Origin of the sequence: Paraburkholderia sp. GAS334 (assembly GCF_050436625.1) — a bacterium.
GTDB lineage: Bacteria > Pseudomonadota > Gammaproteobacteria > Burkholderiales > Burkholderiaceae > Paraburkholderia.
On record NZ_JBNDMO010000022.1, the window covers coordinates 1 to 102,838 of the forward strand.

Genomic DNA, 102,838 nt, shown 5'->3' on the forward strand with positions numbered 1-102,838 from the left:
GCTGTCTGGGCCTCGGGGCTCGTCTTGGGTTTGCGTGGCATACATGCTCCTTGAGCTACATGTTATGCCTTACACACAAAATTTATGACAGGCCCCCAATAGACCGACATGACCACAAGGAAAGGCCAAAAAACCAGACCAGAAAAACCAAAAAACCCCAAACAGAGAAAACCAAAAAACCTTTAGACCGCCAAAGCGAGTCGCCTCTTCTCTGCCTGTTGCATAAACTGATTAGCAACAATAACCCCAACGGTGACAACCGAAATAAACAACGTAGCTAGAGCATTCATCTCAGGATTCAACCCAAGCCGCACGCGCGAGAAAACGACAAGCGGCAGCGTAGTAGACCCGGGCCCAGAAAGAAACGCCGACAACACAAGATCATCGATAGAAAGCGTAAACGACAGCAGCCACCCGGCAACCAGAGCCTGGGAAATCAACGGCAACGTAATAGCAAAGAAAACCCGAAACGGCGTAGCCCCCAGATCCAGCGCGGCCTCTTCAAGCGAAGGATTCAGATCCCGAACACGCGACTGCACAATAATCGCGACATAGGAAATGCACAGCATCACGTGCCCGATCCAGATCGTGAAAATCCCGCGGCCGGCAGGCCATCCCAGCCACTTGCCCATTTCGATGAAGAGCAGCAGCAGCGAAATCCCCTGAATGACTTCAGGAATCACGAGCGGCGCATTGATCATCCCGGTGTACAGCGTGAACCCGCGAAACCGCCCCATCCGCGCGAGCACAAACCCGGCCCACGTGCCGATGAACACCGAAGCAAACGCAGTCAGCAACCCGATTTTCAACGACAGCCACGCGGCCGCGATCAGCTCGTCATCATCCAGTAACGCCTGGTACCAGCGCACAGAAAACTTCGTCCAGACCGTCACCAGTTGCGACTCGTTGAACGAGTACACCACCAGACTCACAATCGGCACATACAGAAACAGAAAACCGATGCCAAGCGCAACGATCTGCAGAATTCGATTCGGCTTCATCAGCGCTTTTCCTCCAGCTCTTTCGCCTGCGCATACTGAAAGAACGCCATCGGCACCAGCAGCAGCAATACCATCGCGCACGTCACCGCGGACGCCATCGGCCAGTCAGCGTTATCGAAGAACTCATTCCACATCACGCGACCAATCATCAGCGTATTCGCGCCACCCAGCAGTTCCGGAATCACGTACTCACCCACCGCCGGAATGAACACCAGCAGACAGCCCGCGATAATCCCGTTCTTCGACAGCGGCAGCGTAATCTGCACAAACGCCTTCCACGGTTTCGCGCCGAGATCGTAGGCGGCTTCCAGCAGCGTCAGATCCATCTTCACCAGGTGCGCATACAGCGGCATCACGAGAAACGGTAGATACGAATACACCATGCCGATATAGACAGCCGTATTCGTGTGATACAACTCGATCGGCGCATGAATCACGCCAATCGACGTCAGGAAGTTATTGAGCAGGCCATTGTTCTTCAGAATCCCGATCCACGCGTACACGCGAATCAGAAACGATGTCCAGAAAGGCAGCATCACCGCCATCATCAGGATGTTGCGCGTCGATGGATTCGAACGCGCAATGTAATACGCCATCGGATAACCGAGCAGCAGGCACAGCAGCGTCGAAATCGCCGCCACCACCACCGAATTCACGTAGGTCGCGAAGTACAGGCTATCAGTGACGAGAAACGCGTAATGCGACACGTCGAGCGCGATGTGAACCACGCCGTCCTTGAACGACGTCAGTTCCGTGTACGGCGGAATACCCAGCTGAAGATCGGCAAAACTGATCTTCACCACCAGCACGAACGGCACCAGGAAAAACAGCACCAGCCAGACGAACGGCCCCGCCACGACCGCCGTGCGCCCAGTCAGGCCAAAACGCCTCACGGGCCACGATGCGAACGAATTCATCGACCGTTTCATGACGTCAGCACCACACCGGCCGATGCACTCCAGCGCACGTAGATTTCGTCGCCCCATGTCGGTGTTTCGATCTCGGAGAGCGCGAGACTCGACACATTCGCGATCACCGTCTTACCGGCGTCAAGCTTCACGTGGTACAGCGAATAGCCGCCCATGTACGCGATATTCGTGATGACGCCCTTGCCCCAGTTGTACGCGCCTTCAGGCGGCTTGCGCGTGAGCGCGATGCGCTCGGGCCGCACGGAAATCGTCACGGGCATGCCGAGCGGCCCGGTGATGCCGTGATTCACATAGAGGCGGCACGGCAGGTCCGACGTTTCGATGAACACGTGATCCGGTTCGTCCTCGACGACATTGCCATCGAACAGATTCGTCGAACCGATGAATTCCGCCGAGAACCGGCTGTTCGGATATTCGTAGACTTCGTGCGGCGTGCCGAGCTGCACGATCTCGCCTTCGCTCATCACGGCGAGACGCCCCGCCATCGTCATCGCCTCTTCCTGATCGTGGGTCACCATGATGCAGGTCACACCCACGGTATCGAGAATGTTGACGAGTTCGATCTGCGTGCGCTGACGGATCTGCTTGTCGAGCGCCGACATCGGCTCGTCGAGTAGCAACAGCTTCGGCCGTTTGACGAGACTGCGCGCGAGCGCCGCACGCTGCTGCTGGCCGCCCGACAGCTGATGCGGCTTGCGCTTCGCAAAGCGGCCCATCTGCACGAGTTCGAGCGCGGTCTGCACGCGGTCGCGCAGTTCGGCCTTCGGCACGCCTTCCTGCTTGAGACCGAACGCGACGTTGGATTCGACGGTCATATGCGGAAAAAGCGCATACGACTGAAACATCATGTTCACCGGCCGGCGATACGGCGGCATCTGCGCGAGGTCTTCGCCGTCGATCAGGATCCGGCCCGACGTGACCGTTTCGAGGCCCGCAAGCATGCGCAGCAGCGTCGACTTTCCGCAGCCGGAACTGCCCAGCAACGCAAACAGCTCGCCCTTTTTGACGGACAGATCCACGCCCTTGACTGCGACTGTTTCGCCGAACTTCTTGACGACGCCGACGATCTGCACGAAGTTTTCCGCTGCTTCGTCCGCGACGAAGGAATTGCCCGGGGGCAGCGTGCCGGCCCCTGCCAGCACGCCCGACTGGTCACTACTCATGATCTGCTGCTTCGCTCCTGCGTTTGACGAACAAAGCCCCCGGTGGATACCGGGGGCTTCATGATGATGCACGATTACGTGTGTCTGCGAGGCATCAGCGGCCGGACTTGAACTCGGTCCACAGCCGCGTCTGCAGTCGTTGCACTTCCGGCGGCAACGGTTTGAGCAGGAACAGGGTCTTGATGACGTCTGCCGGCGGATACACGGCCGGATCGTTCGCAACGTCCTTATCCACGTACTTGCGCGCCTCGAGGTTCGCGCTCGGATAGTAGACCTCGTTCGTGATCGCCGCGTGGACCTGCGGCGTCTCGATGTAGTTGATCCACTCGAGCGCGGCTTCCATGTTCTTCGCATCCTTCGGAATCGCCATCACGTCGAACCAGACCGGAGCGCCGCCCTTCGGAATGTAATACTCGATCTTGTAGGCCTTCTTCGCTTCGACCGCCCGATGCTTCGCGATCACCACGTCGCCGGACCAGCCGTATGCGAAGCACACGTCGCCGCCCACCAGGTCGTTGATGTAACCCGACGAGTTGAACTGCGTGATGTACGGACGGATCTTCTTCATCATCGCGAGCGCGGCGCGGTAGTCGTCCGGATTCGTGCTCATCGGATCCTTGCCGATGTAATGCAGCGCGGCGGCGAACATCTGGTCGGGTGCGTCGAGCACCGACACGCCGCAGGCTTTCAGCTTCGAAATGTTTTCCGGCTTGAAGAGCACGTCCCAGTTGTCGAGCGGCACATTCTTGCCGAGGATCTGCTGGACCTTCGTCACGTTGTAGCCGAGGCCGGTCGTGCCGTATGCCCAGGGCACCGCGTACTTGTTGCCCGGATCCGCGCCGGCGACGAGCGCCATCAGCGTCGGGTCGAGATACTTGAGATTGGGGAGTTTCGATTTGTCGAGCGGCGCGAAAATGCCTGCTGCGATCTGCTTGCCAGCGTAGTTGCTGGTCGGCACGACGATGTCATAGCCCGAATTGCCCGTGAGGAGCTTGGCCTGAAGGGTGTCGTCGCTGTCGTAGTTGTCGTACTTGACCTTGACGCCGGTCTGCTTCGTGAAGTTCGGGATCGTGTCCTTGGCAATGTAATCCGACCAGTTATACACATTCAACTGCGTATCTTTTGCTGCGGCCGTAACCCACGGGGCCGCGCACAGCACAAGCGCCGCCAGCCGGCCCATTACCTGTTTATTCATCCCGTTCTCCGATCCTGGCCGGCTCTGCCCGGCCATTGCCCCGCTCACACCGCAGCGCTTCGCGCACGGCACCCCTGAAAAACCCGAAAACTACCACTAAATACTGCACGCTCCAAAAAAAATGGCGTGCTGTCGCGCAAAGGGTACAGCCAGAAGGCCGGCCCGGCGCTGGCGCCGGCCTTCACGAGGGCGATGCCAGCATTGCAAAATTGGGCGCAATTTTATCGGGTTATCGGCGCGTGTCCACCCGAAAAAAACCCCATCGCCTATGTTTTTACCAAAGGTCCTGCTTTCAGAACATTACCGCTGATGGACTCACCGTAGCGCATGCTTTCGTGCGCAAGGTGATTGACAGGTAAGGTTACGGCACGACTTCGCACGCGCTGGGGCGGCGATACCGGCTTCTCGCCGGGTCGCTCGTCACGATGCCCGTCAGCTTCTGAGCGAATCACGGTCCGGAAGCAGGCACGTGCCTGCGCTTTGTATGCCCCTTATCTGTCCTCGTTTGCCCCTTGCGCCGGTTTGCCAGAGAACGCGATGAATACAAACCCGTTCGCGACGCGTCGCCTCCGACGCCGCCGGCGCGCTCCCGCCAGCGGCCCGGGACGGCTCGCGCCTCGACGGCCCACACACTGGTCTTCGTTTGTCGGCCCTGGCGCGCTGATCGCCGTCGGCTATATGGATCCCGGCAACTGGGCGACGGCGCTGGCGGGCGGCGCGAGCTTCGGCTACCGGCTGCTCAGCGTCGTGCTGCTGTCGAGCCTGATGGGGATGCTGCTGCAGTGGGTGTCGTCGCGGCTGGGCGTCGTGACGGGACGCGACCTTGCGCAGGTGTGTCGCGAGCGCTTCAGCCGACGCGTCACGCGCTTCCTGTGGCTCACGAGCGAAGTCGCGATTATCGCCTGCGATGTCGCGGAAGTCGTCGGCAGCGCGGTTGCGTTGCAACTGCTGCTCGGCGTGTCGCTGACGGTCGGCGTGCTGCTCTCGGCGGTCGGCACCTTCGCGATGCTCGCACTCCAGCACCGCGGACGACGCACACTCGAAGCGAGCGTCGTCGCGCTGATCATGTTCGTCGGGCTGTGCTTCGTCGTCGAGCTGGCGCTCGCGCGGCCCGACTGGCACGCGGCGCTCGCCGGCGTCGTGCCGGATGCCGACCTGCTGCGCAACGCGGGCATGGTGTGGCTCGCGGCGGGCATCCTCGGCGCGACGGTGATGCCGCACAACCTGTATCTGCACTCGGCGCTCGTCAAAACCCACGCGCCCGATGGCGACGACGCCGGTATCGCGAACGCGTTACGCGGCGTCAACTACGACACCTTCGGCTCGCTGTCGTTCGCGTTCGTCATCAACGCGGCGCTCCTGATTGTCGCTGCGGCGGTTTTCCACGCCAGCGGCCATCGCGACGTGACGGATCTCGCCGACGCGCATCGGCTGATTGCGCCGATCGTCGGCACGCACTGGGCGGCGATTCTCTTCGCGGCGGCGCTGCTCGCATGCGGGTTGAGTGCGACCGTAACCGGCACACTCGCGGGCCAGGCGGTCATGGAAGGTTTCCTGGAACTGCGCCTGCCGCGCTGGCAACGCGCGCTGCTGACGCGCTCGCTGGCGATGGGCCCGGCGCTGCTGGCCGTCACGATGTTCGGCCAGCACGGCTCGAACCAGTTACTTGTGGCAAGCCAGGTGGTGCTGAGCCTGCAACTGCCACTCGCGGTCGTGCCGTTGATCAGCTTCGCGTCGAGCCGGCCCCTGATGGGAAGCTGGCGCGTGCACGGCATGGCGCTCGTGCTGTCGTGGCTTTCGGCCGCGGGGATCCTGACGCTCAATGGCGCGTTGCTGTGGCAACTGGTGCTGGCGGAATGACGTCCTGCTGCGCGCCTTCAACCTGTCTCGACCGTTTTTTAAGCCGCCTCTTACAATGCAATCACACTTCGCCTGGCCTGCCTGGCGAAATGGCTCGTGCGCCTTTGTCTCGTGGCCCTGTATCAAAGCGCCTCATCCAATCGCCAGCACTGGGTTGCGCGGATCGGATACAACATCGCGCGGTGATGCGCGAGTGGCGTGCGGATGATTGACACACCCGCACGCGGTTCCCCTGATCGTGGCGGTTTCACCGGATTCGCCGGACCCGCCAGATTCCCCGGATTCCGCAGATTCCCCGGATCCGCAGATGGATCACCCGGATCGGGGATCTACCGGATCGGTTAACATGTCGGACGGTTTCCGTTCACCTTCTCCGCCCGGACAACTTCATGGCTTCAAATCTTCACGACCTTCCCGACAGCCCCTGCATTGGCGTCTGCTCGACGCTCTTCGACGAAATCTGCAAGGGTTGCGGACGCACAGCCATCGAAGTGTCGAACTGGGTGTTCCTGAGCGACGACGAAAAGCTCGCAGTCTGGGAGCGCATCAAACGTGAAGGCACCGCGATGCGATTCCAGAACGACCATCTCTGACGAGGCAATTCACGCGCGCGACGATTGCTGGAATACCCGGGAACCGGCAACTGTCACGCGCACGAACACAACGCGCGTCAGAACTTCATCCCAACGCCGATACCGACCACCAGTGGATCGATATGCAGCGTGCCCAGTGAGGTGCCGCCGAGCGATGCATCGGTGCGCATCCAGATCTTCTTGACGTCGGCGTTGATGAACAGATTCTTCGCCACCTGCACATCGACACCCGCCTGCAAAGCCGGCCCGAAACTATGGTTGCTGATCGAGATCGGCTGGCCACCTGCGTTCAAGCCGTTGTTGTAGAACAAGGTGTAGTTCAACCCGGCACCGACATACGGCCGCACCGTGCCCTGATGGTTGAAGTGGTATTGCAGCAGCAGCGTGGGCGGCAATACGTTCACGCCACCCAGCCCGCCGAGATTCGACGTCAGTTGATGCCGCGACGTGCCCAGAATCAGCTCGACGCCGATGTTGTCGCGAATCATGTAAGTGAAGTCGAGCTCCGGCACCGTTGCGTTGTTGACGTCGACATTCAGCGCCGACAACGTATTGTTCGTGCCGACCTGCGGCAGGATGCTGATGGCCCGCAGACGCACGAGTACGTCACCTGCGTGAATGCCACCTTCCGACGTTGCCTGGGACGTTGCCTCAGCTGCAACAGCCTGCATCGCCACGCACATGCTCAGCGCGCATACAACCGCGCCTACCCCGTTGAATCGCTTCTTCATGTTGTCTTTCCTCGTTGTCATAAAGCCCCTACATTTTCCAGGGCCTTAGGACCAGTCGTCGTTGACGGGCGTCAACGAAGCGAGAAGGCACCATGACGTGCGACAGGCGGTCGCGCCGCGCCTGTGAGCAACAGTTCGAGCAGGTCATGCACGCTGCGGATCGCGTTGCCAAACGGTAGCGCTTCGCGACCGCGAAAGAACAGGCCGTTGGTGACGTCGCCACGCAGCGCGGCAGCAAGGCGCGTGTCGATACAGAAGTGTCCGAACTTTTCGATGCCGTCACGCAGGCCACACGCGCTCAGGCACTCGAGCGCGGTTGGACACGCGTGTTTGAGCGCACCGATCTTCGTGCGGATGCGCTCCTCGTGCCGCAGATAGCGCGTGAGCCACGGCGTTTTGACGGCACGCGCAGGAAGCCCCGTCACGCTGACGAATTCGACGATGTCTTCCGGCGTCGCTTCGGCCAGCACGCGCTTGAAATCGGGATGCGCATCGCCCTCCTCGGTCACGGCGAACGGCGTGCCGAGTTGCACACCATTCGCGCCCGCCGCGAGGCACGCGCGCACGGCCTCGTGACTATTGATGCCGCCCGCGACGATCAGCGGCACGTCGTCGCGGCTCAGACCCAGCGAGGCGAACACCGCCTGCATTTCGTCGAGTACGCGGGCAAATTCGAAGCGACCGTCGTGCATGTCCGCGAGATTCGTGACGCCGAGATGGCCGCCCGCATGTGCGGGATGCTCGATCACGATGGCATCCGGCAGACGGCCCTTCTTCATCCATTTCTTGAGCACGAGCGCCGCGCCACGGCTGTCCGACAGGATTGGAACAAGCGCGACGTCGTACGCGTGTGTCAGGTCCGGCAGATCCAGCGGCAAGCCTGCTCCCATGACGATCGCGTCCGCACCGTTTTCGCACGCGACACGCACGTAGTCGGCATGCGCGTTGACCGCTTTCATCACGTTGACGGCGATCATGCCGCGCCCTTCGCTCAGCAGGCGCGCGGCCCTGATTTCGCGTGCGAGCGCGGTGAGGTTCGCGCGTTCGAGCGTCTCGCGATCCGGATGGACACGGCACTGTTCGACGAGATCCGCGTGATGGTGCCGCAGATCGATGCTCGCGATCGTGCCTAACGCGCCTTCACGGGCGACGCTGCCAGCGAGCCGGTGCGCCGAGATGCCGACGCCCATGCCGCCCTGCACGACCGGCAACAGCGAACGGCCGCGAATCACGAGTGGGGGAAAAGAATGCGATGGAAACATGAGAGCCCCGCGTCGTCGACGTAAAACGTCCATAGTCGCGAATGGGCCGAACCTTGCATTGCGCGAGGTCAAACAGAAAGAGCGCGCGCCGTGTCGAGCACGCGCTCTGTTGATTCAGATCACTGGCGATGCAAATAGCAATGGCTTTGCAACACTGTCGCGCGGGGGGCTCGTCGGACGCTGCCGTGCCCGCCCATGAAAAAAGCCCGCTTCGGATGAAGCGGGCTTTCTCGACACTACCGGGACCTGCTGGGACCTGTGTGCGTTGTGATTACTGCACGCCCTGGCTCAACAGGAAATCTTCGTAATTACCGCCGAAGTCGTTCAGCGTGCCGTTCGTACGCACTTCGATGATCCGGTTCGCGAGGCCGCTCACGAATTCACGGTCGTGCGAAACGAAGATCAGCGTGCCTTCATACTTCTCGAGCGCGATCTGCAGCGACTCGATCGACTCCATGTCCATGTGGTTGGTCGGCTCGTCCATCAGCAGGACGTTGTGCCGGCCGAGCATCAGCTTGCCCCAGATCATGCGGCCTTTCTCACCACCCGACAGCACCTTCACCGACTTGCGGATGTCGTCCGCATTGAACAGCAGACGGCCGAGCGTGCCACGCACCGACTGCTCGTCATCGCCTTCCTGACGATAGTTGTCGATCCAGTCCATCAGCGTGATGTCGTCCGGAAACTCTTCGTATGTGTCCTGCGGCATGTAACCGATGTTTGCGTTTTCCGCCCACTTCACCGTGCCGTGATCGAGTTCGAGCTTGCCGCGCAACGAACGCAGCAGCGTTGTCTTGCCCGCGCCGTTCTCGCCGATGATCGCGATGCGCTCGCCCGGCTGCACGCTCAGGTTGAAGTTCTGGAAGATCGTGCGGTCGTACTTCTTCGTGATCGTGTCGGCAACCACCGCGATGTTGTGCAGCTTCTTCTCGTACTCGAAGCGGATAAACGGATTCTGCCGCGACGACGGCTTGAATTCCTCGATCTTGATCTTCTCGATCTGCTTCGCGCGGCTCGTGGCCTGACGCGCCTTCGACTTGTTCGCCGAGAAGCGGCGCACGAAGTCCTGCAGATCCGCGACGCGTTCCTTCGCCTTCGCGTTGGCCGCCTGCTGGCGCTCACGCGCCTGCGTGCTGGCGAGCATGTAGTCGTCGTAGTTGCCCGGATAGACCTTCAGCGTGCCGTAGTCCATGTCGGCCATGTGCGTACAGACCTGGTTCAGGAAATGTCGATCGTGCGAGATGATGATCATCGTCGAGTTGTACTGGTTGAGCACGTCTTCCAGCCAGCGGATCGAGTTGATGTCCAGGTTGTTGGTCGGTTCATCCAGCAGCAGCACGTCCGGCTTCGAGAACAGCGCCTGCGCGAGCAGCACACGCAGCTTCCAGCCCGGCGCGACGTTGCTCATCGGGCCGTTGTGATCGGCAATCGCGATGCCGATGCCGAGCAGCAGTTCGCCCGCGCGCGCTTCTGCCGTATAGCCGTCGTACTCGGCGAACCTCGCTTCGAGTTCGGCGGCATGCATGTAGTCGTCGTCGGTGGCGTCCGGGTTCGCGTAGATCGCGTCGCGCTCGGTCATCGCAGCCCACATTTCGGTGTGGCCCATCATGACGACGTCGAGCACGCGCACGTCTTCGTACGCAAACTGGTCCTGGCGCAATTTGCCGAGGCGCACGTTTGGTTCGAGCATCACGTTGCCCGCGCTCGGTTCAAGGTCGCTGCCGAGGATCTTCATGAACGTCGACTTGCCGCAACCGTTCGCTCCGATCAGGCCATAGCGGTTGCCTTCCCCGAATTTGACCGAGATATTCTCGAAGAGGGGCTTAGGCCCGAATTGCATGGTGATGTTGGCGGTAGACAGCACGGCGCGTCCTTTGAATGATATATCGGCGAAAAACCGAATATTTTAGCAGGTTATCGTGGAAATTACCTGCGGAGCGCGCCTTCCGGCCCGGTTACGATCCGGCCCGGTTTGTTCCGTCACTCCCGCCTGACGCGCGACGGCGGTCTGGCTGCAATACGTCGATAAATGCCGTGAAATCGGCATCGGCAAGACCTCCAGCAACGGCGAGCCGCAGCAGTTGCTGGACGGTGCCGGACACAGGCATCGGCGTGCCTGTTTCGACAGCCGTCGCCGCGACGGTATCGACGTCCTTCTGGAACGTCTTCAGCGCGCCCAGCGGAGCGAAGCCAGGCTGCGTCATACGTGGCACGAAGGTTTGCAGCAGCACGGAGTCGGCCCAGCCGCCCGCGAGCGCTTCAGTGAGACGCGCCGCGTCGATGCCGCTGCGCTCCGCGAGCGTCACGGCTTCGGCAATCGCAGCGACGGTCGACGTGACGATCGCCTGGTTGCACAGCTTGGTCGTCTGGCCCGCGCCTGCCGCGCCCATATGCGTCACGCGCGCGGCGTATGCCTTGACCAGCGGTGTGACGGCTTCGACGTCGGCGGCTTCTCCGCCCGCCATCACGGCCAGCGTGCCCGCTACGGCGCCCACTGTGCCACCGGAGACGGGTGCGTCGACCCAGCCCACGCCAGCCGCTGCAGCGCGCTCTGCGAGCCGCCGCGTCACGCCAGGTGGAATGCTCGAGTGATCGACGATCCAGCGCAGCTTGCCGCGCGCTTCTGCGTGTGCCGCCGGAGCCAGCACGCCGTGGTCGCCGAACACGACCGCTTCGACCGCCGCCGCGTCGGCGAGGCACAGCACGATCGCTTCGGCGTGCCCGACCAGCTCACGTGGCGTATCGACGACCTGTGCGCCGTCCGCCTGCAATGCCTCTGACTTCGCGCGCGTGCGGTTCCAGACATGCACCGCATGTCCGGCGCGCAGTAAATGCCTGATCATCGGCGCGCCCATCAGGCCGGGGCCACAGAATCCGATTTCCACGGTGTCGTTCCTTACGAGTCGGGTTTTGAAGTCAGGGCGATGATACCGCCCGGCGCGCGGCGTGGAACGCGGAGCGCCGGGCCGGGCACGCTATGTGCGGATTGACCGCCAGCGTGCTCGCGGTCCGCCGATGGCCGCATCATTGCCTATACTTTCTTCAACCCAAGGAGGGCTCATGAAAGACCACGTCTACAAGCAGATCGAGCTGACGGGATCATCGACGCAATCGAGCGATGACGCCGTGCGCATTGCGATCGAAAAAGCAGGGAAGACGCTGCGCAACCTGCACTGGTTCCAGGTCACTGAGACACGCGGACAGATCGAGGACGACAAAGTCGTCCACTGGCAGGTAACGCTCAAGGTCGGCCTGCGGATCGACGATTAGCGCGTCCCATCCAGGTTCGCGTCGGCCCGCGCGATTGCGATTGCGCACGCCGCGCGCAACAAAAAGGGCTGCGCCCATTCGGAACACAGCCCCTGAAAGCAGCGACCTCAAAAGGCCGCCGCGTGGTCGAACATTGGCGTCTCGCGAAGATCGCAGGACGCTGTGACGCGTTACTTCGGCAGCGAGCCGTCCACGCCTTCCACGTACCAGTTGATCCGTTGCAGTTCCGGATCGGTCAGCGTCTTGCCAGCCGGAACCTTCACGCTGCCCGCCTGATCCTTGATCGGGCCGGTGAACACGTCCCACTTGCCGCCTGCGAGCTCGGTGCGCTTCGCATCGACATCCTTCTGCGCATTGGCCGGAATCGCGCCCGTGTTCAGGTCTTCCAGGTTGACGGCCTTCTGCGGAATGCCCCACCACACCGGGTCGTTCTTCCACTTGCCGTCCAGCACCTGCTGGATCGCCGCGTTGTAGTACACGCCCCAATGCGCCACCACCGAACCCAGGTGAGCTTCAGGACCGAACTTCTTCATGTCCGAATCCCAGCCGAACGCGTGCACGTGCTTTTCCGAAGCCGTTGCGAGCGTCGCGCTCGAATCAGTGTTCTGCAGCAGCACGTCGGCGCCCTGCCCGATCAGCGTTTCAGCCGCCTGCTTTTCCTTGCCCGGATCGAACCAGCTGTTGATCCAGATGACCTTCGTGTGAATCTTCGGATTCACCGAGCGTGCGCCGAGCGTGTAGGCGTTGATGTTGCGCACCACTTCCGGAATCGGTACCGATGCCACGAAGCCGAGCGTGTTGGTCTTCGTCACGTAGCCCGCGGCAACCCCCGCCAGATACGCGCCCTGGTACATCCGCACGTCATACGTGCCGAAGTTCGGGGCCTTCTTGTAGCCGGTCGCGTGCAGGAACACCGTATCCGGGAAGTCCTTCGCGACCTTCAGTTCAAAGTCCTGGAAGCCGAAGCTCGAACCGATGATGATCTTGTTGCCCTTGTTCGCCAGATCGCGGAACACGCGTTCCGAGTCAGCCGATTCGGGTACGTTTTCCACGCGCGTAATCTTGATCTTGCTGCCGAATTTCGCCTCGGCTTCCTTCGAGCCCTGATCGTGCGCGAAGGTCCAGCCGGCGTCGCCCGGGTTGCCGAGGTAGACGAACGCGACGCCCGGGGCATCGGCAGCGCGTGCGGTTTCCGTCAGCGTCGCCCCGAGGCTCAGCGTGGCGGCTGCCAGCGCGAGCGCGGTCAGCATTTTTCTTCTCATCGTGGTTTCTCCTGTCGTGTAATTCGAATGTTCAAAGCGTTTATGTGACGCGTCAAGGGCGCGTCGCGTTGTCAGCCCGCGGCAAAGAAAGGTTTGCCGAGCGACGCCGGCGCGTTCAGGCGGATCGTATTCGGGTTGCGCGAGATGAGCACCAGCACGACGACGGTCGCGATATACGGCGTCATCGCGAGGAACTGCGTCGGGATTGGCACGCCGATCGCCTGCGCGTAGAACTGCAGGCCCGTGACCGCGCCGAACAGCAGCGCGCCAATCAGGAGACGCCCCGGTCGCCACGTCGCGAACACGACGAGCGCGAGCGCGATCCAGCCGCGGCCGGATGTCAACTGTTCCTGCCACAGATGCAGATTCACGATCGAGTAGTAGCCGCCCGCGAGGCCTGCCATGCCGCCGCCGAAGAGCGTCGCGCCGTAACGCACGCCAATCACCGGAAAGCCGACCGAGTGCGCGACCGCCGGCGATTCGCCGACCGAGCGCAGCACGAGCCCGGCGCGCGTGCGGTACAGGAACCAGCCGATCACGACGAACATCGCGAATGCGAGGTAATCGAGCGGCGTGAGGCTGAAAAACGCCGGCCCGATCACGGGAATCTTCGAGAGCCCCGGAATCGTCCACGTTTCGATCGTCGCGCGCACGGCCGCCGACGTGTAGGGCTTGCCGACATAGGCCGACAGGCCGATGCCGAAGATGGTCAGCGAGAGCCCGGTGGCGACCTGGTTGGCGAGCATCGTCAACGTCAGGAACGCGAATAGCAGCGCCATCGCGAGACCCGCGGCGATTGCGGCGACGACGCCGAGCCACGGGCTGCCGGTAATCGCGGTGACCGCGTAGCCGCTGACGGCGCCCATCAGCATCATCCCTTCGACGCCCAGATTGAGTACACCCGACTTCTCGGTGACGAGTTCGCCCGCGCCCGCGAACATCAGCGGAATGGCGGCGGCGACGGCGCTCGAGGTGAGCGCGCTGGCTTGTTGAATGTCCATGGAGATCGTCGGGAAATCAGTGGGTCGATGCGGCCACGGTGTGGCGGCGCACGCGGTAGTTCACGAACAGGTCGGCGCCCAGCAGGCAGAACAGCAGCAGCCCCTGAAACACGCCGGAGAGCGCCTGCGGCAACTGCATCGAAGTCTGCACGGCTTCGCCGCCGAGATACAGGAGCGCCATCAGCAGACTCGCCAGCACGATGCCGACCGGATGCAACCGTCCAACGAACACGACGATGATCGCGGTGAAGCCGTAGCCCGGCGACCACGTCGCCTGCAACTGGCCGATCGGACCGGCGATCTCGCCCATGCCGGCGAGGCCCGCGAGCGCGCCGCTGATCAGGAGCGACGTCCAGATCGTCTTCTTGTCGGAGAAGCCGGCGTAGCGCGCGGCGAGCGGCGCAAGACCGCCCACGTTCATCCGGTAGCCCGCGAAGCTCTTGCGCATAAACACCCACACGACCGGAATCGCGATCAGCGTGACAATGATCGACGCGTTCAGACGCGTGCCGCGCAGGAATTTCCAGTGCCAGTCGCCGGCGAAGGTCGGATAGAGTGCGTCACCGCTGAACATTTCCGACAGCGGGAAGTTCATGCCCTGCGGATCGCGCCACGGGCCACTCACGAGCCAGATCAAAAGCTGCGTCGCGACGTAGGTGAACATCAGGCTCGTCAGGATTTCGTTCGTGTTGAAGCGGCTTTTGAGCAGCGCGGGAATCGCGGCCCACGCCATGCCGGCCAGCATGCCGGCGATCATCATCAGGAACAGGATCCACCACCCGGTCGACTGGTCGAACCAGATCGCCACGCCGCTCGCGCCAATGCCGCCGAGGATCATCTGCCCTTCAGCGCCAATGTTCCACACATTCGCGCGATAGCCGACCGCGAGGCCAAGACCGATCAGGCACAACGGCGACGCTTTCAGCAGCAGTTCTGACCAGCCATTGACGCTCGACAGCGGTTCGATGAAAAACGCATGCATTGCCTGCAGCGGATCACGCCCGACGAGACTGAAAATCAGGAAGCCGATCGCCAGCGTCAGGAGCGCGGCGATGAGCGGGACCGCAATCCGCATCGTGCGGGAAGGTGTCGTGCGCGCTTCGAGTCGGTACGGAAAAATCATGGGTAGCCGTGGTTAGCGTGTTGTTATGTGTTCGAGCGCGTATCGCGTATGGTCCGGGCTGCCGGTGCACGCGCTCAGGCGTGCGCCGGCTGTCCGGACGACGGCGGCGTGCCTTCGGCGCCGCTGTTGCGCTCGCCGAAGAGACCTGCCATCCAGCGCCCGATTTCTTCAGCGTTGGTATCGCCGGTCGCACGCACAGGCGACAGACGGCCGCGCGCGAGCACTGCGATGCGATCGCAGATATCGAACAGCTCTTCGAGTTCTTCGGAGATCACCAGGATCGCGACGCCGCTCGCCGACAGATCCAGAAGCTGCTGCCGGATGAACGCGGCGGCGCCGACATCGACACCCCATGTCGGCTGCGCAACCACCAGCACCGTCGGCGCCTGCAGAATCTCCCGGCCGACGATGTACTTCTGCAGATTGCCGCCCGACAGGCTCTGCGCGAGCGCATCCGCACCGCCGCAGCGCACGTCGAACGAAGCGATGCAGCGGTCCGCAAACGCGCGCATTGCTTTCGTGTTGATCCAGCCGGAAGTCACCATCTTCTGACGATGCGCGGTCAGGAGCGCATTATCGGCCAGCGACATCGCCGGCACCGCGCCGCGACCGAGCCGCTCCTCCGGCACGAACGCAAAGCCGAGTGAACGACGGCCGCCCGCGCCAAGCTTGCCCGCCGCCTTGCCGCAGATCGTGACCGCATCGGCACGCGTGCCACGTTGCTCGCCGGACAACGCCGCGAGCAGTTCCGCCTGCCCGTTACCCGACACGCCGGCAATACCGAACACTTCGCCCGCGTGAACCGCGAACGACACATCGTCGAGCGACGTGCCGAACGGATCCTCGCTTGCCACCGACAGGTGCTTCACCTCGAGCAGCACGTCGCCCGGTGTATGCGCGCGGCGCTCGTAGTCAGGCAGCGAATGCCCGACCATCAGCTGCGCCAGCGACGCGTGCGTTTCCTCACGCGGCTTCACGTGGCCGGTTACGCGGCCGCCGCGCATTACCGTTGCGGTATCGCAGAGTTCCTGGATTTCGTCGAGCTTGTGGCTGATGTAGAGAATGCTGCAGCCTTCGGACGCGAGACGCTTCAGCGTCGCGAAGAGCTTGCGGACGGCTTGCGGCGTCAGGACGGACGTCGGCTCGTCCATGATCAGCAGACGCGGATTCTGCAGCAGGCAGCGCACGATCTCGACGCGTTGCCGCTCGCCCACCGTCAGGCTGTGGACATGACGCTGCGGATCGATATCGAGGCCGTAATCCGCCGACACTTCGCGGATGCGTTTCGAGAGCGTCTTCAGGTCGAACGGCTCATCGAGCGCAAGCGCGATGTTCTCGCCGGCGGTCAGCGTCTCGAACAGTGAGAAGTGCTGGAACACCATGCCGATGCCGAGCTTGCGCGCGGCCGCCGGGCTCGCGATCTCAACCGCTTGCCCTTCCCAGCGGATCTCGCCCGCGTCGGGACGCACCGAGCCGTAGATGATCTTCATCAACGTGCTCTTGCCCGCGCCGTTTTCGCCGAGCACCGCGTGGATTTCGCCGGGCTCGACGATGAGCGTGACGTCGTCGTTCGCACGCACGGCCGGGTATTGTTTGCTGATGCCCGACAACGCGAGACGCGGCGCGGCCGCAGCCGTGGCTGCCGGCGTGCCTGCGGGCCGTGCGGCGGCGTCGCCGCCAGAGGAAGAAATGTCGACCATGTGATTCCGTAGTACGCAGTGACTGCCAGCTGCCACGAATCCGCCAGACCCACGAAAGGCTTTCTGGACGGCGTTGCAGCCGGGTGACAATACCTAATTCGACACAACCCGTCGAGCCATCAAAATTCCCGCAAACCCGCGCCGTATCAAGGTGTTGCGGGTAAGCCACCCTTGACGGTTCTTTCTGTCCATATTAAAACGCATATACCCCCAAGCCCACTCGATCAGCCAGAACATATAACCCCGGAGAAGTCATGAGTCAGCAACGCGAGGCGATCGATACTTACTTACTACGCGTCTTGCACACGCTGTTGATGGAACGCAGCGTGACCCGCGCCGCGGTCAAGCTCAACCAGTCACAGCCTGCGATCAGCGCGGCCCTGCGGCGCCTGCGCGACATCACCGGCGACCCGCTGCTGGTGCGCGGCAAGTCCGGCATGGTGCCGACCGAGTATGGGCTGCGTCTGCTCGAACCGGTGCAGAACGCACTGCGCGAAATCGAGCGAATCAAGTTCCAGCAGCACAACTTCGATCCTGCCACGTCCATTCGTTGCTACCGCATCGGTTGCCCGGACTATCTCAACGTGCTGTTCGTGCCGACGGTCGTCGAGCGCTTCCGTCAGGCTGCGCCGAACGCAACGCTCGAGTTTCACTCGCTCGGCCCGGCGTTCGACTACGAACTCGCGCTCGAAGATGGCAAGCTCGATATCGTCGTCGGTAACTGGCCGGAACCGCCTGAACAGCTGCATCTGTCGAACCTGTTCGTCGACCAGATCGTATGCCTGATGAGCAACACGCATCCGTTCGCCAAACGCGGCGGGTTGACGCTCGACCAGTATCTGAACGCCCCGCATCTCGCGCCCACGCCGTATTCGGTTGGCCAGCGCGGTGCGATCGACGTCCACCTTGCACGCGAACGGTTGAAGCGCCATGTCGTCGTGACGTTGCCCTACTTCAATCTCGCGCCGTATGTGCTCATCAAGTCCGACCTGATCTTCACGACGACGCGGCTCTTTGCCGATCACTATGCGAAATTCCTGCCGCTGACCGTCGTACCCGCGCCGCTCGATTTTCCGCCGATGCAGTACTACCAGCTGTGGCACGAACGCTGCCATTACTCCGACGAAGTACGCTGGCTCCGGAGCCTCGTCGCCGAAGCGACCCGCACGTTGATCGAAAAGCCTTAAGCGTCTGACTCATGTTTCGCATCGGCGCGCGGTGAACAGTAAGCGCCCGATGCGAAAGTCTTCCGCGAAAGCGTCGATCAGGCCGCCGCTTCGTACAGCGCTTTAGCCAGACGGTTGTGCTGCTCGATCACCGTTCCGAGTTCGACTGTCGTCAATACGCCGTCCTTCACCACCACTTTCCCGCCAATCACGCTATACGCAACCTGCGAAGGCGCGCAGAACACCAGCGCGGCAACCGGATCGTGCAACGCACCAGCAAACAATGGCTGGCGCAGGTCGAACGCCACAAAGTCTGCGGCCATGCCTGGCGCCAGCGAGCCGATGTCATCCCGATTCAACACCTTCGCGCCACCGAGCGTCGCGATTTCAAGCGCTTCGCGCGCGGTCATCGCATCGGGACCAAAACCGACGCGCTGAAGCAGCAACGCCTGACGCACCTCAGCGACCATCTGCGCGCCGTCGTTCGACGCGGATCCATCGACGCCCAGCCCGACCGGCACACCCGCAAGCCGCATCTTCTTCACCGGCGCGATGCCTGACGCCAGGCGCATGTTCGAACACGGACAATGCGCGACGCCCGTTCCGGTTCGCGCAAACAGTGCGATGCCCGCGTCGTCGAGCTGCACACAATGCGCGTGCCACACGTCATGCCCGACCCAACCGAGGTCTTCCGCATACTCCGCCGGCGTCATACCGAACTTCTCGCGACTGTAGGCGATGTCATTGACATTCTCGGCCAGATGCGTGTGCAACGAAACACCATACTGCCGCGCAAGCGTCGCGGACTCGCGCATCAAGTCGCGGCTCACGGAGAACGGCGAACACGGTGCGACGACCATTCGCAACATCGCGTAACGTCCATCGTCGTGATACGTCTCGATGAGGCGCTGCGTATCCTTCAGGATGTCCGCTTCCTTCTCGACCACCGAATCCGGCGGCAATCCGCCATCCTTCTGTCCGACGCTCATGCTGCCGCGGCTCGCATGAAAACGCATGCCGATCCGCTGCGCCGCCACGATGCTGTCGTCGAGCCGGCTGCCATTCGGGTAGATATACAGATGATCGCTCGAGGTCGTGCAACCCGAGAGCAGCAGCTCGGCCATGGCTGTCAGCGTCGACACCTCGATCATCCCGGGCGTCAGATTCGCCCATACCTTGTACAGATTCGTCAGCCAGCCGAACAGCTCGGCGTCCTGCGCGGCCGGAATGGCCCGCGTCAGGCTTTGATACATGTGGTGATGCGTGTTGATGAGCCCAGGGATCACCAGATGCCCGCGCATGTCGAGCACTTCGTCCGCGGTGTCCGGCAGATCGTCCGTCGGCCCTACCGCGACGATCCGGTTGTCTTCGATATAGAGGCCGCCGTCGCGTAGTTCGCGCCTGGCGCCATCCATCGTGACCAGCACGTCGGCGTGCTTCACCAGCATCGTCCGGCCGCGCTTCCCATTCGGTTGTTGCATCGTCATTCGTGTCTCCCGATTCCCGCGAGGTTAAAACCGTTCGAACGCGATGCGGCCAGCACGCTTTCCGCGCCGCCGCGTCCTCTTCGAACGTCGTTGGCCCGGTTACCCAGCGTACTGCGCCGTCTTCGGGATGCACAGCACGCTGCGCATGGCGTAACCTTCAGCGGCCAAAATTGCGCTGGCAATTCGCCCAGTCGCCATACTTGTCTTCACAAACTCAATATATCGGTCAATTTTGGTGCCGGTAGGATCGGTTCAGGTCTCGGCGTGTGAGGGGAAACCCGTATCCAGCAAGCTCGGACGGCGTATGTTCATGCGCCAGGTATTATCTTTCCTATCGGGCACGCGCGAATGCGACATCCTTTTTACAATGGCTGCCACGGCGCTCGCTTCAATTCGCCGACGGGTATGTAGCCACTGACGTGGAGCCTCGATCCGCCGCAACGTATTCTGGATCGGGCCGCCGCTGAAACTCGCAATTTACACAAGGAAAACTGCGAATGGGCAAGCTCACTACCCACGTGCTCGACACCGCGAACGGCCGTCCCGGCGCCGGCATCAAGGTCGAACTCTTCGCGCTCTCCGGCGACACCCGCCGCGCGATCAAAACTACCACCACCAATCACGACGGCCGTTGCGACACGCCGCTGCTCGAAGGCGATGCACTCGTCACCGGCGAATACGAACTCGTGTTCCATGCCGGCGATTACTTCGCCTCGATCGGCACGAAAGCGCCCGAACCGCGTTTCGTCGATCGCGTCGTGCTGCGTTTTGGCGTTGCCGATGCCGGCGCGCACTGGCATGTGCCGCTGCTGGTGTCGCCGTGGTCATGGAGTACGTATCGCGGCAGCTAAGGTGAACAAGGTTGCATCGACGCGTGGGCACACAGGCGGTAAGCGGATCTGAACTGGCGGCAACGGTGAACGCCGCACATCCCCGCACCGCGCCGCGAATCAACTGAACCAGCCAGCAACGACCCGCATTACCGCCGTTTTGCAGATGCCAGGAGACGCACCTGCAAAACGCCGTCGAATCGAACAGCAAGGCGCTACGCGCCAACGAATGAGAAGTGGAGGCGTTTCATGGAAGGCTTTATTACCGACTGGCTGAATCTCGCGATTCGCTGGTTTCACGTTATCGCTGCGATCGCCTGGATTGGCGAATCGTTTTACTTCGTCGCGCTCGACAACAGTCTGAAACCGCCGACGGATCCGAACCAGCGTCGTCGCGGCGTGTTCGGTGAACTGTGGCACGTGCATGGCGGGGGCTTCTACAACATGCAGAAGTACACGGTCGCTCCGCCGGAGATGCCTGAAGACCTGCACTGGTCGAAGTGGCCGTCGTACACGACGTGGCTCTCGGGCTTTGGTCTTTTCACCGTGCTGTACCTGTTCGCGCCGAACACGTACCTCATCGACAAAAACGTGCTCGATATGGGCCCGGTCGTCGCGATCTTTTCGGCGCTCGGCTTTCTCGCGGCGGGCTGGATTGTCTATGACTCGCTGTGCCGTCTGCTGGGCAACAAGGACAGCGTGCTCGGCATCTGCGTCGGCATTTACGTGCTGATCGCCGCCTGGCTTGCCTGCCACATCTTCGCAGGCCGCGCGGCTTATCTGATCATGGGCGCGATGCTCGCAACGATCATGTCGGCGAACGTGTTCTTCGTCATTATTCCAGGGCAACGCAAGATGGTCGACGCGATGCTCAAGGGCGAAGTGCCGAACCCGATCTACGGCAAACGCGGCAAGCAGCGCTCGGTGCACAACACCTATGTGACGCTGCCCGTCGTGTTCGCGATGCTGTCGAACCACTACGCGATGACATACACGCATCCGTACAACTGGGCCGTGCTCGTCGTGATCATGCTGGCCGGTGCGCTGATCCGTCAGTTCTTCGTGATGCGTCATCGCGGCCAGGTGCTGTGGTATCTGCCGCTGGTCGGCATTGCGCTGATGTTCGTCGCGCTCGTCTGGACGATGCCGAAGCCAGTGGTCGCGCAGGCGCAGGCCGCAAACGCACCGGTCGTCAAGGTCGCGGATATCCAGCCGGTGTTGCAGCAACGATGCGTCGCGTGCCACTCGGCACATCCGACGATGATGGGCAGCGCGCCGGCTGGCGTGCTGTTCGATACGCCGGACGAAATCTCGCAGAACGCCCAGCGCATTTATCAGCAGGCGGTGACGCTGAAAGCGATGCCGCTTGGCAACGTCACGCATATGACAGACGACGAGCGGCAGAAAATCGCCGCCTGGTTTCAGGGCGGTGCGGTGAAGTAATGGGCGATGACGGAGGGCTGACGGATCTCGGCTTTTAGTGTTCCCGATGTTCGACATCAGGACGGGCCTTCGTGCGAGCGAAGGCCCGTTTTCATTTATGCCCCGGGGCACGAACACTTATTTTTTGTGTCCCCTGGGCTACATTTTTGGCACTGTTGGCCATTGTTGCAGCCTACAGGCTACGGATTGATAGGTGATTTTGTGCCTTATATCCGCTTGCTGGAGGCAGCCGGCTATGACCTGAAAGTCGTTGCTCACGGGCACGGGCGCACGCTTGAGGACATCCTCGCCGACGAGCAGCGTGCATCGAACGGGCCGGCGCAATGAGGCTCGATGTTCAGCCAGCCGAACCTTCGCGGGAAATCATCGGCCGCTTGCCGCTGCTTGGGAAACGTGGCGGAATTCAGGCCCCGGCTGACTCAGCAAACAAAAAACCCACGAACTATGCCGTGGGTTTTTCTTTTTGCAGCGTCGAGCTGTTCAGGCAGTCAAACCGAAACCGCGCTCAATGCATCTTCGATCAGCCAGAGCGACTCGGCCAGGTCCTGCTCGTTGAGGTTGAGTCCATCGCCGCCACGATCGACGACGATAAAATCGCTCACGTCGCCAAGCGCGATCAGCGGATGATGCCAGACGCCCTTCGCGTAGTTCACGCCTTGCCAGCCGCTCGTGACGAAAGCGCGGATCTCCGAAGGATCCAGTTCGCCCGCCGGCGCGACGACAACCAGATACGGCTTGTCGTTCAACGGCACGAACGCCTGGCTGCCGAGCGGATGCCGCTCGAGCATCTTCACTTCGAACGGCAGCGCGCGCGGCTGTCCTCGAAACAGATTGACGAGCGTGCGACCGCCCTCGTCCGTCACGTCCACTTTCGCGAGATCGTGAAAGCGGATCGTCGTGCCGAGGTTGATCGGGATCTGCTTCGCGCCCTCGAGTTCGATCACGTCGCCGAACGGGGCGAACGCTTCGCGCGTCAGCGGTTCGATGGTGAGCGTTTTCATGATGCGAGCGTGCCCCACAGACGCAGACGCGATACACCACCGTCCGGAATGATGTTAAAACGCACGTGCGTAACCGGGCCGAGCGCAGCGACTTCGCTTTCGAAGTAATGCTGCTTGTCCATCTGCAGCTTCTGTTCGCCGAGCAGGACCGGCCAGAACATCGCCTGCGTCACCAGCGAACTGTCCGTGCCGCCCGTCACGTACGCAGCCTGGATCGAGCAGCGATCCGGATAGTTGCCCTTGAAGTGCGCCGTGTCGACCTCGATTTTTTTGATCACGCCGGGTTGCGCGAGCGCGACGATCGCCCAGTCGTTACCCGGCTCGCGACGTCGACGCGTTTCCCAGCCGTCGCCCATATTCACACCGCGGCCCGGCATCAGGATCGTCGACGCCGCGCCGAAATGCTGGTTGTTCGCGGCAACGAGGTACGCGCCGTTTTCCATCGCGGCCAGATCGAACTGCTCCGTGCGGCTCGCGCCCGCCCAGTCGACCTGCGGCTGGCCGTACACACGCAGACGCGCGACGCCGCCGTCCGGATAGATGTTGATGCGCAGATGCGTAAACGCATTCGCATCGGTGACATCGACGTAATGATGGCTGTTGCCCTGCAGCGTCATCGACGGAACGATTTCGGTCCATTGCGTCAACTGGTTCGGCGTGCCGTCCACCACGCGCGCAGCCTCAACCGATGCCGCCGGCGGGAAGTTGCCGGTGAAGTGGCTCGTGTCGATGTCGAGGCCCTTGATCACGCCTGGGCGCGCGAGTTTCACAATGCACCAATCGTAGCCGCTGACGCGCTTGCGACGCGTTTCCCAGCCATCCATCCACTTGCCGTGATCGTCGTACTTGCCCGGAATGAAGACAGCCGGCTCCGGATTTAGCATGCGCTCCTTCGGAGCGAAGAAATCGTCGCTGGTTTCGAGCGCCTGTGCGCCCAGACGCGGATCCGCCAGGTTCACATAGCGACGCGTGAAATCGGGAGCGTTGGGATCGAGAATCGGGAGTGCCATCGTAGTCTTCCTTGGTTTCTGTTAGTGCCTGCTGGTACCAGACGCGCTTCGGTGCGAGCGACGCGATGCACTTACGCGTCGATCAGGTCGTCGAGTCTGAAGCGGGCGATGCGATAGATCTGGTCGAAGCTTGCGCGCAGTTCGTCCGCGCGGCTGTTGTTCACGCGCGCCTCGAAGTTCGCAATGATGCCGTGACGGTCGTAGCCGCGCACCGCGAGAATGAACGGAAAGCCGAACTTCTCGCGATAGGCCAGGTTCAGGCGCAACAGCTTGTCGAATTCTTCCTGTGTACATTGCGCGAGGCCTGCGCCGCTCTGCTCGCGCGTCGATTCCGCTGTGAGCTCACCGCGCACAGCGGCTTTACCCGCAAGCTCCGGGTGGGCGTTGATCAGCGCAAGCTGCTTCTCCTCGCCGGCGGTTTCGACCGCGTTCGACATCGTGTGATGCAACGCGTCGATGTCGGCATACGGTCGCTGTGTAGCGGCCACTTCGGCCACCCACGGCGAGTGTTCAAAAATGCCCGACAACGCCGCAACGAAGGCGTCGGTCGAAATGTGATTGAGTTGATCGAGGGTGTATTGCATGGCCTTCATGCCGCTTCCCCGTGGTTGTTCTGCTGGTAAGGATGGTGTTCGCGCCAGTGACGCGCAATGTCGACGCGACGCGTCACCCAGACGCGATCGTGCTGCTCGATATGATCGAGAAAACGCTGGAGCGCACGGAAGCGGCCCGGCCGGCCAAGCAGCCGGCAGTGCATGCCGATCGACAGCATCTTCGGTGCTTCGTCGCCTTCTTCGTAGAGCACGTCGAATGCGTCGCGCAGGTACGTGAAAAAATGATCGGCTGTGTTGAAGCCCTGCGGGCTCGCAAAACGCATGTCGTTGGTATCGAGCGTATACGGAACGATCAGTTGCGGTTTCTTTTCGCCGCCCGTCACCTCGACGTCCATCCAGAACGGCAGGTCATCGCCGTAGTAGTCCGAGTCGTACAGGAAGCCGCCGTATTCAGCGACCAGTCGATGGGTATTGGGGCTGTCGCGACCGGTGTACCAGCCGAGCGCACGCTCACCGGTGACGCGCTCGATGGCTTCCATGCCAAGACGCATATGCTCCGCTTCCTTCTCCGGCGGCACGTCCTGATAGTGGATCCAGCGATAGCCGTGACACGCAATCTCGTGCCCAAGCTCGACAAACGCGTGCGCGAGGTCCGGATGACGTTCGATCGCCATGCCGACACCAAACACCGTCAGGGGCAACTGACGTTTTTCGAACTCACGCAGGATGCGCCACACGCCCGCTCGCGAACCGTACTCGTAGATCGACTCCATGCTCATGTGACGCGACGGATACGCAGCCGCGCCCACGATTTCCGACAGGAACTGCTCCGAACCCGGATCGCCATGCAGCACGCAATTCTCGCCGCCCTCTTCGTAATTGAGCACGAACTGCACGGCGACGCGGGCGCGCCCGGGCCAGTTCGCCTGCACCGGATGGCGGCCGTAGCCGATCAGATCACGCGGGTAGTTCGAATCGAGTGGCATGGTTTGGCGAAAACTGGGTAGTGACGTTGCGACGGGAATTCGCGGGGGCGGCGGGCGCAAAGCGGCTAAAACCGCGTTGCTGTCCTGCCGCCAGGACGAAGTCAGTGTAGCGAAAACACCCGGATGCGCCCATACATCCGGGCAGATAGTGCGGGTCAGAGGGAATGTATGTGCGCTCGTGGCGTGGGCGCCGCCTCGCCATTCATGGAGCCCACGTTTACCCCTACGCCGGCAATGTTCGCCGCGCCGGAACCGGCAATGCCCGCACCGTCCTCACCGGTCGGGCTAAAACGCGCGAACTCGCCGTCGTAGCGCTTCGCCAGCGGGCGCGCGTAGTCGCCGCGCTTCGCCGTACGCAGACGCAGCGACACCAGCGCCTCGACCCATTTGACCGCCGCAGTAACGCCTTCCACGACCGGCGCACCCAGCGCGTCCTCGATTTCCGCGCACAGTTCGGCCATGCCTGCACAACCGAGCACGATCGCGTCCGAGCCATCTTCTTCGAGTGCCCGTCGGCATTCGTCGAGAATGATGCGGCGCGCCGCCGAACCGGGCCGATCGAGTTCGAGCACGGCGACATCCGTCGCGCGCACGTTGCGGCAGAAGCGCTTCATGCCGTAGCGCTCGGCAAGATGCCAGGCCATGCCGCAGGTGCGCGACAACGTCGTCACAACCGAGAAGCCGGGCGCAAGCACGCTCGCCGCATGCATCGCAGCTTCGGCGATGCCGATCACCGGTCCGCGCGCCAGCTCGCGCGCCGCGTACAACCCGGGATCGCCGAAGCATGCGATCACGTAGCCGTCGAAGCCCTCACGTTCGCCCGCCTCGATCTCGGCAAGGAGACCAGGCGTCGCAAGCGCTTCGTCGTAGTAGCCCTCGATCGATGGCGGTCCCATCGTCGGGCTGACCGCGACCAGTTCCGTGCCCGGCGCGACGACGTCGCGTGCGCAGCGGCCCATTGCCTCGGTCATCCGTTGCGTCGTGTTGGGATTGATGAGCTTGATACGCATATCGACTCCTTGCTGCAGCGTCACTTACTGCGCACGAGTGCGCGATAGAACCCGGCGCCAAGCAGCGCGCCAATGAACCACGAGAAATTCGCCATACCGTTCATGCCCGGCACGAGCACGCACGCAACCGCAATCGCCGCCGCCGGCAGCAACGCGGCAACTGCCGTGTAGTTCACGCCGTTGCGATACCAGTACGCGCCCTTTTCCGACATCGTGTAAAGATCGTTCAACTTGATCTTCTGACGCTTCACAAGGTAGAAGTCGACGATCAGCACACCATACAGCGGTCCAATAAAGCTGCCCAGTACGTCGAGCGTGTAGTGGATTACAGCGGGGTTATTGAACAGGTTCCACGGCGTGATGAAAATCGACGCCACCGCAGCCAGCATCCCGCCTGCACGCCAGCTGATAAGACGCGGCGCCACGTTCGAGAAGTCGAACGCCGGCGAGACAAAATTCGCCACGATGTTGATCCCGATCGTCGCGATCGTGAAGGTCAGCGCACCGAGGATGACAGCCATCGGATAGTCGATGCGACCGACCGTTTCGACCGGATCGGTGATCAGTTCACCGAACACTGGCAGCGTCGCCGCAGTCGTGATCACTGTGACCAGCGAGAACGCGAGGAAGTTGACAGGCAAGCCCCAGAAATTGCCGCGCTTCACGCTGCGAAAGCTCTTGCCGTAGCGCGAGAAGTCGCCGAAATTCAGCATCGGCCCGGAGAAGTACGACACCACCAGCGAGATCGCGGTAATCATCACCGGCACGACTTCCATGCCGTGATACTTCACGCCGCCTAGATTGATGCCGATGTTTTGCCAACCCGCGCGCCACACCATATAGCCGGCCAGAATGAACATCACGACGTACACGGCTGGGCCGGCGAAGTCGATGAACTTCTTGATCGTTTCCATGCCGTGCCAGAACACCAGTGCCTGGAGTACCCACAGGAGCATGAAGCCGGCCCAGCCGATGGTCGACAGGCCCATGAAGCCATGATGATGCACGTCCGCGTACGGCAACATCTGCGGGAAGAACTTGAGCACGACGATCACGAGCGCGCTCGACGCAAGATAAGTCTGGATGCCATACCACGCGACCGCGATCAGTCCACGAATCACCGCTGGCACATTCGCGCCGAGTACCCCGAACGTCGCGCGACACGCGACCGGGTAAGGCACGCCATTCTGCTGGCTCGGCTTCGCGATCAGGTTGCACAGCACGTTGACGATTCCGATACCGACGAGCAGCGCAATCAGCACCTGCCAGCTTGTCAGGCCGAGCGCGAACAGACTGCCCGCGAACACATAACCACCAACGCTATGCACGTCCGACATCCAGAACGCGAAGATGTTGTACGCGCTCCACGTTTGATGACGCAGCGGCGCAAGATCTTCGTTGTACAGACGTTCGCTGTAGCCCGCGGGCATGGACGGGTCGCCGCTACCGGCGTCGTCTTCGAATGCAGGGATGGCGGGATTGCCCGGTGCTGCGCTGAACTGAGCCATGACTCCTCCTTGAGATGAAACCGTCGAACACTGAATGAGGGGAACTGAAACCCGTCTGCGAAGCGCGCCGGTTTTCGTTCCGGTGAGCAGCCTTCGCATGCGGTCCGCGGTGTCTCCGTACTTACGTACTTGTGTTTATCGTTCGGAACGAGCCGCGGACCCGTGCCCAAACGTTTCGAGAGCGTGGCGAGCACTGCGCGTCATCGCAGGACCGATGGCGCGCATCTACTCGACTCACTTCACATTCAGTGCGGCGCGGCCTCTGGCGGGCGCGCCCGGTGTCATCTTTCCGGCTTACGCTGACTTGCCAGCCCGCGAGCCAAATATCTCGTGCAGATCGGCCGCGCCGTTTGCCGGCCGGTCGAGCATCTTCAGTTCGACGCTTTGCAGATGGCGCGACATCAGGGCCGCGGCCTCCGTAGCATTGCCCGCGCCGAGCGCGGCAAGAATCGCTTCGTGATCTTCGAACGAACAGGGGCTACGACCCAGCGATTCGTACAGTGCCGAAATCAGTGTCGAACGCGCGACGAGGCCGTTCAGACAGTCACACAGCACCGTGTTGCCCGTCAGCGATGCGAGCTCGGTATGGAACTCGCCGGACAGACGGATCCACGCGGGGAAATCACGCGTTTCGAACGCCTTGCGCTCGCGACCGATCATGCCGCTCATGCTTTTCAACCGGCGCATTCCGTGCCCGGTGCAAATCTTTTCGACGACCGCGAGTTCAATGATGCGACGCATCTCGAAGACCTCGTGGACTTCCTGCAGCGACGGACTCGCGACGAACGCACCGCGATTCGGCTCGAGATCGACAAGCCGGTCGGTCGCGAGTAGCGCGAGCGCCTGACGGATCGGTCCGCGCTTTACGCCGAACACCTCGCAGAGCTGCGCTTCGGTCAGCTTGGCGCCTGGCGAAAGCCGGTGCTCGAGGATCGCGGCGCGGACGCGCTCGGCGATCGCTTCGGGTTTAGTGCCAGTCGACGCTGCGGATGTGTGTTCGGACATGATGTGTGTCTCACTATGTTGGTCATCTTAGGATGGACATAAATATTGTCAACAATTTTTAGACAAAATTAGTGACAATCCCTGGATGCGACGCATGAAGCAGGACCCTGTCGAAAGCGCCAAAGCGCGGAAGAAGCGGATTTCTGAAGGGTTTAACCACGACACAGATGGCTTTGTTGGCTCATTTTTTGTCAACAACTTCTTCCTTCTGTGACGCGCTATGTGTTGTTCCGGACGTCTTAAAACTGGACAGTTAGTTGCGTTTTGTACTGAAAATTAAAGCGGGCAAAAACCCGCTCCGCTGTTCCCGGCGGGTTGAACGTCAGGTGAGGTGCGGGTATCCGGAAACCGTCAGACTGAACCCCTGCCCGTCTGCCTCGAGACGCGCATCAGCGCCCACCGGCAGCGTCAACATGTCCTCGACATGTCCGAACTGAAGGCCTGTGATCACCGGGATACCGATCACCGAGCGAACCTGCTCGACCATCGCGTCCAGGTCGTAGCCGTTGTCGTAATCGAACGATCTGCCGCCCGAGAAATCGCCGAGCACGAGCGCCCGCTGGCGCGCGAGAATGCCCGACAGGTGCAGTTGATAGATCAGCCGTTCAATGCGGAACGGCTGCTCGTTGATGTCTTCCAGGAAGAGAATGCCGTTCTCGACAGGCGGCAAATACGGCGTGCCGATCAGCGAAGCCAGCACCGCCAGATTGCCGCCCCACAGCGTACCGCTGACGTCGACGGGCTGAGCCTGCGGGACCCGACTTGTCACTGTAAAGGACGGTTTCGACAGCGTTTCCCAGAAGTGCTGCATCGTGAAGTCACTGACTTTCTCCGCGCCGAAGTCACTCATCAGCATCGGGCCGCCGAAGGTCGTCAAACCCGAACGCGCCAGCAACGCCATCTGGACCGCCGTGAAATCGCTATGACCGACGAGCGCCACCGGCTGATCCGACAGGCGTCGCTGCAAACCTTCGTAATCGAGACCGTGCAGGATGCGCACCGCACCGTAGCCGCCGCGCACGGTCAGCACAATGTCGGGCAGCTTCTGCGACCTGTCGGCGAGCCGGTTGAGTTCCGCTGCGCGTTCACCGTCCGTGCCGGCGAAGCGCTGAAAGCGCCGCTCGGTCGCGTGCACACCCACCACGTGATGCCCTTGCTGGCGCAACCGGCCAACCGCGCGATGAACGACAACCGGATCATGCGGATAGCCCGAGGGCGCGATCAGTTCGATGGTGCGATGCACGGTCATAGTCGAAATGTGTGAACGGTCTGATGGAGAAGACCCAGATTAACGCGGTTCGGCCGGCGTGGACGTGGTTCCGGCCACAGCCGCCGCTTCTGCGCGGGCTGAACGGGCTTCGCGACTCGCGCGCCGCCGGTCCGCGAAGAAGGTTTTGAGCGCCGCGCCGCATTCATCTTCGAGCACGCCGCCGATTACCGTCGTGTGGTGATTCAACTGTGGATTCGCGAAGGCGTCGACAACGCTGCCACACGCGCCTGTTTTCGGATCGCGTGCGCCGAACACGACGCGCGCGATACGCGCATGCATGATCGCGCCAGCGCACATCAGACAGGGTTCGAGCGTGACAAAAAGTTCGCAGCCGGGCAGCCGGTAGTTTTCGAGCGCCTGCGCCGCAGAGCGCAGTGCGGCCATCTCGGCATGCGCCGAAGGATCGTGCCCGCTGATTGGATGATTGAAGCCTGTCGCGATGACTTCGTCGCCACGGACGAGAACCGCACCGACGGGCACCTCGCCTGCGGCTCGCGCCGCTTCGGCAGCGGCCTGAGCGAGTGACATGAAATGGCGATCGCGTTCACTTGAAGCGGTATCCGGGACAGGCTCGCTCACGACGGGGCTACCTCGCTGGCACCGTCGGTCAGAGCGCGCTCCGACAGCCTTTCGGCGATGCGCCGGCAATATTCTCGCGGCACAACCATCGGGCAGCCGCGCAGGGATTCGAGCGCCATATCGAGCGCGAGCATTTTTGCCTGAAGACGGCAGCGCCTGGCGCTGTCACTGACGGCTGTCAGTTCATTCTGCAGGTCGCGCAGCGCCCGCAGCTGTTCGACCGCCGGCGGCACGAAGCCCGCGTTCTTCAGAATCCGGTTCGCGACGCGTACTTCTTCGGGGACAAGAGCGTCATCGTCGAGCGCCAGCGGCAGGCCGGCACCCTGTAAATCGTCGAACTCGCCACGCGCGGCCGCAGCGGCAATGCGTTGTTCGACCAATGCATCAAGCAATCTCATCAGCAATCCAGCACGTTGAGGCTCAGGCATTCTAGCAGGGTGCTGGAAGGAAGTTCCGGCGTCGATCCGATGAATTCCTCGGTTACGGATTGACCGTCCGGCGTGCGCGCGTGCTATGCGCGGGTACCCCCGACCGGCATGTCGTACAAAACTGGCGTGCGCCATTGCCGTTGGCTACCGGTTTCCGCAAGACATGTCGCCCTCCTGGCAGTGCAACTGCTCGTCGAGCAGCTTTGTCTGCGCCTGCGTGAGCTGGTCGAGGCAGGCCGCATGAACCATCGGATGAACGCTTCCATCCATGCTACCCAGCGTGTTGAATTCGCATTGCGCATCCCGCCACGCGAGCCACGCCCGTTGCGCCTTTTGCAGCTTGTCGCGGCCGGCCGGGCTGCTTTTCGTCGACAACGCTCTGTAAGTCTCGTTGAGTTTCTTATCGGACGCCTTGAAGTCGCGGCTGGCGCACATATTCATGCTGGCCTGATTCATCGGGTTCTTGCAGTCGATGTCGGCGGCGACGGCGGAAGCGCTCGTGAACAGGAGCGCGATGGCGGCAAGGCAATGTCGATGCATCCTGGTGTTCCCAAAAGGTCGCGTGCGCGGGGGACCCGGCTCAGGTAAAACGAGTAACGCCATTCGTCCGCTCTGGCCACGTTAGTGGCACGGCGCTCCATCCAGTTCCGGCACACTTTCGTCGGACGCAGGCCGCAACGGCCATCGTCCAATCAGCACGTGGCGCTTTTTCCCGACCAGGCTGTGTACCAGCACAAATTCGCGTACGGTCCATCCGACGGGCTCCACGACTTTACAGAGGCGCGGCCGGCCGCCAGCATGACTGTCGTAGAGCAGCGTTAAGTGCGGCCGGTAGGCGGCACCTGCTCTGCTCAGCAATCATGCCCTGTTCAGCCCCGCGCCGAGCACCTTGCGAAAAGCGGTCAATGTGCCGGGCCCGTCGCGGCCCGTCAGGACCACGGGCCGACGATGCAGCGAAGCGCCGAAATCCGTTGCCATGTCGAACGCAACATCAAAAGTCGGCGCGGCAATGGCCTCGCCCACTCGGAGCGCGGCCGCCACGAGTCCCGGCGGCAAGCCATTCGCATAAACGCCAAGCGAGAACAAGGTTCCGTGAAACCGCCCGGTCAAAAGCGGTTTACCTTGCAGCCTGTAGTTACCACGCAACGCCTCGGCGATCCTCGCGATATGTGTAGCAGTCTTGGAATCCGGGTAAATAGCAAAAAATAACGCATCTGTGGAGTTCTCTACCGGTTCGATTCCTGGCAACGCAAGCTGACCTGATACGATTTCCTGTTGCCCCCGTGCCGTACGAAAAGTCTGGAACGCCAATATCGGATACCTCACTGCAACGACTCTAAAGCTTCCTTGCGCGGCTCCGAGCGACTGTTTTCTGCACCCGGAATGGCGCTTGCACGCTCCATCCCACCCCTCGGGTGCTGTACATTTATACAGTATTTAAGGCAAGTTCAAGCTGCCTTAGAAGCCGAAAAATCTCGACGTTGCCAGATAGGTTCGCGGCAAATCCATTCGGGCCAGATTGCAGCCACGACGACATTCTCTTCACGCGCCAGCGCATCCGGCGACAGGTTACCTGTTGCTTCCTGCGCCTGTTCCGTAGAGACCATTGTCGAAGCCGCCCGCTCCTTCGGTCTTGTTTGCATTGCCGACCGTCGGGCCGCGCCTTATCTCTGGCGTCTCGCGGATCTGCCTCATTTCGGCTCGCCTCGAAGAATAGATAAGGCGGAGACGAGCACAAACGGTATCTGTGAACGGGTGGACTGCTGAAATGGCGTTGCGCGCGCGAGTTCGTGGCTAAGGCATGCGGCGGTCGGCCACACCGGCACGACTATTTTCCGCTCGCTTTTTATCAGGGAAAACCCTATTATTGCATCTAAGGGAAAACCCTCGAATCAGCCTTCAACCGGGAAACATCATGAGCTATCTTTTCGCACTCTTTCAAAAGGTTAGCGACCTTTTCGCGTCGCATCATCTTCCGCTGGATTCCGATTACTCGTACGAAGCGCGTCATCGCGAAGCGCAACGCGTTCGCCAGTCGCAAGCAACGTTGTTCGGTATTCGTCTGACAGATTAAGCGGTACCGGTAAGCGCACGCCCCAAACGGCAGCGTCCTGAAACGACAAAACGCCGATGCACTCAGGCGGGTAGCGCCACGGCACATCTATCAGTGCGCTGAACACTCCTGCACCGCACGCGTTCTCAGGGCGTTCGCCGCCCGAGCGGCCTCTTTCCCCACTTTGCCGCAACTGCACACGCGCGCGCCCGATAAAAACGGGGCCCGTGGCCTCGTTTTATCGCGTTACCCGACAGGCATCGCTGCCTGCCGGAAACGTCCGCTCACTCCCACTCGATCGTCAATCGTGGGGCTGAATCCTTGTGGGGTGGCGTTCCGCCCAGTCGTCTCGCGCCGATACCGTCAACGATACCGAAAAATACCACCGGCACTTACCGCCTCTCTGCGGACCGCAATGGAGAAGCAGTGCCAACTTTGCTCAAACAATCGCGAAGATGGAGTATCTCGATACGATTGGTGGTGACAATACCGTCATCGATACCGTTAGGCATTTTCAAACACGGTCCGACCAAAGCCGGCCGATGCCAAGACCTAAATTCAGCGAGCCCGATCCGGGCGGGCGTGGAACCCACGGTGTCCTTTCCGAGGCGGATTATGAGTCCTCGCGAGAAATCAATAAAATCGAAGAGTTACGCCAATTTCATTTCCGCAATCAGGCAAGTTTCGCGCCCCGGAGAGGCTTGTAAATCAAGAATCGCGTACCGATTTGCGGAAATGTCATAACCCCACACCGCAGCGTGCTCGCATAGCGCCCGGCGGGTCAACGCTGAAGGGTGCGGCACATTCAACTCGGCGACATCTATCCGTTCCATTCCGTCTCGCTTCAGCCGTTCGACCGTCCTAGCCTGCGTCGCTGCCCAGTCGAGCGGCATTTCCTCTCGCGTCCGTTCCTTCAACGCCTCGCGAAAAGCGGGCGCCGCCTCCGCGAACCGAGCTAGGTCTGACTCCCTTGTCTCCAAGGTCCGGACCGCGAGACCTCGGCTGTACTGGGTTTGAAGCCCCGTTATGTTGTCCATTTGACGGGGTTTCTGCAGCTCTTTGTGGCATTGCGGTGTCATTTCTTTCGGAAATCGTGACCGTAGACGAGATGTTCGTGACATCGTTCAAGCCGCTCGGATTCCGTCGGATCGTCAATCGCTTTCTGCATGACCGTGGTGTCGACAATTACGTGCTTCGGGCGCAGGGCCCAGCCCACGCCTGCGCGTTTGGCTGCCGCGATCAATTTCCCAGACCGTCGTACCTGATCCGAAGGGCTCGCCATTTGCCGGATATGCGTCTTGCAAGCCGGCGGCGGTTCGCTTCGATAGCAGATACGTGCTGCGAAGTACTGATGGTCTCCCGCATATCGTGGTCGCTATTGACAAGGCAATAGACCTCACCGTCGACGCCGAATGCCGGCGTCACCAGCGTTCAGATGAACGGGATCACGGCCCTCATATAAAACAACCAGTGCACTGAACGCTAGCCCGGCTGAGTCACCACCTCACGCGCCGGACTTGACGTTCCCGCAAAATATATCGCGATTGCCGTCGGCCGGGCTGCTTCGCACGACAATTGCGTAGTCGCCCGAAGTGAGATCCTGCAAGGAAATTGGCGCGATTTTCGCCATCGTGAGCGTACGGTTGGGCACACGGTCGCCGAGCACCGTTCTGTCGTTCATCGCGTATGCAAATTTTTCGCCCAGGTGCCCGCAACTGCCGGGATAGATGTAGGTATAGAGATGAGCGGGCAAAGTCGTAGACGACGGCACGCCACCAATGATGAAGACCAGTTCGGTCGCACTACCTTGCGCCGCGAGGGTCACCTGACCGACCTTGCCCGCGTTTTGCTTGGTTGCGGTCAAGCGGATATTGACCGGCCCACTCGCTGTTTCATCCGCTATTGGCGCTCCGGTTCCTGCTGCCGACCACACAGCCACTGCCAGCGCCAGCCATGTCTTGCGGTTCATAACCGACCTCCTGCTTTCAAACAGTTGCAACAAAGCAGCATCGATTCAAATATAGGCTACAGAAATGCCCTCTCGCGATGTCAGCGGTTACATGTGCCCAGCAGTGGGGCGCCCTCATTCGTCTGACCAATCGTTACTACGCCCGTCTCGCGTTTCCACGTCTGGCACCCGACGCATAGCAGCCTCGCTCGCACGTCGCCCCACCCTCAAGTAAAACGGAGCGCCGGCACTCGCCAGCTGCGCCCTGCCCCTCCAGAAGGAAGGGGCCACGTCACACCTGCGGCGTTATAGTCAGCCGAAACGGCTGGCTACGCAAAATGGAGGCTGGTGATGAGAATGAATTTCGCTCGCACAATCGAGCAGTTGTCCGTTCGCTATCGCGACCGAGAGGCGCTGGTCAATATCGAGCGCCAACGGCGCTATACGTACCGTGACCTGCATCTGCTGACCAACCGCATTGTCAACATGATGGGCAAGCGGCTCCAGCTCGGGCGTGGCGACGTCTACATGTGCATCCTTGAGAACGACAACCTGTCGCTGCTGCACGCGTGGACCGCACTGAAGGGCGAAGCCGCCGTCGTCTGGACGAACTTCCGAGACTCGATCGACGAGCACCGCTGGCAGATCGAATTCATTCGGCCCAAGGTAGTCTTTCTCGAGAACGCGCTGCTCGATCGCTACTACGACATGCTGCACGAACGTGGCATTTCTGTCGTCTGCATGGATCCGCCAAAGGACACGCGCGATGGACTGGTCTGTTTCTGGGATCTGCTCGAGGGCATCTCCGACCAAAACCCCGGGATTGAAAGCGACCCCGACACCGACATCCTGATCTACCGCTTCACCGGCGGCACCACCGGCAAGAGCAAGTGCGCGCAATATACGATGGAGAACTGGCTGGCCTGCCGGAACTCGTCCTATCTGGAGAGCGAGCAGATCTACGACGCCGGCTCGCGATGCCTGCAAATGGCACCCATCAGTCACGGCGCGGGCATGGCACTGCTGCCCGCCCTGTTTAGAGGCGGCTGCACCGTCACGCAAAACGCGCCGGATTTGCTGCAGTGGTGCCGTAACATCGAGGCCGAGCGCATCACGATGAGCGCGCTCGTGCCAACGCTGCTGTACCGGCTGCTCGATCTGCCCGCAGCAGCCGACCACGACCTCTCGACATTGCGCACCATTGCCTACGGCGCGGCGCCCATGAGTCCGGCCAGGCTAGCAGAGGCGCAGCAGCGCTTCGGCAACATTTTCGTGCAGGTGTACGGCGGTACCGAATGCCTCCAGAACGTCACCATGCTGACGAAGTCCGATCATCTGATGGCCGCCGAAACTGGCCGGCTTGCGTCGGCTGGCCGAATAGCCGCCGACGTCGAACTGTTGATCGTCAACGAGACGGGCAACGAAGTTGCACCGGGCACCACGGGCGAGATATGGATCCGTTCGCGGGCCACCATCTGCGGCTACTACAACAACCCGGAAGCCACGGCCAGCGAATTTACCGACGGATTCTGGAAGTCAGGCGATCTTGGCTACGTCGATGAACAGGGTTTCCTGTATATCGTCGATCGCAAGAAAGACATGATCATCACCGGCGGCTTCAATGTCTACGCGATCGAAGTAGAAGCCGCGCTAAATGCGCATCCGGCTGTTTCGAACTCGACCGTGGTGGGCGTTCCGCACGACGAATGGGGCGAAGCGGTGCATGCGGAAGTGGTGCTGCGGGCAGGCGAATCCGTCACTGCCGAAGCGCTCATCGAGCATGTGAAGAACCACATCGGCCGCTACAAGGCGCCCAGGTCGATTGTGTTTGTCGATGCGCTGCCTGTCAGCGTGGTCGGCAAGGTGCTGCGTCGCAAGGTCCGCGAAAAGTATTGGGCAGACCGCTCGCGACAAGTGGGATAGTGCTCCGGGGCGCTCAGGCATGAGCCGCCGCTTCATGCGTCCGGTCGCACCATCACCCGCAGGCGATATCAACACCGGTCGGAACATCGAGGCGACGCTCGCCCTTCCTCAAGGCGAGCATCTGACGTCTGTCCGTATCGCGAAGTGCCGGTCCATTGATGCCGGCAAATGCCCGCAAATGCCGGCACACTAAAACTCAGGCAACCAGCCTGCCGTGATCCATCAGCAGCGTACCGCCCTTGATGGCGAGCATTTCGTTGCAGCCGTCCGCGATCAAAGCCGGGCGAGCATCGCGGAACAGCTTTTCCACCGGATATTCGCGCGTGATGCCATTGCCGCCGAACATCTGGATTGCCTCGCTCGCGACCTCGAACGCAGTCTGCGTGGAGGTCACCTTGGTGGCAATCGACCCTTGCAGCGCAGGCGCGGCCGAGCTGTAGTTGTAAAGGCAGGCGCGCTGGTTCAGTGCACGCGCAGCCTCTATCTTGCGGAACATATGGAAGAGCCGTTGACGCACGCTTTGATGCTGGATGATCGGCACGCCGCCCTGCCGGCGCTGATGCGCGTAGTCGAGCGCGTGTTCGTAGGCCGCCCGCGCGCAACCAAGCCAGATGCTGCCCATCAACGCATTCCCCTCGCACAGCATCGCGTTGACCTCGAAGTCGTATTCGTCAGGACCGGCAAGCAGATGGTCGCGCGGAATGCGCACGGCGTCGAAAAAAATCTCTCCTTGTGGAAGCGTGCGTTGACCGAGCTTGTCGAGCGGCTTGCCGCGCGTCACGCCCTTGACGTCGAGCGGCACGAGCACCACGCAACGCTTCAACTCGCCGCTGCCGTCGTCGTACGCGGTGCACAGCACGCACAACTGGGCAATCGGACCGCACGAAACCCAGGCCGACTTCTGGCCGTGAATGACAAGATCGCCGCCCTCGACCTTCACTACGCAGTTCGGCCGGCTATGCCGCCCGCCCGGGACCGCGCAGGCGCCGTTGAAGTCCACCATGTCGCTGCCGTGGTCGGGCTCCGTGAGCCCCCAGCATCCGATCCGGGAGCCTTCCGGATACAGCGCCAGCAAGTCCTGCCGTCCCATGTTGTAAAGCGCCATCCACGGCGCCGTCGCGACCCCGAGCAGGCACGCAAGGCCGGCATCGCCCCAGCCGAACTCTTCGAACAGCAGCGGCATCAGCCGGCCGCGTTCGTGCCCGTTCAGGCTAAACAGGCTCTCCGTCGTCAAGCCAAGCTTCGCTGATTCGGCAAGGACGTGCCACAACTCCGAGTCCGGTGCGATCACCTGCTCCGGCGTGAGGCGGTCCAGCCGTTCGCCCACCGGACGCATGACCGTCCCGGCGAAACGCCTGACGTTCGCCTGCATCGTCGACTCCACTTCAGACAACGATGATTCGAGCCCGGTCGGCCCCAGGTTGACCTGCAAGTTCGCGGTGGACATGCTGCGCTCCTCAAATGGATCGGTGGTATCGTGGTGCGGCGGCGCGCTCGATCTGTGCGGCCTGCCGGGTCTGATCGCACGCATGTTTGCACCTCACCTGAGCGCCGGCAATCACTCCGTTGGGCGATGCGCCGGGGTACCCCGCGCGGCATAATGCGGCTGTAGACACCAGAACGAGCTGCGGCGCATCAGCGCCGCGACGAGACATGAAATCAACGGGCGAACCCGCCTCGGAAGTCACCCCTTCTTCCCTTCTCGCCACCAAGGTCGCCCCACCGCGCGCGATGCGTGGAGCGATCGCGCGTGGGCGCCTCACCGCGCTGGCTACGGAGGTCGAGGCGCATCTGCTCACGCTGGCCAAAGCGCCGGCCGGCTTCGGCAAGACGACGCTCGCGCTCGCCTGGGTGAGCGAGTTCGCGAGAAACGGGTTGCGCGTTGGATGGTTTTCGGTGGACCCCGAAGACAACGACGAAAAGCGCTTCTTTTACTACCTTTACTGGGCCGTGCTCAGGGCGGACAAAGACACGTCCGCGCTCCAGACGGTCCGCGCACACGGAGACCTGCGCGCCGAAGACCTGCGCAACCTGCTGCTCAACCATATCGCCGATCTCGACGACGAATTCGTCCTGATCGTCGACAACTACCACTGCGTCACCCAGCCTCGCGTGCATGCGCATGTCGCGTATCTGCTGCAGCACGCACCGTCCAATCTGCATCTTGTCCTGTTGACGCAGGAGGCATTGCCGTTTTCCCTGGTGCGCCTGCAGATACAGGGGCAAGTTCTCGAACTGAATCCGTCGCTGCTCCGCTTCACGTTCGACGAAGCAAAATCGCTGCTGGGCGAACGCGGTTATTCCGAGCCGGAAATCGGCCGATTGCACGCCGCTACTCACGGGTGGCCCGCGGCGCTGCGGATCGCGGTCCTGTCACCCACCTCGACCGGCTTCGGCACGCCCGGTGTGGCGCCGATCAATGCCGACCAGCTGCTGCAAAAGATGATCGCCGAGTGGTTAGGCAACCTCCCGATAGATCTGGCAGATTTCCTGGAGCGAACCACCGTCTCAGACCGGCTCTGCAGTTCTCTGTGTTCCGAATTGACCGGCTCTCTTCCAGAACAGGCCCAGGCAACACTCGAATCGCTGGAGAGCCAGCAGATGCTGGTCGCCCGGCTTGACGAAACGGGCAACTGGTTTGGCTACCATCAGTTAATGCGTATGGCGCTCTCAGAACGCATGAATCAGCGCGACCCGGGCATCGTACCGGTATTGCATCGGACCGCAAGCCAGTGGTTTGCGCGGCACGAACTTTGGGAGGAGGCCGTCAAGAGTGCGCTAGCGGGCGGCGACACGCAGCAGGCGCTGGCGTGGATCGAAGCGTGCGCGATGCCGCTCGTCAGACGCGGCGAACTGCCGACGCTGCTCGCCTGGCAACGCCAGCTAGGTGCGGCTTTCCTGGAAGGCCCGATCAAGCTCAAGCTCGCGATCGCCTGGGCCAACGTGCTGGCCATCAACAGTGAAGAACACCTTCACTTCCTCGATGCGATCGAAGCGGAAATTCACCGTGAGAAACCGCAGACGGCAGAGGCTCTGCTATGGGAGTGCAAGGCATTGCGTGCGGGCAGGCTGGGGCTCTCAGACGACACCGAAGGCGCCTGGCGACTCGCGACGGAATGCGCTGAACATCCCGTGGCCGACCGCTGGATGATGAACACCATTCACAACGTTTTGCGCTTTTGCGACCTGAAGGCCTGCCGCTGGCAGGCCTTCTACGCCACGCCGAATATCGCCTATGCGCCCGGCGAGTTCTCCAACAACGTGCTGAGTCAGATCTACCATTTTCTGCTGCTCGGCATGGGGAAATTCGTGCAACTGGAGCTCCATGGCGCACGGCAGTACCTGACGAGGGCCGTCGATCTCAGCGTGAGCAGCACCGGACCGGATTCCTACTTCACCGCACTGACGGTCCCATGGCTCGCACGGCTGCAATACGAACAACTGGATTTCGATGGCGCGGAACGTCAGATCGAGAGCCGGCTCGAGCTCATTGCGACAGTGTGCAGCATCGATACGGTCACCAATGCGTTCGTCGTAGTTGCCCGAATCGCGTTGCGGCGCAACCAGATCGAGCGCGCGCACAGCCTGCTGGCGCGCGCCGAAAAAATTGGCGTCCGCCAGGGCTGGGTACGCCTCGAGGCCGCCGCGCTTCTCGAACGGCTGCGCGTTCATATTCACGAAGGCCGGCCTGCAGGCGATCATCCGGCAGCGTTGACCTGCCTCACGAGGATTGCCCGATTGCGTTCGGCACACCCAGCGCAGCCGGACAGCGCGCTGGCAGAGCTGGAAGTATTCTGGTCGCTTGCACAAGGCTACTACGCACTCGCCAACAAGCGTTTTGACGTGGCGACTGCCCAGCTTTCCGCCTTGCATGACGCGTCGGCTGCGAAGGGGAACAACTATCTGGCGGTCTGGGCAGGCTCCGCGTTGGCGCTTGGCCTTTATCAAAGCCAGAACATGGATGCCGCGTTGCGAGCCATATCGGCTGTCATCGATCTGGCGGCGCCCGCCGGGGTGATGGCGACCGTACTCGAACAGGGCCCGGACATGGCGGCCCTTCTGAAAAGATTCCGTGATTCGAAGCTCAACGAAGACAGGCAATACGCTCACGCGCCGTTTCTCGACGCCATCCTCCTTGCCAGCCGCAACCAGACGACGCCTCTCGCCGGGGCCGCCGCCATCGCGCTGACCCCACGGGAGCTGAGCATTCTCGATCTGGTTGCGCAACTGAAGTCGAACAAGGAAATATCGCGCGCGCTCGGCATCTCACTGGATACCGTCAAGACGCACATGAAGAACATTCTCGCGAAGCTCTCGGTGGGCAAGCGGATCGAGGCGGCAAGACGCGCAGAAGCGCTTGGCCTGATCCGGTGTAGCGATCCGTACCGTTGAACTGATAGCGGCGCAGCTGGCGAGGCCGCATTCAAGCGTGCTGAGTCGGCATCGGCATACCCGTGCAGTACACCGATGCCATTCAGGCAGCGCGGGTTCAGCCAGCCGTGTAGCCGCCGTCGACCACGAGGTCGGACCCATTCACGTAGCTGGATTCATCGCTCGCGAGGTACAGCACGGCATTGGCGATTTCCGCAGGCTGCGCCATGCGTCGCATCGGCGTGCGCCCCATGACCTTTTGCTGAAGCGCCTCGGTTGCTTCCGGTGGCAGCTTTGACACGGCGGCCGCCAGCAGGGGGGTTTCGACAAAGCCAGGACACACCGTGTTGATACGGATGCGATATCCGGCCATCCCGCAGTAGACCGCGGACGACTTCGTCAGCATGCGCACCGCGCCCTTGCTGGCGCAGTAGGCCGGCACCATCGGTTCGCCGAGCAGACCTTCGATCGACGCAATATTGACGATCGAACCGCCCTTCTCCTTCATCTCGCGGATACCGAGTTGCAGTCCGTGAAACACGCCGTCGAGGTTCACGTCGAGCGTCGTGCGCCAGTCGGCCCAGCTCACGAATTCGATCGGCCCGACTCCTGCAATGCCGGCGTTATTGACGATCACGTCAAGACTCCCGCCGAATGCCCTGGCTGCGGCAATCGCGCTCTCCCAGTGATCGCGCGAACTCACGTCGTGGCAAGCGAAGCGCACGGCCAGACCCACGCCGGCAAGCGCGGCGGCGGCGGCCTCGCCTGCAGCGGCGTCGACGTCGGTCATCAGGACTTTTGCGCCTTCCTCAGCGAGGCGCCGTGACGTCGCGAGCCCGATTCCGCTCGCCGCACCCGTTACGAGACAGGTTTTGTTTTGCATGCGTGGCATGGTGATAGTTCCTTCAATTCATGGACAACCAGGTCAATTCGATAGCCGCACGCGAGAGCGGACCCCGCCTGGCAATGCGCGACGCGGCACGGCCGCCATGCGACGATGACCTGAATGCGTTGATCGATCCGATGACAGGCCCGGATCGTCCCGTCACTGGATCAGGCCGGCAGTTCAGGCCTGCCGCACTCAGGTCGCCGACATACCGCCGTCAACCGGGTAGGTGCCGCCCGTGCAGAAACGACTTTCGTCGGATGCGAGAAACAGGACCAGTTGCGCCACTTCGCCAGGCTCGCCATAGCGGCCGGCGGGAATGCCCGCTTCGGTCTGCGCCCTCACCGCGGCACCCGCGCCAGGCGCCGCGCCTTCTTCGATAGATGACATCATCCGGCCAGTGATCGGCGACGGATGGATCGTGTTAATCCGCACGCCCGTGCTCGCGGTTTCCAGCACGGCGGAGCGCATCAGTCCGATCACCGCGTGCTTGCTCGCGACATAGGCCGAGAACAGCGGCACCGCACGCAGGCCGGCGATCGACGAAGCGATGATCACGCTGCCGGATCCCTGCTTTTGCATCACGGGGAGACCGTACTTCATGCTCAGCATCACGCCAGTCACATTGACCGCGAACACGCGCTCGAAGACCTCGAGCGGATAGTCGACCACGGGCGCGGCAATACCCTCGGTGCCCGCATTGCAGAACAGCGTATCGATGCGGCCGTGCCGCGCGAGGGTCGCCTCGACGAAGCCGCGCACCTGCGCCTCGCTGGTCACGTCGCCCACCACATAGCTCACGGCATCGCTGCCCAACCCGGCAACCACGCGTTTCAGGCTCGCCTCATCCCGGTCGACGAGGACCACGAACGCGCCTTCCTGCGCGAACAGCTTCGCGGTCGCCCGCCCGATATCCCCGGCGCCACCCGTGATGACCGCCACATTTCCCGCTAGTCGTTTCAATTCAATCTCCTTGTGCCCGCATGCGTTCGTTCACGCAGTACGGCGCAACCGGCCACGCCGTCGATGGCATGGCCGGCCGCCCTCATTGGTGCAATCAGAACGTCTTTTCGATGCGGCAGTGCAGGCCGTCCTCGGCCAGTGCCGCGATCAGTTCGCGATGGCCGAAGGCACGCGTGGCAGACTGGAAGCCGACCGCCTTCAGCTTGCCGTCGACGATGCGTCTGGCCGCCTCCGCGCACAGCGCGCCCGTCCCGATGTAGCCGCAGTTCGAATACATGACGACCTGAACGCCGCTGTTCACGCCGCGCCCATAGCACGACAGAAGCATGCGGTTTTCCTTCGGGTTCTCGCGCGGAAGCCCCGCGGAATCGGGTGCGATGGCCTTGCCCCATTCGTTGGTGACTTCCTCCATCTCAGCGGGCGTCCTCGTCTTCGCGAGTTCCTGATACTGGCTCATCCTGTCGATCAGGAAATCGACCATCGGGCCCTTGGGCACAGCGACCATCATCTTGCAGTTCAGCACACGCTCGTCGTGTTCCAGCCAGATGGGCTCGAAACCGCCGCCCCACGGAAACCCCTGGTGAATCACGTGCGTGCCCGGCACCGCGACCTCGAAGTTGGGCACCGCCGGCCACGTCGTCATGTTGCCGCCCTGCTTGTACGGGTTCGGCAGGCAGATCATGCGCATGAACGACAGCGACGAAGCGTAGGACGGCGTCGCGCGCGGGTCGTAGAGAATCTCAAGCGAATCGATCTCGGGATCTTCCAGCGCGACCTCGGCGGCCAGCATGCCGAAGATGCCCAGGTAGGCGCAGCACGGCGAGATCAGCAAGCCTTTGTCGGCAAACGCCTGGCCGTACTGATCGCGCACGAACATGCCCCAGTCCTGCTCACCGGTGGTGTCGATATAGTGAACGCCGGTCTCAAGCGCCGCCTTGACCACCGGCTCGCCCAGTTGACCGTACGGGCCGACCATATTGATCACGGCCTTCGCGCCGCGCAGCAGGCGGGTCAGCGAAGCCTCGTCGTGGTCGACCACCTCGATCTGCACATTGTGGTTGCCCGGCACCTTGCGCAACGCCTCTTCGAGCTTGCCGCGGTTGCGGCCGGCGGCGACGAACGGCACGTTGCGCCTCGTCAGTTGCTCGGCAACCAGTTGCCCGGTGTAGCCGTTCGCGCCGTAAAGGACGATCGGGTGTTTTGCAGTCATGTGTGTCTCCTCTGTCTCGCAGATTGTCTTTCAATGGATGAGTGGCCCGCGTTTCACGGTTGCCGCACTTCGGTGAATACGGTTTCGTTGTGCGGATCGAACATCTCCAGCAAGTGACGATCCTGGGGCTTCTCGGAGGCGGTCTTCGGAATCTCCCTGAGCATCTGAACGAAAGTGGGAACGAAGTTGGCCTCGAGCTCCGCGCGGCACGCGCGGAAGATCGCCTGCGCGTCGAACGCCTGCACATCCCCCGGCACGATGCTCGCCACCACGTCCTTTTCGCCCGGCGCGCCGCTCGCGGCCTCGACGCCCCACACGTAGACGTCGTCGACGTTGTCGCAGTCGGCGATCACCTTCTCGACGAAACCCGGGTTGATGAAGTCGCCGTTGTGACGGATGCCGCCGCCTTTGCGATATTCGAAGAAGAGCCACCCGTCCTCGTCTTCGCGCACGATGTCGCCCGTCCACAGCCAGCCGTCGCGGCATTTGTTCTGCGAAGCGGCCGGGTTGTTGAAGTACTCGACCGTGTAGGGCGCGCCGTCTGCCGGGCGGAACAGGAGCTCGCCTGGCGTGCCTTTCGCCACGTCGATGCCATGCTCGTCCACGATGCGGCACTGCATGCCGGGCACCGGCTTGCCCATGCTGCCGACCGGCCCACAGCCGACCGGCCGGAACGTCAGCCCGCCCTCGGCGCAGCCGTAGAACTCCAGGATGTTGACGTTAAAGCGCGACTCGAACGTATTCCAGATCGCGGCGGGCATGCCGGCGGAGACCACGAGGCGCACCGGGTTGTCGCCATCGTCCGGCCGTGCCGGGTTGGCGAGGATCGCCGTCGTCATGCCGCCCAGCAGCGTGAAGGTCGTGCATCCATAGCGGCGCGTGATATCGAGCAGACGCGACTTCGTGAAGCGGCGCGACAGGATGCAACGCAGCCCGAGCACGAGCGCCGGCCCGAGCGTGATGACCTGCGCGTTGCCATGGGTCAGCGACAGCCCGGAATACAGGCAATCGTCAGTCGTGTAGCCCACCATCAACGGGGCGAGCACCATCGCGCCGCACAGACGCTCCTGCGACATGACGATGCCCTTCGGATCGCCGGTCGTGCCGGAGGTGAAGATGATCTGCAGTGCATTGGCGGGCGTCGCGCGGGATTCCAGCTGCGGCACTTCATGCGGCATCACGCCCGACCAGTCGAGCACGCCGGGAAAGGCGGCCGGGCCGCGTTCGATTTCATCGGTGTTCAGGCCGATCACCCACTCGACAGAGGCGGCTCTCGCGCGCGCTTCGCAGACGTTCTCCAGTGCGTAGTCGGCGGCGATCACGCCCTTGCAGCGGGTGTTGTCGAACATGAACGACAGCTTCTCGCCACGTGTGCGCGGATCGATTGGCACGCAGACCGCACCGGCGATCGAGGCGCCGATCATCAGCTCGACGAACTCCGGATGATTGGCCATGACGATGGCGAAGCGCTCGCCGGGTACGACGCCAAGCCCCGTCAGCAGTTGCGCGACGCGCTGGCCGTTGTCCCACAGCTGCCGATAGGTGCGCACTTCATCGGCGCGCACGCCGGCACCTTCGATAGTCAAAACCGGGAAGTCTGGCTGGCTTTCCGCGCGATTCGCGACGATTCCGCAGAGGGTTTGCTCAGAACGCGCCATGTTCAGTGTTCCTCGACCCGAAAGTTTTCCTCGGACATGCTGCACTCCTCATCTGATTCGTTGGTATCCGGTGCGGCGCCGCCGTGGGCGGGCGTCTCGCGTCTCTTCGCCCATAGTTGCACCTCGTCTGGCGGGGGACAATCACTCCGTTGGGCGATGCGGCGGCTCATCCGCTATGGCCTTCTGAAAAAATGGGGGAGCCCAAACGAATGCAGCGGGATGGCGCCACGAAAACTCGGCGCCGGGGGGATGGCTGGTGGCAGCGCGGGGAACGCGGATGGTGATACTTGCCGCGCATTGCGCCGCGGCAACAAGGAAGCGGCGGCGCTGACGGGTCGCAGGCCGCCTGTCGAAAGGCGACCGCCGTTCAGTTGACGGCCTGGGCCTCCGGAAACTTCCACTTTCCGCTCAACGCCTCGGGGTGCGCGCGGTACAGGCGCACCAGATAGTTCCAGCCGGGCATGACCGGCAGGCAGTTGGGACGCGTTCCGTCGCAGCCGCCGAACTGGACCTCGACCGAGCCGTCGTCACTCCTTTTCGCGGTGATGTTGTTGAGCGAGTACGCATCGAGCGAGTTGTGCTCGAAAAAGCCCTCGGCGTCATACACGCTGATCGACCAGAAGCCATCGACGGGAACGTCCTTGACCGAAAGCCTGTAGACCGTCTCGCCGTCGTTCTTCGCGGGCGTGACGGGCAGGTAGAAGGCGTCCTTCTCGGGGCTGCCACCCCAGGCGATAGCCGTTCCGAGCAGGTGCCGCACAGGGTCCACGTCCTTCGCGCTGCCGAACATGCCCTTCGTATCGTCGACGGTGGCGCCGATCACAAGCAGTGCGTCGTGGATCTTCTTCAAACCGGCCTGGTCCCAGTTCGGCGCCTCGAAGCGGCCCCGGCTATTCTGGCTCAGCTTCGTCGCATCCTGCAGGGTGTGGACCTGTTCGACATCCTGCGCGTTTGCGGGATTCACCAGCGTGCGCACGCCGAGGAGCACGTAGCGCGTCCCGATCTCCCGCCGGCTAAAGGTATGCGTGCCCTGGCCATAGAACAGCGCGTGCGTGTAGTGGTTCTCGTCGATCACCTGCAACGACATGAAGCGCTTGCCTGGATCGGGCATCGAGACCGTGACGGGTCCGGCGTCCAGGTCGATGACCGCGAGCGAATAGAGCGTGTCCCGATTGGGCCGCACCACGTACTGGTTTTCGACTGGCGTGAGTCTGCGCACATGCTGGAACTGGCCGAAGCCGCCGCCGCTGGCTACCCTGGTAAAGGCTTTGTCGGTTTCCGCGCGGATGTAGTTGTCCGCCGTGACCGCAACGGTCGGTGCGGCGGCGGTCTCGCTCGCGGCGCAGGCCGGTCGCGCAAGCGCGGCAACGCCGACGATGCCAATCGCGCAGGCGGAAAAGATTTTTGCAAACACGCTACGTCTCCTCGTCAAGTCCATGAATGTGGGGGCGCCAGCCGGCGCCCGCCTCGATACCATTTATTCGTGATCACCGATGCCGCCGTTCTTGCCGCACCGCGACGAACTATGTCCATCATCTGATCGGTCATTCCCCTCTCATTTCGGGGGGGACCGCAACAACGCCCCCCGAAAAGGAAGGCTGCCAGGCCTGGATGGACTGATATGGTGCGCGCACCCGGATGCGACGAGCGTCCGCGCGCCCATGCGCTGTCGAGCGGCTTAACACGCGGCACGTCGCATCGCAGGATTGACCGGATCATCACAGTGGAGGGACTCGATCGTGAACAGCATGCTTGTCGGGGCAGTAGGTCTCGCATGCGCGGCATCGCTCGCTACAGCCAGCGCGTCGCCCGCCGACGAACTGACCCATCGCGAGATCGAGCGGCGCGCCGTCGAAGCAGTGATCTGGGGGATGCCTGCCGTCAACTACGATCTGATGCTGCAGCAGGCGGTGAACAAGGCGAGGGGTGGCGTGAACCAGGTCGTCTACTGGTCGCGCCTCGCGGACTGGAAAAACCAGACCCTCACGCCGAACCCCGACTTGATCTATCTCATCCCCTTCTTCGACACGAAGGAGGTTGGCCCGATGGTGCTGGAGATTCCGCCTGCCGACGAAGGCTCGATCACCGGCACCGTGATGGACGCCTGGCAAAATCCGCTGGAGGATGTCGGGCCGGCCGGCGTGGACAAGGGCACGGGCGCCAAGTACCTCATCCTGCCACCGGGTTACAAGGGAGAGACGCCTGAAGGCTACATCGCGCTGCCGTCGGACACCTACGAGGGCTACGCCCTGCTGCGCTCCGTCCTCAAGAGCGGCAGCGATGCGGACATTGCGCAAGCGGTCGCGTATGGCAAGCGCATCAGGCTGTACCCGCTGGCTCAGGCTGAGGCACCTCCGGCGACGACATTCTCTGACGCGACCGACATTGTCTACGACTCGACCATCCCTTACGACGTGCGCTTCTTCCAGTCGTTAAACCGGGTCGTACAGAGCGAACCGTGGCTCACCCGGGATAAGGCGATGATCGATCAGCTCAAATCGCTCGGCATTGAAAAGGGCAAGCAGTTCAACCCCGACGCCAGGACCTCTGACATCCTGAACGCCGCCGCACGCGAAGCGCACGACTGGCTCGATCTGCAATACCAGGCCGCCTTCAAGACTGGATACTTCGCCAGCGCGCACTGGGCCGTGCCCGGCACGAGAGCGTTGTTCGAAGGCATGGCGACTGCCTTCGCCGATCCGGACAGCTATCCGGTCGGCGCGCGCGGCCTCGTCTACACCTTCGCCTTCTTCAGCCCGAAGCATCTGGGCAAAGGCTCTGCGTACCTGCTCACAATCGACGACAAGGATGGCCGACGCCTTGACGGCAGCGCTAGTTACCGGCTCACAGTGCCCGCGAATGCGCCTGTCTCGCAGTACTGGTCCGCGACGGTCTACGACCGTGCAACCCATGCGCTGATCCGCAATCTGCCGCGCTCGGGGCGTTCCTCGCAAAGCGTCGATCTACAAAAGAATAGCGACGGTTCCACCGACATCTATTTCGGGCCGAAGGCCCCTGTCGGCAAGGCGTCGAACTGGGTGCCCACGCAAGCAGGCGCTGGCTTCGAAGTGCTGTTCCGCTTCTACGGCCCGCAAAAGCCGTTGTTCGACAAGAGCTGGGCGCTGCCGGACCTCGAAAAGCGCTGAAAGCGCACGGCGGCCCAGAGCCAGGCGAGTGGGCCGCCTTTCAGTCTTCGTTGATCGCAAGCGGCGTGAGCGCCGCGCGCATCGCGTCGGACAATGGCATCGGACGGCGCAATACGCGATCGACGTAGACATGCACGAAGTGCCCTTGCGCCGCCGCCTCCTGCTCGCCTTCGCGAAAGAGTCCGACTTCATAGCGGACACTCGACGAGCCGGATCGGGTGACGCGCAGCCCCGCGTCGATGCGATCAGGAAACGCAATCGACGCGAAATAGCTGCACTGCGTTTCAACGACGAGGCCAATTAATTCGCCCCGTTCGAAATCGAGCACGCCGGCCGCGATCAAATACGCGTTCACGACGGTGTCGAAATAGCTGTAGTAGATAACGTTATTGACATGTCCATAGACGTCGTTGTCCATCCACCGGGTCGGGATGGACAGGAAGTGGCGATATGCATCGCGTGACAAGGCGGCCGGTTTCTTCATGGCGATTTTCATTGCGTGGCGTCAACTGCAGGGAGGACAGACATTCAGGCGCACTTCCCTTGCAGCCGCTTTTCGAACCTCAGCTCCGGCGCCTCGCTTGAGCCAGGTTGCCATTGCCGCTTCTCAACGCCAGATTGATTCATTCATCAAGCGGAAACGGTCGCCGCCCGCCTCGCGGCGGGCGACCGTTCGCTCAATCACTGACCGCTTGCCAGCTTCAAAAACGCCTGCACCTGGTGGTTCGACTCATCAAAGGCGCGTGCCGTACTCCAGTTCGCGATCTCACCGAAATGCGCCGCGACACCTTCCGGCGTCAGTTCCGCGTCTGACAGCAGCACCGGGGCCGTCTCCACCACCGTCCCCACCGAAAACGCACCGCCGCCCGCTGCGATGATTGTCTTCGACGGCGCGTCCTCGCTGCACAGGAACAGCACTCCGGGCCCCACACGGTCAGGCTGGATCCGCTGCAGCATCGCTTCGGGCAGGATGTCGGCGGTCATGCGCGTGGCCGCGACCGGCGCAATCGTATTGACCTTGATGTTGTACTTGCGACCTTCGGTTGTCAGCGCGTTCATCAATCCGATCAGCGCCATCTTCGCGGTGCCGTAGTTCGACTGGCCGAAGTTGCCGTACATGCCCGAGGACGACGCGGTCATCACAATGCGGCCATACTCCTGGGTGCGCATGATGTCCCACACCGCCTTCGTGCAGTTGACCGAACCCATCACGTGCACGTCGAGCACCGCCTTGAAATCGGCGATTTCCATCTTCGAGAAACTCTTGTCGCGCAGGATGCCCGCGTTGTTCACGAGGATATCGATGCGTCCGAACTCGGTCATGGCGCGCTTGACCATCTGCTGCACCTGATCGAAATCGGCCACGTTGGCGCCGTCGGCGATCGCCGTGCCGCCCGCTTTGCGGATTTCCTCGACCACCGCGAGTGCCGTCTCCGGCGAGCCGCCACTGCCGTCGCGCGCGCCACCGAAATCGTTGACCACCACCTTCGCGCCACGCGCGGCGAGTCCCAGGGCATATACGCGGCCGAGGCCAGCACCCGCACCAGTCACGATTGCGACTTTGTCATCGAAACGAATTGTCATGAGTGAGTTCTCCACATTGATAATCATGGTTGGCATTGCGCAATGGCAAGCCAGATGCGATCGCGTCGCGCGATCGCGCATCGGTCAGTTACGGAAACAGGCGCGTGATCGATTCCGCCACGCATGCGGGCTTCTTCGCACCGTCGCACTCGACGGTCATCTCGATCTTTAGCTGTGCGCCGCCGGCGGCAAGCGCCTCCCACGCGAGCAGCCGGAAATGCGCGCGCAGCCGGCTGCCCACCGGCACCGGCGCGATGAAGCGCACCTTGTCCAGTCCATAGTTCAAGCCACTGCGTGTCTCGTGGATCTCGAAGGCGGTCTCGAAGAACGCCGGCAGCAGGCTCAGCGTCAGGAAGCCATGGGCGATCGGGCCGCCAAACGGGCCGTCTTTGGCGCGCTCGACGTCCACGTGAATCCACTGGTGATCGCCGGTCGCATCCGCGAACAGGTTCACGCGCTGCTGATCGATCAGCAGCCAGTCGCTTGTACCGATCGATTCGCCAACTAGCGGTTGCAAGTCGGCGATCTTTTCGAAATTCTTCATACTGCGTCGTCTCCTTAAACCAATGTGTGCTGCAGATGTGCCGCACAGGCCGCTTCGTGCCGCGCGCTGCCGCCGAGCAGCACGTCGGCTACCACGGCGCGTTTGTAGTAGTGACCCACCGCGTACTCTTCGGTCATGCCGATCCCGCCATGCAGCTGGATCGCCTGACCGCAGACGAATTTCGCTGCGCGCCCGATCAGGGCCTTGGCCTGCGAAACGGTATGTCGACGCACGGCTTCCGGGTCGTTTTCGATCGACGCGAGCAGCGCATGCAACATCGAGCGCGCTACTTCCAGTTCCGCCGCCATGTCGGCCATCCGATGCTGCAGCGCCTGGAAGCTCGCGATCGGCACGCCGAACTGCTTGCGCATCTTCAGGTAGTCAGCGGTGATCGCGATCGCCTTTTCCATGCCGCCCACCAGCTCCGCGCACAGCGCCGCGGTGCCGTGCGCAAGGCCATGCTGCAGCGCCGCCAGGCCGTGCCCGGGTTCGCCGAGCAGATCGTCGTGACGCACGCGCACGCCGTCGAATGACAGTTCCGCAGCCCAGCTTCCGTCGTGCAGCGGCAACGCGCGGCGCGTGAGACCATGGCTCGCGGCATCGACCAGCACCAGCGTGAGGCCCGGAGCATCTGGCGTGACCACGGAAACGATAAAACTATCCGCGTCGAGCCCACCCAGGACCAGCGTCTTGCAACCGTGCAGGGCATAGCCCCCGGCCGAAGCCTCGGCGCGAGTCAGCACAGGCTCGGGAAAACCGCACGACTGCGCCTCGCTATACGCCAGCGCGAGCTTGCGTGAACCGTCGGCGACCGGCGGCAGCAGCCGCTCGAGCTGCGCCGGCGTGGCGGCCGCCGCCAGCGTCTGCGCGGCCAGCACCGCACAGCCCAGATACGGCGCCACCACGAGACCGCGGCCGAGTTCATGGGCGATCAATACGGTGTCGATGAGCGTGCCGCCCAGCCCGCCGCCCGCCTCGGGCAGCGCTGCGGCAAGCCAGCCGTTGTCAGCGAACGTCTGCCAGTGCGAGGTATGACGGGTGTACTCGGGGGTCGCCCCCGCCTTGATCAACGCAGTGCGCGCTTCGAAGCTGTAATCCTTGTCGACGAAGCGGCGCACACTGTCCTGCAGCATTTGCTGCTCTGAATTCAGGTTGAAATTCATGATCGTTTGGGCAACTCAGAATTGGAACAGCATCTTGGCGATGATGCCGCGCTGCACTTCGCTCGTGCCGCCGTAAATAGTCGACGCGCGGCGGAAGAACATCTCGTTGGCGATGCCCCGCCCGACCTGCTGACGCGGCAGCGGCTCGCTCCGCCCATCGTCGTGCGGCTCCGGATATGCAATCGCGCCATCGTCGCCGAGCGCCTCCAGGAGAAACTCGCTGAGCCGTTGCTGCAGTTCGGTACCACGCACCTTCAGGATCGAGCCCATCGCATGCGCGGCGGGGCTATGGTCCTGCTCCATCGCGGCGACGCGCTTGACCATCATCGCGATCGCGTTGACCTCCGCTTCCAGCCGCGCAAGCTTCAACGCGAACTCCGCATGCGCAATCAGCGGCGGGCCGTCTGCGCGCGGGGCGCTTGCCAGTTTCGTAAGCTGCATCAGGTAGCGTCGCAGGATCGGCAGGTCGGCAGCGGAGGCGTGCTCGTTGTTGAGCAGGAACTTGGTGATGTTCCAGCCCGCGCCTTCCTCGCCGACGCGATTCGCGACCGGCACGCGCACGTTATCGAAGAACGTTTCGTTCAGGTGATGGCAATCGTCGATGCTGCGGATCGGACGCACCGTGATGCCGGGCGTCTTCATGTCCACCAGCAGGAAGCTGATGCCGGCCTGCTTCTTCACTTCGGTATCCGTACGCACCAGCAGGAAGATCCAGTCGGACTCGTGCGCATAGCTGGTCCAGATCTTCTGCCCGTTCACGACGTAATGGTCGCCTTCGCGCACGGCGAGCGTGCGCAGGGACGCGAGGTCCGAACCGGAGCCTGGCTCCGAGAAACCCTGGCACCACAACCGGTCGCCATTGAAGATCAGCGGCAGCTGTTCAGCCTTCTGCGCGGGGGAGGCAAACTCGTTGAGCACCGGCCCCAGCAGCTTTTGCGCAAAGCCATCCTGAGTGGGCGCGCCTGCCGCGATGCACTCTTCGTCGAACACCAGCCGCTGCAGCACGCTCCAGCCCGTGCCGCCATCTTTCGCGGCCCAGTACGGCGCCCCCCATCCCTTCTGGTTCAGGATGCGTTGCCAGCGTACGAGATCGGCGCGCATCGATCTGACGCTGCCCACCGGCTTGCCGGCCAGCCCGGCCGGCAGGTTTTCGCGCAGAAACGTGCGAACTTCCTCGCGAAATACGTCCAGTCCCTGATCCGGTTGAAAATCCATCGACTTCTCCCGCCTAGTTGCGGTACATCGTCACGACGCACGCGCCGCCGATGCCCACGTTGTGCTGCAGCGCGACGCGGGCGCCTTCCACCTGGCGCTCGCCAGCCGTGCCGCGCAGTTGCTGGACCAGTTCCGTGCATTGCGCGAGACCCGTTGCGCCGAGCGGATGGCCCTTCGACAGCAGGCCGCCCGACGGATTGACGACATAGCGCCCACCGTAGGTGTTGTCGCCGTCGTCGATGAACTTTTCGGCGCCACCTTCCGGGCACAGCCCCAGCGCTTCATACGTGATCAGTTCGTTGTGGGCGAAACAGTCGTGCAACTCGACCACGTCCACGTCTTCCACGCCCACGCCGGTCGCCTCATAAACCTGGCGCGCGCCGTCTTTTGCCATCCCATACCCAGCGACGTAGCGCAGGTCGTCGCCATGCAGCGACGCCTCAGTGTCCGTGGTGAGCGCCTGGGCGGCGATCCACACGCGCGAATCCAGCCCGTGACGGCGCGCGTAATCTTCACTGCACAGCACAGCCGCCGCCGCGCCGCAGGTCGGCGGGCAGGCCATCAGACGAGTCATCACACCAGACCACATCACCTGCTCGTTCATCACGTCCTCCACGCTCACGACCTTGCGGAACACGGCGAGCGGATTGTTCGCGGCGTGGCGGCTTGCCTTCGCGCGGATTTTGGCAAAGCTTTCCATCGGCGTGCCGAAGCGCTTCATGTGCTCCATACCGGCTCCGCCAAAGATGCGCAGCGCGGGCGCAATCTCCGGCGGCACGCCGAGGCGGTCGCATTGCGCGAGGAACAGGTCCGATGGCAACGGCCGGTCGGGAAAGTAGTTGCCGAGCGCACCCGGATTCATCTGTTCGAAGCCCACCACCAGTGCGATGTCGATCGCCCCCGCTTCGATGGCCTGACGCGCGAGAAAGAGTCCGGTCGAGCCGGTCGAGCAGTTGTTGTTAACGTTGAAGATCGGCAAGCCCGTCATGCCAACGTGATACAGCGCGCGCTGGCCGGCCGTCGAATCGCCATAGACAAATGCCGCATACGCCTGCTGGATCGCCTGATAGATCACGCCGGCATCCGCCAGCGCAAGGCGCGCAGCCTGCGCGCCCATCAGGTCATACGTTTCACTGGCACCGGGCTTCTTGAACGGGACCATCCCTACACCGGCCACTACCACCTTGCGCGTCATGCGTTCTCCTTCACCTGTTATTCACGCCGTTCGGGCGAATCGGCACTGGACCATCATAGGCAGAGGGCCCCCCAGCCGCCCCTTCCTTTCTAGGGGGCGCTTCCGGGTGCAGGGAGCATCGCGGAACGTCCTGCCGGGCCGGCGTGCGCCGGCCACGGAGTGATATCCGGGTCTACCCGATACCCCTCCAAACGAGGGGACCCTGCGCAACCGGTTGGTCCTATGCTCGACTTCGCGCTGCGCCGCCCCTTTTGTTTAATGTTGCCCCGAACGATGCACTCCACCCGACTCCTGATCTCGACGAAGTTCGCACCGCCCCGGATCAGCGCGCAGCACGTGCCGCGCACCGGCTTGCTGAGCCTGCTCGGACGGACCCAACAGCGCAAGCTGGCACTCGTCACGGGTAGCGCCGGCTACGGCAAGACCACGCTGCTCGCGCAATGGCGTCAAGCCTGCCTGCAAGCCCAGGCAGATGTGGCATGGCTGTCCCTCACCTCCGACGACAAGGGCTTTGCGGACTTCTGCGCTGTCTTCCTCGCCGCGCTACAGCAGGTGGGCGTCCCTGTGGAACTCGACCTGTACGCAGGGGGTGTCAGTGAAGCATCCATCGACGAAATCGTCACGAGCGTACTGGCTGGCCTGGGCAGCCTCGTCAACGATCTCTTTCTGATTCTCGATGACTACCATCACGTCGAGGATCCGTGGATCCACAAACTGGTGCAGAAGCTGCTCGATCAGTGCCCGGCGAATCTCCATCTGGTGATCGCGTCACGTTCCGCGCCGCTCCTCAGCCTGAGCCGGATTCGCGTCATGGATCAGATCGTCGAAATCGACTGCGAGCAATTGCCGTTCTGCGCAACAGAAACGCGCAGCTTTCTCGAGGCGAACCTCGGGCCAGGTAAAATCAATCACGACGATGCGAGCCTCATCCACGAGATGACGGGCGGATGGCCGTCCTGTGTCCAGCTGATCGTCATCATGTTGAAGAACCGCCCCGGTGCCGGCACGCGGCTGCGCGACCTGGTATGGCGTTCGAACGATTTGCAGACCTACCTCAGTGAAGAGGTGCTGTCGGATCTGCCTGCCGACCTTGTCGAGCTTGCCGAGACACTGTCGCTGTTTCGCCGCTTCAACGCACCGCTCGCCGAATCCGTAACGGGTAACCCGCGCGCGGCCGAACTGATTCGACGCATGGAGCTGGAGAATCTGCCGATCCAGCCTGTCGATCTCGAGGAGCGTGCCCCGTGGTTCCGTTTTCACTGGCTGTTCGGCGAGCTTCTCAACACGCGCGTGGAGAGGCGCGGCGCGCGCGCCGTCGCGCAGTTGCATGGTCGCGCAAGCCGCTGGTTCGCCGCCAGCGACCTGCTGGTCGAGGCGGTGCGTCATGCAAACCTGGCGGGCGATGTGGAGTTTGCCGCTTCGGTGATCGAAGGCGCGGTTCCGGCCAACTGGACGTTCGGATACCTCGGGCCGACCCTTGGCCTGCTCGAGCGCCTGTCGCCGCAGACGTTATTCAGGCACCGCAAGCTGTCGTTTCTCGCCTGCCTTGCCGTTGCGCTGTCGGCGCGCGCGCCCGTCGCACTGGCGCGGCTCGCCCAGTTGCGGGCCAGCGAAGCCGGCCAGCATCCTGACATCGCGCGCCGTCTGCCGCTCGTCGATGCCGTGATCGCATTGCAGCAGGATGACGCGCAGCGCACGATCGATCTGCTGGAATCGCAGCCCGATACTGCAATCGACAACACGTTCCTGCGCTATCTCGCGCTGTCTGCACTGGCGACCGCCTATGCGGGCGCTGGCCGCTACGCGGACGCCCGCAGCCTGCTGGACCGTCACCCCATGCCGCCCCTCGATCAAAACAGCGACATGGCGATCGTTGCGGAAAACACGCGCGTGCTGTTGCTGGTGCTGGAGGGCAAAGCTTCCGAGGCCGAGCGGCTCGCTGTGCCCCTGCTGTCACGGGCGCAAAAGGGCTTCGGCTCGCGGTCTGTACCCGCCAACGTCTGCTCGGCCTTCGTCGCCGACGTGTTCTACGAGCTCGACCGGATCGACGACGCGCGCGAGACGCTCGCCAACCGCCAGGGGCTGCTGGAGTCTGCCAGCGTGGAAGTGACGGTTCGGGCTTCACTCTGCCGCGCGCGGCTCGACCTGTTGCAGGAGAGCCCCGATGTAGCGCTCGCCTTCCTGAACCGGCAGGCCACGCGCTTTCGCACCGCCGGTCTGGATCGCCCGCGCGCGCTCATGCACGCCGAGCAGATCAGGATCCAGCTGGGCAGGAGCGATCCGGCGCAAGCAGGGCCGGCAATGGCTGCCCTCGACGAACTTGCCCGCGCTCACGCCGGTAGCAGCGGCTTCTCTGCTGAAATCCCGGCGGCCGCGGCCATCGCGCGCGCACGCCTGAATCTCGGCCGGCAGCCCGAGCTTGCCGCACAGGCACTGGAAGAAGCGCGAGGTCTCGCACTCGCGCTAGGTCGCGGCACGCTGCTGACGCTGGTCGATCTGCTCTCGGCGCGCGCGCTCGACGAGCTGGGGCGCACCGGCGAGGCCATGGCGTGCCGTACCCGTGCGGTCGAGGCCGGCTGCCGGCTTGGTCTCGTGCGCACGTTTCTCGACGAAGGCGCGCTCGCACGCGGTGAGTTCGAATTGCTGGTGCCAAACCTGGCGCCCAAAGATCCGTTGATGCAGTACGCCTGCGCGTTGCTGGAGAGATTCCCCGACGACCGCACCGCGCGGGGCCTCGCCCTGCCGGCACAAAAGCGCTCGCGTGGCCGCCGCGAGCAAACCGCCCTGACGCAGCGCGAAATCGACGTACTTGCGCTGGTCGCGCAAGCGATGTCCAACAAGCGCATCGCGCTCACGCTCAATATCACGGTCGAAACCGTGAAATGGAATCTGCGCAATGTATTCGCGAAACTCGATGTATCGAGCCGCTACGACGCGATGGTGTGGGCGCGCAATCGCAACCTGATCCGCTAAGGCACGTCGGCGTCTCGCTTGAACCAGAAGGCCCGGTATCAAAATGCGGCTTGGTAGATCGCGAGGGCATCCTGTTCGGCGACGGGGCGCGGATTATTGCCGAGCAGGCGTGTCTGCAGCATTGCGTCACGGGCCATCCGTTCCAGATCTCCGTGTCGAACACCGACCTCACGCAGCGTACGCGGGATGCCAGTGGCTTCGATCAGGCAATCGATATGATCGATCAGCAAATCCGTCTTCGACTCGTCGCTGCCGGACGCCTCGGGCACCACGATAGACGCAAGTTCGGCGTACAGGTGCGAAGCCGCCGGCGCATTGAACCGCAGCACGTGCGGCAACACGAGCGCATTCGAAAGCCCATGCGGCACGTGAAAAATGCCACCGATCGGATAGGCAAGTGCATGCACTGCGGCGACCGGCGCATTGGCGAACGCCTGCCCGGCGAACATCGCGCCGAGCAGCATGGCCTCGCGCGCCGCGCGGTCGCTGCCGTCATTGAAGGCGCGCAGCAGGTGACGTGACAGCAACTGAAGTGCCTTCATCGCCAGCGTGTCGGAGACCGGATTTTTCAGATGGGCAGACGTATACGCTTCGATCGCATGAACCATCGCGTCGATGCCGGTCGCGGCCGTCGCATGCGGTGGCAGGCCCAGCGTGAGTTCGGCGTCGAGGATGGCGAGATCTGCGTAGAGTTGTGGCGCTACCACGCCTGTCTTTGTCGTCTCGCCGGTCGTGACGATCGATACCGCCGTGACTTCGGAGCCGGTGCCCGCGGTGGTAGGCATCTGCACGAGCGGCAGGCGCGTGCCAGTCACTTTCCGTACGCCGTAGATCCCGGCGAGCGACTGGCTGCCCGGCACGAGAATCGCGATCAGCTTGGCCACGTCCATCGACGAGCCCCCGCCCAGGCCGAGTACGACCTGCGCATCCGCGGCCCGCGCGCGGCTCGTCGCCTCGAGCACCACGTGTTCAGGTGGATCGGCGATGACATCGTCGATCACCGTCACGTCCCATCCATGGGCGCGCAGGTCGGCCAGCGCAGCATCGAGCAGACCGCTACCGAGCAATGCATGATCGGTCACAACGCAAAGCCGGGTTTGGGACGGACAGGTCTCGCGCAACACCACGCCAAGGCGGCGCGCCGCGCCAAATTCGACGACGATGTTGGGAACGGTCTGGAAGCTGAATGAACGCATGATGTCCATGAAATAAATATCGTCTGGTGACGCAATGAACGCGTCTCGCCGGGCTTGTCGCGCGGGATGCTCCGACCGTTTTGAAGCATCCCTTGTCACACCCCTCGCACAGTGCCTCGCTCGCGAGGTATGCGCAAGGTGGTTGTCAAACTGCTTACCCGGGCACTGCTGCGAGCCGCGAGGAACGACGCATCGAAGCGTCGAACGACACATGCGGGACAGCATCGTCGTCAATCTGGAAGACCGCGACTGCATCTCGCAACGCCTGCGCCTGATTCGCCAGCGAGTGCGTAGCCGCCGCAGCTTGTTCCACCAGCGCCGCGTTCTGCTGGGTGACCTCGTCCATCTGGCTGATGGCGGTATCGACCTGGCCGATACCCGTGCTCTGCGCTTCCGACGCGGCCGCGATCTCGCTCATGATGTCTGTGACGCGCTTCACGGACAGCACCACCGCGCCAATCGTGCCGCCCGCTTCCTCGACGAGCTTCGAACCTGCATCAACCGTTGCGACCGACTGCCCGATCAGGTCCCTGATTTCTTTCAGGGGTACAGGGCCGCCAGCCGGCGACTCTGTCGCCTCGGCTCCCGAGGTGACACGACACGCGGGGTCGACGGATACGCCATTCGCGAAGCAAGTGGCGTGGCCTTTGCTCGCAGCCAGCTAAGCCACTGCCCGCATGAGATTCAGCGCGGGACGTTTGTATTCGGGAGGAAACACGCACCACGAACCGTCGTCGTGGCGAAAAAACACGATCGCCAACCTGCCCGACGGACGTTCCGCTTCCACGCATACATAGCGCCACAGCTTGCGCCGCGAGTGACTGAAGCGGGTCACACGGGCATGCGTGGCTGCGCCGCGTCCCAACCATCGCTCCACCAGCACGCGCAACGACCTTTCCCGGGTACTCATTTAATTCTCCAACTCTGCGTCGACGTCTTGTGTTGCGCGTCGCGCCGACCGGCCCGTTTTGAACGGCAGCTCGGCAGAGACGTCTTCAGGATATGGAAAGCGCCGCCACGGTTTGAGGCGCCTTGAATAGCGCCCTGCTACCGAGGCGGTCTTCGATCGTGTGTTCGCGACCCTGGACTAGGCTTCCGGCTGAAGGCCGCCCACGAGTTCCGGCACCACCGTGAACAGATCGCCCACCAGACCGTAATCGGCCACGCTGAAAATCGGCGCTTCCGGATCCTTGTTGATCGCAACGATTACCTTCGAGTCCTTCATGCCGGCCAGATGCTGGATTGCGCCCGAGATGCCGACTGCCACATACAGTTGCGGTGCGACGATCTTGCCGGTCTGGCCCACCTGGTAGTCGTTCGGAACGAAGCCCGCGTCGACCGCCGCGCGCGAGGCGCCCAGCGCGGCGTTCAGCTTGTCGGCCAGCGGCTCCAGCACCTTCGTGTAGTTTTCGCCGTTGCCAAGCCCACGGCCGCCCGAGACAATGATCTTCGCGCTCGTGAGTTCCGGGCGGTCCAGCTTCGTCACTTCACGGCTCACGAACTGCGAAAGGCCCGTGTCGGCTGCGGCTGCGATCTTCTCCACCACTGCACTGCCGCCTTCGGCCGCCACCGGGTCGAAGCCGGTCGTTCGCACCGTGATCACCTTGATTGCATCTTGTGACTGGACGGTGGCGATGGCGTTGCCTGCGTAGATCGGGCGCTCGAACGTGTCGGCGCTGTCGACTGCGGTGATGTCGCTGATCTGCGCGACGTCGAGCTTCGCGGCGACACGCGGGGCGATGTTCTTGCCGTAGGCAGTGGCCGGCGCGAGGATATGCGTATAGTCCTTCGCGATGTTCAGCACCGTCGCTTCGACGTTTTCTGCCAGACCCGCTTCGAGTTGTGCAGCATCGGCCAGCAAGACCTTGCTCACGCCGGCGATCTTCGCTGCGGCTTCAGCAGCAGCCTGCGCGTTGTGGCCCGCGACCAGCACGTGAATGTCACCGCCAATCTTCTGTGCGGCTGCGATCGTGTTCAGCGTCGCCGCCTTGATCGATGCACTGTCGTGTTCTGCTATTACCAGATTAACCAGATTCGTCATTTCGTCCGTCTCCGCGTATTCTTCAAAGCACCTTGGCTTCGGTCTTCAGCTTCTCGACCAGCGTCTTCACGTCGGCGACCTTCACGCCGGCGCTGCGCTTGGGCGGCTCGACCACTTTCAGCGTCTTCAGGCGCGGTGTGACGTCGACACCGAGGTCTTCGGGCTTGAGCGTCTCCAGCGGCTTCTTCTTCGCCTTCATGATGTTCGGCAGCGTCACGTAACGCGGCTCGTTCAGGCGCAGGTCGGTGGTGACCACCGCGGGCAGCGTCAGCGACAGCGTCTCCGCACCGCCGTCGACTTCACGCGACACCGTGGCCTTGCCATCCGCCACGACCACCTTCGAAGCAAACGTGGCCTGCGGCAATGCAGCCAGCGCAGCCAGCATCTGGCCGGTCTGGTTCGAATCGTCGTCGATCGCCTGCTTGCCGAGGATCACCAGCGAAGGCTGTTCCTTGTCGACCAGCGCCTTCAACAGCTTGGCCACCGCCAGCGGCTGCAGGTCTTCGTTCGACTCGATCAGCACAGCGCGGTCCGCGCCGATCGCCAGCGCCGTGCGCAGCGTCTCCTGACATTGCGTCACACCGCACGACACCGCGATCACTTCGGTCGCCACGCCCGCTTCCTTCAGACGCACCGCTTCTTCCACCGCGATCTCGTCGAACGGATTCATCGACATCTTCACGTTCGCGATGTCGACGCCCGTGTTGTCCGATTTCACGCCGACCTTCACATTCGCGTCGACCAGTCTTTTCACTGCAACCAGAATCTTCACAACCTTCTCCTTCGAGGAATCTGAATTAGCGCATGCCGCATTCGATATCGAGCGTCGTCGCATTCATGTAGGCGTTCCCGATCACGTGCTGGACGAGTGCGGCGAACTCGCTCGCCTTGCCCATGCGGCGTGGAAAAAGCATCTTCTCGATCAATCCGTCGAACACCTTCTGCGGCATGCCGGCGGACATGCCCGACTCGAACAGACCCGGCGAGATCGACACGACGCGAATCCCGTGCTCCGCGAGGTCGCGCGCGATCGGCGTCGTCATGCCGATCACGGCCGCCTTGCTCGCGCTGTACGCGGCCTGGCCCATCTGCCCGCCCCTGGCAGCGCCCGATGCGGTGTTGATGATCACGCCACGCTCGCCGGTGTCTTCCGGTTCGTTGGCCGTCATCGCGAGCGCCGCATGGCGAATCACGTTGAAGGTCCCCGTCAGGTTCACGCCGATTACGCGGTTCCACAGATCTGACGGGAAGAGCTGGCCTTTCGAAATCGTCTTGCACGGCCCGAGTACGCCGGCGCAATTCACTGCAATATGCACACGGCCATGCATGTTGACCACCGCATCGACGCCCGCCTTCACGCTGGCTTCGTCGGACACGTCAACGGCAACGCCCTTGATGTGCGCGCCGAGCGCCTCATCGAGCTTCGCCTGGTCCAGATCGAAGCCGACCGCGGTGGCGCCGGCCGCAGCCAGCGCACGGCATGTCGCAAGACCGAGGCCCGAAGCAGCGCCCGTAACGATGGCTATCTTGTTTTGCAGATTCATCTTTCTTCCTTCTCTTCTGGTTGGTTCGTTGGAGGTGCGGCGCATGCAGACCATCGCGAGCGAGACTGCGCGTCCGTCAGAATCGATGCGTGAGCCCGACTGCCATGAGGGTTTGCGACGTGCCCGTACCGGTGACCGCAATCCCAGGCCAGCTCGTCGTCGCGCCGCCGTGGTTCTTCATGTAGCCCGCTCGCGCATACAGGCTCGTTCGCTTTGACAGGCTGTGATCGACGCCGAGCTGAATGCCCGTGGTGTTGTCGTGCGCGCCGCGCACGTTGCGCTCGACCGCCGCGACTTCGACCGTGTCGGCAGCCGTGGCCTGAATCGTCGCACCCACTTCGATGGTGCTGACCGGGTGTGCCGCATCGGCCTGCGCCGCGCGCGATCCCGCCGGCGCGTCCTTCGGCCGCGCGTACGTGTAGATGAACTGGAAATTCGCGATGCCCAGCTGGTACGCGAGCGCGCCGGTGAAATGCTCGGTGGCGAGCTGGTCCAGATCGGCCGGCAGCCCAGGAAGCGTCTCGCGTCCCGCATGCTGGTTCTGGTACGCGAGGCCGGCGTACAGACCGTAGCCCGTGTAGGTCACGCCAACGTCAAACACGGGCCCGACGCTCGCCGGCACCGGCTGCTTCAGGGCGTCCGCAAACGCGTACATCGAGTAGAGCTTGAAACCGCCCACGTCCGGCGACTGATAGACAATCGAGTTGTCGCTGCGACCCGCAGCGTACTGGGTGGCGATCGTTCGCCTGTCCATCGCCACGATCATCGCGGCAAACGGCGACAGCGCCTCGTCGCCGCGAAAAGGCTCGGCGAAATACGCAATCCAGAAGGTCGGCTGATATTGACGTCCGAAGGTCAGCCTGCCGTAGTCGTCGCTCGCGAGCCCTACCCACGACTGACGCCCGAACAGCTTGCTGCTGTCGACGAAAAAGCCCCCGTTGTTCACGTTAAATCCGCTTTCCAGATCGAACACCGCCTTCACGCCGCGGCCCAGATCCTCACTACCCTTGAAGCCGACCAACGATCCAGTGCTGCCACCGCTGCGCGCCGAGACTGACCCCGCCCCTCCGTTATTCAGGTACTGCACGAACGTATCGACAACGCCGTATAACGTCACCTTCGACTGCGCCATAGCGCTCCCTGCGGCGAGCAGCAATGCAGCCCCGCCAATGCCACGACTGATAACGCCCATGCAAATTCCCTTTTCGAGCCTTGCACGTCGCAAGGACGCGCAAGACCAAGTCAAGCAAATGCGTACCGGCCGCGGACCGCTTGCACGGGCTCGGTATGACCATCTAACGTGCTGGCATGCCGTTTGGCATGAAAGAAGAATAGGGATGTTCCAGGCTGGCCGCCCCCCTCCCAAGTAGGGGGGCGGGCGCAGGCTCATCCGTTCGCCGGGCGCGCGCGCCGGGCCTTGCATCAGGCCGGGAGGCACGGGCGACAAGGGCGCCGGGGCGACGCCGGGCATGCCGTGCGCGGGCAAGCCCGGCTACGCATGCCGCTTAGGTGAAAACCCGCGCGCGATGCCGGTCGCGGGACGGTGCGATGCGAGGGCCGTGCCGGGCGAAGCGTGCTGAAACCGGCTGGGAACCGGATCCCCGGCCATTCGCCGTGCTACTGCCCGGCGAGCACCTGTGCCGGCACGTTTTGCGCGAGCTTGCGCGTATTCAGCAGGAAGTGCGACAGCGCGGGGATCAGGACAAGCGCGCCCACCATGTTCCACAGGAACATGAACGTGAGCAGGATACCCATGTCGGCCTGGAACTTGATTGGCGACCAGGCCCACGTCACCACCGCGATGGCGAGCGTGACGCCGATCAGCGCGATGACCTTGCCGGTGAAGCTGAGGGCCTCACGATAGGCGTCTTCGAGCGAAGCGCCCTGCCGTTGCAGCGTCAACTGCACGCTCACCAGGTACAACGCGTAGTCCACGCCGATGCCCACACCCAGCGCGGTCACGGGCAGTGTCGCGACCTTCACGCCGATACCGAGCATCACCATCAAGGCCTCGCACAGAATCGACGTGATGACGAGCGGCACGACCGCCACCACGACTGCACGCCAGCTACGGAACGTGATGAAACACAGCACGATCACCGCCGCATAGACGAGCACCAGCATCATCCGGTTGGCCTTCTCGACCGCGATGTTGGTCGCCGCTTCGATGCCGGCGCTGCCGGCCGCGAGCAGGAACTTGCGGTCATCGGCATCGTGCTGCGCCGCGAACGCTTCGACCGTCTTGACCACGCGTGCCAGCGTCTCCGCCTTGTGGTCGGCAAGGAATGCGACGACGGGCGCGACGGAACGCGAGCCATCGACGAGCTCCGGGTTGCCGACGTAGGCGTTGTTGACGGCATCGGTCGATACCGCCGGATCGCGGCTCACGGTCATCCAGCGGGGGTCGCCTTCATAGCCCGCCGCCGTGATGCGGCGGGTCAGACTGCTGATCGAGGTCGTCGTCTGGACACCCGGCAGGTCGCGCAACGTCTGTTCGAGATTGTCCATCTCGGTCAGCGTCTTGAAGTCGTTGATCGCGCCGGGGCCGACCTTCGTGATCACCGCGAACTGGTCGGTGGAAAGGCGATAGTGACGGGTGATGTACGCGTTGTCGCGGTTGTAGCGCGAATCCGCCCGCAGCTCGGGCGCACCCGGATCGAGATCGCCGATCTTCAGATGCTGGCCGACGAGCAGACCGCCGGCAGCGAGCAGGCCCGCCACCAGTACCGCCACGCACGCATGGCCGCGCTGCGTGAACGGCGTGAGCAGGCGGACGAACCTGTTCTTGTCGCCGGCATGCAAGCTGCGCACGGCGGCTGCGTGGGTGACGCCTGTGTACGACAGCAGCACGGGCAGAAACACGAGATTCGTGAAGATCAGCACCGCCACGCCGACGCTCGCAGCAAGTGCGAGGCCGCGGATCACCGGAATGTCGATCAGCATCAGCACGGCGAAGCCTACTGCGTCAGCGAGCAACGCCGTGAGACCTGCAAGAAAGAGGCGGCGGAACGTGTAGCGCGCGGCCACATAGCGGTCTGTGCCGCGCCCGATGTCCTGCATGATGCCGTTCATCTTCTGTGCGCCGTGCGATACGCCGATCGCGAAGATCAGGAAGGGCACCAGAACCGAATACGGATCGAGATCGACACCCAGCAAGTGCACGATGCCGAGCTGCCACAACACGGCGGTCAACGAACAATAGATGACGAGCGCCGTGCTTCGCATGCAACGGGTATACGCATAGATCACGACCGCTGCGATCGCGGCCGCGACGGCGAAGTAGACCGCGATCTGCATCAGCCCGTGAATCAGTTCGCCCACCACTTCGGCAAAACCGATCACATGAATGCTGATGTCATCGCTGGCATAGTCGGTGCGGATTTTTTCGAGTTCGTCCCGTACCGCGCGCGCATCGAGGGGTTTGCCCGTGTCGGCATAGTGGTCGAGCAGCGGCACGAAGATCGTGCTCGATTGCAGATCGTTGCCGACGAGCGAGCCCACGATGCCTGCACGCCCGACGTTCAGCCGCAACCGCTCGAGACTCCCGGCGGAGCCGTTATAGTCGTCCGGCATCACGGAGCCGCCCTGGAAGCCGCTTTCCGTCACCTCGGTCCAGCGCACCACCGGCATCCAGAGCGACTTGACGAATGGCCGGTCGACACCCGGAATGACGTAGACCTTGTCGTTGATCTTGCGCAGAACGTTCAGATACTTCGGATCGTAGATGCTGCCCTTGCGGTTTTCGACCACGATACGCAGCGAGTTGCCGAGGCTGCGCAGCGAGCTCATGTTCTCGATATAGTTACGGATGAACGGGCTCGACTGCGGCATCATCCGTTCATAGCTTGCGCTGACGTTCGATTTCGTCGCCTGGAAGCCGAGAAGCACTGTCAGGATCGCGCACACCACGACGATCCACAGGCGGTTGTTGAAAATGAGCCGCTCGAGGCGAGACCCGGAAGTCGATTCGAAATCCTCACGGTTCTTGATAACCGGCATCGAATCGGTTCGTTCAGTGTTCGGTGACATACCTGTATTGATTATCCTGAAGCAGCGCGATTACTGAAGTGGGGCGATACGCACGCCATCGAGTCCTGACACGACTAGCGCGCCGCCTGCCGACACCTGCGCCCCTGTGATGACGATGGGCCGCGACGTTTTCAAAAGATGAAGCGCCTCGCCCGAAGCGTCGGCGACGGCAATCTCCCCGGCCGCGCTCACGAATACGAACGTGCGACGCTCCGGAAGGTAGGTGGCATGGGTCACCGCGCCGTGCAGCGGGCTTTGCACCGCGCTCCACGTGGCGCCGCGATCGACGCTGCGATAGATCGTGCCGCGTAGCCCGTAGGCGAGCAGCACCTCGTCATTGCCGGTCAGCCCGAAGAAGCTTCCGGCATAGCCCGTCTCGACGCGATGAAACTTCCTGGCGTCCGGGTCGAACCTGAAGACCACGCCTTTCTCGCCGGCGATGTAGAGGTTGCCGGCCACTTCCGAGATCGCATCCAGGTGCAGGAATTCCGGGTTCTCGATCTGCTGCAGGATGGGAATCCATGTCTTGCCGCCGTCGTCGGTCGCAATGGCCATGCCGAATGGTCCGACCGCGAGTCCGTGCTGCTTGTCGTGGAACACCACGCTGAGCAGCGGCAAGGACGGCCCCTCCTTGTAGTTGAGCGCAATCTGGTCCAGATACGGTTGCAGCGCGGCGTCGCCGGCGGCGATCCGATCCTTGTAGTATTGGGCCAGTGCAGTCGCCGCCATTCGGCCGTCGAACTGCTTGCTCCACGTCTTACCGCCGTCGGCAGTATGGAGCACCACGCCATCGTGGCCGACCGCCCAGCCGTCCAGCGCGGTCGGGAAACTCATCGCGAGCAGATCGCTTCTCACCGGAGCGCTCACCTGGGTCCAGCTCTTGCCCTCGTCGTCCGAGATGGCGATCAGGCCGCGCATGCCGAGCGCGACCAGCCGGCTTCCCGCTCGCGCGACCGACATCAACGGTCGTCCGGCGATGCTTTGATGCATGACCGACGGCGCATCGAGCGGATCGACGAACGGGTCTTTGTGGGTACTCGCACTCGCGCCGTGCGGTGCACCCGCAGCGGGCATCGATTGCGCATCGACGCCGCCGATGCTCATCACTGTCAGCGAGGCAAGCATCAGACCCCTGCCGGTCAAACTCACAAACGCTTGCTGAAACATCTTCCACCCTCGGTCGTTCGGTGCCTGGCTCCAGACACCCTCGACCATGTCGTGCGTGTTCATGTCAACGCCCGACCGGACCCTGCTTGCCGCCACGTCCGATCGGGAAACAGTCACTACCCTATGCGTCAGGCTCCATGGCGATCGCTAGCGAAGGCCCGTACCCGCCATGCCTGCCGGTGTGAACAGCTGTGGCTTCTCCTGCTTGTCGGCCACGCGGATCTCCATGGGGCCATTGACGCTAGCCGTCCCGGCAACGAAATAGTTGCCCTTTTGCAAGTCGTAGAAACCCACCGAGGTCGCCGCGTAGACGCCACCGCCTTCGTCGTAGTAGTTGAACGGATAGCCGATGCCGACGCGCCACAGCTTGCCATCCTGGCCATAGCCATCCGATTCGCTGAATGCCCAGCTGTCCTCATCGACGTAGAACACGCGTTTGGAATATGCGTGCCGCGCATCCGCCTTCAGCGTCGCCTCGACCACCCACACGCGATGCCGTTCCCAGCGAATGGCGTCCGGCTTCGTATGCTGCGGCCCGAACAGTTCATCCACCGCAAGCTGCTTCAGCTTGTAGTTGTTATAAGGGATGAACATTTCCTTCTTGCCGAGCAGCTTGAAGTCGAAGCGGTCCATCCGGCCGCGGAAGATCGACGCCTCGTCCCAGAACACGACGCCGCCGTAGCCCGCCGCCGGCGTGTCGTACTTGTAGTCCGGCGCCATCCGCGTGCGCCGCTGCGCAGGGAAGTACGCCCACGTCACCTGATCCGTATCGGAGTAGTTGCTCGAGTAGTCGACCAGCGCCGTCTGTCCCGCCAGCGTCGGCGGCGTCTGGTTCTGTACCCACAGGCGGTCGTAAGGTCCCTTGTTTTTCCCGTTCGAGACCGACTGGTCGTAGAACGGCCGGTACTCGATCACGTTGAGGATAGGCAGTTCGGTACGCGCGCCCGAGGTGTCGACCAGAAACGCCCCCATGTTCTTCGCCGAATACTCCGCCCGCTGATAGTTCATCAGCGCATTCCACATGACCTCATAGCCATTCTTCGGAATCGGGAACGGAATCCCGCCCACGGCCCCCTCGACACCGTCGCCTTCGACCTTGCCGGTCAGCGTGGCGCCGGTGGCGTTCTTCTGGATGTTGTCGAGCACCCATTGCGAGTAATGCATCGTACGATGCGTCGGATAGACGTCGATACGGTAGTCGGGGAATCGCTTGAGCAGTGCCTGTACGCCGGGCGTGAGCCGCTCGGCATACTGCGACATGTTCGCCGACGTAATGCTGAAGGTGGATTTTTCGCCCTTGAACGGGTCCGGCCACTTGCCGCTGTTCGGCACGAAGTCCGCGGGCGGCTTTGTGAGGCCACCTGTGTATTCGGGAATCACGCCGTCCGCACTGCCCGCCTTTTCGGCGCCGAATGCGGTCAGCGTCGTGCCGAGCTGTCTGGCTTCGTCGACCGATACCGCGGCGAGAGCGCTTGCGCCCTGCAGCGTCACGAGACTGGCAGCAGCCAGATGAAGCAAAGTCTTCATGAACGTCTCCTATATCTTTATGAGTGCGCGTCAGAACGACGATTGAAGGGTCAACGACACCCATGGGCGGTCGTTGAGATCGATCAGACCGGCGCCCGTGTTGTTGTAGGGCAAACCACTCGGGGTCGTCTTGGTTGAATTGACATGGGCGTGATAGCCGTTATAAGCCAGCGTGACGGTGGCCTTCTGGCGGATCAATGCCTGGACGCCAATGGAGTAGATAAAGAAGCCCTGCCCCCCTCCTGCCGAGCCAGGATTGATCGGGTTGTTCCCATAGAGGCCGCCCGTGACCGAGGTCGGCATGCTGAGATCGACACCGGGGAATACCTGAAGCCATTGCGGCTGGAACACGACGCCGGCGCCGACATAGTTCTTCGTCGAGCATCCATCCCATTTGTTATTGGTCGTACAGCCACCATAGCCGAGACCGTTATAGATCGACGCGTTGTGCGTGACGGACAGCAGGTGCGTGTACGAAAGTTCGGCAATCAGTGTGCCGGTATCCCAGATGGGTGACCGTGATAACGGCACGATTGCGTTGGCAACGAGGTTGAGCAGATTACCCTTCGCGCCCTCCGTCTGCGTCGTGATGTTGGGGCTCAGCGCCGTGTTGAGCGCCGTGTTGTGCCGGTAGGATGCTTCGAACCCGGTACTCACGCTGCCGATCGTCGTATCGAGGCTGTAGCCGAAGAGCTGGACGCCGCGGTTGTAGGACAGGTGGTAGTCGGTCGGCAACAGACCGAGCACCGGAAACTTCTTCCAGTCAGACAGCACCCACGGCTGCGTTTCGTCGAAGCGGCGGTAATAGAAGCCCATCGCACCGTTCATGAAGGTCGGCGTCCAACTCGTCTTGATCCCGAAGTTGTTGTCCACCTGGCGCGGTTCGTTCGGCTGGCCCTGGGGTATCACATACCCAAACGGCCCGCCTGGCGGCAACCCCAGCAGCGGACGCACTGCCCCGGGCAACGACGCAATGAAAAGGCCCGATGGACCCGCGGCAACCGCGTCGTTCGCCTCGAGGTAGGTGCCACCCGTGCCGAGCCGGTTCGCCTGCCACCCAAGCTCGTACTGTCCCGACACGGACACCTGCGGTGTCACCTGCGCTGTCAGGCTGATCTGGGGACGCGGCAGGAGCAGTTCCTTGGTCTGCGTGCCGGGCGAGTTAAGCGCCTTGATCCCGTCGGTCGCGCCTTGTGCATACGAGATGCCCTGGGTTGGAGAGAGAAGCGAGTTGCCCCAGTACTCGGTGAACTGGCCGCCCTTGAAATAAAGGGCCTTGCCGCCAACTTCCGTGTTGTAAAACGCGAAGCCGTCGAGCAACTGCGCGCCCTGCACGTAGTACCGGTTCGTATAGGAACCGTACTGCCCGTTGGGATAGGCCCTGATCGACTGATAGGTGACGCCAGGCGAATACACACCCGGGTTTGTCACGTCGCCGCTGCCGTAGGCAAAATCCTTCCACGCCGAGCCCGACAGCCTGAAGCCGACGTATCCCTGGTATGCCGCGGTAAACTCGGACACCACCGACACCCGGTTGGTGACAAAGTCCCCGGCGTGCTTGAACTTGTAGTCCCCGTCATCGAAGTTCGGATTATTCCCGATCATCGGATCAATGCCCTGGGTCCGCATGCCGAGGTTGTAGGTTGCGGTATTGTCCCAGTTGACGTCCCAGTCAGACGATCCCGTATCGATCTTGAACGCGTGCGCGTAGATCGGGATGACGGCCGAAACCAGGCCTGCGAGAATCGTCAGTCTCGGCAATTTCTGGCCCCAGTCCCCTTGCTTCCTGTTGCGAAACATCTTCTTTGTCTCCTGTTGTCCCGCCGGCTGAAGTCACGTCAACGTGCAAAGCTCGATACCTTTTCCCCGACGTGACCGCACCGGTTTTCGCTGCTGATGAATCGGGCAATGTCGAAACGCCGTGTCGACGCCCGCGTGCGCCGGGATCCGGCACAGACTTTTATGTTGTTGTTAGCTACGCATCCACCTGCCAACGCGTTTATCGTTCGACCTCCTCTGAATCCTCGAACGATGTATTGACTATCCGGCGCATCAGCCGGTATCGAGTAGCCAGGTGTCAGGGTGCCAGCACTCCCCTGTCCCCTCCCCTGTAAAAAGGAGGGGGCGGGTTTACTAGATGGCTCGCGAAGGGTCTGGCAGGAGGCAGCCCGCCGTGGCTGAGGATCGCCGCTTCGAGCGCTTTCGCCAGGGGCAACACGTGTGCTCCGTAGAAGTGCGCAGTGGCGATCTCCTCGCAGCACGCCCCACCCCGCTTCGTCCGGACCACGCGGCTGGGCACACGCCTCCCCCCGAAATGAAGGGTGACGTTTTAGCTGCACAGCGATATATGTGTTTGGGTAAAGCACCCAATGGATCGCTACACAAAAGGACAGTAACGATGGCGGACGAAACCAGCAGCACCGCGCGAGGCGGGCTCAACTATCCGTGTGGCGATCCGCCCGCGTGCGGCGAAGCGCGTGAGATCGCACCCGGCCTGAAATGGATACGCATGCCGCTACCCGCTTCGCTGGACCACATCAACCTGTGGGCGATTGAGGACACGGATAGCTACACGCTGATTGACACAGGTGTTTGCAGCGACGAAACAACAGCAGCGTGGAACGCACTGGTAGTCGGGCCGCTCATCGATCGACCGGTGCGACGCGTGCTCGTCACGCACATGCATCCGGACCATGTCGGCATGGCGGGCTGGCTCACACGCAGGTTTGGGTGCCGGTTGTGGATGACGCGGCTCGAATACCTCAATTGCCGCATGCTGGTGGGCGACACGGGCCGCGTCGCGCCGGATGAGGCGATCGACTTTTATCGCCGCGCGGGTTGGGGCGACAGCGCGATCGATACCTATCGGCAGCGCTTCGGCAACTTCGGCAAGATGACTTCGCAACTGCCGGACAGCTACCGGCGCATCGAGGATGGGGAAGTGGTTAGCATCGGCGGCCACCTGTGGGAAGTGGTGATCGGCTCCGGCCATACGCCGGAGCATGCCTGCCTGTATTGCCCCTCGCTGCGGCTCTTCATCTCGGGCGATCAGGTGCTCCCGCGCATCTCCTCCAATGTCTCGGTACACCCAACCGAGCCCGACGCCGACCCGATGGCCGACTGGCTCGCGTCGATCGAAAAGATCCGGCTGCGGGTACCTGACGACGTGCTGGTGCTTCCCGCGCACAACGAACCGTTCTTCGGTCTGCACGCGCGGCTTGAGCGTCTTGCATCCGGCCAGTTGCGTGCGCTCGATCGGCTACACGCGGCGTTGCAAACGCCACAACGCGTGATCGATGTGTTTGGCGCGCTGTTTGCGCGGACGATTTCGCCAACGGGCGGGTCGCTATTGGGACTCGCGACGGGCGAGAGCATCGCCCATCTGAATTACCTCGTTCACCGGGGCAAAGCTTCGGTCGAAGCCGACAGTGACGGCGTGGCGTGGTACAGGGCGCGCTGATACGGCCCCACCTGTGCGCAACCCGCGTCAGCGTCACTGCGGGTTCGTGGCGCGCCTGTCGCGCTCGCGCCTCCACTCGCGCTCATCCATCGCGAGACGAAAGCCGAGATGCGACATGCCGTTCAGCGGATCGGTGCCGCGCCGCGCACTGGTACGGTAGCTCACGCAGTAAGTCTCGCTGCACAGAAACGAACCGCCGCGGGTCACCCGGGCAGGTGCATAGGCGGCCTGCCCGAGCGCCGGATCGAAACTCTTCGAAGGTCCTCTGGGATTGCTGACGACGCGCGCGCTCGCCGCTTCGATGCGAAACGCGTCCGCGCGATACCAGTCGCCGACCCACTGCCAGACATTGCCTGTCATGTCATACAGGCCATAGCCGTTCGGCGCGTACTGGCCCACGGGCGACGTGCCGACCTGAACCTTTTCATGCACGCCACGCACTGTAGTGACCGGAAACGGCCGGGCTGCGTCGTCCCATGTGTTGGCCATTTTCTTGCCGCCCGGTGCGAATTCAGCGCCCCACGCATAGTCGGCCTGTTCGAGACCGCCTCTCGCCGCATATTCCCACTCAGCCTCGGTCGGCAAACGCTTGTGCGCCCATCGAGCGTAGGCTTGCGCGTCCTCATAGGACACCTGCACGACGGGATGATTGTCCTTTCCCGCGATGCGGCTGTCGGGTCCTGTCGGATGCCGCCAGTTCGCACCGGGCACGAACTTCCACCAGCGCGAGTAGTCGTCGAGCGGCACGGGGGCATCGGTTCCCGCAAACACGAGTGCGCCCGGCACAAGCACACTGTCGTCGGGCTTCGGGGTGCCCGGCGGCAACTGCACTGCGAGATCCTCCCAGCGCGGTTTTCGCTCGGCGGTCGTCACGTAGCCGGTCGCGGCGACGAAGCGCGCGAACTCCGCATTGGTGACATCGTAGCGGCCGATCCAGTAACCGCTCAATTTCACGCGGTGGGCTGGCCCCTCATTTGGCAGAGCAAGGCGATGATCGCTTCCCATCGTGAACGCGCCACCGGGAATCCAGATCATGCCGGGTGGACCGTTGACGCCATCGCCTTCGCTAAGCGCAGCGGGCTCCGTGTTGTACTGGAATACTGCAACGGCACTGCCGATCGCGATGGCAGCCAGCGCCACCGCGCCCCAGATCCACTTGCGCCTTGTTGACTGAATCATCTGAAACCTCTATCCGGCCATTGCAACGGCGCCCGCGAGGGCGCCGCTGCATGCCGCCTTACTTCAGGGAGATCTGGTGATGGGGCGGATACTTCTTCAACACCGCCTGATAGCGCTGCAGTTCTCCGAATATCGGAACCGCCGCCGGAATATGCCGGATACTGACCGATTCATCCTCCTGCGGATTGGTATAGAGGTTGAACAGCAGGGCGGTCCATGCCTGCTCGACCGAACCGCTGAAGCCTCCGTTAAAGCCCGCATGCGTGATCGTGTTGGGGGCCTGCGCTTTCATCATGAGTTTGAACTCGTCGATTCGCACCGCCGATATTTCGTCGTTCCAGAAATAGAAGATGCTGCGGCGGTTCGATTGGCCCTTGTCCGCCAGCAGGAACGATGTCTGGTCGATACCATCGATATAGGTCGTAGCCGGCACCAGTTTCGCCAAAGCCGCGCCCGGTTGCCCGGCGAGCGATAGCGACGTATTGAACATGTCGGCAAAATCGAACAGCCCATCTGACTTGCGCGCGGGAATCATGCCCTTCCAGTACACGAAGAACGGGCTGCGTACGCCGCCTTCCCAGGTCGAACCCTTGCCACCACGGAACATGGTCTGGCCGTGCGGCGGGATCTCTTGCTCAGGACCGTTGTCGGAGCCGAAGAAGATGACCGTGTTTTCCAGTTCGTGGTTGGCCTCGAGCGTATCGATCATCTTCTTGAAGATGTCGTTCACTTCGACCACGCAGTCGCCGTAGTTGGTACGCGATGCCGAGCGCCCGCGGTAGTAGTCGTTTGGATAGTTGTCGAAGTGGCACGCACGCGGGGCGTAATACAGGAAGAAGGGCTTGCTCGCCTCCTTCTGCCGGTTCAGAAAGTCGACGGTATAGGCGAGCCACTTCTGGTCGAGATTCCTGATCGTGTCGGTATTGATCTCGTACAGGTTCTCGATCTTGCCTCCCTTCACCGCATGCACGTCGCTCTTGTTGAACGGCAGATTCCTGATTGCGTTGAAGCGCTCCGGGCTCAGCGCGATCTCCGGGTTGTACTGCGGGTCGCGCCATTCCGTGTACATGTCGGACACGGATTCAAAGCCGCGGAAATCGTCGAACCCGACGTTCTGCGGCTGCGAACCTTCGTTTTCACCCATGTGCCATTTGCCGACCGCCTGCGTCGTGTAACCCTGGCGCGACATCAGCTGCGCCAACGTGGTGAGCCCCTCCAGTCCGCCAGGCTGGCCGTACATCGGCGGCACCTGAATGCCGTGGTGCGCCATATTCTGGCCGGTCATGATTGTTGCGCGCGTGGGCGAGCAACTCGGCTCCGAGTAGGCCGAACTTAGAATCAGGCTCTGGTTCGCGATACGGTCTACGTCCGGCGTGTCGTTGCCGAGCGCACCGCCGCCGCCGTTGAAGCCGAAATCGCTATAACCGACATCGTCGAGCAGAAAGATGATGACGTTCGGCCGCTTGCCGGTCTTCCGCTGCAATGCTTCGAGCTTCTGCCGCGCTTCCTGATTCTGGTCGGCATTGTCGATTACGGGCTCCATGTTGTCCGCCAGTTTGGCGGCCCGGCGCGTGAGGTATTGACCCGGCTGGTTATAGCCCGGCATCCCCTGCACCTGGGTCGGCTCTGTAACGGTCGGCGTCGCACTCGAACTGGCCGCGCCGAGTGTCACTCCGAGCGCCACGCAGAGCAAGATCGGCATGATGCGTTTCACAAGACTCCTCCTGTTGTTGTACTGATTTCGATGTGGATGTCGAGACCGCTTACCCGAACGCGTCGGGAGGCAAAGGTGACGCACTGTGTGCCAAAGCGTCGCGAGGCAGCGAGCAGCGCTCGCATCATCGGGGATGAGCACATCTCGAGGCCGCTACTGCGGCGCACCGCCGGCCAGAGCCGTCGAGCCTCAATGGATATGGTCGGCGAGTTCACTCAGCTCCGCCCCCCTAATACCGAGGGGGCGGGTTTACGGCAGGTCCCGGACAATCACATTCACGCCGTTACATCACCGGGCTTGTCGACCCTTCCCGCGCATGTCACTCCTCACGCTTGAGCAGATCCGGCAACGCATCCAGATGAAAGCCCTCGAACGGAGCGTTGTTGCGATGGGGCGGACAGGTCCAGTGACTGCGCGCATTAGGGCCGCCGCCATCGACGCGCAAGCACGTGCCGGTGACAAATGCCGCTGCGGGCGAGAGCAGAAACACGATCGCCGCGGAGACTTCGGCCACGGTGCCGTAGCGTTGCGCCGGTATCGATTTCGTGAAACTGCGGAGGCGTGACGCAGCCTCACCCGTGTAGTGATCGAAGCCGCTGGAAGCAATGAGGCCGGGCGCCACGCTGTTCACCCGGACACCGGATGCCGCCCACTCGGATGCCGCTGTTTCAGTCAGCGAATGCGTGCCGGCGCGAGCCGAGCCCGAATGCGCGAAGCCGGGCAGACCGTTCCACATATCCGCGATCATGTTGACGATGGCGCCGCCGTGCCGCTCCATCCAGCGCACATAAACTTCGCGCATGAAAATGAAACCGCCGGTGAGGTTATTGCGCACCACCGCGTCGAAACCGTGGGTCGAGATGTGCTTGAGTGGCGCGAAGTACTGGCCGCCGGCATTGTTGACGAGGCCGTCGATGCGGCCCTGCGCGGCCAGCACGGCGTCGACTGTCGCGATCACTGCCGCATCGTCACGAATGTCGCACACGTATGAAGACACGCGCCCGCCGTCAACGGCGATTTCGGCCTTTACCTGTTCGAGCTTTGCGGCCTGACGGCCGACGATGGCAACGTGTGCACCGAGCGCCGCCAGCTCATGCGCAGTGCAGCGGCCGATGCCGCTGCCGCCACCCGTCACGATGATGACCTGGCCCGCAAATAGTCCGGAGCGGTAGACGGATTGATAAGGCATGAATGAGCCTCGAAGCGCGAATTGCCCGAGCGCACGAGAACATCATTGTTCCCGTGCGCTCGGCAGACGAACGGCATGCTGTCCGCCCTGCCGCGCCGTCAGCTGCGGGTGCGTTCCCTGTTCGTCACGGCGTGTTCGCACACCCGCCGTGAAGCGGCATCAGACGAACGAACCGACACCCGTCAGCGCCCGCGAGATCATCAGCTTCTGGATCTCTGTCGTGCCATCCGGCACCGGGATCACGATCGCTTCACGCGCGAGGCGCTCGACGTTGAACTCCTTCGTGAGACCGTTGCCGCCGTGCAGCTGCACCGCGTCGCGGCATACCTTGACGGCCGCTTCAGTGGCGAACCACTTCGCCATCGACGACTGTACGTCGCAACGCACGCCCGCATCCATCATTGAGAACGCACGGAAGCACATCAGGCGCGCCGCATCGGTCATGGTCGCCATCTCGGCGATCTTTTCCGCGATCAGCTGATGCCCGGCGATCACCTTGCCGAACTGCTTGCGCTCGGTCGCATAGGCAATCGACTCTTCCAGCGCGGCACGCATCAGACCGACCGACAGCATGCCCACATTGGCGCGCGCCTTTTCGAACGTCTTCATCGTGTTCTTCAGCCCGGAGCCCACCTCGCCCACCACATTGGTGACCGGCACGCGGCAGTCGGAGAGGAAGATCTGCGCAGTGGACTGCGAGTTCAGTGCGATCTTTTCGATGTTGCGCGACTCGTACCCATGTTCCTTGCGATCGACCAGAATGTGCGTCAGTTCCTTCTCGCCAGTGCGCGCCGTGACGACGATCCAGTCCGAGTAGTCGCCGTTTGAAATCCACGTTTTCTCGCCATTGAGAATAAAGTGGTCGCCGTCGCGCCGCGCCGTGACCTTGATGTCGGCCACGTTCGAGCCGACATCCGGCTCGCTGATGCAGAAGCTCGCGAATGCGCGGCCGGCCAGCATGTCCGGCAAATAGCGCTCGCGCAGCGGCGAAGGCAGATCAGCGGCGAGCTGGGTCATCCCCTTGTTGATCATCACGCACAGTCCGATATCGACCGAGACTGTGACGAGCTCTTCGAACAACATCGCCTCGGTGACCATTGAGAGGCCCATGCCTCCGTGCTCTTCCGCGAGCGACGCGCCGGGCAATCCGAACTCGGCGATCGCCATGGTGATTTCGCGCATCTTCTCCTTGAAGATGAAGCGGTCACGAAACTGTTTTGCGATCGGGCGGATTTCGCTGTTCAGGAACTTGCGGAAGCTCTCTACGGCTTCGCGCTGATATTCCGTCTGCATTTCCATATTCATGATTTATCTCTGCTATGACTGTTCGTGCCAGGATCAGACCCGGCCAAGGATGGCGATGTGTTCGGTGGCTTCTTCGACGCGCCACAGACCGCCGCCGTTGCCCTGCACCGCGAAGCGCGCGCCTTCGACCTGACGCGGACCGCAATTGCCGCGCAACTGGTCGACTAGTTCGAAGATCTGGCCGAGGCCAGTCGCGCCGATCGGGTGCCCCTTCGATTCGAGACCGCCCGACGGATTGACCGGGATCGACCCGCCGATCGAGGTCTCGCCGCTCTCGGCGAGAATGCCGCTCATGCCCGGCTCGCGCAGCCCAAGACCTTCGAACAGCATCAGCTCGCCGATCGCCGAGGCGTCATGCAGTTCGGCCACGTCGATTTCGCTCGGGCTGATGCCGGCCTGTTCGAACGCATCCTTCGCCGCGAGCGGCGTGCAGGCGTTTTCGTAGTCGTCGGCTGCGCGCGCGGAACCCGAGCGCATTACGCTCGCCATCACCTTGATCGCGCGGCTGCGATCGAAGCCGTATTTTTTCAACGCCGATTCGGTGCACAGGATCGCCGCAGCGGCGCCATCGGAAATCGGCGAACACATCGGCAGGGTCATCGGGTAGGTAATCGGCGGTGCGGCCAGCACTTCGTCGATGCTCATCGGCTTGCGGTATTGCGAGCGCTCGTTATGCACCGAATGGTTGTGATTCTTCGATGCCACTGCGGCCACCTGGCGCTGCGTGATGCCAAAGCGCGACATGAAACCTCGGCCCAGAGCCGCGTAGACGTCCATGAACGGGCTGTACGGCTTGTCGGACTGCGAGCCCGGCGGCGGCACGACATCTTTGCCCATGTTCGCGAGGTAGTTCTTGTTTTCTTCCAGCGTCTCGATGTCCCACGCCGACTCGAAGCACGAGAACATCTTCGCCTTGTCGTTCGTGTACATCTTTTCCGCGCCAACGGCCAATACCACGTCGGCCGCGCCGGCGCGCAACTGCATGACGCCCAGATTGAACGCCGCGCTCGACGAAGCACACGCGCCTTCGAGGTTGTAGATCGGGATGCCGCCGAAGCCCATCGGCAGCAGCGCGACGTGGCCGCGAATCATGTGCTGGCCGTCGAAGTGTCCTTGCGTCGTGTTGCCGAAGAACGCCGCCTGCACCCACTTGCGGTCGCAGCCCGCATCCTTGAGCGCGTCTTCCACGGCCCACGCAGTCAGCTGCTTGACGCTCTTTTCCATGTGGCGCCCGAAGGGCGTCATGCCGACGCCGACGATGTAGATGTTTTCCATGTTTGCCTCAGATAGTGTCTCGATGTTGCCTGCCGGCCAGCCGGTGCGGCCAGGGCGCTCGCGCGACCCGGCGCCCGTTTCTGCCGCTCAATAACCCTGGAATTCGGGTTTGCGCTTTTCGACAAACGCGCGCAGGCCTTCCTGAATGTCGTACGAGCGCTGATGGTTGCGCAGCTCCAGAACCTCGTGACGCAACGCGTCGGCGAGCGGCTTGTCGGCCGCCTCGTCGGCCACGCGTTTCATCCGGGTGAGCACCAGTGGGCTCTTGGCTGCGAGCTTCTCGCCGATCGCCTGGGCGCGCGCCTGCAATTCGGCATCGGCCACCACTTCGCTCACGAGACCGTAGGTCTTCATGTCTTCGGCCGGCAGCGAATCGCCGGTGAACAGCATGTACTTGGCTACGTTGATGGGCACCTTGCGCGGCAGCAGCGCCGCGCCGCCGCCGCCCGGGAACACGCCGAAATTCGAATGCGCGTCGCCAAAACGCGCGCTTTGCGCGGCGATCACAAAGTCACACGCCATCACGGCTTCAAGGCCGCCGGCCAGCGCAAGGCCGTTGACCGCCGCGATCACCGGCCGCGGAAACGCGCGCAGCGTGTTGAAGAACACCACGATCGCGTCGAGAAAGTCCATCTCGCCCGGCGCGGCAGGCGCGCTTGCCTGCTTGAGGTCGGCACCCGCGGAAAACGCGCGGCCGGTGCCCGTCAACACGACCACACGAACCTGGGGGTCGTCTCGCCACTCGACGAGCTTTGCCGTCATGCGGTCCACCATGCCGCGCTCCAGCGCGTTCATGGCCTCGGGGCGCGCCAGGGTGATCCAGCCTACGGGACCCTTTACTTCAAACGTAACGCTCATGCTGTTCTCCTCGATCCGTGCCATTCTTGTGGCGATGTCAAAAGCTGCGCGACACTGGTGCATCCGATCTGTACGCGGCGGCGCTCGGGCAGACCGCGGGTGTCGCTCGTGCATCGATTGATACGATAAGGATTCGCGCCGATGGATTCCCCTCCATTTGCGGGGGGGATCAACAGGCGCGCAAGGGCCTCCCCTCGCCGGGGCGCAGACGTTCTGGCAGACTTGACGTGCCGATCTTGCGCAAAGGACGTGCTAGCATGCACATGGGACGCCGCCAGCCATGCGGCACGATGGGCGTCCCGCTGTGCGCCATCGCGCCACGTAAGGTGAAACCCGCGCTTTTCCCATATTCCTTCGCCAAACGCTTCCCGGACACGCTTTGCGGCCTCGCCGCACGCGGGCGGCGTGAGGCAGTCGACCCAAGAAAGTCCCGGACAATGCATTTCGACGATCTGCTCGTGCCCGCGAAGCTCGCACCGCCGCGTATCGGCACGCGTCACATACTCCGCAGGCACCTGCTCGACCGGTTGCGCGAAGCGCAACATTGCACGGTGACGCTCGTCACCGGCAGTGCTGGCTTTGGCAAGACCATTCTGCTCGTGCAGTGGCGCCAGGAACTGATGAAGGCGGGCGCCGAAGTCGCCTGGCTTGCACTCACCCAGGACGATCGGCGCGGATCGGTGTTCTGCCACTACCTGCTCGCCGCCTTCCAGCGCCTCGGCATCGATGTCGACGACGACACGCTGGCAGAGAACGATCAGGGCGCGCGCTCGATCGAAAATGTGGTGGCCGCGCTCATCACCGGTGCGCAGGAGATTGCCAGGGACATCTACCTTTTCATCGACGACTACCATCACGTCGAAGACCCGTGGGCGCATCAACTGATGCAAAAGCTGCTGACCCACAGCCCGGGCAATCTGCATATCGTGCTTTCGTCGCGCGTGGCGCCACCGCTGAGCGTCAGCCGCCTGCGCGTGTACGGACAGGTGGTGGAAATAGACTTTTCCGACCTGACGTTCAACCGCGAGGAAACGCACGCGTTTTTCGAGCAGAACCTGAGCACGATGAAGCTCACGGCCGACGAGCTGCGGCTGATTCAGGACATGACCCAGGGGTGGCCGGCAAGCCTGCAACTGATCGCCATCATGTTGCGCAACCGGCCCGCCACACGCGAACAACTGCACGCGTTCCTGTGGCGCTCGGGCGATCTGCAGGCGTATCTCGCCGAAGACGTGATCGCTCAATCTCCACCCGCGTTGATCGCTTTCCTTGAGGCGATCGCGATCTTCCGGCGCTTCAATGCGGATCTTGCGGCGTTCGTGACCGGCGCCGACGATGCGGCCGACCTCCTGCGGCGCGCGGAAGACGACAGCCTGTTGATCCAGCGCATCGATTCGGACGACCGCACGACGTGGTACCGCTTTCATCCGCTGCTTGGCGAGTTCCTCGCCTTGCGGCTCCTGCAGCGCGGCAAGGACGCAGTCGAAGCGCTGCACCGTCGCGGCAGCCAGTGGTTCGCCAGTCACGACCTCCTTGTGGAAGCAGTGCGCCACGCCAATCTGGGTGGGGATGTCGAGTTCGCCGTCAACGCGATCGAGCAGGCCGCGCCAGCCAACTGGAGCCTCAGCTACGTCGGCGCGATGGTACATCTGCTTGAACACCTGCCCCAGGAAGCGCTGGCCGCGCACCCGCGGCTCTTCTTTCTAGGCTGCCTGACCTACGCGCTGACCGCCCGGCCTTCCCAGGCACAACGCTGGCTCGAACTGCTTCGGCGCACCGGGATGGCAAGCCATCCCGCCGCCGAGGTGCACATTGCGCTCGCGGAAGCGGCCATCGCCACGCAGCGTGATGACAATCAGCGTGTCATCGCGCTGCTGGAGCGACCGCAAACCGAGTGGCCAGATAACCGGACGCTGAAATATGTCTATCTCGGCGCGCTGGCGAACGCGTATGTCCGTAGCGACCGCATCAAGGACGCGCAGAAACTGCTCGACGACAATGCGGTGATGGCCGAGGACTACGGCAGCGAGATCGCGCTGCTCGTCGAGGCGACGCTGCCGACCCTCTACCTCGCGCAAGGACGGGTCAACGAGACTGCCCGCATTGGCTCGGCCCTGCTGGAGCAGGCGGAACTGTCGTATGGGCGGCACTCCGTGTGCGCCAGTCTGTGCGCCGCGATGCTGGGCGACGCGTACTACGAACTCGACCGCATCCAGGACGCGCGCGAGGTGCTCGCCAACCGCGCCCGCATCCTGCGCTCGTCGTGGCCGGAGGTCATGATTCAGGCCTCCCTGTGCCATGCCCGGCTCGATCGCCTGCAACAGGATCCGGCATCGGCGCTCGCCTTTCTCGATGCGCAGACGGCGCACTTCCACAGTCTGGCTCTCGCAAGGCCAATGGGATACATGCTCGCGGAGCAGGCGCGCATGCTGCTCGCCGACGGCGACCACGTCAGCGCTGACGGCGTAGTCGCGAGGCTCGGCGCGCTCGGCGATGCGCATCGCGGCGCCAGCTTCCATGCGGAACTGGTGGCGGTGGCAGCACTTGCCCGCGCGCGGCTTGCGCTAGCGAACTTCGACGCCACCCGGGCCCTGCATGCGCTCGACGAAGTGCGGGCATTCGCGCGCTCGTTCGGGCGCGAGCGGCTGCTCGTGCAGGCCAATCTGCTGACCGCGGCAAGCTTCGACACGCTCGAGCAGCGGGACGCTGCGCGCCAATGCCTGATCGACGCGGTGCGCGCGGGCGCGGAACTCGGGCTGATACGGACCTTCCTCGACGAGGGTGCACGGATCGCCCCGCTGCTCGCCACCGTGCGTGGCGAGCCCGCGCTCGGCACGCAGGCCGTGCGCTATCTCGCCGCGATGCTCGACAAACTCGGCGCATCGAGCGTGGCGCCCGTGCGCGTCACGCCGCCGGGCGCGGCCGCGCAGGCCGCGCAACGCGTGAACCTGACGCCACGCGAACTCGAAATCCTGTTGTTGATCTCGCAGGCGATGTCGAACAAGCGCATCGCGCTGACGCTCAACATCACGGTCGGCACCACCAAGTGGAACGTGCGCAATATCCTCACGAAGCTCGGCGTGTCGACACGCTACGACGCGATGACGTGGGCACGCGAGCACGGCTTCATCCAGTAAGCGCGATCGCGCGCACCTGTCCGGAATAGGGGTACCGCCGCAACCTGCCACGGCTGCTAGCGCGGCGCGCCCCTGCCTGCACGAGGGGGTGCGCGGCGGCATCGGGCTGTCTATCATGAGACACACTCAAACTCAGCGAGACGAACGATGGCGTCGAACAAGCAAGGGCCGCTCGCCGGCATCCGCGTGCTGGAAATCGCGGGCATTGGCCCTGGACCGTTCTGCGGGATGTTGCTCGCTGATCTGGGCGCGGACGTGGTGGTGGTCGATCGTGTCACGGCGGACGCCGGGAGTATCGACGTGGGCGACAACGACATTGCGAATCGCGGCAAGCGCTCGGTCGCGGTCGATCTCAAGACGGCCGAAGGCGTGCAGGCGGTGCTGCAACTGGTCGAACACTGCGATGCGCTGATCGAGGGCATGCGCCCCGGTGTGATGGAGCGCCTCGGGCTCGGCCCCGACGTTTGTCTGAAGCGCAACCCGCGTCTCGTCTACGGCCGCATGACCGGGTGGGGCCAAAGCGGGCCGCTCGCGCATGCGGCCGGACACGATCTGAACTACATCGCGCTGTCGGGTGCGCTCTGGTACTCGGGCCAGCCGGGCGAACCGCCCGTCACGCCGCCCAGCCTCGTCGGCGACGTGGGCGGTGGCGCAATGTATCTCGCCGTCGGCCTGCTAGCCGGCATCATGAGCGCGCGGGCGACCGGCCAGGGGCAGGTCGTGGACGCCGCCATCGTGGACGGCAGCGCCCACATGATGACGCTGCTGCTGACACTGCAGGCATCCGGCAAGATGACGCCCGCACGCGGACAAAGCCTGCTCGATGGCCCGCACTGGTACAACACCTACCGTTGCGCCGACGGCGGCTTCATCTCGGTGGGTTCGCTCGAACCGAAATTCTATCGGCAACTGCGCGAGAAGTTAGGCCTCGCCGACGATCCCGCCTTCGACAATGCCTACGATCCGCGCACCTGGCCGGCGCTGCGCGAGCGCTTCGCCGTCCTGTTCGCGAGCCGCAACCGGGACGAATGGTGTGCACTGCTCGAAGGCACCGACGCGTGCTTCGCGCCGGTACTGAGCCCCGACGAAGCGGCCGTGCATCCGCATATGAAGGCCCGCGCCATCTATACGCAGAACGGCGGCCTGTTGCAGGCCAACCCGGCGCCCCGCTTCTCCGCCACGCCGGCCGGCCGTCCCGGCGCCATTCCCCAGCGCGGTGAACACACCGAAGCGGTTCTGAAGGACTGGCAGGTGCGTTAAAGCTGCCCCGCTTCCTCCGGCGCGGCACAGGGCCTGTCGATCCGCGCGTCCAGCGCGCGGATGCAGGCGCCCACCCATGCGCGCGCCCCGCTAACCAGCCATCGATATCACCAGGACACTCATGACCGACCTATCCACAGCCTTCCTGACGGAACAACAGATTCTGATCCGCGATTCCGCCCGGCGCGTCGCCACCGAAATCATCGCCCCGACCGCCGCGCAACGCGACGTTGAGTCGGCGTGGCCGCGCAGCGAACTGAAGGCGATGGCCGAACTGGGCTTTCTCGGCATGCTGATTCCGGAGGAATACGGCGGCACCGGCGCCGGCGTGCTGGACTTCTGCCTCGCCCAGCACGAATTCGCAGCCGTCGACGCAGGCCTCGCGACCATCGTGCACGTGCATAACTTCACCGCGATGACCCTCGCCGAAAATGGCACCGAGGAGCAGAAGCAACGCTATTTGCCGGCGATGGCGCGCGGCGAATCGATCGGCGCCTTTCTGCTCACCGAACCGCACGCCGGCTCCGATACCGCCGCGCTACGCACATCGGCACGCCGTGACGGCGATCACTACGTGCTGAACGGGACCAAGCAGTTCATTTCGAACGGCAGTGAAGCGGGTGTCGGCATCGCGTTTGCGATCACGGACAAGTCGGCGGGAAAACGTGGCGCGACTACCTTCATCGTCGATCCGAAGCAGCCTGGATATTGCGTGACGCGCGTTGAGTGCAAGCTCGGTCAGCATACCGCGCATACCGCCCAGATCGCGCTGGAAGACTGCCGCGTCTCTGCCGAAAACCGTCTCGGCGCAGAGGGAGACGGCTATCGCACAGTCATGGGCGGGCTCGCCGACGGCCGCATCGGCATCGCATTCATCGCCGCAGGCGCCGCTCGCGGCGCACTGGAGGCCGCGATCAGATACGCCGGCGAGCGCGAAGCGTACGGCGCGCCTGTTGCGAAACTCCAGGGCGTCGCGTTCGATCTTGCCGATATGGCTACGCAGGTCGACGTCGCGTACCAGTACTGCCTCCATGCCGCGAGGCTTCGCGATACCGGTGTCAATTGCATGAAAGAGTCGTCGATCGCAAAGCTGTTTGCCAGCGAAATCGCCGAGAAGGTCTGCTCGGATGCGCTCCAGATTCATGGCGGTTACGGCTACCTCGCCGACTTCCCGGTCGAGCGCTATCTGCGCGACGTGCGAGTCTGCAAGATCTACGAAGGCACGAGCCATATCCAGAAGTTGATCATCTCGCGCAATCTGACCTGAGACACCGGCGCCGTCCTCGCGCGCCGGGACCTCATGCGCAAGCCGTAACGCAAGGCAAGGCGCCGGAGGTCGCCACGTGTTGAACGCCGGCGGCGTCACCGGCAAACCGAATCGCGATAGCCTGCTCCAAAGCGGTCAACCTCGAGGTCTGTCTTTACGCTGCCGCCGCGGTGCAGTTTCGGCGCATCGCGGCAACCCGGAACGGCGTACCCGGGCTGGCGAATACGCTGGCCATCGAAACCTCAACATCACAACGCACCCCCGCGCCCAGTGGGGCGTGCTAAATGCCCGCCGACATCACCTTGACGTGAACTCCCGCAGATGCGGACCTCGTCATCGATTTCGCCAGATCCCGCTCTTCTGCCACGGACCGATGGTCACCGCACCGCCATACGTGTGGCGGCACGGATAATCCCGTCGCTGGACCGTTCGAAACGGACGCAGCGCCGGGCGCCGCACGCTGGATCTTCCCCGGAAAATTGGCGACTTCCCACCCTTGACGCGTCGATGCCGGTAAGCTAGTTTTCCGCAGATTCATTTGCCAGCCCTCATTCGAGGGGGGATGTACACTCGCAGAACACGGATGGTCGAGGGTTGCCTTCCTCGCGCGCCCATCCTGCGCATCGACTAGGTGACGATTTGACCACGCCCTTCACCAGACACCTGGTTTCCACCAAGTTTTCTCCGCCACGCATCGGCGCGAAGCATGTGCAGCGCACTGGCCTGCTCACGCAGCTGGACCGTATCCATCAGTGCAGGCTCGCTCTTGTCACCGGCAGCGCGGGGTACGGCAAGACCACGCTACTCGCGCAATGGCGGCAATCCTGCCTGAAAGCGGGCGCGGAGGTGGCCTGGCTGTCGCTGTCCCCCGACGACGATGGCTACGCCGCCTTTTGCACGGCGCTTTTCGCCGCACTGCAACGCGTTGGCATTGCCGTCGCGATCGATATGTCGCCGGAAGACACGAGTGCCGCGTCCATGGATGCAGCGGTCTCCGCGATAGTCGACGGCGCGGCGGCGCTGGCGGGCGACGTCTACCTTATCCTCGACGACTACCACGTGATAGAAGCGCCGCCGGCGCACAAGCTGACGCAAAAGCTGCTCGATCATGGGCCAGGCAATCTGCATCTGGTGATCGCTTCGCGCGTCACGCCACCGCTGAGCCTGAGCCGCCTGCGGGTAATGGATCAAATCGTCGAGCTGGACAGCGCAGAGCTGCCGTTCAACCCCGCCGAAACACGGGTCTTCCTGGATGAAAACCTCGGGCCGGCCAAGCTCAACGCAGATGAACTGAGCCTGATTCACGACCTGACGAACGGCTGGCCGTCATGTCTCCAGCTGATCGTGATCATGCTGAAGAACCGTCCGGATACACGCGTGATGCTGACGCATCTCGTGTGGCGCTCCAGCGACCTGCAAACCTATCTGAGCGAGGAGGTCATGGCGAATCTGCCGCCCGAACTCGCCGCGTTTGCCGAGGCCGCGTCGATCTTTCGCCGCTTCAACGCCCCGCTGGCCGAAGCCGTTACCGGCCAGCCGCACACCGCCAGTCTGCTGAAGCAGATGGAAGACGAAAACCTGCTGATCACTCGCGTCGATTCGGACGACCGGTCGGTCTGGTATCGCTTCCACCCGCTGTTCGGCGAATTTCTGGCGACGCGGCTCGAGCGCCGCGGTTCCGCGGCCGTGCGCGAGCTGCACAGGCGCGGCAGCCAATGGTTCGCCGCCAACGGGTTTCTGGCCGATGCGATACGTCATGCGAGCCTCGGCGACGACCTGGAATTCGCCACCGCAGTGATCGAGCGCGCCGCGCCCGCCACGTGGAGCCTTGAATATCTGAGTCCGACGTTGCATCTTCTGGATCGTCTGCCGGAAGAGACGCTCTTCAAGCATCAGAGACTGTTGTTTCTCGCCTGCCTGACGATCGCGCTGACCGCTCGCCCCGGCAAGGCGGAGGCGTGGCTCGCCCACCTTCAGGCGAGCGGTACCCCGGCGCACCCGGACATGACCGACAGCCTGCCGGTGATCCAGGCAGCGATCGCTGTGCAGCGCGACGACATGCAACGCGTGATCGAGTTGCTGGAACCGCATCGCGATGCGGCGATGGAAAACCCGTTTTTGCACTACGTGCTGCTCGCCGAACTGGCATCGGCCTACAGTGCCGCTGGGCAGTACACGAAAGCGAGGCGGCTGCTCGAAGCTCATCCGATCCCGCTGGCGGACCGCGACAATGACATGGCACTTGTCGCGGAATCGACGGCCATCGAGCGGCTGATGCTCGCAGGCGAAGTGCGCGAGGCGGAGCGCGTGGGTTCGCTGTTGCTGGCGCGCTCGGCGAAGGCGCTGGGACACCGCTCGATCAGTGCGAACCTGTGCGCGGGCGGGCTCGCGGACGCGTATTACGAACTGGACCGGATCGACGACGCCCGCGAGACGATCGCCAATCGGCGCGGCCTGTTGCAGTCGTCGGTGCCGGAGATCATGATCCGCGCATCGCTGTGCCGGGCGCGCCTCGACCTGCTCCAGGAAAGCCCTGACCTTGCGCTGTCGTTTTTGCAGCAGCAGGCCGCGCATATGCGCAGCCTCGGCCAGGAGCGCGCGTTCGCGCATTTGCTGGCCGAACAGGCCAACGTGCTGCTGATCAAGGGCCAACGGGCGCGTGCCACCGAGGTGTCGGCGTCACTCGACGAACTGGCACGCAACCACCCGAACGAAGCGGGCTTTCGCGCGGAATTTCCGGCCCTCGCAGCGCTGGCGCGAGCCCGCGTCCTGCTCCCCGAAGACCCTGTTCGGGCATTGCAGGCGCTCGACATCGTGCGCAGCCATGCGCGGGCCTTTGGCCGGGGCAGGCTGCTTGCGCTCGTCGACGTACTGCGCGGCGCCGCGCTCGACGACATGAAGCGGTCCGAGGATGCCATCGCTTCGATGACCGCCGCTGTCGAAGCGGCCCATCGGCTTGGCCTCGTGCGCACGCTCGTCGACGAAGGCGCGCTGGCGGGCAGGCAACTCTCACGGCTCGTACGGGAGAAAAGGCTGCCAGGGCAAATCGCCCAGTACGCCGAAACGCTGCTTGAGAAATTCTCCGATACCGCGCCGGCCGACCCCGCTGCCCGCACGTCCCGCGGTTCCAACGCAGCGAAGACCCAGGCCGTTCTGACGCAGCGCGAGATAGAGATACTGGCCCTTGTCGCCCAGGCGATGTCGAACAAGCGGATCGCACTCACACTCAATATCACGCTTGAAACGGTGAAGTGGAATCTGCGCAACATCTTCTCGAAGCTAGGCGTATCGAGCCGGTATGACGCCATGGTCTGGGCGCGCAAGCAGGATCTGATTCGCTAGCGGGCGCCGCAGGCGGCGAGCGTGGTGTGGGCAACTCGCGCCTGTTCGACCCAAACCCGTGGGCTCATCCGTCGAAGCCGTCACGCGGCGATCTGGGTTTCATGCCGCAACGACCGGTATGGGCGACGCTTCAACGGTGTCGATCACCGTTTGCAGGCCCGGTTCCTGGAACGCTTTCGGCGTACCGAATTCATGGATATCCGCGCCGCCCGAAAAGACGCTGCCCGCGCCAGTGATCACAATCGCCGTGACTGCCGCATCGTCCAGCGCACGTGTCATTCCTTCGATCATGCCCAGCCCGGTGCCATGACCGAGTCCGTTGACGGGAGGATTGTCGAGCGTGATGACGGCAACGCCTTCATGGACCTGATACTGCGCTGTCATGCTGGTTCTTTTGATGTCTTGAGTGTGTCCGGAATCGGGCGGTATGGCTTCGTCCGTTTTGCGATGCACACGCGTACGGCGCTTCGCAATTGAGATCCGGACAGATGATAGGCAGGGGTCGGGCCGCTTTCCCCCTCCCTTTCCAGGGGGCGGCCGGTGCCTCGACGTCAGGGGGCACTCCGCCGCCGCCCCCCTCCAAAGGGAGGGCGGCACGGCGCGAAACAGCGCCTATCCTGATGCTGGTCTGCAATCACGCAAGGCGCAGCAATGAAGCCGCTTCAGGACGGGCTAGCCGTGATCACCGGCGCTGCATCGCGCAGCGCAAATCCGCCGATCCGTTCGAGCGGATGCCGCGCGTACGCGGGAACCGGGTCAAGGCTCTGCGCGGCTGGCGCAAGCGTCTTCAGCTTCCACAGATAACCGACATGAACTTGACCGCTGCCGCGCGCACACTGCTTCATACCCGCCACGTCGTCTGCCACGCCCATCTGCGCGCCGACGGGCTCATCGACATAGAAGGCGAGGTGCGGGATATCACGCCTGACGGAACCGATCTGCTCTTCAAGACCGTGCCCGGCGGCGCGGCGATTCACGATATACGCGTCGTCATGACACTGGACCGCGGCCTGGTGGTGCAAAGCGTCACGGCGCGGATGCTTGAGACCCCCACGCGTTACTGTCCGGAAATCGAGCGTGCGTATTCCGCGTTGACCGGCCTGCAGGTCGGACCAGGCTGGCGGCAGCAGGTCAAGGCCCACGTCGGCGGCGTACGCGGATGCACGCATGTGACCGAGCTGATACTCGGCCCGATGGCCACGACCGCGATGCAGGCCCGTTTCGCGATTCAGCGCGCGCAACCCGAATGGCGCGAGCGGTTCGACGGCGACGCACCGTTGCCACGGCCGGCCATGCTCGACACCTGCCACAGCTACCGTAGCGATGGCGACGCGGCGAAAATTTTCTGGCCGGAACATCGGCGGCCGGAAATCCAGCCATCCAGCCGCTTGAGTGCCGACGTGCGACACGGGCCAGACAGCGGGAAAGAAGGCTCATGAAAGTGCCCGAACCGGACAACGCTGGAGTCCACACGGACGTACGCGATGCCCGAACGCCAGAGGGAGGATGCGCCGCACCGCATATCCAGGCATTGACGGCGCATGCACGCCTCGCCCTGCTCGCGCACTTTCTCGCGCTCAACGACGAAGACCGCCGGCTCCGCTTCAATCAGCCGACTCGCGACCGGACGATAGGGCACTACGTCGACAGCATCGATTTCGATCGCGATGCGGTGTTTGGCGTCTGCGCGAGTCCGCTTTCGCTTGACGGTGTCGGCCATCTGGTGAGATTGCACGATGACGCCGACCCGCACGCGGCCGAGTTTGGCGTCTCCGTATCGGAAGGCGTAAGAGGACACGGCATTGGTACCGCACTCCTGCAGCGCGCCGTCGCTCACGCCTGCGGCATGCGGGTCAAGACGCTGCGGCTGCGTTTTCTGTCGCATAACGCCGCCATGATGCGGATCGCGAGAAACGCCGGCATGACGATCCAGTGCGCGTTCGGCGAAGCCGACGCCTGGCTCGCCGTGCCACCGCCGGACAACCCGGCCACCATCGCACTCGAGAGCCATTGCACCGGACCCGGAGGAGACCCACATGGCATCCCATTTCAATCTCGTACAACAATGGCAGCGGGTTTGTGTTGAATCTGCGCAGGCCTGGACCCAGGCGCTGGGTTACGCACGCGAGACAACGATCGAAGACGCACCTTCGAACGCAGAAGCATCGCCGCTTGCAGAAGCCAGTGCTCGCTATTGGGACCAGCAAATCGCGCTCTGGCGTGGATTTCTGGTAACGGACGCGGCCGGCGCCAGCGCGACATTTCCCGTCACCCCACCCGAGCCGGACGACCGCCGCTTCGCTGGCGAAGACTGGACCCGCAACGCGTCATACAGTGCACTCAAGCAGTCTTATCTGGTCAACTCGCGTCTGCTTGCCGCGATGGTCGATGCCGCGGAGCTCGACGACAAGGCCCGGCGCACTCTGCGATTTTTTGCGCGTCAGTTCATCGATGCCATGAGTCCCGCAAATTTCGCAGCGACCAATCCCGAGGTTGCACGAATTGCGCTTGAATCGCACGGTGAGAGCCTGCGGGCCGGCCTTGCGAACCTGCTACAAGACCTGGCCCGTGGCCAGATTGCGATCACCGACGAAAGCGCGTTCGAGGTGGGCCGCAACGTGGCAATAAGCGAAGGCGCCGTGGTGTTCGAGTGCGCGTTGATGCAGGTGATCCAGTACGCGCCGCTTACTGCAACAGTCGCAGCGCGGCCGCTAGTCATCGTGCCGCCGTGCGTGAACAAGTTCTATATTCTCGATCTTCAGCCGGAGAACTCGTTTGTCCGCTACGCGTGCGAACAGGGCCACACCGTGTTCCTGATTTCATGGCGCAACCCGGACGACAGCATGCGGGATACGACGTGGGACGATTATCTCCAGCACGGGGTGATGAAGGCGATCGAGATCGCGTTGGCCATCACAGGCGCGGACAAGGTCAATGCTCTTGGCTGGTGCGTGGGTGGCACGATGCTCGCGTCGGCGTTGGCGATCCTGCGCGCACGCGGAGACGAAACGGTGGCGAGCCTGACCTTGCTCACGACATTGCTCGATTTCGATGAGCCTGGCGATCTGGGTGCGTACATCAACGAGGCTGGCGTCGAACAGTGCGAAGCGTCGATTGGCCGAGGCGGCCTTTATCCGGGCAAGGCACTTGCATTCGTGTTCCAGACACTACGCGTGAACGATCTCCTGTGGCCGTATGTGGTCAACAACTATTTGAAGGGCCAAACGCCGGACGCATTCGATCTCCTCTACTGGAACGCCGATGCCACCAACCTCCCCGGACCGATGTATGCGTGGCTGCTGCGTCACACGTACCTCGAGAACAATCTGCGCGTACCGGGCAAGCTCACAATGTGCGGCCAACCGGTGGACCTCGGCGCGATCGACGTGCCGGGTTACGTGCTCGCGACGCAACTGGACCATATCGTTCCGTGGCAATCCGCGTGGCGCACCACGCAACTACTTGGCGGCGAACCGCAATTCGTGCTGGCCGCAAGCGGCCATATCGCCGGAGTCATTAACCCGCCTTCGGCCAACAGACGCAGTTACTGGAGCACAGGCAAGCGCGCCGCAAAGGCCAAAGACCCGGACGCGTGGTTCGCGGCCGCGAAATCGGAACCGGGAAGCTGGTGGACACACTGGAGCCAATGGGTACGACGACATGGTGGCGAACCGGTATCGGCCCCCTCGCGCCTGGGGAGTGACGCGTATGTGCCGCTTGAGCCGGCGCCGGGACGCTATGTGAGCGTGCGCTGCGTATAAGGCAGCAGGAACCGGGCGGCGTCACACGGCCGTCCCGGCCTCGCTCCTGCATCCTGCACACGCCGCGCCGGTCAACAATGCGTGCACCATGCGTGCGATCAACACAGGCGTGTCCGGATCGACGAGGTATGCCGGTCGTTCGAGCACCATCGCCCGTGGCAATGCAAGCAAGGTCTGGAACACCAGAAACTCTGCCTGCTCCAGGTTCTGCACGCGGATCTCGCTGGCGAAGCGTTTCATCAGGGCAGGCGTGGCGACCGCGCACCACAACTGCTTCGTTTTGACCATATCGAGCCGCACCAGCTCGTCAAAGTGGGTGGCGCGCACACTGTAAGCCGGATCGAACCGCATTTCCTTCTGGTGGACGGCAAGGCCCACTCTCAGCGTGAGCAGAATGCCGTCGAACAGCGTCGCATCAGGCGGCAGCGCAGCGATGCCGGCCAGTAACGCGGCGCGCCGCTCCGCCCGGAAATCATCGAAGATGACCGCGATCAGGGCTTCCATTGTCGGGAAATATTCGTAGATCGAACTAATCGCGACGCCCGCCGTTTCCGCGAGGCGCAGCGCGGTCAGCGCGTCGCGCCCTTCCTTCTCCAGTATCTGCCGGCCGGTTTGTCTGAGCGCCGCGACGAGAGCAATCGAACGCGCCTGGCGGGGTGCCTTGCGCGGCCGCGCCGGCAGTTCGACGTGCAAGACCCGGTCACTGTCGGCGTTTTGCGCGGCGTGCGTCGAATTGACCATGACATCCTCCTTTCGCATGTGGCAGCGGTCCATTTGCCATTTGCATGGCTGACCGGATGGCCAACTGTAGCGGCGCAGACGCAAACGCTCTCCTCTCATTCGTAGGGGGCGGGTTAGCACGCGTTGACAGACGTCGCCGTGTTCGCATCGTCGGATGCCGCGCCACGTGCACTGGCCGAAAACACAGAAGCGGCCGCCGAATGGCTCGTCGCCACCGCATTTTTTTCTTTCTATTCAATGCGTTGCAGGCGTCGCCCGGACAACCGAATCCGGAACGAAAGACGGCGATTGCCTCCCTATACTGGCCTCGCGGTCTGTATCTGGCCGAGCGAGCACGCATGCCCGCCGCGCACCGGCGTCGGCGCCAGTCCCTTACCCATCAGTAGCGAGTCTGACGATGTCCTCTGCGGAAACCCCGATCGAACACAAAGCCCAACTGTTGCTAAGCGACCCAGCCGCATTGGCCAACTATTCGCACAAAACCTGGAGTCATCTGCCTCGGGCCGAGGTCGATGCAATGCAGTTAGTCGGATTGAAACAACGCTTCGCCGCGTTTCGCGACCGCATCCCGATGCTGAAGAAGCTCGCCGATGCGCAAGGCGTGCACAAGGTCGAGCAGTTCGAAGACGTGGTGCCACTTCTGTTCGAGCACACCATGTACAAGTCTTATCCGCCTTCGCTGCTGGAGAAACACAACTTTACCCAGATCAACAGGTGGCTCGGCAAGCTGGTCATTCCTGAAATCGCCGAACAGGTGGTTGCGGCCGACGTCAGCGCATGCCGGGGCCTCGACGACTGGTTCGCGACGATGGACAAAGCGGTGCCGGCACTGAAACTCAGCCACACGTCGGGCACGTCGGGCACGGTGTCGTTTCTGCCGCATAGCGTGCGTGAGTACGAAAAGGTCCTCACCGTGAACAAAATGTTCGTCTGGAACATGACGGGGCCGGACACACCGCAGCCGGAATTACACACGGCATTCCCGTATTTTCGCTCGGGCTTCCTGAGCCACCTGCGCGCCAACGACTTCATCGTGCAGGTGCTGCTGCCAGACGAAGCGCATTTCCGCGCCGCATATCCAGCCCGTCTGAGCAGCGATGTCCTGCATCTCGGCGCGAAAGTGCGCGCCGCACACGCGCGAGGCACGCTGGATCGCCTCGAAATCAGCCCCGAACTGATGGCCAAGAAGAAAGCGTTCGAGCAGCTTCAGGCCGACATGCCGAAGCACCTCGAGACGTTCTTCGAGCGCATCGCGCAGGAACTCAGCGGCAAGCGTGTGTTCATCTACGCAACATGGAACCTGCTGCACAACATGGCGAAGGCCGGCCTCGCGCGTGGTCTGGAAGGCGTGTTCGCCGCCAACTCACATATCAGCACTTCCGGCGGCGCAAAGGGCATGGTCCAGCCTGAAGGCTGGGTGGAGGACATCCTGCGGTTCACGGGGGCGAAAGCACTGCATGAGTCGTATGCGATGTCGGAAGTACTCGGCGCACACCGGCGATGCGAACACGGTCATTACCACCTGGCCCCGACCGTGATTCCCTACCTGCTCGATCCGGAGACCAGCAAACCACTGCCGCGTACCGGCCGCGTAACCGGACGCGCCGCCTTTTACGATCTGAACACCGAAACGCGCTGGGGCGGCTTCATTTCCGGTGACGAGATCACCATCGAATGGGACAAGCCCTGCGCGTGCGGCCGGCCGAGCCGGTATGTTGTCGGCCCGATCCAGCGCTACAGCGAAAAGAACGGCGGTGATGACAAGATCACTTGCGCGGCCAGCGAAAGCGCGCACCGCGAAGCAATGGATTTCCTCAACACGCTCGAAGGCTGATGTCATGCAAAAACCCATTGCTCCGATGATCATTCGCGGCAAAATCATCACCGATCATCTGATCGAGGTTGGCGGCCGCGGCGGCGACCTCGCGTTTCTCACGCCGGACGCCCATCATTACATCGACGCATTGCCGCTCGGTAATCCAGCGAAACTGGCGGATCTGTACACGCTCAGTTTCGACGATATTCTCGACTATGCCGCCGCGCTCGGCGAGCGCCTCGATCTGGCGACCAATCGTCACCTGCAGGAGGCGTGCGAACTGTCCTATCTGACGGCGCCGACCACGCCTACGCTCGTCAAGGCCGGCTATCTCGGCCTGCCGCAGATGCTCTCGCGCGAAGCGATCATCGAGGCCGTCGACAGCACGGTCGGCATCCAGTACCTGGAAGGATGGGTCAAGCAGCGGTTGATCGACGGCACCGACCTGGAAGTGCGGTGTTTTGGCTCGCGCGCACTGCACATTGTCGCGGGCAACGCTGCGCCGCTTTCCCTGTTGACGATCGTGCGCAACATGGTGCTGCGTAGCGATGCGATCATCAAGGCGCCGTCCAACGATCCATTCACCGCGCTCGCGATTGCCCGCACCATGATCGACATGGCGCCCGATCACCCGCTCACGAAGCACCTGAGCGTCGCTTACTGGAAAGGCGGCGATCAGGCTTTCGAGCAGCGCCTGTACCAGCCGCAGAATCTGGAGAAGATCGTCGCATGGGGCGGCTTCGCTTCGATGAAGCACGTCAGCCAGTACATCCAGCCCGGCCTCGAACTGATCTCGCTTGACCCCAAGCGCAGCGCCAGCATCATCGGCAACGCGACGTTCGCGAGCGAGGCGAGCATGCTCGAAGCGGCGCTGCGCCTCGCCACTGACATCGGTGTGCTCAACCAGAAGGGCTGCGTCAATGCGCGACTGGTGTACGTGCAAAGCGGCACTGATGAAGCGGGGCTTGAACAGCTCAACATTTTCGGGCGCTACGTTTACGACGCGCTGATGCAGTTGCCCAATAGCGTCAGTACACCGGCAAAGCGGTACGACGGTGTACTGAAGGCCTACGTCGACGCACTGCGCCTCGACGACGAATGGTATCGGGTGATCGGCGGCAAGGACGGCGAAGGCGCGATCATCGTCTCGCAGATTCCCGAGGCTGTGCCGTTCTCCACCGCGCTCGACGACCGCACCGCCAACCTCGTACCGATCGACACCCTCGACGAAGTGATGGATGCCGTCGACTCGTACACGCAGACGGTCGGCATCTATCCGGAGAGCCTCAAGGACGAACTAAAGGATCGCCTGCCGTTGTACGGCGCCCAGCGAATCGTATCGCTCGGCTATGCAGCCGCGATGAAGTGGGCCGCGCCTCAGGATGCGATCGAACCGCTGCGGCGCATGGGCAAGTGGATCTCCAACCAGATCAGTTCGCCCGATACCACGCCGGGGCCGTGGCAACGGCCGCCGGTCAACTAGACCGTCAGGGCCCGGCATCACGCCGGGGCCAGCTCAACGGGGCACCCGTTAGGTCAATCCCTTCTCTTTTTTGTTTCCAACGATCTAAACCATGAGCACCTGTCACGGATTCGGCGCCCACGAGGCCCACGCCCACTTGACCCCGATGCACTTCGAGCGCCGCGCCTTGCGTGCCGACGATGTCGCCATCGACATCGCGTATTGCGGCGTCTGCCACTCGGACGCACACCAGGTCGACAACGACTGGAACAACACCGTTTTCCCTTGCGTCCCCGGACACGAGATCGTCGGTCACGTCACCGCTACAGGCAGCGACGTGACCCGGTTCAAGGTCGGCGACCGGGTAGCCGTAGGCTGCCTCGTCGACAGCTGCCGGCACTGCGCACCCTGCGAGGCAGGCGAGGAGCAGCACTGCGTCGAAGGCCCCACGCCGACCTACAACGGCCGCGACCGGATTACCGGCGAGATCACCTATGGCGGCTACTCACAGCATATCGTCGTACGCGAAAGCTTCGTTCTGCGCATGCCGGCCGCACTCGACGCGCGCCTCGCCGCCCCGCTGCTGTGCGCGGGCATCACGGTCTGGATGCCGATGAGCAAGTCCGGCGTCGGCCCGGGTTCAAAAGTGGCGATAGTCGGCCTCGGCGGGCTCGGCCACCTTGCAGTGAAACTGGCGGCGGCGCTCGGCGCTGAAGTCACGGTGATCACCAGTTCGCCCGGAAAGGTCGATGACGCGCGCACGCTCGGCGCCAATCATGTGTTGCTGTCGAACGATTCGAAGGCGATGCTGGCCGCGGCCAACGCGTTCGATTTCATCCTCGACACCATTCCGATGCGGCACAACGTCAACCCGTACCTGATGCTGCTGGCGCGCAACGGCAAGCTCGTGGTGGTGGGTGCGATCGATCTGCTGGAGCCTGTGCACGGCGCCTTGTTGATGCGCAACAATCGCTCGCTGGCGGGATCGCTGATCGGCGGTATCGAAGCGACGCAGGAACTGCTGGACTTCTGTGCTGAACGCAACGTGCTGCCCGACTGCGAGATGATCGATATCCGCGAAATCGATACGGCGTTCGAGCGGATGCGCGCCAACGACGTGAAGTACCGCTTCGTGATCGACATGGCTTCGCTCAAGGGCGTTAGCGTCGATTGAGTGCTGGGGCCCGGCGCTCGGGCCTGCGTACGTTACGCAGGCCCGCTTCATAGGGGACTTCGAATTCCGCACCGCGGTGAAGGTCCGCCTGACGGCTGGGAGTGAGTGAGGGCGAACCCGGGTGTCGCGGGTCGAAGCGGACCGCCTGTGGATCCAGAAACGAAGTCGTGCTGCCTGCACAGGGGCGACGGTCAGCCCCGCAGGTCTACAGCGCCGTCTTCGGCGGGGTATACGGGTCGGGCGTGCCGGGCGCGATCGGCGGATACTGCCAGCCGCACAGCCCACTTGTGTCGAATTACTATAGAGCCGATGTGCACGCAGCCCCCTAAAAGAGAGGGGGCCGCGTTCGGTTGAATCGATCGACACTCGAAGGGGTGCCTTGGGACACCATGCGAAATAATGTCGTCCCGGCAGCGACACGCGTGAAGTCAGCCCGCCATTTCGCAGCGCGTTATGAACGCGCACGGCATCAGCGCGGTGCCATCCGGAGCGCGCCGTCGATGCGCACGCTCGCGCCGTTGAAGTAAGCGTTGGTCGCGATGCTCTCGATCATGGCAGCGAACTCTTCAGGCCGGCCAAACCGTCTGGGAAACGGCACCGACTGCATGAGCGCCTGCTGTACATGGTCCGGCGCGCCGCGCATCAGGGGTGTTTCGAAGATACCAGGCATGATCGTGTTGACGCGGATGCCGTCGTTCATGAGGTCGCGAGCGATGGGTAGCGTCATCCCGACGATGCCGGCCTTGGACGCACTGTACGCGGCCTGGCCGATCTGCCCGTCCTCCGCCGCCACCGACGCCGTATTGACGATCAGTCCGCGCTCCCCGTCGTCGAGCGGCGACAATGTCAGCATGCCCGCCGCCGATTTCGCGATGCAGCGGAATGTGCCGATCAGGTTGATCTGGAGCGTGCGCTCGAACCGGTCGAGTGGATAGTGCCTGATTTCTCCAGTTGTCTTGTCGCGACTTGCCGTCCTGATTGCATCGCCAGTGCCCGCACAATTGATCAACAGCCGCTCCTGCCCGTTAGCGGCGCGTGCCTCAGCCAATCCAGCGTCGACCTGTACGTCACGGGTCACATCGACGTTGCAGAACATGCCACCAATTTCGCCCGCGAGCGCGCTGCCCCGCTGCACGTCGACGTCGAAAATCGCGACTCGTACGCCTCGCAATGCGAGAAGACGTGCAGTGGCCTCACCGAGACCCGACGCCCCTCCGGTGACGATCGCTGAAATCGTTGAGTCAAGCTTCATGACGAATCACGCTCCAGGTCGGTGGCCCCCTGCGCGCGCCGCGAAAGACTCCTACGGCCGCGTCGAAATCGCCTTCCGTATGCTGCAAAATCAGCGCGCCTCGAACCCGAAGCGCGTCTAGCCCACATCCGCAATCTACCGCGCTTCCAGAACGACCGTCTGTCCAAGGCGTGCCCAACCTTGCGCCCGCTTCAGATAGCAATCTTCGATGACACTACGCCTGATCTTCAGAGTCGGTGTCAGAAAGCCATTATCGATAGACCAACTGTCATGAATAACCACCATGCAGCTCAGACGCTCGTGATCTTCGAGCGTCGCGTTCACACTATTGAGCAAGGCCTGAAATTCGGACAACAGCGATTCGCGCGCGTGATGATCCTGCAGTTCCCGCTTCGCATCGGGATTGAGCGTCACGAGGACGAATGGCTGCGGATGTCCGGGGCCGGTGACGCAGACCGCCTCCAGCGCGGGGTGGGACAGCTTGTTTTCGATCGGCACCGGGGCAACGTATTTTCCCTTGCCGGTCTTGAACAGCTCCTTGACCCGACCGGTAATCTTCAGGCGGCCGATCTCGTCCAGTTCACCCCGATCGCCGGTCATGAAGAAGCCATCGGCGGTCACGCTTTGCTGGGTTAACTCGGGTTCCTGGTAGTATCCAAGCATCTGCGTGGGCGTCTTGATCAGGATCTCGCCATTGTCCGCGATCCGGCACTGCACACCGGGGAGCGCCTGCCCGCTGTAACCGAGCCGTACCTGCCCCGGCCGGCTATAGTGCGAGTACGAAAGATTCTCCGTCATGCCATACACGTCAAGCAATTCGAGACCCAGTTTGCGATACCACCTGACGATTTCTACCGGCAACGGCGCCGAGCCGGTAAAGGCGATCCTGACGGCGTCGAGTCCCAGCAGCGCAAGGATCCTCTTCCTCACGACGCGAGAGACGATGGGCAATGCGAACAGCAGCCTTTGCTTCCACAGCGGCAACTTCGCGCATGCGCCCAGATAAAATCTGGTCCACAGACGTGGCATCGAAATGAACAGCGTGGGCCGGGCTCGCTGCAAATCCCGCGCGAACGACTCAAGACTGTCGTTGAAGTACACGCGGCAACCGTGGCAAAGCGAATTCGACTCCACGAAACAACGTTCGGCGGCATGCGCCAACGGCAGATAGGACAGCAGGCGATCGCCCGTACTAAACGAGCTAAACGAGCCGGCCCCTAACGCGTACGTCATCATGTTACCGAAGCTGTGCATCACACCTTTCGGCCTTCCCGTACTGCCCGACGTGTACATGATGGTGGCGAGCTCGCGTGGCTCCGGCAGGCTCACTACCTGCAGCGCCTGCGTGCTCGCGATGAGGTCGTCCCATTGCGGCATGCCGTCATGCCCGGACATCGGCAAAGCAACAGTCAGCAATTGCGCCGGCGCGGCTTCACGAATCTCTTCCCATCGTTGCGGGCCGCCATCGAGTCTGCCGACGAACAGCAAGCGGGCGCTGCAGTGTTCGAAGATGTAGCTCGCGGAGTCCGCACTGATGGATGGATACAACGGCACAGATACATGCCCCGCCATCCAGATCGCGAGATCGGCCATGACCCAGTGTGCGCTGTTTTTCCCAAGAATCGCGATATGGCTCTTTGGAGGCAACGCAAGCGAGCGCAGATACACGGCCATGCGCCTCGACTGGTCGCCCACCGCCTTCCAGGTGTAGTCCACAGCCGCTCCGTCGAGGCATGGCTGAGTCAGATAGACCGCATCAGGCTGGGTCCGCTCCCAATGCAGAAAGGCATGCACCAGCGTGGTCGAATTCATATCATTCATGCGTGTCCCCAAAATTCTTCTGATGAGCGTCGTCCGGATGCGTGCCTTGCAAGCAACAACGTCGTCTTGCAATCGCGGCGGCAGGTGTGCGTCGGATTCCAATGCGTATCGCTCAGTCGCCCGGCGGCGCGGGTTCGGTTCGTCCGGTGGAAAGTGCGGAGGAATCGGGGTCGAGCTTGCGGCATTGAAGGCGTCGCCTGTGCGCCAGTCAATCCATCGGTTGCCGCTGCGTCCGCTGTTTGATCGCGGTGACGCGCACGCCGGCAACGGGACGGCCTGCGCGTGAAGCGCTTCGCTGGACCCGTGATTCACGCTGCTCTGACGAGCCGGTACTGGACGATCATAGGTACCCCGCCGTTGCTGCGCCCCTTTCCTTTCGAGGGGCACAGGCTGACGTACCTCGACAGGATGGGTAGCCGGTTCCTCGACGCCGCAGTCACCTATCGGCTCACAAGAGTCAGACCCAGCCACTCACGCCGCCGACTTCACCATATCCTCGATCACCTTCTTGGCGTCGCCGAAGACCATGATCGTCCTGTCCATGTAGAAGAGGTCGTTGTCGAGCCCGGCGTAGCCCGCCGCCATCGAGCGCTTGTTGACGATCACAGTCCGCGCCTTGTAGGCCTGGCTGTGGTGCAAATAGCGATCAACGAATCGGGTAGAGTGTCGAGCTGATCGATTTGAGGAGCCGCGATGAGCAGGCTGAAGAGTTTGGACGGGCTGTTCGCCGGCCGTCACTTTGATCGTGACGTGATCATTCTTTATGTGCGCTGGTACCTGCGCTACAAGCTCAGCCTGCGGGATCTGGTCGAGATGATGGCCAAGCGGGGTTTGTCGCTGGCGCACACCACGATCATGCGTTGGGTGAAGCGTTTTACGCCGGAGTTCGTCAAGCGCTGGAATCGTTTTGGCATACCCACAAGGCGGTCATGGCGTGTTGACGAAACCTACCGTACGCCCAGCCAACGTAGCCCGCCCACACGGGGGTGAAGTTGCTTGAGCATGTTTGGAATGCAGGACCCGGTGGTGAAGTTGCGGTACCGGGGCATGCCCTTTCTCTGCTGCGAGAGAAAGTGAGCCGAAGCGGCGGTGACTTGCTGGACACTGGCAAGGTGACGAAGT

At 62.8% G+C, this 102,838-nt stretch carries 83 protein-coding genes and 5 pseudogenes; 25 read left to right on the forward strand and 63 right to left on the reverse strand.

Going from position 1 to position 102,838, the window contains the following annotated elements:
* Positions 1-182: 182 nt before the first annotated feature.
* The 4 genes from P3T21_RS29155 to P3T21_RS29170 all read right to left on the reverse strand — a co-directional run bounded on the left by P3T21_RS29155 (position 183) and on the right by P3T21_RS29170 (position 4,288).
* Positions 183-1,001 (reverse strand): ABC transporter permease subunit, encoded by an 819-nt coding sequence (locus tag P3T21_RS29155; protein ID WP_429259503.1) that lies wholly within the window; start codon positions 999-1,001, stop codon positions 183-185.
* Complete coding sequence (locus P3T21_RS29160; protein ID WP_429259426.1) at positions 1,001-1,930, reverse strand: ABC transporter permease subunit; 930 nt, start codon at positions 1,928-1,930, stop codon at positions 1,001-1,003. Before P3T21_RS29160 ends, P3T21_RS29155 begins: the two co-directional genes overlap by 1 nt.
* A complete protein-coding gene (locus tag P3T21_RS29165) occupies positions 1,927-3,093 on the reverse strand; it encodes an ABC transporter ATP-binding protein (protein ID WP_429259427.1) in 1,167 nt (388 codons plus the stop codon). The genes P3T21_RS29160 and P3T21_RS29165 overlap by 4 nt, the downstream gene beginning before the upstream one ends.
* Before the next feature lie 94 nt (positions 3,094-3,187).
* On the reverse strand, positions 3,188-4,288 hold the full coding sequence (locus P3T21_RS29170) for a polyamine ABC transporter substrate-binding protein (protein WP_429259428.1): 1,101 nt from the start codon (positions 4,286-4,288) through the stop codon (positions 3,188-3,190).
* A gap of 537 nt (positions 4,289-4,825) precedes the next feature.
* On the opposite strand from P3T21_RS29170, the gene P3T21_RS29175 reads away from it, so the two are divergent.
* Together P3T21_RS29175 and P3T21_RS29180 are read left to right on the forward strand one after the other, a co-directional pair.
* Positions 4,826-6,148, forward strand: coding sequence for an Nramp family divalent metal transporter (locus P3T21_RS29175; RefSeq protein ID WP_429259429.1), 1,323 nt, complete (start codon positions 4,826-4,828; stop codon positions 6,146-6,148).
* A 389-nt stretch (positions 6,149-6,537) separates the two neighbouring features.
* Complete coding sequence (locus P3T21_RS29180; RefSeq protein ID WP_429259430.1) at positions 6,538-6,741, forward strand: DUF1289 domain-containing protein; 204 nt, start codon at positions 6,538-6,540, stop codon at positions 6,739-6,741.
* Positions 6,742-6,818: 77 nt separating this feature from the next.
* Here the strand turns inward: P3T21_RS29180 and P3T21_RS29185 are convergent, their stop codons facing one another.
* The 4 genes from P3T21_RS29185 to P3T21_RS29200 all read right to left on the reverse strand — a co-directional run bounded on the left by P3T21_RS29185 (position 6,819) and on the right by P3T21_RS29200 (position 11,619).
* Positions 6,819-7,472, reverse strand: coding sequence for an OmpW/AlkL family protein (locus P3T21_RS29185; RefSeq protein WP_429259431.1), 654 nt, complete (start codon positions 7,470-7,472; stop codon positions 6,819-6,821).
* Between the two features lie 71 nt (positions 7,473-7,543).
* A complete protein-coding gene (locus tag P3T21_RS29190; protein WP_429259432.1) occupies positions 7,544-8,734 on the reverse strand; it encodes an NAD(P)H-dependent flavin oxidoreductase in 1,191 nt (396 codons plus the stop codon).
* A gap of 271 nt (positions 8,735-9,005) precedes the next feature.
* Complete coding sequence (locus P3T21_RS29195; RefSeq protein ID WP_429259433.1) at positions 9,006-10,598, reverse strand: ABC-F family ATPase; 1,593 nt, start codon at positions 10,596-10,598, stop codon at positions 9,006-9,008.
* Positions 10,599-10,689: 91 nt separating this feature from the next.
* Entirely contained in the window at positions 10,690-11,619 is a 930-nt protein-coding gene (locus P3T21_RS29200) for an NAD(P)-dependent oxidoreductase (protein ID WP_429259434.1), read from the reverse strand.
* A gap of 175 nt (positions 11,620-11,794) precedes the next feature.
* On the opposite strand from P3T21_RS29200, the gene P3T21_RS29205 reads away from it, so the two are divergent.
* Positions 11,795-12,004, forward strand: a complete 210-nt coding sequence (locus P3T21_RS29205; RefSeq protein ID WP_429259435.1) for a dodecin — start codon at positions 11,795-11,797, stop codon at positions 12,002-12,004.
* 170 nt (positions 12,005-12,174) lie between these two features.
* On the opposite strand, the gene P3T21_RS29210 is transcribed toward P3T21_RS29205, so the two are convergent.
* From P3T21_RS29210 to P3T21_RS29225, 4 genes are all read right to left on the reverse strand, one after another.
* Positions 12,175-13,266 (reverse strand): BMP family ABC transporter substrate-binding protein, encoded by a 1,092-nt coding sequence (locus P3T21_RS29210; protein WP_429259436.1) that lies wholly within the window; start codon positions 13,264-13,266, stop codon positions 12,175-12,177.
* Between the two features lie 71 nt (positions 13,267-13,337).
* Positions 13,338-14,267 carry an ABC transporter permease gene (locus tag P3T21_RS29215; protein ID WP_429259437.1) on the reverse strand — a complete coding sequence of 310 codons (930 nt, stop codon included), beginning with the start codon at positions 14,265-14,267 and terminating at the stop codon, positions 13,338-13,340.
* 16 nt (positions 14,268-14,283) lie between these two features.
* Complete coding sequence (locus P3T21_RS29220; RefSeq protein WP_429259438.1) at positions 14,284-15,390, reverse strand: ABC transporter permease; 1,107 nt, start codon at positions 15,388-15,390, stop codon at positions 14,284-14,286.
* 74 nt (positions 15,391-15,464) lie between these two features.
* Positions 15,465-17,090: an ABC transporter ATP-binding protein gene (locus P3T21_RS29225; protein ID WP_429259439.1), complete on the reverse strand. Its 1,626-nt coding sequence runs from the start codon at positions 17,088-17,090 to the stop codon at positions 15,465-15,467.
* Positions 17,091-17,344: 254 nt separating this feature from the next.
* On the opposite strand from P3T21_RS29225, the gene P3T21_RS29230 reads away from it, so the two are divergent.
* Complete coding sequence (locus P3T21_RS29230; RefSeq protein WP_429259440.1) at positions 17,345-18,277, forward strand: LysR substrate-binding domain-containing protein; 933 nt, start codon at positions 17,345-17,347, stop codon at positions 18,275-18,277.
* Between the two features lie 77 nt (positions 18,278-18,354).
* Here P3T21_RS29230 and P3T21_RS29235 read toward each other — a convergent pair whose 3' ends face one another.
* Complete coding sequence (locus P3T21_RS29235; RefSeq protein WP_429259441.1) at positions 18,355-19,743, reverse strand: 8-oxoguanine deaminase; 1,389 nt, start codon at positions 19,741-19,743, stop codon at positions 18,355-18,357.
* Positions 19,744-20,240: 497 nt separating this feature from the next.
* Here P3T21_RS29235 and uraH point away from each other — a divergent pair, with 497 nt between their 5' ends.
* The 3 genes and pseudogenes from uraH to P3T21_RS29250 all read left to right on the forward strand — a co-directional run.
* Positions 20,241-20,594 carry a hydroxyisourate hydrolase gene (gene uraH / locus P3T21_RS29240; RefSeq protein ID WP_429259442.1) on the forward strand — a complete coding sequence of 118 codons (354 nt, stop codon included), beginning with the start codon at positions 20,241-20,243 and terminating at the stop codon, positions 20,592-20,594.
* Between the two features lie 228 nt (positions 20,595-20,822).
* On the forward strand, positions 20,823-22,016 hold the full coding sequence (locus P3T21_RS29245) for a urate hydroxylase PuuD (protein WP_429259443.1): 1,194 nt from the start codon (positions 20,823-20,825) through the stop codon (positions 22,014-22,016).
* Positions 22,017-22,226: 210 nt separating this feature from the next.
* Positions 22,227-22,343: pseudogene (locus P3T21_RS29250) on the forward strand (transcriptional regulator); the annotation flags it as partial.
* Positions 22,344-22,504: 161 nt separating this feature from the next.
* Here P3T21_RS29250 and P3T21_RS29255 read toward each other — a convergent pair.
* The 13 genes from P3T21_RS29255 to P3T21_RS29315 all read right to left on the reverse strand — a co-directional run bounded on the left by P3T21_RS29255 (position 22,505) and on the right by P3T21_RS29315 (position 32,974).
* A complete protein-coding gene (locus tag P3T21_RS29255) occupies positions 22,505-23,017 on the reverse strand; it encodes an ureidoglycolate lyase (RefSeq protein ID WP_429259444.1) in 513 nt (170 codons plus the stop codon).
* Positions 23,014-24,027, reverse strand: a complete 1,014-nt coding sequence (alc, locus tag P3T21_RS29260) for an allantoicase (protein ID WP_429259445.1) — start codon at positions 24,025-24,027, stop codon at positions 23,014-23,016. Before alc ends, P3T21_RS29255 begins: the two co-directional genes overlap by 4 nt.
* A gap of 71 nt (positions 24,028-24,098) precedes the next feature.
* Positions 24,099-24,620, reverse strand: coding sequence for a 2-oxo-4-hydroxy-4-carboxy-5-ureidoimidazoline decarboxylase (gene uraD, locus P3T21_RS29265; RefSeq protein ID WP_429259446.1), 522 nt, complete (start codon positions 24,618-24,620; stop codon positions 24,099-24,101).
* Entirely contained in the window at positions 24,617-25,567 is a 951-nt protein-coding gene (puuE, locus tag P3T21_RS29270) for an allantoinase PuuE (protein WP_429259447.1), read from the reverse strand. The genes uraD and puuE overlap by 4 nt, the downstream gene beginning before the upstream one ends.
* 155 nt (positions 25,568-25,722) lie before the next feature.
* Positions 25,723-26,577, reverse strand: a complete 855-nt coding sequence (locus P3T21_RS29275) for an aspartate/glutamate racemase family protein (RefSeq protein WP_429259448.1) — start codon at positions 26,575-26,577, stop codon at positions 25,723-25,725.
* Positions 26,578-26,597: 20 nt separating this feature from the next.
* Positions 26,598-28,085: an NCS1 family nucleobase:cation symporter-1 gene (locus tag P3T21_RS29280; protein ID WP_429259449.1), complete on the reverse strand. Its 1,488-nt coding sequence runs from the start codon at positions 28,083-28,085 to the stop codon at positions 26,598-26,600.
* Positions 28,086-28,379: 294 nt separating this feature from the next.
* The gene (locus P3T21_RS29285) at positions 28,380-29,090 is read right to left on the reverse strand and encodes a GntR family transcriptional regulator (protein WP_429259450.1); all 711 of its coding nucleotides are present in this window, start codon (positions 29,088-29,090) and stop codon (positions 28,380-28,382) included.
* Positions 29,091-29,412: 322 nt separating this feature from the next.
* The gene (gene ldcA, locus P3T21_RS29290; RefSeq protein WP_429259451.1) at positions 29,413-30,339 is read right to left on the reverse strand and encodes a muramoyltetrapeptide carboxypeptidase; all 927 of its coding nucleotides are present in this window, start codon (positions 30,337-30,339) and stop codon (positions 29,413-29,415) included.
* Positions 30,340-30,378: 39 nt separating this feature from the next.
* Positions 30,379-30,939, reverse strand: coding sequence for a tRNA adenosine(34) deaminase TadA (gene tadA, locus P3T21_RS29295; protein ID WP_429259452.1), 561 nt, complete (start codon positions 30,937-30,939; stop codon positions 30,379-30,381).
* Positions 30,936-31,337 (reverse strand): DnaJ family domain-containing protein, encoded by a 402-nt coding sequence (locus P3T21_RS29300; protein ID WP_429259453.1) that lies wholly within the window; start codon positions 31,335-31,337, stop codon positions 30,936-30,938. Before P3T21_RS29300 ends, tadA begins: the two co-directional genes overlap by 4 nt.
* 174 nt (positions 31,338-31,511) lie before the next feature.
* Positions 31,512-31,907, reverse strand: coding sequence for a lysozyme inhibitor LprI family protein (locus P3T21_RS29305; protein ID WP_429259454.1), 396 nt, complete (start codon positions 31,905-31,907; stop codon positions 31,512-31,514).
* Between the two features lie 318 nt (positions 31,908-32,225).
* Positions 32,226-32,678, reverse strand: coding sequence for a 2'-5' RNA ligase family protein (locus P3T21_RS29310; RefSeq protein WP_429259455.1), 453 nt, complete (start codon positions 32,676-32,678; stop codon positions 32,226-32,228).
* Between the two features lie 137 nt (positions 32,679-32,815).
* Complete coding sequence (locus tag P3T21_RS29315; RefSeq protein WP_429259456.1) at positions 32,816-32,974, reverse strand: hypothetical protein; 159 nt, start codon at positions 32,972-32,974, stop codon at positions 32,816-32,818.
* A gap of 308 nt (positions 32,975-33,282) precedes the next feature.
* Between P3T21_RS29315 and P3T21_RS29320 the strand changes: the two genes are divergently transcribed.
* Positions 33,283-33,441 carry a hypothetical protein gene (locus tag P3T21_RS29320; protein ID WP_429259457.1) on the forward strand — a complete coding sequence of 53 codons (159 nt, stop codon included), beginning with the start codon at positions 33,283-33,285 and terminating at the stop codon, positions 33,439-33,441.
* A 629-nt stretch (positions 33,442-34,070) separates the two neighbouring features.
* Here P3T21_RS29320 and P3T21_RS29325 read toward each other — a convergent pair.
* Positions 34,071-34,313: a hypothetical protein gene (locus P3T21_RS29325; RefSeq protein WP_429259458.1), complete on the reverse strand. Its 243-nt coding sequence runs from the start codon at positions 34,311-34,313 to the stop codon at positions 34,071-34,073.
* A 611-nt stretch (positions 34,314-34,924) separates the two neighbouring features.
* The gene (locus tag P3T21_RS29330; protein WP_429259459.1) at positions 34,925-35,389 is read right to left on the reverse strand and encodes a hypothetical protein; all 465 of its coding nucleotides are present in this window, start codon (positions 35,387-35,389) and stop codon (positions 34,925-34,927) included.
* Positions 35,390-35,725: 336 nt separating this feature from the next.
* Between P3T21_RS29330 and P3T21_RS29335 the strand changes: the two genes are divergently transcribed.
* On the forward strand, positions 35,726-37,291 hold the full coding sequence (locus tag P3T21_RS29335) for a class I adenylate-forming enzyme family protein (RefSeq protein WP_429259460.1): 1,566 nt from the start codon (positions 35,726-35,728) through the stop codon (positions 37,289-37,291).
* A 19-nt stretch (positions 37,292-37,310) separates the two neighbouring features.
* Positions 37,311-37,484 (forward strand): hypothetical protein, encoded by a 174-nt coding sequence (locus P3T21_RS29340; RefSeq protein ID WP_429259461.1) that lies wholly within the window; start codon positions 37,311-37,313, stop codon positions 37,482-37,484.
* A 3-nt stretch (positions 37,485-37,487) separates the two neighbouring features.
* Here P3T21_RS29340 and P3T21_RS29345 read toward each other — a convergent pair whose 3' ends face one another.
* The gene (locus tag P3T21_RS29345; RefSeq protein WP_429259462.1) at positions 37,488-38,738 is read right to left on the reverse strand and encodes an acyl-CoA dehydrogenase family protein; all 1,251 of its coding nucleotides are present in this window, start codon (positions 38,736-38,738) and stop codon (positions 37,488-37,490) included.
* A gap of 206 nt (positions 38,739-38,944) precedes the next feature.
* Here P3T21_RS29345 and P3T21_RS29350 point away from each other — a divergent pair, with 206 nt between their 5' ends.
* Positions 38,945-41,683 (forward strand): LuxR C-terminal-related transcriptional regulator, encoded by a 2,739-nt coding sequence (locus P3T21_RS29350; protein ID WP_429259463.1) that lies wholly within the window; start codon positions 38,945-38,947, stop codon positions 41,681-41,683.
* Positions 41,684-41,780: 97 nt separating this feature from the next.
* Here P3T21_RS29350 and P3T21_RS29355 read toward each other — a convergent pair whose 3' ends face one another.
* The 5 genes from P3T21_RS29355 to P3T21_RS29375 all read right to left on the reverse strand — a co-directional run bounded on the left by P3T21_RS29355 (position 41,781) and on the right by P3T21_RS29375 (position 47,793).
* On the reverse strand, positions 41,781-42,554 hold the full coding sequence (locus P3T21_RS29355) for a glucose 1-dehydrogenase (protein WP_429259464.1): 774 nt from the start codon (positions 42,552-42,554) through the stop codon (positions 41,781-41,783).
* Between the two features lie 189 nt (positions 42,555-42,743).
* Positions 42,744-43,511 (reverse strand): SDR family NAD(P)-dependent oxidoreductase, encoded by a 768-nt coding sequence (locus tag P3T21_RS29360; RefSeq protein ID WP_429259465.1) that lies wholly within the window; start codon positions 43,509-43,511, stop codon positions 42,744-42,746.
* A 94-nt stretch (positions 43,512-43,605) separates the two neighbouring features.
* Positions 43,606-44,721, reverse strand: a complete 1,116-nt coding sequence (locus tag P3T21_RS29365) for a saccharopine dehydrogenase family protein (RefSeq protein WP_429259466.1) — start codon at positions 44,719-44,721, stop codon at positions 43,606-43,608.
* A 53-nt stretch (positions 44,722-44,774) separates the two neighbouring features.
* The gene (locus P3T21_RS29370; protein ID WP_429259467.1) at positions 44,775-46,379 is read right to left on the reverse strand and encodes a class I adenylate-forming enzyme family protein; all 1,605 of its coding nucleotides are present in this window, start codon (positions 46,377-46,379) and stop codon (positions 44,775-44,777) included.
* A gap of 367 nt (positions 46,380-46,746) precedes the next feature.
* On the reverse strand, positions 46,747-47,793 hold the full coding sequence (locus P3T21_RS29375; RefSeq protein ID WP_429259468.1) for a DUF1254 domain-containing protein: 1,047 nt from the start codon (positions 47,791-47,793) through the stop codon (positions 46,747-46,749).
* Between the two features lie 334 nt (positions 47,794-48,127).
* Between P3T21_RS29375 and P3T21_RS29380 the strand changes: the two genes are divergently transcribed.
* Positions 48,128-49,525: a DUF1254 domain-containing protein gene (locus P3T21_RS29380; protein WP_429259504.1), complete on the forward strand. Its 1,398-nt coding sequence runs from the start codon at positions 48,128-48,130 to the stop codon at positions 49,523-49,525.
* Positions 49,526-49,565: 40 nt separating this feature from the next.
* Here the strand turns inward: P3T21_RS29380 and P3T21_RS29385 are convergent, their stop codons facing one another.
* The 6 genes from P3T21_RS29385 to P3T21_RS29410 form a co-directional block, all read right to left on the reverse strand.
* On the reverse strand, positions 49,566-50,009 hold the full coding sequence (locus tag P3T21_RS29385; RefSeq protein WP_429259469.1) for an acyl-CoA thioesterase: 444 nt from the start codon (positions 50,007-50,009) through the stop codon (positions 49,566-49,568).
* Between the two features lie 197 nt (positions 50,010-50,206).
* Positions 50,207-51,109 carry an SDR family NAD(P)-dependent oxidoreductase gene (locus P3T21_RS29390; RefSeq protein ID WP_429259470.1) on the reverse strand — a complete coding sequence of 301 codons (903 nt, stop codon included), beginning with the start codon at positions 51,107-51,109 and terminating at the stop codon, positions 50,207-50,209.
* Between the two features lie 88 nt (positions 51,110-51,197).
* On the reverse strand, positions 51,198-51,653 hold the full coding sequence (locus P3T21_RS29395) for a MaoC family dehydratase (protein WP_429259471.1): 456 nt from the start codon (positions 51,651-51,653) through the stop codon (positions 51,198-51,200).
* 14 nt (positions 51,654-51,667) lie between these two features.
* Positions 51,668-52,816 (reverse strand): acyl-CoA dehydrogenase family protein, encoded by a 1,149-nt coding sequence (locus tag P3T21_RS29400; RefSeq protein WP_429259472.1) that lies wholly within the window; start codon positions 52,814-52,816, stop codon positions 51,668-51,670.
* A 15-nt stretch (positions 52,817-52,831) separates the two neighbouring features.
* Entirely contained in the window at positions 52,832-54,031 is a 1,200-nt protein-coding gene (locus P3T21_RS29405) for an acyl-CoA dehydrogenase family protein (RefSeq protein ID WP_429259473.1), read from the reverse strand.
* 13 nt (positions 54,032-54,044) lie between these two features.
* Entirely contained in the window at positions 54,045-55,226 is a 1,182-nt protein-coding gene (locus P3T21_RS29410; RefSeq protein WP_429259474.1) for a lipid-transfer protein, read from the reverse strand.
* Positions 55,227-55,499: 273 nt separating this feature from the next.
* On the opposite strand from P3T21_RS29410, the gene P3T21_RS29415 reads away from it, so the two are divergent.
* Positions 55,500-58,199: a LuxR C-terminal-related transcriptional regulator gene (locus tag P3T21_RS29415; protein WP_429259475.1), complete on the forward strand. Its 2,700-nt coding sequence runs from the start codon at positions 55,500-55,502 to the stop codon at positions 58,197-58,199.
* A 38-nt stretch (positions 58,200-58,237) separates the two neighbouring features.
* Here P3T21_RS29415 and P3T21_RS29420 read toward each other — a convergent pair whose 3' ends face one another.
* From P3T21_RS29420 to P3T21_RS29470, 11 genes and pseudogenes are all read right to left on the reverse strand, one after another.
* Positions 58,238-59,395, reverse strand: coding sequence for an iron-containing alcohol dehydrogenase (locus P3T21_RS29420; protein WP_429259505.1), 1,158 nt, complete (start codon positions 59,393-59,395; stop codon positions 58,238-58,240).
* Between the two features lie 154 nt (positions 59,396-59,549).
* Positions 59,550-59,936, reverse strand: a pseudogene (locus P3T21_RS29425) (methyl-accepting chemotaxis protein); the annotation flags it as partial.
* 120 nt (positions 59,937-60,056) lie between these two features.
* Positions 60,057-60,305 carry a hypothetical protein gene (locus P3T21_RS29430; RefSeq protein ID WP_429259476.1) on the reverse strand — a complete coding sequence of 83 codons (249 nt, stop codon included), beginning with the start codon at positions 60,303-60,305 and terminating at the stop codon, positions 60,057-60,059.
* A gap of 177 nt (positions 60,306-60,482) precedes the next feature.
* On the reverse strand, positions 60,483-61,427 hold the full coding sequence (locus P3T21_RS29435) for an electron transfer flavoprotein subunit alpha/FixB family protein (RefSeq protein ID WP_429259506.1): 945 nt from the start codon (positions 61,425-61,427) through the stop codon (positions 60,483-60,485).
* A gap of 31 nt (positions 61,428-61,458) precedes the next feature.
* Positions 61,459-62,208, reverse strand: a complete 750-nt coding sequence (locus tag P3T21_RS29440) for an electron transfer flavoprotein subunit beta/FixA family protein (protein WP_429259477.1) — start codon at positions 62,206-62,208, stop codon at positions 61,459-61,461.
* A gap of 25 nt (positions 62,209-62,233) precedes the next feature.
* On the reverse strand, positions 62,234-62,980 hold the full coding sequence (locus P3T21_RS29445; RefSeq protein WP_429259478.1) for an SDR family NAD(P)-dependent oxidoreductase: 747 nt from the start codon (positions 62,978-62,980) through the stop codon (positions 62,234-62,236).
* Between the two features lie 76 nt (positions 62,981-63,056).
* Positions 63,057-64,172, reverse strand: coding sequence for a porin (locus P3T21_RS29450; protein ID WP_429259479.1), 1,116 nt, complete (start codon positions 64,170-64,172; stop codon positions 63,057-63,059).
* Positions 64,173-64,597: 425 nt separating this feature from the next.
* Entirely contained in the window at positions 64,598-67,009 is a 2,412-nt protein-coding gene (locus P3T21_RS29455) for an efflux RND transporter permease subunit (protein ID WP_429259480.1), read from the reverse strand.
* A 30-nt stretch (positions 67,010-67,039) separates the two neighbouring features.
* The gene (locus P3T21_RS29460) at positions 67,040-68,239 is read right to left on the reverse strand and encodes a WD40/YVTN/BNR-like repeat-containing protein (protein ID WP_429259481.1); all 1,200 of its coding nucleotides are present in this window, start codon (positions 68,237-68,239) and stop codon (positions 67,040-67,042) included.
* An 84-nt stretch (positions 68,240-68,323) separates the two neighbouring features.
* Entirely contained in the window at positions 68,324-69,703 is a 1,380-nt protein-coding gene (locus tag P3T21_RS29465) for a DUF1329 domain-containing protein (protein WP_429259482.1), read from the reverse strand.
* Between the two features lie 30 nt (positions 69,704-69,733).
* Positions 69,734-71,503, reverse strand: coding sequence for a DUF1302 domain-containing protein (locus P3T21_RS29470; RefSeq protein ID WP_429259483.1), 1,770 nt, complete (start codon positions 71,501-71,503; stop codon positions 69,734-69,736).
* Between the two features lie 598 nt (positions 71,504-72,101).
* Between P3T21_RS29470 and P3T21_RS29475 the strand changes: the two genes are divergently transcribed.
* On the forward strand, positions 72,102-73,163 hold the full coding sequence (locus tag P3T21_RS29475) for an MBL fold metallo-hydrolase (protein ID WP_429259484.1): 1,062 nt from the start codon (positions 72,102-72,104) through the stop codon (positions 73,161-73,163).
* 33 nt (positions 73,164-73,196) lie between these two features.
* On the opposite strand, the gene P3T21_RS29480 is transcribed toward P3T21_RS29475, so the two are convergent.
* From P3T21_RS29480 to P3T21_RS29505, 6 genes are all read right to left on the reverse strand, one after another.
* A complete protein-coding gene (locus tag P3T21_RS29480) occupies positions 73,197-74,342 on the reverse strand; it encodes a formylglycine-generating enzyme family protein (protein ID WP_429259485.1) in 1,146 nt (381 codons plus the stop codon).
* Positions 74,343-74,400: 58 nt separating this feature from the next.
* Entirely contained in the window at positions 74,401-76,056 is a 1,656-nt protein-coding gene (locus tag P3T21_RS29485) for a sulfatase-like hydrolase/transferase (RefSeq protein ID WP_429259486.1), read from the reverse strand.
* Positions 76,057-76,375: 319 nt separating this feature from the next.
* Positions 76,376-77,245, reverse strand: a complete 870-nt coding sequence (locus P3T21_RS29490; protein WP_429259487.1) for an SDR family oxidoreductase — start codon at positions 77,243-77,245, stop codon at positions 76,376-76,378.
* A 159-nt stretch (positions 77,246-77,404) separates the two neighbouring features.
* Complete coding sequence (locus tag P3T21_RS29495) at positions 77,405-78,550, reverse strand: acyl-CoA dehydrogenase family protein (protein WP_429259488.1); 1,146 nt, start codon at positions 78,548-78,550, stop codon at positions 77,405-77,407.
* 33 nt (positions 78,551-78,583) lie between these two features.
* A complete protein-coding gene (locus P3T21_RS29500) occupies positions 78,584-79,825 on the reverse strand; it encodes a thiolase family protein (protein WP_429259489.1) in 1,242 nt (413 codons plus the stop codon).
* A gap of 87 nt (positions 79,826-79,912) precedes the next feature.
* Positions 79,913-80,683, reverse strand: a complete 771-nt coding sequence (locus P3T21_RS29505; RefSeq protein ID WP_429259490.1) for an enoyl-CoA hydratase/isomerase family protein — start codon at positions 80,681-80,683, stop codon at positions 79,913-79,915.
* A 437-nt stretch (positions 80,684-81,120) separates the two neighbouring features.
* On the opposite strand from P3T21_RS29505, the gene P3T21_RS29510 reads away from it, so the two are divergent.
* From P3T21_RS29510 to P3T21_RS29525, 4 genes are all read left to right on the forward strand, one after another.
* Positions 81,121-83,820 (forward strand): LuxR C-terminal-related transcriptional regulator, encoded by a 2,700-nt coding sequence (locus P3T21_RS29510; protein ID WP_429259491.1) that lies wholly within the window; start codon positions 81,121-81,123, stop codon positions 83,818-83,820.
* Positions 83,821-83,967: 147 nt separating this feature from the next.
* Positions 83,968-85,080 (forward strand): CaiB/BaiF CoA transferase family protein, encoded by a 1,113-nt coding sequence (locus tag P3T21_RS29515; protein ID WP_429259492.1) that lies wholly within the window; start codon positions 83,968-83,970, stop codon positions 85,078-85,080.
* A 121-nt stretch (positions 85,081-85,201) separates the two neighbouring features.
* Positions 85,202-86,347 (forward strand): acyl-CoA dehydrogenase family protein, encoded by a 1,146-nt coding sequence (locus P3T21_RS29520; protein WP_429259493.1) that lies wholly within the window; start codon positions 85,202-85,204, stop codon positions 86,345-86,347.
* Between the two features lie 639 nt (positions 86,348-86,986).
* Positions 86,987-89,689: a LuxR C-terminal-related transcriptional regulator gene (locus P3T21_RS29525; protein ID WP_429259494.1), complete on the forward strand. Its 2,703-nt coding sequence runs from the start codon at positions 86,987-86,989 to the stop codon at positions 89,687-89,689.
* Positions 89,690-89,791: 102 nt separating this feature from the next.
* Here P3T21_RS29525 and P3T21_RS29530 read toward each other — a convergent pair.
* Positions 89,792-90,073: pseudogene (locus tag P3T21_RS29530) on the reverse strand (enoyl-CoA hydratase/isomerase family protein); the annotation flags it as partial.
* Between the two features lie 278 nt (positions 90,074-90,351).
* Positions 90,352-90,666 carry a hypothetical protein gene (locus P3T21_RS29535; RefSeq protein ID WP_429259508.1) on the reverse strand — a complete coding sequence of 105 codons (315 nt, stop codon included), beginning with the start codon at positions 90,664-90,666 and terminating at the stop codon, positions 90,352-90,354.
* Between P3T21_RS29535 and P3T21_RS29540 the strand changes: the two genes are divergently transcribed.
* Genes P3T21_RS29540 through phaC form a run of 3 tightly spaced genes read left to right on the forward strand, consistent with a single transcriptional unit; the run spans position 90,586 to position 93,450 of the window.
* Positions 90,586-91,128 (forward strand): DUF2889 domain-containing protein, encoded by a 543-nt coding sequence (locus P3T21_RS29540; protein WP_429259507.1) that lies wholly within the window; start codon positions 90,586-90,588, stop codon positions 91,126-91,128. The two genes, P3T21_RS29535 and P3T21_RS29540, sit on opposite strands and share 81 nt — an antisense overlap.
* Complete coding sequence (locus P3T21_RS29545; protein WP_429259495.1) at positions 91,125-91,775, forward strand: GNAT family N-acetyltransferase; 651 nt, start codon at positions 91,125-91,127, stop codon at positions 91,773-91,775. Before P3T21_RS29540 ends, P3T21_RS29545 begins: the two co-directional genes overlap by 4 nt.
* Entirely contained in the window at positions 91,726-93,450 is a 1,725-nt protein-coding gene (gene phaC / locus P3T21_RS29550; RefSeq protein ID WP_429259496.1) for a class I poly(R)-hydroxyalkanoic acid synthase, read from the forward strand. The genes P3T21_RS29545 and phaC overlap by 50 nt, the downstream gene beginning before the upstream one ends.
* A gap of 21 nt (positions 93,451-93,471) precedes the next feature.
* Here the strand turns inward: phaC and P3T21_RS29555 are convergent, their stop codons facing one another.
* Entirely contained in the window at positions 93,472-94,191 is a 720-nt protein-coding gene (locus P3T21_RS29555) for a TetR/AcrR family transcriptional regulator (protein WP_429259497.1), read from the reverse strand.
* 397 nt (positions 94,192-94,588) lie between these two features.
* On the opposite strand from P3T21_RS29555, the gene P3T21_RS29560 reads away from it, so the two are divergent.
* The 3 genes from P3T21_RS29560 (at position 94,589) to P3T21_RS29570 (ending at position 98,643) form a co-directional block, all read left to right on the forward strand.
* Positions 94,589-96,025: a hypothetical protein gene (locus P3T21_RS29560; protein WP_429259498.1), complete on the forward strand. Its 1,437-nt coding sequence runs from the start codon at positions 94,589-94,591 to the stop codon at positions 96,023-96,025.
* Between the two features lie 4 nt (positions 96,026-96,029).
* Complete coding sequence (locus tag P3T21_RS29565) at positions 96,030-97,490, forward strand: acyl-CoA reductase (RefSeq protein ID WP_429259499.1); 1,461 nt, start codon at positions 96,030-96,032, stop codon at positions 97,488-97,490.
* Positions 97,491-97,581: 91 nt separating this feature from the next.
* Positions 97,582-98,643 carry an NAD(P)-dependent alcohol dehydrogenase gene (locus tag P3T21_RS29570; protein WP_429259500.1) on the forward strand — a complete coding sequence of 354 codons (1,062 nt, stop codon included), beginning with the start codon at positions 97,582-97,584 and terminating at the stop codon, positions 98,641-98,643.
* A gap of 469 nt (positions 98,644-99,112) precedes the next feature.
* Here P3T21_RS29570 and P3T21_RS29575 read toward each other — a convergent pair whose 3' ends face one another.
* The 3 genes and pseudogenes from P3T21_RS29575 to P3T21_RS29585 all read right to left on the reverse strand — a co-directional run.
* Positions 99,113-99,895 carry an SDR family NAD(P)-dependent oxidoreductase gene (locus tag P3T21_RS29575; RefSeq protein WP_429259501.1) on the reverse strand — a complete coding sequence of 261 codons (783 nt, stop codon included), beginning with the start codon at positions 99,893-99,895 and terminating at the stop codon, positions 99,113-99,115.
* Positions 99,896-100,030: 135 nt separating this feature from the next.
* On the reverse strand, positions 100,031-101,716 hold the full coding sequence (locus P3T21_RS29580; protein WP_429259502.1) for an AMP-binding protein: 1,686 nt from the start codon (positions 101,714-101,716) through the stop codon (positions 100,031-100,033).
* A 471-nt stretch (positions 101,717-102,187) separates the two neighbouring features.
* A pseudogene (locus P3T21_RS29585) lies at positions 102,188-102,343 on the reverse strand (NAD(P)(+) transhydrogenase (Re/Si-specific) subunit beta); the annotation flags it as partial.
* A 66-nt stretch (positions 102,344-102,409) separates the two neighbouring features.
* Here P3T21_RS29585 and P3T21_RS29590 point away from each other — a divergent pair.
* Positions 102,410-102,667: pseudogene (locus P3T21_RS29590) on the forward strand (IS6 family transposase); the annotation flags it as partial.
* Between the last annotated feature and the right edge of the window lie 171 nt (positions 102,668-102,838).

What these genes read in the sequence shown, in the direction of transcription:
- P3T21_RS29155 (WP_429259503.1), bottom strand. Translation starts at nt 1,001, where the DNA reads ATGAAGCCGAATCGAATTCTGCAGATCGTTGCGCTTGGCATCGGTTTT.
- P3T21_RS29160 (WP_429259426.1), bottom strand. Translation starts at nt 1,930, where the DNA reads ATGAAACGGTCGATGAATTCGTTCGCATCGTGGCCCGTGAGGCGTTTT.
- P3T21_RS29165 (WP_429259427.1), bottom strand. Translation starts at nt 3,093, where the DNA reads ATGAGTAGTGACCAGTCGGGCGTGCTGGCAGGGGCCGGCACGCTGCCC.
- P3T21_RS29170 (WP_429259428.1), bottom strand. Translation starts at nt 4,288, where the DNA reads ATGAATAAACAGGTAATGGGCCGGCTGGCGGCGCTTGTGCTGTGCGCG.
- P3T21_RS29175 (WP_429259429.1), top strand. Translation starts at nt 4,826, where the DNA reads ATGAATACAAACCCGTTCGCGACGCGTCGCCTCCGACGCCGCCGGCGC.
- P3T21_RS29180 (WP_429259430.1), top strand. Translation starts at nt 6,538, where the DNA reads ATGGCTTCAAATCTTCACGACCTTCCCGACAGCCCCTGCATTGGCGTC.
- P3T21_RS29185 (WP_429259431.1), bottom strand. Translation starts at nt 7,472, where the DNA reads ATGAAGAAGCGATTCAACGGGGTAGGCGCGGTTGTATGCGCGCTGAGC.
- P3T21_RS29190 (WP_429259432.1), bottom strand. Translation starts at nt 8,734, where the DNA reads ATGTTTCCATCGCATTCTTTTCCCCCACTCGTGATTCGCGGCCGTTCG.
- P3T21_RS29205 (WP_429259435.1), top strand. Translation starts at nt 11,795, where the DNA reads ATGAAAGACCACGTCTACAAGCAGATCGAGCTGACGGGATCATCGACG.
- P3T21_RS29210 (WP_429259436.1), bottom strand. Translation starts at nt 13,266, where the DNA reads ATGAGAAGAAAAATGCTGACCGCGCTCGCGCTGGCAGCCGCCACGCTG.
- P3T21_RS29215 (WP_429259437.1), bottom strand. Translation starts at nt 14,267, where the DNA reads ATGGACATTCAACAAGCCAGCGCGCTCACCTCGAGCGCCGTCGCCGCC.
- P3T21_RS29220 (WP_429259438.1), bottom strand. Translation starts at nt 15,390, where the DNA reads ATGATTTTTCCGTACCGACTCGAAGCGCGCACGACACCTTCCCGCACG.
- P3T21_RS29225 (WP_429259439.1), bottom strand. Translation starts at nt 17,090, where the DNA reads ATGGTCGACATTTCTTCCTCTGGCGGCGACGCCGCCGCACGGCCCGCA.
- P3T21_RS29230 (WP_429259440.1), top strand. Translation starts at nt 17,345, where the DNA reads ATGAGTCAGCAACGCGAGGCGATCGATACTTACTTACTACGCGTCTTG.
- P3T21_RS29235 (WP_429259441.1), bottom strand. Translation starts at nt 19,743, where the DNA reads ATGACGATGCAACAACCGAATGGGAAGCGCGGCCGGACGATGCTGGTG.
- uraH (WP_429259442.1), top strand. Translation starts at nt 20,241, where the DNA reads ATGGGCAAGCTCACTACCCACGTGCTCGACACCGCGAACGGCCGTCCC.
- P3T21_RS29245 (WP_429259443.1), top strand. Translation starts at nt 20,823, where the DNA reads ATGGAAGGCTTTATTACCGACTGGCTGAATCTCGCGATTCGCTGGTTT.
- P3T21_RS29255 (WP_429259444.1), bottom strand. Translation starts at nt 23,017, where the DNA reads ATGAAAACGCTCACCATCGAACCGCTGACGCGCGAAGCGTTCGCCCCG.
- alc (WP_429259445.1), bottom strand. Translation starts at nt 24,027, where the DNA reads ATGGCACTCCCGATTCTCGATCCCAACGCTCCCGATTTCACGCGTCGC.
- uraD (WP_429259446.1), bottom strand. Translation starts at nt 24,620, where the DNA reads ATGAAGGCCATGCAATACACCCTCGATCAACTCAATCACATTTCGACC.
- puuE (WP_429259447.1), bottom strand. Translation starts at nt 25,567, where the DNA reads ATGCCACTCGATTCGAACTACCCGCGTGATCTGATCGGCTACGGCCGC.
- P3T21_RS29275 (WP_429259448.1), bottom strand. Translation starts at nt 26,577, where the DNA reads ATGCGTATCAAGCTCATCAATCCCAACACGACGCAACGGATGACCGAG.
- P3T21_RS29280 (WP_429259449.1), bottom strand. Translation starts at nt 28,085, where the DNA reads ATGGCTCAGTTCAGCGCAGCACCGGGCAATCCCGCCATCCCTGCATTC.
- P3T21_RS29285 (WP_429259450.1), bottom strand. Translation starts at nt 29,090, where the DNA reads ATGTCCGAACACACATCCGCAGCGTCGACTGGCACTAAACCCGAAGCG.
- ldcA (WP_429259451.1), bottom strand. Translation starts at nt 30,339, where the DNA reads ATGACCGTGCATCGCACCATCGAACTGATCGCGCCCTCGGGCTATCCG.
- P3T21_RS29300 (WP_429259453.1), bottom strand. Translation starts at nt 31,337, where the DNA reads ATGAGATTGCTTGATGCATTGGTCGAACAACGCATTGCCGCTGCGGCC.
- P3T21_RS29305 (WP_429259454.1), bottom strand. Translation starts at nt 31,907, where the DNA reads ATGCATCGACATTGCCTTGCCGCCATCGCGCTCCTGTTCACGAGCGCT.
- P3T21_RS29315 (WP_429259456.1), bottom strand. Translation starts at nt 32,974, where the DNA reads ATGGTCTCTACGGAACAGGCGCAGGAAGCAACAGGTAACCTGTCGCCG.
- P3T21_RS29320 (WP_429259457.1), top strand. Translation starts at nt 33,283, where the DNA reads ATGAGCTATCTTTTCGCACTCTTTCAAAAGGTTAGCGACCTTTTCGCG.
- P3T21_RS29325 (WP_429259458.1), bottom strand. Translation starts at nt 34,313, where the DNA reads ATGCCGCTCGACTGGGCAGCGACGCAGGCTAGGACGGTCGAACGGCTG.
- P3T21_RS29330 (WP_429259459.1), bottom strand. Translation starts at nt 35,389, where the DNA reads ATGAACCGCAAGACATGGCTGGCGCTGGCAGTGGCTGTGTGGTCGGCA.
- P3T21_RS29335 (WP_429259460.1), top strand. Translation starts at nt 35,726, where the DNA reads ATGAATTTCGCTCGCACAATCGAGCAGTTGTCCGTTCGCTATCGCGAC.
- P3T21_RS29340 (WP_429259461.1), top strand. Translation starts at nt 37,311, where the DNA reads ATGAGCCGCCGCTTCATGCGTCCGGTCGCACCATCACCCGCAGGCGAT.
- P3T21_RS29345 (WP_429259462.1), bottom strand. Translation starts at nt 38,738, where the DNA reads ATGTCCACCGCGAACTTGCAGGTCAACCTGGGGCCGACCGGGCTCGAA.
- P3T21_RS29350 (WP_429259463.1), top strand. Translation starts at nt 38,945, where the DNA reads ATGAAATCAACGGGCGAACCCGCCTCGGAAGTCACCCCTTCTTCCCTT.
- P3T21_RS29355 (WP_429259464.1), bottom strand. Translation starts at nt 42,554, where the DNA reads ATGCCACGCATGCAAAACAAAACCTGTCTCGTAACGGGTGCGGCGAGC.
- P3T21_RS29365 (WP_429259466.1), bottom strand. Translation starts at nt 44,721, where the DNA reads ATGACTGCAAAACACCCGATCGTCCTTTACGGCGCGAACGGCTACACC.
- P3T21_RS29370 (WP_429259467.1), bottom strand. Translation starts at nt 46,379, where the DNA reads ATGGCGCGTTCTGAGCAAACCCTCTGCGGAATCGTCGCGAATCGCGCG.
- P3T21_RS29380 (WP_429259504.1), top strand. Translation starts at nt 48,128, where the DNA reads ATGCTTGTCGGGGCAGTAGGTCTCGCATGCGCGGCATCGCTCGCTACA.
- P3T21_RS29385 (WP_429259469.1), bottom strand. Translation starts at nt 50,009, where the DNA reads ATGAAGAAACCGGCCGCCTTGTCACGCGATGCATATCGCCACTTCCTG.
- P3T21_RS29390 (WP_429259470.1), bottom strand. Translation starts at nt 51,109, where the DNA reads ATGACAATTCGTTTCGATGACAAAGTCGCAATCGTGACTGGTGCGGGT.
- P3T21_RS29395 (WP_429259471.1), bottom strand. Translation starts at nt 51,653, where the DNA reads ATGAAGAATTTCGAAAAGATCGCCGACTTGCAACCGCTAGTTGGCGAA.
- P3T21_RS29400 (WP_429259472.1), bottom strand. Translation starts at nt 52,816, where the DNA reads ATGAATTTCAACCTGAATTCAGAGCAGCAAATGCTGCAGGACAGTGTG.
- P3T21_RS29405 (WP_429259473.1), bottom strand. Translation starts at nt 54,031, where the DNA reads ATGGATTTTCAACCGGATCAGGGACTGGACGTATTTCGCGAGGAAGTT.
- P3T21_RS29410 (WP_429259474.1), bottom strand. Translation starts at nt 55,226, where the DNA reads ATGACGCGCAAGGTGGTAGTGGCCGGTGTAGGGATGGTCCCGTTCAAG.
- P3T21_RS29415 (WP_429259475.1), top strand. Translation starts at nt 55,500, where the DNA reads ATGCACTCCACCCGACTCCTGATCTCGACGAAGTTCGCACCGCCCCGG.
- P3T21_RS29420 (WP_429259505.1), bottom strand. Translation starts at nt 59,395, where the DNA reads ATGCGTTCATTCAGCTTCCAGACCGTTCCCAACATCGTCGTCGAATTT.
- P3T21_RS29430 (WP_429259476.1), bottom strand. Translation starts at nt 60,305, where the DNA reads ATGAGTACCCGGGAAAGGTCGTTGCGCGTGCTGGTGGAGCGATGGTTG.
- P3T21_RS29445 (WP_429259478.1), bottom strand. Translation starts at nt 62,980, where the DNA reads ATGAATCTGCAAAACAAGATAGCCATCGTTACGGGCGCTGCTTCGGGC.
- P3T21_RS29450 (WP_429259479.1), bottom strand. Translation starts at nt 64,172, where the DNA reads ATGGGCGTTATCAGTCGTGGCATTGGCGGGGCTGCATTGCTGCTCGCC.
- P3T21_RS29455 (WP_429259480.1), bottom strand. Translation starts at nt 67,009, where the DNA reads ATGTCACCGAACACTGAACGAACCGATTCGATGCCGGTTATCAAGAAC.
- P3T21_RS29460 (WP_429259481.1), bottom strand. Translation starts at nt 68,239, where the DNA reads ATGAACACGCACGACATGGTCGAGGGTGTCTGGAGCCAGGCACCGAAC.
- P3T21_RS29465 (WP_429259482.1), bottom strand. Translation starts at nt 69,703, where the DNA reads ATGAAGACTTTGCTTCATCTGGCTGCTGCCAGTCTCGTGACGCTGCAG.
- P3T21_RS29470 (WP_429259483.1), bottom strand. Translation starts at nt 71,503, where the DNA reads ATGTTTCGCAACAGGAAGCAAGGGGACTGGGGCCAGAAATTGCCGAGA.
- P3T21_RS29475 (WP_429259484.1), top strand. Translation starts at nt 72,102, where the DNA reads ATGGCGGACGAAACCAGCAGCACCGCGCGAGGCGGGCTCAACTATCCG.
- P3T21_RS29480 (WP_429259485.1), bottom strand. Translation starts at nt 74,342, where the DNA reads ATGATTCAGTCAACAAGGCGCAAGTGGATCTGGGGCGCGGTGGCGCTG.
- P3T21_RS29490 (WP_429259487.1), bottom strand. Translation starts at nt 77,245, where the DNA reads ATGCCTTATCAATCCGTCTACCGCTCCGGACTATTTGCGGGCCAGGTC.
- P3T21_RS29495 (WP_429259488.1), bottom strand. Translation starts at nt 78,550, where the DNA reads ATGAATATGGAAATGCAGACGGAATATCAGCGCGAAGCCGTAGAGAGC.
- P3T21_RS29500 (WP_429259489.1), bottom strand. Translation starts at nt 79,825, where the DNA reads ATGGAAAACATCTACATCGTCGGCGTCGGCATGACGCCCTTCGGGCGC.
- P3T21_RS29505 (WP_429259490.1), bottom strand. Translation starts at nt 80,683, where the DNA reads ATGAGCGTTACGTTTGAAGTAAAGGGTCCCGTAGGCTGGATCACCCTG.
- P3T21_RS29510 (WP_429259491.1), top strand. Translation starts at nt 81,121, where the DNA reads ATGCATTTCGACGATCTGCTCGTGCCCGCGAAGCTCGCACCGCCGCGT.
- P3T21_RS29515 (WP_429259492.1), top strand. Translation starts at nt 83,968, where the DNA reads ATGGCGTCGAACAAGCAAGGGCCGCTCGCCGGCATCCGCGTGCTGGAA.
- P3T21_RS29520 (WP_429259493.1), top strand. Translation starts at nt 85,202, where the DNA reads ATGACCGACCTATCCACAGCCTTCCTGACGGAACAACAGATTCTGATC.
- P3T21_RS29545 (WP_429259495.1), top strand. Translation starts at nt 91,125, where the DNA reads ATGAAAGTGCCCGAACCGGACAACGCTGGAGTCCACACGGACGTACGC.
- phaC (WP_429259496.1), top strand. Translation starts at nt 91,726, where the DNA reads ATGGCATCCCATTTCAATCTCGTACAACAATGGCAGCGGGTTTGTGTT.
- P3T21_RS29555 (WP_429259497.1), bottom strand. Translation starts at nt 94,191, where the DNA reads ATGGTCAATTCGACGCACGCCGCGCAAAACGCCGACAGTGACCGGGTC.
- P3T21_RS29560 (WP_429259498.1), top strand. Translation starts at nt 94,589, where the DNA reads ATGTCCTCTGCGGAAACCCCGATCGAACACAAAGCCCAACTGTTGCTA.
- P3T21_RS29565 (WP_429259499.1), top strand. Translation starts at nt 96,030, where the DNA reads ATGCAAAAACCCATTGCTCCGATGATCATTCGCGGCAAAATCATCACC.
- P3T21_RS29570 (WP_429259500.1), top strand. Translation starts at nt 97,582, where the DNA reads ATGAGCACCTGTCACGGATTCGGCGCCCACGAGGCCCACGCCCACTTG.
- P3T21_RS29575 (WP_429259501.1), bottom strand. Translation starts at nt 99,895, where the DNA reads ATGAAGCTTGACTCAACGATTTCAGCGATCGTCACCGGAGGGGCGTCG.
- P3T21_RS29580 (WP_429259502.1), bottom strand. Translation starts at nt 101,716, where the DNA reads ATGAATGATATGAATTCGACCACGCTGGTGCATGCCTTTCTGCATTGG.